Origin of the sequence: Microcoleus sp. Pol8_D6, assembly GCF_036700965.1 — a bacterium.
GTDB lineage: Bacteria > Cyanobacteriota > Cyanobacteriia > Cyanobacteriales > Microcoleaceae > Microcoleus.
This window is the reverse complement of the sequence record NZ_JAUBPW010000018.1, coordinates 1-95,703: the sequence shown is the minus strand read 5'-3', so window position 1 is coordinate 95,703 and position 95,703 is coordinate 1. Positions and strand designations below refer to the sequence as shown.

Annotated in this window: 71 protein-coding genes, 2 tRNA genes and 1 pseudogene; 38 read left to right on the top strand and 36 right to left on the bottom strand. The window is 45.5% G+C overall.

Annotated elements, in window-relative coordinates; translation table 11 throughout:
• A pseudogene (locus tag QUA10_RS10250) lies at window positions 1-149 on the bottom strand (photosystem II D2 protein (photosystem q(a) protein)); the annotation flags it as partial.
• A gap of 299 nt (window positions 150-448) precedes the next feature.
• Here QUA10_RS10250 and QUA10_RS10245 point away from each other — a divergent pair.
• The 8 genes from QUA10_RS10245 (at window position 449) to QUA10_RS10210 (ending at window position 10,617) form a co-directional block, all read left to right on the top strand.
• Window positions 449-1,774, top strand: a complete 1,326-nt coding sequence (locus QUA10_RS10245) for a transposase (protein WP_333080071.1) — start codon at window positions 449-451, stop codon at window positions 1,772-1,774.
• A 121-nt stretch (window positions 1,775-1,895) separates the two neighbouring features.
• Window positions 1,896-2,462 (top strand): photosystem I assembly protein Ycf4, encoded by a 567-nt coding sequence (locus QUA10_RS10240; RefSeq protein ID WP_333080073.1) that lies wholly within the window; start codon window positions 1,896-1,898, stop codon window positions 2,460-2,462.
• 315 nt (window positions 2,463-2,777) lie between these two features.
• Window positions 2,778-3,563: a peptidylprolyl isomerase gene (locus tag QUA10_RS10235; protein WP_333086235.1), complete on the top strand. Its 786-nt coding sequence runs from the start codon at window positions 2,778-2,780 to the stop codon at window positions 3,561-3,563.
• 112 nt (window positions 3,564-3,675) lie between these two features.
• Window positions 3,676-4,890 carry a beta-ketoacyl-ACP synthase gene (locus tag QUA10_RS10230; RefSeq protein WP_333080077.1) on the top strand — a complete coding sequence of 405 codons (1,215 nt, stop codon included), beginning with the start codon at window positions 3,676-3,678 and terminating at the stop codon, window positions 4,888-4,890.
• A 335-nt stretch (window positions 4,891-5,225) separates the two neighbouring features.
• Window positions 5,226-6,335 carry an ATP-binding protein gene (locus QUA10_RS10225; RefSeq protein ID WP_333080079.1) on the top strand — a complete coding sequence of 370 codons (1,110 nt, stop codon included), beginning with the start codon at window positions 5,226-5,228 and terminating at the stop codon, window positions 6,333-6,335.
• A 181-nt stretch (window positions 6,336-6,516) separates the two neighbouring features.
• Window positions 6,517-8,394 (top strand): DNA mismatch repair endonuclease MutL, encoded by a 1,878-nt coding sequence (gene mutL / locus QUA10_RS10220; protein ID WP_333080080.1) that lies wholly within the window; start codon window positions 6,517-6,519, stop codon window positions 8,392-8,394.
• Between the two features lie 401 nt (window positions 8,395-8,795).
• A complete protein-coding gene (locus QUA10_RS10215) occupies window positions 8,796-9,620 on the top strand; it encodes a transglutaminase family protein (protein ID WP_333080081.1) in 825 nt (274 codons plus the stop codon).
• A gap of 310 nt (window positions 9,621-9,930) precedes the next feature.
• On the top strand, window positions 9,931-10,617 hold the full coding sequence (locus QUA10_RS10210) for an alpha/beta hydrolase (RefSeq protein WP_333086233.1): 687 nt from the start codon (window positions 9,931-9,933) through the stop codon (window positions 10,615-10,617).
• 159 nt (window positions 10,618-10,776) lie between these two features.
• On the opposite strand, the gene QUA10_RS10205 is transcribed toward QUA10_RS10210, so the two are convergent.
• Window positions 10,777-11,241 (bottom strand): SRPBCC family protein, encoded by a 465-nt coding sequence (locus QUA10_RS10205; RefSeq protein WP_333080085.1) that lies wholly within the window; start codon window positions 11,239-11,241, stop codon window positions 10,777-10,779.
• A gap of 147 nt (window positions 11,242-11,388) precedes the next feature.
• On the opposite strand from QUA10_RS10205, the gene QUA10_RS10200 reads away from it, so the two are divergent.
• Together QUA10_RS10200 and QUA10_RS10195 are read left to right on the top strand one after the other, a co-directional pair.
• Entirely contained in the window at window positions 11,389-12,588 is a 1,200-nt protein-coding gene (locus QUA10_RS10200) for a transposase (protein ID WP_333080087.1), read from the top strand.
• 101 nt (window positions 12,589-12,689) lie between these two features.
• Entirely contained in the window at window positions 12,690-14,366 is a 1,677-nt protein-coding gene (locus QUA10_RS10195) for a mechanosensitive ion channel (RefSeq protein ID WP_333080089.1), read from the top strand.
• A gap of 242 nt (window positions 14,367-14,608) precedes the next feature.
• On the opposite strand, the gene QUA10_RS10190 is transcribed toward QUA10_RS10195, so the two are convergent.
• The 4 genes from QUA10_RS10190 to QUA10_RS10175 form a co-directional block, all read right to left on the bottom strand.
• Window positions 14,609-14,682: transfer RNA gene (locus QUA10_RS10190), tRNA-Pro, on the bottom strand.
• 37 nt (window positions 14,683-14,719) lie between these two features.
• Complete coding sequence (locus tag QUA10_RS10185) at window positions 14,720-15,088, bottom strand: DUF1818 family protein (protein WP_333080092.1); 369 nt, start codon at window positions 15,086-15,088, stop codon at window positions 14,720-14,722.
• A gap of 141 nt (window positions 15,089-15,229) precedes the next feature.
• Window positions 15,230-15,877 carry a hypothetical protein gene (locus QUA10_RS10180; protein WP_333080093.1) on the bottom strand — a complete coding sequence of 216 codons (648 nt, stop codon included), beginning with the start codon at window positions 15,875-15,877 and terminating at the stop codon, window positions 15,230-15,232.
• Between the two features lie 252 nt (window positions 15,878-16,129).
• Window positions 16,130-16,366, bottom strand: coding sequence for a DNA-directed RNA polymerase subunit omega (locus QUA10_RS10175; protein ID WP_333080095.1), 237 nt, complete (start codon window positions 16,364-16,366; stop codon window positions 16,130-16,132).
• 80 nt (window positions 16,367-16,446) lie between these two features.
• On the opposite strand from QUA10_RS10175, the gene QUA10_RS10170 reads away from it, so the two are divergent.
• The 3 genes from QUA10_RS10170 (at window position 16,447) to QUA10_RS10160 (ending at window position 20,525) form a co-directional block, all read left to right on the top strand.
• Window positions 16,447-17,139: a GDSL-type esterase/lipase family protein gene (locus tag QUA10_RS10170; protein WP_333080097.1), complete on the top strand. Its 693-nt coding sequence runs from the start codon at window positions 16,447-16,449 to the stop codon at window positions 17,137-17,139.
• A gap of 160 nt (window positions 17,140-17,299) precedes the next feature.
• Window positions 17,300-18,871 carry a GmrSD restriction endonuclease domain-containing protein gene (locus tag QUA10_RS10165; RefSeq protein ID WP_333080099.1) on the top strand — a complete coding sequence of 524 codons (1,572 nt, stop codon included), beginning with the start codon at window positions 17,300-17,302 and terminating at the stop codon, window positions 18,869-18,871.
• Between the two features lie 400 nt (window positions 18,872-19,271).
• Window positions 19,272-20,525 (top strand): S-layer homology domain-containing protein, encoded by a 1,254-nt coding sequence (locus tag QUA10_RS10160; protein ID WP_333080101.1) that lies wholly within the window; start codon window positions 19,272-19,274, stop codon window positions 20,523-20,525.
• Between the two features lie 128 nt (window positions 20,526-20,653).
• Here the strand turns inward: QUA10_RS10160 and QUA10_RS10155 are convergent, their stop codons facing one another.
• The 7 genes from QUA10_RS10155 to QUA10_RS10125 form a co-directional block, all read right to left on the bottom strand.
• Entirely contained in the window at window positions 20,654-21,163 is a 510-nt protein-coding gene (locus QUA10_RS10155; RefSeq protein ID WP_333080102.1) for a pentapeptide repeat-containing protein, read from the bottom strand.
• Window positions 21,164-21,314: 151 nt separating this feature from the next.
• On the bottom strand, window positions 21,315-22,664 hold the full coding sequence (locus QUA10_RS10150) for an LCP family protein (protein WP_333080103.1): 1,350 nt from the start codon (window positions 22,662-22,664) through the stop codon (window positions 21,315-21,317).
• A gap of 14 nt (window positions 22,665-22,678) precedes the next feature.
• Complete coding sequence (locus QUA10_RS10145) at window positions 22,679-23,026, bottom strand: DUF6717 family protein (protein WP_333080104.1); 348 nt, start codon at window positions 23,024-23,026, stop codon at window positions 22,679-22,681.
• A gap of 423 nt (window positions 23,027-23,449) precedes the next feature.
• Complete coding sequence (locus QUA10_RS10140; protein ID WP_333080106.1) at window positions 23,450-24,625, bottom strand: aminotransferase class V-fold PLP-dependent enzyme; 1,176 nt, start codon at window positions 24,623-24,625, stop codon at window positions 23,450-23,452.
• 42 nt (window positions 24,626-24,667) lie between these two features.
• Window positions 24,668-25,273 carry a molybdenum cofactor guanylyltransferase gene (locus QUA10_RS10135; RefSeq protein WP_333080107.1) on the bottom strand — a complete coding sequence of 202 codons (606 nt, stop codon included), beginning with the start codon at window positions 25,271-25,273 and terminating at the stop codon, window positions 24,668-24,670.
• Window positions 25,274-25,402: 129 nt separating this feature from the next.
• On the bottom strand, window positions 25,403-26,467 hold the full coding sequence (locus QUA10_RS10130) for an anthranilate phosphoribosyltransferase family protein (RefSeq protein ID WP_333080109.1): 1,065 nt from the start codon (window positions 26,465-26,467) through the stop codon (window positions 25,403-25,405).
• A 189-nt stretch (window positions 26,468-26,656) separates the two neighbouring features.
• Window positions 26,657-27,631: a LysR family transcriptional regulator gene (locus tag QUA10_RS10125; RefSeq protein WP_333080111.1), complete on the bottom strand. Its 975-nt coding sequence runs from the start codon at window positions 27,629-27,631 to the stop codon at window positions 26,657-26,659.
• A 595-nt stretch (window positions 27,632-28,226) separates the two neighbouring features.
• On the opposite strand from QUA10_RS10125, the gene QUA10_RS10120 reads away from it, so the two are divergent.
• Window positions 28,227-31,655: a PAS domain S-box protein gene (locus tag QUA10_RS10120; protein WP_333080113.1), complete on the top strand. Its 3,429-nt coding sequence runs from the start codon at window positions 28,227-28,229 to the stop codon at window positions 31,653-31,655.
• Window positions 31,656-31,668: 13 nt separating this feature from the next.
• Here QUA10_RS10120 and QUA10_RS10115 read toward each other — a convergent pair whose 3' ends face one another.
• Window positions 31,669-33,882, bottom strand: a complete 2,214-nt coding sequence (locus tag QUA10_RS10115) for a polysaccharide biosynthesis tyrosine autokinase (protein ID WP_333080115.1) — start codon at window positions 33,880-33,882, stop codon at window positions 31,669-31,671.
• 439 nt (window positions 33,883-34,321) lie between these two features.
• On the opposite strand from QUA10_RS10115, the gene QUA10_RS10110 reads away from it, so the two are divergent.
• The 5 genes from QUA10_RS10110 to QUA10_RS10090 all read left to right on the top strand — a co-directional run bounded on the left by QUA10_RS10110 (window position 34,322) and on the right by QUA10_RS10090 (window position 42,301).
• On the top strand, window positions 34,322-37,096 hold the full coding sequence (locus tag QUA10_RS10110; RefSeq protein ID WP_333080116.1) for a polysaccharide biosynthesis protein: 2,775 nt from the start codon (window positions 34,322-34,324) through the stop codon (window positions 37,094-37,096).
• A gap of 80 nt (window positions 37,097-37,176) precedes the next feature.
• Window positions 37,177-38,511 (top strand): oligosaccharide flippase family protein, encoded by a 1,335-nt coding sequence (locus tag QUA10_RS10105; RefSeq protein WP_333080118.1) that lies wholly within the window; start codon window positions 37,177-37,179, stop codon window positions 38,509-38,511.
• The gene (locus QUA10_RS10100; protein ID WP_333080120.1) at window positions 38,459-39,655 is read left to right on the top strand and encodes a glycosyltransferase family 1 protein; all 1,197 of its coding nucleotides are present in this window, start codon (window positions 38,459-38,461) and stop codon (window positions 39,653-39,655) included. The genes QUA10_RS10105 and QUA10_RS10100 overlap by 53 nt, the downstream gene beginning before the upstream one ends.
• A 376-nt stretch (window positions 39,656-40,031) precedes the next feature.
• Window positions 40,032-41,048, top strand: a complete 1,017-nt coding sequence (locus QUA10_RS10095; protein ID WP_333086231.1) for a hypothetical protein — start codon at window positions 40,032-40,034, stop codon at window positions 41,046-41,048.
• Window positions 41,049-41,083: 35 nt separating this feature from the next.
• Window positions 41,084-42,301 (top strand): hypothetical protein, encoded by a 1,218-nt coding sequence (locus QUA10_RS10090; RefSeq protein ID WP_333080123.1) that lies wholly within the window; start codon window positions 41,084-41,086, stop codon window positions 42,299-42,301.
• A 72-nt stretch (window positions 42,302-42,373) separates the two neighbouring features.
• On the opposite strand, the gene QUA10_RS10085 is transcribed toward QUA10_RS10090, so the two are convergent.
• Window positions 42,374-42,925 carry an acyltransferase gene (locus QUA10_RS10085; protein ID WP_333080124.1) on the bottom strand — a complete coding sequence of 184 codons (552 nt, stop codon included), beginning with the start codon at window positions 42,923-42,925 and terminating at the stop codon, window positions 42,374-42,376.
• A gap of 410 nt (window positions 42,926-43,335) precedes the next feature.
• Between QUA10_RS10085 and QUA10_RS10080 the strand changes: the two genes are divergently transcribed.
• From QUA10_RS10080 to QUA10_RS10045, 8 genes are all read left to right on the top strand, one after another.
• Window positions 43,336-44,532 carry a glycosyltransferase family 4 protein gene (locus tag QUA10_RS10080; RefSeq protein ID WP_333080125.1) on the top strand — a complete coding sequence of 399 codons (1,197 nt, stop codon included), beginning with the start codon at window positions 43,336-43,338 and terminating at the stop codon, window positions 44,530-44,532.
• Window positions 44,529-45,680, top strand: coding sequence for a glycosyltransferase (locus QUA10_RS10075; protein ID WP_333080126.1), 1,152 nt, complete (start codon window positions 44,529-44,531; stop codon window positions 45,678-45,680). The genes QUA10_RS10080 and QUA10_RS10075 overlap by 4 nt, the downstream gene beginning before the upstream one ends.
• A 10-nt stretch (window positions 45,681-45,690) precedes the next feature.
• The gene (locus tag QUA10_RS10070; protein ID WP_333080127.1) at window positions 45,691-46,638 is read left to right on the top strand and encodes a GDP-mannose 4,6-dehydratase; all 948 of its coding nucleotides are present in this window, start codon (window positions 45,691-45,693) and stop codon (window positions 46,636-46,638) included.
• Between the two features lie 344 nt (window positions 46,639-46,982).
• Complete coding sequence (locus QUA10_RS10065) at window positions 46,983-47,669, top strand: sugar transferase (RefSeq protein ID WP_333080129.1); 687 nt, start codon at window positions 46,983-46,985, stop codon at window positions 47,667-47,669.
• Between the two features lie 13 nt (window positions 47,670-47,682).
• Window positions 47,683-48,786 carry a DegT/DnrJ/EryC1/StrS aminotransferase family protein gene (locus QUA10_RS10060; protein ID WP_333080131.1) on the top strand — a complete coding sequence of 368 codons (1,104 nt, stop codon included), beginning with the start codon at window positions 47,683-47,685 and terminating at the stop codon, window positions 48,784-48,786.
• A 17-nt stretch (window positions 48,787-48,803) separates the two neighbouring features.
• Entirely contained in the window at window positions 48,804-49,676 is an 873-nt protein-coding gene (locus QUA10_RS10055; RefSeq protein WP_333080132.1) for a phytanoyl-CoA dioxygenase family protein, read from the top strand.
• Window positions 49,677-49,738: 62 nt separating this feature from the next.
• Window positions 49,739-50,758 carry a GNAT family N-acetyltransferase gene (locus QUA10_RS10050; RefSeq protein ID WP_333086234.1) on the top strand — a complete coding sequence of 340 codons (1,020 nt, stop codon included), beginning with the start codon at window positions 49,739-49,741 and terminating at the stop codon, window positions 50,756-50,758.
• Between the two features lie 36 nt (window positions 50,759-50,794).
• On the top strand, window positions 50,795-51,931 hold the full coding sequence (locus tag QUA10_RS10045; protein ID WP_333080136.1) for an aminotransferase class I/II-fold pyridoxal phosphate-dependent enzyme: 1,137 nt from the start codon (window positions 50,795-50,797) through the stop codon (window positions 51,929-51,931).
• A 130-nt stretch (window positions 51,932-52,061) separates the two neighbouring features.
• Here QUA10_RS10045 and QUA10_RS10040 read toward each other — a convergent pair whose 3' ends face one another.
• Window positions 52,062-53,360 (bottom strand): HEAT repeat domain-containing protein, encoded by a 1,299-nt coding sequence (locus QUA10_RS10040; protein WP_333080137.1) that lies wholly within the window; start codon window positions 53,358-53,360, stop codon window positions 52,062-52,064.
• Between the two features lie 228 nt (window positions 53,361-53,588).
• On the opposite strand from QUA10_RS10040, the gene QUA10_RS10035 reads away from it, so the two are divergent.
• Window positions 53,589-54,458: a lipid kinase gene (locus tag QUA10_RS10035; RefSeq protein ID WP_333080138.1), complete on the top strand. Its 870-nt coding sequence runs from the start codon at window positions 53,589-53,591 to the stop codon at window positions 54,456-54,458.
• Between the two features lie 331 nt (window positions 54,459-54,789).
• On the opposite strand, the gene QUA10_RS10030 is transcribed toward QUA10_RS10035, so the two are convergent.
• The 4 genes from QUA10_RS10030 to hemW form a co-directional block, all read right to left on the bottom strand.
• Window positions 54,790-56,355 (bottom strand): FAD-dependent oxidoreductase, encoded by a 1,566-nt coding sequence (locus QUA10_RS10030; protein ID WP_333080139.1) that lies wholly within the window; start codon window positions 56,353-56,355, stop codon window positions 54,790-54,792.
• A gap of 194 nt (window positions 56,356-56,549) precedes the next feature.
• Entirely contained in the window at window positions 56,550-56,822 is a 273-nt protein-coding gene (locus QUA10_RS10025) for a DUF1830 domain-containing protein (RefSeq protein WP_333080140.1), read from the bottom strand.
• 155 nt (window positions 56,823-56,977) lie between these two features.
• Window positions 56,978-57,196 (bottom strand): hypothetical protein, encoded by a 219-nt coding sequence (locus QUA10_RS10020; RefSeq protein ID WP_333080142.1) that lies wholly within the window; start codon window positions 57,194-57,196, stop codon window positions 56,978-56,980.
• Window positions 57,197-57,421: 225 nt separating this feature from the next.
• Window positions 57,422-58,765 carry a radical SAM family heme chaperone HemW gene (hemW, locus tag QUA10_RS10015; protein ID WP_333080143.1) on the bottom strand — a complete coding sequence of 448 codons (1,344 nt, stop codon included), beginning with the start codon at window positions 58,763-58,765 and terminating at the stop codon, window positions 57,422-57,424.
• A 396-nt stretch (window positions 58,766-59,161) separates the two neighbouring features.
• On the opposite strand from hemW, the gene QUA10_RS10010 reads away from it, so the two are divergent.
• A complete protein-coding gene (locus QUA10_RS10010; protein WP_333080144.1) occupies window positions 59,162-60,241 on the top strand; it encodes a PIN/TRAM domain-containing protein in 1,080 nt (359 codons plus the stop codon).
• 334 nt (window positions 60,242-60,575) lie between these two features.
• Here QUA10_RS10010 and QUA10_RS10005 read toward each other — a convergent pair whose 3' ends face one another.
• Window positions 60,576-61,148, bottom strand: coding sequence for a Uma2 family endonuclease (locus QUA10_RS10005; RefSeq protein ID WP_333080145.1), 573 nt, complete (start codon window positions 61,146-61,148; stop codon window positions 60,576-60,578).
• 632 nt (window positions 61,149-61,780) lie between these two features.
• Here QUA10_RS10005 and QUA10_RS10000 point away from each other — a divergent pair.
• Window positions 61,781-63,028 carry an MFS transporter gene (locus QUA10_RS10000; protein WP_333080146.1) on the top strand — a complete coding sequence of 416 codons (1,248 nt, stop codon included), beginning with the start codon at window positions 61,781-61,783 and terminating at the stop codon, window positions 63,026-63,028.
• Between the two features lie 274 nt (window positions 63,029-63,302).
• Here the strand turns inward: QUA10_RS10000 and QUA10_RS09995 are convergent, their stop codons facing one another.
• Window positions 63,303-65,513 carry a Tex family protein gene (locus QUA10_RS09995; protein ID WP_333080147.1) on the bottom strand — a complete coding sequence of 737 codons (2,211 nt, stop codon included), beginning with the start codon at window positions 65,511-65,513 and terminating at the stop codon, window positions 63,303-63,305.
• 161 nt (window positions 65,514-65,674) lie between these two features.
• Between QUA10_RS09995 and QUA10_RS09990 the strand changes: the two genes are divergently transcribed.
• Both QUA10_RS09990 and QUA10_RS29095 read left to right on the top strand, forming a co-directional pair.
• Window positions 65,675-66,247, top strand: a complete 573-nt coding sequence (locus tag QUA10_RS09990; RefSeq protein ID WP_445243548.1) for a Uma2 family endonuclease — start codon at window positions 65,675-65,677, stop codon at window positions 66,245-66,247.
• Window positions 66,248-66,451, top strand: a complete 204-nt coding sequence (locus QUA10_RS29095) for a hypothetical protein (protein ID WP_445243547.1) — start codon at window positions 66,248-66,250, stop codon at window positions 66,449-66,451.
• A gap of 118 nt (window positions 66,452-66,569) precedes the next feature.
• On the opposite strand, the gene QUA10_RS09985 is transcribed toward QUA10_RS29095, so the two are convergent.
• Window positions 66,570-67,547, bottom strand: a complete 978-nt coding sequence (locus tag QUA10_RS09985; RefSeq protein ID WP_333080150.1) for a class II fructose-bisphosphate aldolase — start codon at window positions 67,545-67,547, stop codon at window positions 66,570-66,572.
• Between the two features lie 294 nt (window positions 67,548-67,841).
• Window positions 67,842-68,576 carry a phosphoadenylyl-sulfate reductase gene (locus tag QUA10_RS09980; RefSeq protein WP_333080152.1) on the bottom strand — a complete coding sequence of 245 codons (735 nt, stop codon included), beginning with the start codon at window positions 68,574-68,576 and terminating at the stop codon, window positions 67,842-67,844.
• A gap of 933 nt (window positions 68,577-69,509) precedes the next feature.
• On the opposite strand from QUA10_RS09980, the gene QUA10_RS09975 reads away from it, so the two are divergent.
• From QUA10_RS09975 to QUA10_RS09950, 6 genes are all read left to right on the top strand, one after another.
• Window positions 69,510-69,875, top strand: coding sequence for a response regulator (locus QUA10_RS09975; RefSeq protein ID WP_333080153.1), 366 nt, complete (start codon window positions 69,510-69,512; stop codon window positions 69,873-69,875).
• A gap of 254 nt (window positions 69,876-70,129) precedes the next feature.
• Window positions 70,130-70,633 carry a chemotaxis protein CheW gene (locus tag QUA10_RS09970; RefSeq protein ID WP_333080154.1) on the top strand — a complete coding sequence of 168 codons (504 nt, stop codon included), beginning with the start codon at window positions 70,130-70,132 and terminating at the stop codon, window positions 70,631-70,633.
• Window positions 70,634-70,723: 90 nt separating this feature from the next.
• Window positions 70,724-76,516, top strand: a complete 5,793-nt coding sequence (locus tag QUA10_RS09965) for a PAS domain S-box protein (protein WP_333080155.1) — start codon at window positions 70,724-70,726, stop codon at window positions 76,514-76,516.
• A 242-nt stretch (window positions 76,517-76,758) separates the two neighbouring features.
• Window positions 76,759-79,632 (top strand): hybrid sensor histidine kinase/response regulator, encoded by a 2,874-nt coding sequence (locus tag QUA10_RS09960; protein WP_333080156.1) that lies wholly within the window; start codon window positions 76,759-76,761, stop codon window positions 79,630-79,632.
• 237 nt (window positions 79,633-79,869) lie between these two features.
• Window positions 79,870-80,346: a chemotaxis protein CheW gene (locus QUA10_RS09955; RefSeq protein WP_333080157.1), complete on the top strand. Its 477-nt coding sequence runs from the start codon at window positions 79,870-79,872 to the stop codon at window positions 80,344-80,346.
• A 66-nt stretch (window positions 80,347-80,412) separates the two neighbouring features.
• Window positions 80,413-81,135, top strand: coding sequence for a pentapeptide repeat-containing protein (locus tag QUA10_RS09950; RefSeq protein ID WP_333080159.1), 723 nt, complete (start codon window positions 80,413-80,415; stop codon window positions 81,133-81,135).
• Window positions 81,136-81,320: 185 nt separating this feature from the next.
• Here QUA10_RS09950 and urtE read toward each other — a convergent pair whose 3' ends face one another.
• The 12 genes from urtE to arsS all read right to left on the bottom strand — a co-directional run bounded on the left by urtE (window position 81,321) and on the right by arsS (window position 95,417).
• Complete coding sequence (gene urtE, locus QUA10_RS09945) at window positions 81,321-82,019, bottom strand: urea ABC transporter ATP-binding subunit UrtE (protein ID WP_333080160.1); 699 nt, start codon at window positions 82,017-82,019, stop codon at window positions 81,321-81,323.
• 205 nt (window positions 82,020-82,224) lie between these two features.
• Window positions 82,225-82,971: an urea ABC transporter ATP-binding protein UrtD gene (urtD, locus tag QUA10_RS09940; RefSeq protein WP_333080161.1), complete on the bottom strand. Its 747-nt coding sequence runs from the start codon at window positions 82,969-82,971 to the stop codon at window positions 82,225-82,227.
• 128 nt (window positions 82,972-83,099) lie between these two features.
• A complete protein-coding gene (locus QUA10_RS09935; protein ID WP_333080163.1) occupies window positions 83,100-83,828 on the bottom strand; it encodes a TIGR00266 family protein in 729 nt (242 codons plus the stop codon).
• Between the two features lie 188 nt (window positions 83,829-84,016).
• Window positions 84,017-85,159, bottom strand: coding sequence for an urea ABC transporter permease subunit UrtC (gene urtC / locus QUA10_RS09930; protein ID WP_333080164.1), 1,143 nt, complete (start codon window positions 85,157-85,159; stop codon window positions 84,017-84,019).
• A 27-nt stretch (window positions 85,160-85,186) separates the two neighbouring features.
• The gene (locus QUA10_RS09925; RefSeq protein WP_333080166.1) at window positions 85,187-86,341 is read right to left on the bottom strand and encodes an ABC transporter permease subunit; all 1,155 of its coding nucleotides are present in this window, start codon (window positions 86,339-86,341) and stop codon (window positions 85,187-85,189) included.
• Between the two features lie 319 nt (window positions 86,342-86,660).
• Window positions 86,661-87,980 (bottom strand): urea ABC transporter substrate-binding protein, encoded by a 1,320-nt coding sequence (gene urtA, locus QUA10_RS09920; protein WP_333080168.1) that lies wholly within the window; start codon window positions 87,978-87,980, stop codon window positions 86,661-86,663.
• 524 nt (window positions 87,981-88,504) lie between these two features.
• Window positions 88,505-88,577 (bottom strand) — tRNA-Ala (locus QUA10_RS09915).
• Between the two features lie 120 nt (window positions 88,578-88,697).
• Complete coding sequence (locus QUA10_RS09910) at window positions 88,698-89,426, bottom strand: HAD family phosphatase (protein ID WP_333080170.1); 729 nt, start codon at window positions 89,424-89,426, stop codon at window positions 88,698-88,700.
• 116 nt (window positions 89,427-89,542) lie between these two features.
• Window positions 89,543-90,442 (bottom strand): methyltransferase domain-containing protein, encoded by a 900-nt coding sequence (locus QUA10_RS09905; protein ID WP_333080173.1) that lies wholly within the window; start codon window positions 90,440-90,442, stop codon window positions 89,543-89,545.
• A gap of 240 nt (window positions 90,443-90,682) precedes the next feature.
• Window positions 90,683-93,241, bottom strand: a complete 2,559-nt coding sequence (locus QUA10_RS09900; protein ID WP_333080174.1) for an ATP-binding protein — start codon at window positions 93,239-93,241, stop codon at window positions 90,683-90,685.
• Window positions 93,242-93,536: 295 nt separating this feature from the next.
• The gene (locus QUA10_RS09895; RefSeq protein WP_333080175.1) at window positions 93,537-94,262 is read right to left on the bottom strand and encodes a TVP38/TMEM64 family protein; all 726 of its coding nucleotides are present in this window, start codon (window positions 94,260-94,262) and stop codon (window positions 93,537-93,539) included.
• Window positions 94,263-94,430: 168 nt separating this feature from the next.
• Window positions 94,431-95,417, bottom strand: coding sequence for an arsenosugar biosynthesis radical SAM (seleno)protein ArsS (arsS, locus tag QUA10_RS09890; RefSeq protein ID WP_333080176.1), 987 nt, complete (start codon window positions 95,415-95,417; stop codon window positions 94,431-94,433).
• Window positions 95,418-95,703: the final 286 nt, after the last annotated feature.

The window sequence follows — 95,703 nt, the reverse complement described above, 5'->3', positions numbered from 1 at the left end:
GTTAACCAGCCACCGATGGCTAGGTAGGCGCAGGGGAATAGCAGGATGCCAGACCAGCCTACGAAGACGAAGCGATCGCGTTTGAGCCAGTCGTCGAGGACATCAAATATGCCTCTTTCGTTCTGGGCGCGTCCGACTGCGATTGTCATTGGGGTAAAATCCTTTTGCTTGTTAAAAGACCAAGGTTTCTAATTAAAGTTAACATAACTATATATTAGAAGTTCATAATTTTTCAACTAGAACAGCAGAGTTCCCCCACTAGAGGCGTACTCGATGAAAGCGTGGTTGAGAGGAAGGCCATATTGGTTGAGGATGCTCAGCAACAATCCAACTGACCCTTCGTCGCCAAGCGGCGAGGTGGCGGTGGTTGAGGAGACGAACAAACACTCTGCGCTTGCACTCAAATCCTTCACAGGGTAAGATTATCCTCTTATCTGTTGAAGAAGTTGTGAGCCAAGTAATTACCGCCAAACTCAAATTAAACCTGACTGCCGAGCAAAAAATCTCGGTAGCTCAGGTTTCTTTGGCCTATCGGGATGCGCTGAACTACGCATCCCAAGTGGCATTTGATAACGGTAAATCTGGCAACGGAGCTAAACTACAAAAGTTGGTCTACTCGGAGCTACGGGCATTATTTGGGCTTGGTTCCCAGATGGCGTGTAACGTGCCAAGACAAGTTGCTGCGACTTTTAAGACGCTGTGGACTAAAGCCAAGCAGAATAGCGAGGCGCTTAAAGCTGGGTATACCAAGCGGCGGTACAAGGGACTCGATCGAGCTCCCAAATACACCTCGCGGACTTGTACGCTTAATTACCAGCGCGACTACTCCTTTAAAAAGGATCGACGGGTCAGTATTAACACCCTGGGTGGTCGAATTGTTGTTCCGTTTGATGGCTACAACAAGCACATCGATCTGATGCGAGCGTCCAAGAAGATCGGTGCTGCTAAAATTGTCTACCAGAAATCCTCGAAGACTTACTATCTAATGGTGAGCTTGGAGGTGGAAACGCCTACTCTCGACCCACTGAACATCACTAGAATTTCTGGTATAGATGTGGGAATGAGATACCTCGCAGTCGAAACAGACTTAGCTAATAAGTCGAGTTTCTATTCGGGCAAGGCGGCTAGACATCGAGCCAACCGTTATCAAAAAGCCAGACAATCTCTACAGCGAAAAGACACCCGTTCGGCGAAGCGAAGATTAATCGCTTTGTCGGGACGGGAGAGACGGTTTATCGCTGATGTGAACCACCAGATTGCGAGTAAAATCGCCAAGCCTAACAGCCTGATTGGACTAGAAGATCTGACCGGAATACGCGATGGAACTAAATCTAAATCGGGCAAACGGGCAAGCAAGAAACAACGGAAAGCTAACAGGAACGTGGATCAATGGTCGTTTGCCGAATTGCATGGCTATATCGATTACAAGGCTGTGCTGGTTGGCTCGTTAGCTACTAAAGTTCCGGCACATTACACCTCGCAAAGTTGCCCTAAATGTGGGCATACCTCAAAGGCTAATCGACCGAACAAGGGGCTGATTTTCCGCTGTGAATGCTGTGGGCATCAACTTCATGCAGATCTGGTTGGGGCGCGAAATATCGCACTTAGAACGTTGCTCGTCCGGCAAGCCTGGATGAGTACCGGGGTCTTGTCAGCACTCCCTCATGTATCGAGCCGTGAAGCCAAAGCTGAAATCCTTTCGAGGTTTTCGGAATTGAGGTGGAGTTCAGATACAAGCCCCCATCATAGCGGTACTCCGCTTGATGTCGGGTAGTTGACCATAATTAGCAGGAGTTGATACACAATGCCGATCGGTCGATCGCGATCGCCTCAGCGAAGCGTCACGCTCGGTGGACTAATTGAATTAAGATTTGGCTTTAAGGCTGTTTAATTTTATGACTGCAAAAACAATGACCTCGATCGATCCTGTCCTGCGCTACCCGGTTTTGGGCTCCCGCCGCTTCAGCAATTACTGGTGGGCGACGGTGGTCAGCATTGGAGGAACTGGTTTCCTGCTGTCGGGCATTTCCAGCTACTTGCACGTTAACCTGCTGCCTTTTGCTGACCCGACTCAGCTTGTTTTCATTCCCCAAGGCATTGCGATGGGTTTCTACGGTGTCTGTGGCGTGCTTTTGGCGCTTTACCTGTGGCTGACTATTCTCTGGGATGTCGGTGGCGGTTACAACGAGTTCGATCGACAAACTGGTAACATTCGGATCTTTCGCTGGGGTTTTCCCGGCAAAAACCGCAAAGTTGATTTTACTTGCAAGACATCGGACGTGCAATCTGTGCGGGTGGACATTAAAGAAGGTCTCAGTCCCCGTCGCAGTATTTATCTTAAGCTCAAAGACCGCCGTCAGTTTCCCCTGACTAGAGTCGGACAGCCTATTGCTTTGTCGCAAGTGGAAAATCAAGCTGCCGAATTGGCTCGATTTTTGCAAGTTCCCCTAGAAGGACTTTAGGGATTTTCGATTTTCGATTTTCGATTGGTAATGTCTCGTAGGGTGCGCCGGGCCACGCACCTTACCTACCTGGTAAGTGAAAAAGATTTATCTGCGAGTAAGCCCGTTACCAATTTTTGAATCTATCAATTAACAATACTTCCGACAGTTTTTGATAGCCAACCGTAGAATAAGGCTTTCAAGGCTCCAAGGCAAGTTCCCTATCCAAGGAAAATCGCGGGCTTCAGACTAGGAACTAAAAACAGTTGGGACTATTGAATTAAAATCTTTAGTTGCAAAGTCCGTAATTGACTCAAAGTGAAAATACAAATGCAAATGCAAATGCAAATCAAAATTCAGCGGTGGTTGTTCTCACTTTTAATAATTGGCGCGTTGTTTGTCGGGGGATGCGGTAGTTCCCCTGTGGCAAACTCGACTCCAACACCAAATCCGGCGTCGGGTGAAAATATTTCTTTGTCTCCGTCTCCTTCTCCTGCTGCTGTAGCGGCGAGTTCGCAATTTAGCAATTTGCCACGATTGGAAGGAAAAGCAACGGTGGTTATGACGGTTAAAGGTGCTCCAATTACGATCGAACTCGACGGCACAAATGCGCCAATTACTGCGGGCAATTTTGTCGATTTGGTTCAGAAAGGAGTCTACGACGGGCTGGTATTTCACCGAGTCGTGCGGGAACCTCAGCCTTTTGTAGTTCAGGGCGGCGACCCCCAGGGTAAAGACCCTAAATTCCCTACAGCGCGACTGGGAACTGGCGGTTTTATTGACCCGAAAACGTCTCAGGAACGCAGGATTCCTCTAGAAATAAAAGCTAAAGGTGCTGCCAATCCGACTTACAGCGCGACTCTAGAAGAAGCTGGGGTTAAGGAGAAACCCGTGTTGATGCACACTCGCGGGGCTGTTGCTATGGCTCGATCGCAGAGTCCTGATTCGGCTTCTTCTCAGTTTTACTTTACTTTGACGGATGTACCGTTTTTGGACGGTAGCTATGCAGTTTTTGGGTACGTCAAGCAAGGCATGGATGTGATTGATAAGATTGAAGCGGGCGATCGCATTGATAAGGCTACTGTTACCCAAGGTTTGGAAAATTTTAAGGCTGTTAATTAGTAGTCAGTTGGCAGTTGGCAGTTGGCAGTTGGCAGTTGGCAGTTGGCAGTAGTCATTTGAGAAACAACTGCCTTCTACTTTCTACTTTGTGCCAAAAGCAAGCCTTTTACTTATGGATGTTGTTGTTACCGGAATTGGTCTTGTTTCGGCTTTAGGTACTCTGGATGATGGCTGGAAAAGATTGTTGTCCGGGAAGTCGGGAATTCGACAACATCAACCTTTTTTAGAAATAGAACCGCTACCTTTGGCTTTGGTTGGCACAAAACCTGCTGATTTAATAACTTTAATTCGGCAGGTTTTAGCAGATGCTTTGCAAGATGCTAATTTGACTTTGCCTTTGCCCGATTGCGGAATTGCGATCGGTTCTAGCCGCGGTTTTCAGGGAAATTTGGAACTGTTGGCTAGCGAAGGAAGAGGGAAGAAGGAAGAAGGAAGAAGGAAGAAGGAAGAGGAAAGAGAATTCTCAATTACCGATTCCCAATGCCCAATTCCCAATGCCCAATTCCCAATGCCCAATTCTCAATTTGTGAATTTTTTGCCTCACATGGGGGCGATCGCAGCGGCGAGGGCAATTGGCTCAACGGGGCCGGTACTGGCACCGATGGCTGCTTGTGCGACGGGCATACAGTCGATCGCCCGCGCTGTTGATTTAATCCGCACCGGTGAGTGTCAGCGGGCGATCGCAGGTGCTGTGGAAGCGCCTATCACACCCCTGACTCTGGCTGGATTTAGCCGGATGGGTGCTTTGGCAAACAATGGGTGCTATCCCTTTGATGAAAATCGGGAAGGCTTTGTGCTCGGGGAAGGCGGGGCTTTATTGGTATTAGAATCTGCCGAGTTGGCAAGGCGTCGTGGCGCTAAAATCTACGGTCGAATTTCCGGTTTGGGCTTGACAAATGATGCTTGCCATGCTAATGCGCCGGAGCTGGGGGGGGAAAGTGCGATCGCGGCGGTAAATCAATGTTTGAAACGGAGCAATTTGGCGGCGATTGATATAGATTTTATTCACGCTCACGGTACTGCAACTGAGTTAAATGACCGACACGAAGCACTGTTAATTAAGAAGTTATTTCACCCAGGAGTTGCTGTTAGTTCGACTAAGGGGGCTACGGGTCATACTTTGGGAGCTTCGGGAGCTTTGGGCGCGGCTTTTTGTTTGATGAGTATTAAATATCAGATGTTGCCGCCTTGCGTTGGAATGAAAAAACCGGGGTTTGAATTAGATTTTGTTCGCTCTGCGCGATCGGCTATTGTCAGAAATGCGGTTTGTTTAAGTTTTGGCTTTGGCGGGCAGAATGCTGCGATCGTTTTATCGGGCGATCGTTAATTTTTGTAAAGTCGGTCGATCGGCATTTAAATTACACGATATCTCTACAGTTAAAATCTTCTGAGGTAGCCGGAGAACTCTCCCACGTCCAATTTAAATCTCAAAAATAGTACAATATTTATGTATTTTAGTCAATTAACTGAGAATTTTGGTGAGATTGCTGGTGCTGCTGTCCTAGTCTGGCTCTGCATCCCGACGCTGAGCCTTGTGTCAAAGCCTGGGAGGCTAGATAAGAGAGGCAGATTAAAGCAGTATTGTATTTTATTAACGCACCGATGGTGATCGGTGAAAATAGAAGAAAGAAACTGTTTAAATTAAGTCTCAGGTATTTTCACATGGATCTGGCATCTCATCGATTTATGTCTTATTTTGAACCAGAGCAAGCTGCTCATCTTTGCCAAATAGCTGTTTTGGAGAGTTTTGCTGAGGAAACGCTGGTTTTTGAAGAAGGAGAAATAGCGGATTTTTTCTATCTAGTTTTAGAAGGTAAAGTCGAGTTTAGCAAGCGGCTTGAAAATCATAAATATCAAACTGTTGCTGTCGCTAAGCCAGACGATTATTTTGGCGAACTCGGAGTTTTAGACGGAGAGCCACGCAGTGCTAGAGCTGTGGCAGTTGCAGGCTCGACTTTGGCGAAAATAGGCCGTGAAGAACTAATAAAAACTCTCCAGTTTGCTAAAGGCAGTTCGGTACTGCAAATGTTTAGTTTCATTACTAAAAATTTACGGGAGACCACGGATCAATATGTGAGCCAGTTGGTACACAAACAAAAAATGGTATTGGTAGGAGAAATGGTGAGTACAATTATTCACGATTTCAAAAGTCCTTTTACCGGAATTAAACTCTCCAGTGAAATGCTCAAAGAAATGCACCCGGATGAGGAAACTCAGGAGTGGTGCGAACTTATTCAATTACAGGTTCATCGAATGTTGGGGATGGCTGAAGAAGTATTAGAATTTTCGCGCGGTAATTCTGTATTAAATAAAAAACCCGTTAATCTCATTCAGACGTTGCAGCAGTTTGAAAAGTTGAACCGAGTTTATTTTGAAGCAGCAAAAGTAGATTTGGTAGTACGGGTGACAGAAGTGATAGTGGAAGCGGATGAAAATAAGATTTTGCGCGTTTTACAAAATTTAGTTGGGAATGCAGTTGAGGCTTTTGGCGGAAGAGGGGGTCGGGTGGAGATTGCGGTGACACAAACTGAGGAGTGGGCAGAAATTAGCATTTACGATAACGGCCCCGGCATTCCACCGACAATTAAGGAAAAGTTATTTGAACCGTTTGTGACTTATGGCAAGCGGACTGGTACTGGGTTGGGAACGGCAATTGTTAAGTCGATCGTTGAGGCTCACAAAGGAAAAATTAGTTATGAGTCAGAGGACGGAAAAGGCACAACTTTTTACATCCGCTTGCCGAAAATCATGGCTTTAGCAGAGCAAAATTAAGTAGGTAGGAAGATTATACTTAGGACTTTCTCACTCAGCATCAGAGACTTAGTTGATGAGTAGATATCTTGTTATCAAACAATATTTTTCTAATAAACCGGGTTTAAGAGCGTAAGCCCTAATACTGTGTAGCGACTTGGAGAATCAAGTATAATTGAATTAACGAACTGCTAAAAATTCGATGCCAGTTACTATTCAAACCTTACCCACAGAAGTTATCAATTTAATTGCCGCCGGCGAAGTCATTGACTCGATCGCCGCTGCGGTACGAGAATTAGTTGAAAATTCTCTGGATGCTGGCGCAACTCGCATCGTTGTTTCTGTCTGGCCGGAACAATGGCGGGTGCAAGTTGCAGATAATGGTACGGGAATGGATCTGGAAAATTTGCAGCAGGCGGCTTCGCCTCACAGTACGAGCAAAATTACCACTGAAGCTGACCTTTACAAAATTGCTACTTTGGGATTTCGTGGGGAAGCTTTGCACAGTTTAGCTCAGTTGGGCTGTTTGGAGGTTTTGAGCCGATCAAATGATTTGGGATTGGGAGATTTTTCGGAAAATCGAGAGTCGGCGCAAACCCCCGCCAAATCATCCTTTAACAAGGGGGGAGTTGAAAATGCTCGATCGGGCTGGCGGGTGATTTACAACAACGCGGGCGTTGCTGTGGAGGTGGAAACAGTGGCGATCGCTCCGGGTACGGTGGTGACTGTTGATAATTTGTTTGGCAATTGGCCTGTGCGCCGCAGTTTTTTGTCGCCGGCACAGCAAATGCGATCGATCCAATTCACCCTTCAGCAAATTGCTATTTGTCACCCGCACGTTAATTGGCAGTTGCGTCAAGGAAATACCCCTTGTTTGCACGTAACTCCTGGTAGCACAGCGGAACAACTTTTACCCCAATTCGTGCGCGGTGTGCGATCGAGCGATTTGCAGTATTTAAAGTTAGATTTGCCTGCGAGTCCTCAAAATCAGAAAGCAGCAAATTTATTAGTAGAAACTCAACTTGTTGGCGCTACAGTTAAACCTAATTACCAATTACCAGTTGCCAGTTCCCATTTCCAAATGCCCAATTCCCAGCGTTTGGAGTTAGTAATTGGTTTGCCCGATCGGTGTCACCGCAGGCGGCCGGATTGGGTGAAAGTTGGGGTAAATCGGCGAGTTGTGCGATCGCCCGAATTAGAGCAAACTATTCTCAGCGCCTTTGCCCGCACTTGTCCGCGAGATCGCTATCCCGTGTGTTTTGTCCACCTGCAAATCTCCCCTTCGGAAATCGACTGGAACCGCCACCCCGCTAAGGTTGAAATTTATCTGCATGATCCGAGTTTTTGGCAAGCACAAGTTAGCGCGGCAATTGCTCGTGCTTTGCATTTGAACGATGAAGTTTTGCCGCCTGCCCCAATTCCCGATCGAGTGGGAAAATTGCTGAAGGCATCGGAACAAAAAAGTGCTTACAGTGTCGGGATTTCGGCTAGGCAGAATGATGGCGGCGGTGAAGAGGAAAAAGCTAATAAAATAGGATTGGTGGAATTGAGGGCGATCGCTCAAGTTCACAATACTTACATTGTTGCCGAACATTCTAGCGGAATGTGGTTAGTGGAACAACACATCGCTCACGAGCGCGTTTTATACGAGCAATTGTGCGCTGCTTGGCAGCTAAAAAATCTAGAAAAACCAGTAATTCTCAGTCAGTTATCTGCACTGCAAATTGAGAATTTATCCCGCTTGGGTTTGGAAGTAGAAAGTTTTGGGGAACAGCTATGGGCCGCCCGCGAAGTTCCTGAATTGTTAGCCGATCGAGATGACTGTGCGGAGGCGCTTTTTGAACTCAGTAAAGTCGCAGATTTGCAAGCTGCTCAAGTTGCGACTGCTTGCCGTAGCGCTATGCGGAATGGTACTCCTTTGAGTCTTTCCCAAATGCAAAATTTGTTGGATGAATGGCAGCAAACTCGTAATCCGCGTACTTGTCCTCACGGCCGCCCTATCTATTTTGCTTTGGAAGAATCGACTCTGGCTCGGATTTTTCGCCGCAGTTGGGTAATTGGTAAAAGTCACGGGATTTGAAACTTGATTTAACATCCGAGGGCGTTCACCTCAATCTGGCTCGATTAAAAAAAAATCGTGAAGCTTTATTAAAAAGAGGCGCTGATTTAGATGAAAAAACTTAGAATATATTAAAATTTAAATAATGCAGTGTTTTTAATATTTTTTGGGCAACAGGCAAGATGCCTGTTCCACAAGAAAAAATGCCTTTTTTACCATAAGCAAGGTTAATTATATTACAAAAAGCTGCAACAGACAAGATGCCTGTTCCACAAGAAAAATTACCTGTTTTACCATAAAAAAGGTTAATTATACTACAAAAAAATGCCGATTCACCCGAATAATCTTTGTTGTGGAACAGGCATCTTGCCTGTTCATGATATGGGTACAGAATGTAAATAAAAAATAAATCAATAATAAATATGGATTTTCCGATCGCCCGACAACTATTTTATCGAGAAATAAATCAGCCAGATGGCTCGATAGACCTGGCGAAAGCTGCCCTCTATATGGCTTTGGAAGAATACCCAAATTTAGAGCCAGAGGAGTATCTAAATGCTCTCGACTCGATCGCAGATGAAGTGCGCTCACGCTTGCCGACACAGAATTATCCGCTGCGGATTATTCAAACTATTAACGCCTATTTATACGGGGAGTGGCAGTTTGCGGGCAATGATGTTGATTATTACGACCCCCGCAATAGCTTTTTGAATGAAGTGATCGATCGGCGTACTGGTATTCCGATCTCTTTATCTTTGGTTTATTTGGAGGTTGCTAAGCGCATTGATTTTCCGATGGTGGGAATTGGGATGCCAGGACATTTTTTAATTAGACCTGATTTTGAAGATGCTGGCATTTTTGTTGATGCGTTTAACGGCGGCGAAATCTTGTTTCCTGAAGATTGTCAAGCCAGACTTTCTCAAATTTATGGTCAACCTATGGAGTTGCAGCCGACTTTTCTCGCCCCGGTAAGTCGCCGACATTTGTTGGGGCGAATGCTGGGAAATCTGAAGGCGATTTACTTGCAACAGCAAGATGCTGTGAGGGTACTCTTGGCGATCGAACGGATTTTGCTGCTGTTTCCCGATGCGCTGGGGGAACGGCGCGATCGCGGAATTCTCTATTATCAACTGGGACGCTTGGTGGAAGCACGCCACGATTTGGAACTATACCTGAGAAATGCTCCGAATGCTCCTGATGCTGCTAGAATTCGCCAATTGGTCGATCGGCTCGATCGGGATCTTTGAACTTAAATTCCCTATATGTCGCACAGCAAACTATAAGACATAAAAGTGGCACTCAATAAACTCCTGCCTGACGACCAAATTTCGCTTTTATCATTTTTGCAAAGGTATCTCAAATTGTCAAAAAAGTAAGTATAACATATTAATTGTCAATTAACACATATCTTTTGATAGGTTGAATTTGCTTGACTTGACTGTAGAATCAGAGGTCATTTACGGAAATCCCGATTCGACTTTCCCGACTGATATCCGCACTGATATCCGCACAGACGAGCGATCTAAAAAGTATTTTGAAGTAAAGAGGCACAAACTCATGAACTTTCAGTTTCAACAACGGTATCTCAACGCAATGCAACCCCTGTCAGCCCATTTAACCAAAAGAATGTCAAAGTCTTTATCCTTAGGTTTGGCGTTTTTGCTGGGAACAAGTGCAGTATTCCTAAGCAGCGGCAAAGCCTTTGCATTAGATAATGTTACCGTAAAATACGGTGCTGTTGACGTAACATTACCGATGAGCGACTTGCAAAGCTTTGCACAAACAGGCCAAGCATCATCTCAACTGCAAAGCGTTCTGAGTCTTGCGAAACAAACTCCTGAGTCGATGCGCGAAATATTAACGCGAGAAGTGCCTTTAGATTCCCAATTAGTAGCGCGGCTCGCAAGCACTTATTTTGGGGAAATTGTTTTCAAACAATTGGGGGAGGTTGCTTATGCGCCGGCAACTCGGCTGCAAAGTGCGCCCGCACTGCGCGATGCTTTAGTCGCAGCTTCCAAAGATGGCAAAATATCGCTGATAGAAGTGATGCAAAATTACAGCCCTGCTGCTTTAGAAGTTGACGGCAATCAAGCGATGGTTATTTATGAACGAGTGATTAAAGATGTGCAAGATTTGCAAGCTTTGTATCAGAATTCCCCGGCTTTGCAAAATACGGCTAACCAAGCGGTGAATTCGGCGAGAGAAATGATTTGTCAGCCCAATCCCTCGGGAAGTGCGAAATAAATAACTGAAGTTGGAGGGAAGGGGGAATTGGGAATTGGGAATTGGGAATTGGTGCTTTTTTCCTATTAGCTCTAGCTTTCAGCTATTAGCAATTACTTATGACCGATTACCAATTATTCGGCTACGCGAGGGTAAAAGTTCCCAATTACCCATTATCCATTACCCCTTACTCATTCTGTGAGATAGTTGCTCTGCTACCCGCTTGAGTCTGCGGAGTTGGTCTTTCATATCTTTTTCTGTCCAAGGGGCTGCAAAGCGATTGAAACCAAATCTAATTAAACGATTGGGAATTTGAAATTCAAAGCGGTTAATCAAGAGAGTTCCTTGGATTTGCGGCTGGCATTCCCAACGATCGCATCCTTTGAAAAATCCGTCAAACCCCCAAACAATTAAACCGGGTTGTCGCTCCAACACAACACTCTCTAAAGAGGGTTGCAAAACGGGAATTTTTATGATAAATAAGCTGCGACTTCCTACGGCAGTATCCCATTCGCCCTGGGGATCGCAGCGTAGCAGGGGATTGAGCCACTTGTGCATTAAAGTGCGATCAACTATACATTGCTCCACCAGAGTAGCAGCAGCGCGAATTTCAATGGATTGCTCGAAAACTTGACGAATTGACATGAGAACCTGCAACAAGGAGGGTATTACAAAACTTTGCTTACTTGATAGTCATTTATTTACTTGTAACGTCAATTTTCCCAGAAATTAAAAGATTGACACACTCATAAATACAGTGTATCATCTTGAATTAAAGTATATATACCGATTATGGAGTTAGTCGAAAGGCACATCATTAAACCAAATCATAGGTTTTATCGAGAAGCCGATAGACTGTCTTTGCTGTGCAAAAATCTTTACAATAGCGCTAACTACATCTACAGTAAAAAAATTTTCGGTAGCCAACAAACAAACACTCTGGCTGTTGATAACGCCCTCAAAACAAGTCCTGATTACAAAGCACTGCCCGCAAAATTAGCACAAAGCACGATCGGCTTAGTGATAAAAGCATGGACTAGCTACTATCTAGAGGTGCGAAACTATCAGGAAGACACCACTAAATTTAAAACCGCACCGCAAATCCCTCATTATCAAGGTTCAAGAGATAGAAAAAGAGAGAACGGGCGCTATGTAGCTGTATTTAATTGTCAAGCTGTCAGCAAAAGAGCTTTAAAAAAAGGATATGTTCGCCCCTCTGGGACTAATATTTGGTTGCCCTCAAAAGTCACCTCGATTCTGGAAATCCGGATTGTTCCCAAAGTAGGTTGTTATGTGGTCGAGGTGCTCTCTGAGAAGTTAGAACAGCCTTTACAAGTTAATCAGACAGTAACTGCCATAGATTTAGGATCAAACAATCTGCCAACATTAACCTACAATGTTCGTGGGTTAGTAGCGACAATCTACGACGGACGGGCTGTTAAGTCAACCAATCAATACTGCAATCAAGTTTCATCGGCATTGAAATTATTGCTGCCCGTAGCGCAAAAAAACAGTAAAAAACTCCCCAAATTGTGGCACAAGCATAACTGTAAAGTGGATTACTACCTCCACACGACGAGTTACGCAATTATTAAAGAATTCCTTAATCATCAAATTGGCTTGCTGGCTATAGGCTGGAACGATGATTTTAAAGATGGGATTAATACAGGTTTGGTTAATAATCAAAATTTTCCCTGTATTCCCCATCGTCGGTTTGTGCAAATGTTGCAGTACAAAGGACAACTTGCTGGAATTCAAGTTCTGTTAGTTGAGGAGAGTTACACCTCCCAATATTCAGCTTTGGATTGGGAACCAATTCAACAACATTCCGACTACATTGGCAGTAGGGTAAAAAGAGAATTGTTCAGAACCAAAACTGGACGCTTCATCAATGCCGATGTAAACGGTTCTTGGAATATTGGCCCAAAAGCAGTCGGAGGTTGGTTTATCCCAAATTCGATAGAGGGTTTTGTAGTTAACCCAGTACCTTAAAAGTGTACAAACATTAAATTTAGGCGATGTCTAGATTTTTTGGAACTATTATTAAAGTTTCGTCTTGTCCTTGTCAAATGTGACGTTAACCTGAGAAAAAAATGAATGAAACTTGGCAAGAAATAACTCAGCCGATATCGGGCCCCATAGCGGCTTTGTCCGATCGCATTTTTGCCCAGGCCCAGCCCGGGAATCCGCTGACAGATGCAGAACGCGGAATTAACAATTTCCTTCAGGGCTCAAACATTGAAAATCTCCTCTGGGCCGTCGGTATCCTGCTCATTGGCTTGATAGTATCAGCCCTCGTCTCATCTGTAGTGGGGGGATTGCTCAAGAAGACTACGCTGGACAATCGGCTGGCTGCTTGGATTACCGGGCGCCCGGAAGGAGCTGGAGCCCCGCACGTGGAAAAATGGATTTCCGCAGCGGTGTTCTGGATCATTTTTGTCTTTTTCCTAATTGCCTTTTTCAACCGGCTGAATCTAACGGCTGTCTCGCAACCCCTCAATACTTTTCTCAATCAAATTACCGGTTTCTTGCCGAAGTTAGCCGGCGCGCTAATTTGGTTGGGGATTGCTTGGGTGTTGGCAACTGTAGCCAAAATGGCCGTATCGCGGGCGATGCGGGCTTTTAGCGTGGACGAGCGCTTGAATCAAGAGGTGGGAACTGCGCCCACTGAGCGCCCTTTGCTGCTGAGCGATACTCTGGCGAATGCGCTGTACTGGTTCATTTTTCTGCTGTTTTTGCCGCTGATTCTCGACTCGCTGGAAATGCAGCAGGCTCTGCTGCCGGTTAATAATTTACTCAACCAAATTCTGGCAGCAATTCCGAAAATTCTGGAAGCTTTGGTGATTGGGTTTGTGGGCTGGCTGCTGGCTATGGTGGTGCGGCGGATTGTTACGAATCTGTTGGCTGCTGCTGGGGCGGACGGTTTGGGCACTCGGTTTGGAATTTCGCGGACTTCCGGCGGACAATCGCTGTCGTGGATTGTCGGTACGATCGTCTATGTTTTGATTTTGATTCCAACGGCGATTGCAGCTCTGAACGCTTTGGACATTCAGGCGATTTCGCAGCCGGCAATCGCGATGCTCAACACGATTCTGGGCGCGCTTCCCAACATTTTTACAGCAGCGCTAATTCTGGGGGTTGCTTACTTTTTGGGGCGCTGGATCAGCGATTTGGTGACTAATATCCTGACGGGAATTGGCTTTAACAATGTCTTTTCTTGGTTGGGAGTGCAGCAGCCGAAACAGCGACTGCGACTACCGCCAAGTTCGATCGATCCGGAGGCAACGATTCTTCAGGAACCGGAACTACCGGCCCGCACGCCTTCTGAGTTTGTCGGCATCGTGGTGCAGGTGGGCATCATGCTGTTTGCTGTGGTGGCGGCTACCGATGTGCTGGGGATTCCAGCACTGACGGCGATTGTTAGCGGTATTGTCCTGGTTGCAGGTCGGGTGCTGGCCGGTTTGGTGGTATTTGCGATCGGCTTGTATTTGGCGAATCTGGCGTTTAGTTTGATTGCCAGTTCTGGAACTCGTCAAGCGCGGCTTTTGGGCCAAGCGGCTCGGATCGCGATTATTGCCTTTGTTTCAGCCTTGGCGCTGCAACAGATGGGCATTGGCAGCGATATTGTGAATTTGGCTTTCGGTCTGCTGCTTGGGGCGATCGCAGTTGGCATTGCTCTAGCTTTTGGTTTGGGCGGGCGCGAGATTGCGGCCGACCAAATTCGCGAATTGTTAGCGTCGTTTAAACAAGATAAGACGCCGCGTTTGTAATTCTATAAAAAGGCGTTTGTCAAATACAAACGCCTTTTTTTTATGATTAATTTTATTGTGAGGGTCGCGAAGCAATAGCAAAGCCTTTGAATTTGATTTGAATTTGAGGATACAGCTATAGACTGTTCGGAAGGAGAGATTTATTCTTGTTTCTGGGTCGATGCCCCTAATTGAGAATGGTAAGAGCTGCATCGCCCGCCCTAAAACAACAAAACCTTCTCATAGAGAAGGTTTTATCACAATCGGAGCGGCGGGATTTGAACCCACGACCCCTACTACCCCAAAGTAGTGCGCTACCAAGCTGCGCTACGCCCCGACAGCTTTAACAGCTTAGCATAGAATTCCCGAAAAAGTCAAAAAACTTTTAAAACTTTTGCAGCCTGCACCAAACTCGGAGCCACCGCCGTCGGCCAAAAACCCTCGCACCTCCTGCCAGCATTCAAGATCAACTGCACGCTGTAAGCTTCGGGATAGCCTTCCACCTGCACCCACAGCAAGTCGCTTTCGGCTTCAATAGCTATTTTTTCCTCGTCCATTAACTCAGAGGCCATGTGACTCATTGTGCCGGCTAATTGCCCCAACAATCGGCAAAAATCGTTTAACTCAGCCTCCGTGAGTTCTATCGCCCAACCGTCGCCAGCCACCAAACCCTTAAACTCCTGGGCCTCCGGGTTCCATCCCAAACGCCACCCAACACCCGTTTTAATTACACGTTCCACCATTAAGGGATTTTAGATTTTAGATTTTGGATTTTAGATTAGTAGGACTTACTAATAAATACGAAAGAAAACGGGTTTTTTACCTGTGTTAAAGGCTCAACAGCAATATTCCCGTAAAAAACCCGGTTTCTGCATTCCTGAGTATTAAGGTGCCAGCAACTTCGCATCTCCCGGCTGCGACTGCCGTATCTCCGGCGAATTCGATCGCCCTTGTGGTTTTTCCCCCGCCGTCGGTGTGCGCCCACCCCCCGAACTCTCCGTAAAAACATCAACCAAAGCTTGAACCAAAGCATCCCGCTGTGCTCTATTTAAACTTTGAATAGCAGCACGATCCTGTTCCATGGGATTTGAGCGCAAAACGTCCTTTCCCGGATAAACGCTTTCCACCAAATAATCGGGAGTTGCCCCCAAATAGTCCGCTAAACTCAACTTCCAATCAAAGCGGTAATTGGGCGGCCGTCCTTTAACAAATACGTGATATCGAATCAAGCGCCCGACTAAAGTATTGGTAGGATCGACTTTTCCTGTTTCTTGAGAAATGTAGTTATTTTCGATAGGCAAATCCGGCAATTTTTCGTACACTAATTTCCACGCATCTTGCACCCTCACTTGCGGCGGCGCAGATTGTTGAGCCATCCGCTGCACTGAGGCAGACTCAGAACTCCGCAGCAGCGAAGGTTCCAAAGCCGACATACTCAGTTCCCCGGATTCCAATACCCAACTCAAAAGCGTGAAAATCGCTACACTCAAAGTAACCAACAGAAAACTTAAGCCCTGCTTTAATCTATTCACGGTTTTGACAAAAATTTCAAAAATAGAATAATTTCATAAACTTACCCCCAAGCAGATGTCCTAGTTTCTAATTTTAGGATTTACACTCCTCAACCCGGTTTATTAGAAAAATCAGAGTTTTGTTAACGAGGGAACTAGGAATAAACCGGGTTTATCCTCCCGCGCGCCCAAGTCTAGTTTGAAAAAGTTGTGAGTTTTGAGTTGACAAAAATTGCTGGCAATTCACCACTCAAAACCCAAAACTCCAGAAGTCTAGTACTTGTCTCCGATAATTTCCGGCTGAGTCAGTTCGTCCGACATCTCAAATATCGCCCGCATTACAGGTTTCATTTGATGGTCGTCCATATTGTCAAAATCTTCATAGCGACGGCGTTTTGCGCGGTTCGCCACCTGCACCGTAATCCGATAGCGGTTGGATGCACCGTTAATCAACTCTTCCGCGCGACGGGTTAGCTGAGTAGAATCGAAGGGTGGACGCTTATTAGCCATGAGACTACCTACTTTATGTAATGTTACATTCTAGTCTAGTATGTCAAGATTCATAATTTATTAACTGAGTATCATTGCTTATGCAGGTAGCAACAGCCTATTCCTTTGGTCACTTGCATCGGGGAAATTCTCATCCCCTCAAATTGGTTGCTTTCGGCGACAGCTTAATCTACGGTTTCGGCGACGGTGTAGGTGGGGGTTGGGTGGAAAGATTGCGGCGCCAGTGGATGTTACCAGAGAGTGCAGGACACGTTTTATACAATTTGGGCGTTCGGGGCGATCGCACCTATCAAGTCTCCCAGCGGCTCGAAAACGAGTTTCGCCACCGTGGCGAGCTCAGAAACCGCGTCCCGGATGCGATTATTCTTTCCGTAGGTCTCAACGATTCGGCGAGAGTGCAGTCGCCTACCGGGCGCAGCTACACTGATTTTGAACATTTTAAAACTGTTTTGGATAATTTGTTAAACCTCTCTCAACAACTTTGCCCGGTGATATTTGTCGGGATGGTGCCGGTGGATGAAAGTAAAATGCCTTTTCAAGATTGTTTGTATTACAGTCATGCTGACCAATATCGGTATAAAGAAGCAACGAAATTAGCTTGTGAGTTGCGGGGAATTCCCTATTTAGATATTTTTGATAAATGGATAAATCGGGGCAGTGATTGGTGGCGATCGCGCTTGATTGCAGACGGGCTGCATCCCAATGCAGCGGGCTATCAATCTTTATTTGAAGATGTGACAAGTTGGGAGCCGCTAGCCTCTATTAGTCATTAGTCGGTAGTCATTCGTCATCATGGCTGACTTCCGTGGCATTCTGAACTCCCAATATGCCACCTGCTCCAGGCATCAAAATTGACCTGGCTTGCAACGCTCAAACGAAAGCTTATTAAGCGAAAACTCAAGAAATACTAAAAAGTAACAATCGGTACCTAAAATGGTAAAATTATCCAAAAATTCCCCAGTTAGTCTAGATGCACTTATTCCCAGAGACGCATTTGAGATTAAAGATCAGCCCGAACGCAATATGGGAAGAAGTATCCTCACTATAGGTATTCGCGACCTAGAACAAAGTTCTTTTTTCTATCCGTTTTTGCGAAAACCGGATTTTCAAAGAGAAAGTAATGAATGGGATGCAGCAAAAATATGCGAGTTTATTGAAAGTTTTTTAGATGGAGATTTAATTCCCGCAGTTATTCTTTGGCGAGGTAGTAGCCACTATTTTGTTGTTGATGGTTCTCATCGACTGAGTTCGTTACTTGCTTGGATTAATGATGATTATGGGGATGGTAAAATTTCTAAACTATTTTATGACGGCAACATCACTGACGAACAGAAAGAGGCAGCCAAAGAAACTCGCAAACTAATTAAAGAGAAAATAGGAGCTTACAAAGATTATCAATCATTGACTTCACAGCCTGGTCAAGTTAATCCTAAAATGCTGGAAAGAGCTAGGAACTTAGGGGCCTCAGCGATTTCACTTCAATGGGTTGAAGGTGATGCTATGAAAGCGGAGGAATCTTTTTTCAAAATCAACCAGAAAGCAGCCCCCATTAGCGAGACTGAGATGAGGTTGCTACTAGCACGTAAAACACCTAATGGTGTGGCTGCGCGTGCGATCGTGAGAAGTGGTAATGGTCATAAATATTGGTCGGAGTTCTCTGAAAAAAAACAGGATGAGATTGAAACAGTAGCGCAAGAAATACACGAACTTATATTTCAGCCCAAACTTTCAAATCCCATTAAAACCTTAGATGTACCAATTGTGGGGAATCTTTCATCTTCGGATAAGCTGGAATTGATTTTAGAATTTATAAATATTGTCAATAACATATCAACCGATAATCAGTTGGGAGAAGATTCAACAGGCGATAAAACTATTGAGCTACTAAAGCAGTGCAAAAAAGTGGCTCAAAGAATCAATAGCAAAGATCCTTCATCTCTGGGTTTACATCCACTGGTATACTTTTATACTCAACAAGGGAAGCCAAAAATTGGTTCCTTTTATGGGGTGGTTAGTTTAATTTTACATTTACAACAGACTAAATCTTGGTCTAAATTGATCGAGGTAAGAAAAGACTTTGAATGGGTAATTTGGAATTATGATATGGTTCCACAACTTGTTGCCAAGAAGAGTGACGCATTACAAGCTAGAGAGCTAGTGAGAGACTTCTACTTAGAAGTCATTAATAAGTTGTCAGGAGGTATAGATAAAAAGAATGTTATCACAGAAATAAGATCCGGCGATAAAAGATTTGCGACTCTGAAAATTCCAAAGAAAGCCGACACTGGGGAAATTGTGAGTAAAGAATTTTCTAGAGAAACCAAAGCATCTGCGTTTATCAGAGAGGCTCTACCAGGCTGGCCAGTTTGTAAAATTTGTGGAGGGTATCTGCCTTGCAGATTTAATAGTATCGATCATATTACAAGAAAAGCTGATGGGGGTTTAGGAACTTTAAAAAACGCACAATTAACTCACCCCTACTGCAATACTACCTATAAAAATTGAAAAAAAATTGTATTCGATTTAATGTAGAGCCAAAATATTGCGATCGCCGATGGTTAAATTTTAGCGACAGGCAATTGCTTTTTTGTTAAATCAATCTCATACAATTTGGTATGCGATCGCATATCAAACGGCTTTGTCTCTAAATCATTTTAATTGCAGACACAAGGTAGATAAGGGAGATAAGCAACATAAGGATTTTAAGGAATTTAAGCATTTTAAAATTACCCAATAACCATAAAAATATTTTTTTTAAAAGACCGTATCTTCCCCGCACCATAAGTAAAATTCTTCAATAATGATTACATAACTGAGGGAAAAAGCAAGTTGGGCAGGAATCAATCAGCCTCTCAAAAGCTTAGTTATTCTCAATAAAAAAATGTGTAAATTGGAGAATCAAATAATGTCTGTATTACATCGCATTAAATCCGGTACATCTGTTTTATTAACACTGGGAACCGTTGCCGGAACCGCAGCGCCGATGCTAGCTCCCGCGCCTTCTTTTGCTCAAACAGCTTTTTCGGATGTTAATAATAACTACTGGGCAAAAGACTTTATTCAAGATTTGTCGGAAAGAGGCATTATCAAAGGATTTCCCGATGGTAGTTTTCGCCCGGATGCACCGGTAACGCGGGCTGAATTCGCGGCAATGGTACGTTCTGTGAAAAAGGCAAAAACCCGCGGTGCTGTAAGGTTTGCCGATGTTCCTTCTAATTTTTGGGCAAGCGGGGCGATCGCCGAAGCTTACGAAATGGGATGGATGTCTGGCTATCCCGGCAATGTTTTCAGGCCAACACAGCAGATTCCTCGCGTTCAAGTTGTAGTCGCTTTAAATAACGGAATGGGCTATGAGCCTACGTGCGATTTTCAAGATGTTCTCAGCTACTATAATGATGCGGGTGAGATTCAAACTTATGCTGTCAAAAGCGTTGCTGCTGCTACTGAAAAACAGTTGGTTGTCAGCTATCCCAATCCTAAATCTCTCAAACCCAACAAGTCAGCAACGCGAGCTGAAGTAGCTGCTTTTATCTATCAAACATTAGTGAGTACCAATCAAGCAAGAGCAATTAATTCTCCTTACATTGCTCAGGTTGATGTTAACGAGTCTGTTGCTGTGCAAATTCCCAGGGGGGTGACTATTCCAATCGAGTATGCAAAAGGCAAGATTTTGCTCGCCCCTAATGACAAGTCTCCAATTACGCTGACTGTAGCTTCGGATATTACGGGCAATAATGGCCAAGTGCTGATACCCGAAGGCTCGAAAATTAGCGGCGAATTGCGATCGACTGCTTCGGGGGTTCAATTTGTAGCTCAAGAATTAAGTATCATCAACGGCAGCAGAGTGCCTCTCAATGCCACTTCGCAAGTGATTACTAGGAAAGAAACTGTTACCAAGGGCGTTAATGTTGGTAATCTGGTTAAGAATACGGCGTTGGGTGCAGCAGCAGCGGCGGCGATCGCAGGTGTTACGGGCGATCGGGCGATCGCGACTGAAGAGGTGCTCGGCGGTGCGGGAATCGGGACTTTGATCGGGGTATTTTTGGGTCGAGATAAAGTCGATTTGTATGCTGTTAATCCCGACACCGATTTAGATTTACTTTTGAATTCCGATTTGGTAGTTGGTACTGCCAGCACAGGCATTTGTAGCGCTCGATAAAGCCGATACTTGGAAATTTCCTCAAACCCCTCGCCTTGCAGGAGAGGGGCTTTAATCTGTGTATTTTACCTCGCTCAAGGTGCATCTAATCAGATAATGAGCCAGGGATTTTCTTTAAGTGTGAATTCCTATGGACATCCCAAACTTTCGCGGGTAGAAACTCCTGTCACGGGATTGACACCATCTGCTTTCTCGCACAGGATACTCACTTGATAAGCGTCGATAATCGCGTTAGTAAAATCAGCGCCGGAAATCGCAGCATCAAAAAACCGAGTTCGAGTCATGATTGCCTCGGAAAAATTAGCATTTGTCAAATTAGCGCCGTCGAATGTAACTCTATCTGCCAAAGCACCGGAGAGGTTTGCACCTGACAAGTTGGCATTTAGTAAAACTCCCTTAGTCAAAATCGCATTAGTTAAATCAGCACCTTGAAAATTTGTTCCCCGCATTTCAGCAGCCACAAATGTTCCCCCCGCTAAATCGGAGTTGGAAAAATCGCGATCGGACAAATTAATGTTTGTGTAATTAATATTTGTTTTCGGCAGGGCAAATGCCGGAGTAGCACTCAGCAGCACCCACCCAACAGCCAACACTAAACTTAAAAACAGGCTCAGGAATATTCGGAAAACGCTTTTCATAATGATGGGAATGGGGAATTGGGCATCAGCTGTCGCGCATTTAAATTGTAGATTCAGGACGGGCGGGACGCCCACCCCACAAGACATTAATTTTTTTTGACAGACAATTTAAATGCCGCCACAGCTTAGTTGACTGTTGACTGTTGACTAATTAAAATCGCTTTACCCAATCTTCGCCAACGCGAAGTGTCAAGTCAGAATTAATTTCACCCGTAGAAGATGCTTCAAGTTTGCCGCCACCTAACTCTTTTTGCAGTAGATTGGCTGCCTCTAAATCGCCTTGCTGAACAATAATTTGACTTTGACGCTGCTTCTGGGGCGCATCCTGCACTACAGATACATTAAAAAAGCCCTTTTTTGTGAGAAATTCAGCAACGTTTTTTGCGGTAGTCGGTTTGCTAGAAGCGTTTTGGACAGATATTTTGAGGTTTTTGGGCAACAGGGACTCGCTGGGATTGCGAATTCGTCCTTGTTCAAAATCCGGCACACCCAGGTTCAAATATTGTGTCATAATGCGATCGCGCCCCAGCGCATCTACAATCCAATAACTCCTCAAATCCCCTGTTTCTGAACTAGAACGTCCAGGCAACATTACCATTTTAAAATTATCTCGCTCCAATTGCAAACCGAAATTTGCCAGCGTCAATATTTCCTCATAATTTAGGTTTGTATCCACATATTTTTGCATCAATCGAACAATTTGTGGCAAGCGCACCAATACTGATGGACTTGCGAGGCGGTCCCGAATAGCTTGAATTAAAGATTGCTGCCGCTGAATGCGGCCGATATCTCCTAAACCATCGTTGCGAAATCGAGCAAATTGTTCTGCTTGTTCTCCGTTGAGAGTTTGCCATCCCTGCCCTAAGTTTATTTTTAACTTTTGAGCGGTATCTGTATAGGACATCGCGCGAGGTACAAATACCTCAACTCCGCCCAACAAATCGACTAATTCCTGAAACGCATTACTGCTGACTCGCACGTATCGTTCAATTTTCGTATTGTTCAGCATACTGCTAACCAATCGCGTCGCCAAAGCTGCTCCTCCTCTAGCATTGGCTTCGCTAATTTTGCTGAAGCTAATTCCGGGCTCTTCGACTTGAGTATCTCGTGGAACTGAAAGCAAACTAATAGATTTATCTCTAGGATCGAGGTGCAATAAGAGTATGGTATCGCTGCGACCTTCAAAAATCTTAGGGGAATTGGCGACAGCTTCCGGCACGCCGTCAATTCCCAATATCAAGATATTAACTGACCGCGACAGGCGGTATCCAGAGCGGTTGGAGGATAGATAGTCAAAGCCAGTCGCCTCTAATACTCTATTGATAATTGGGGGTTCCACGGGAGCTAAAAGGGCGGTAATTGCCCCCAATGTAGCCGAGATGGCGGCTGTGAAAACTAGGAAAAATAGCCCCACTATATACAGGAAGAATTTAGGCTTTTTTCGAGAGATTTGATCGACTGGTTTAACAAAGTCTCTTTTAAAAATTGACAAGTTTTTCATTGACTTGCTGTTGATTATTGCAGTTTTTCAGCTTTGCAGTAAAACTTGGGCGGTGCTTCTGGAAAGTATTTGAACATAGCCGGACACAGCCAGCCTTCGAGATTTTTCGATTCCCACCGATACCAGTTACCGCCGTATTCTGCTTTCAACCACAGCATTTCTGCTTGATATCCGGGAAATGGATTGGCTGAAAATAAAAGTCGGAAACCTTGAGCGGCATTGGGAATGTCTGCAACAAGCGTGTTAATCATTTCGGGGACGCCCTGAACAAATGGTTCTCGGACAAGTCCGACTCGCTCGTCGTCAAAAACCCAGGTGTACTGTTCGCGATAGGGGTAGATTACCATCATGGCATTGGACATGGTATTCGCCTCTTTTCATTTCTTTTTTTTATCTGCAAAAATGCAAGTGTGGATACATTATATTCTGTTGCGCCGAAGTTGTGCGCTATCCGATTTAACAACCCTGTTTTAAATTAGGAATTTAAGCGGGTTATTTACAAAGTTTATTCGGTTTGGGCGGATTGGCGAAGTTTAGGGCTATGGGGTTTTAGATATATTTTTGTTGTTGTTTTTATTGTAGCTAAACACTATTCCAATTATGCAAGAAATAAAGGTGATTCCTGGCATAACTTTTACTCTTATGGTGCCTATTTGTATAACCTTTACTACGTTTATAGTAAGGACAAATAGTCTGTATTAATCAACTCTAATAAGCGACAACCTAACTACAAACCTATAACTGTTTGTAGCTGGGTGTGATGTTGCTTTCCGGGAACCTCCAACTCAAATTCTCGTCAGCTCAACTAGCGCATTAGCTAAGTATTGATACTGCGGCAAAGTATTGTATAACTGAGCCGAAATCCTCACCAACTGCTTGCTAGCATCCGGCCAAGGAATCACGGGAACTTCAATTTTAAAAATCTCCCATAGCGCCTCTTGCAAAGGTGGAATTCCTCCCTTTGCAACCACATCAGACTGGGAGTCTGCCAGTGGCACAACAGCCATTGAACCAACCATTTCATCAGGACAAGGCAGCGGCAAATCTAATTTGTCAGCCAATATTTTTCTCCCCGCCAATGCTAAAGCATGATTTTTTGCCCTCAATTCTGGCCAGCCGCCGCTTAACAAAGAACCCATAAAATCAATAGCTACAGGCACGCACAAATAGGGACTGGGATCGACAGTTCCCGTCCAGTCAAATTCTAATTGAAAGCGCGATTTATCAGCGCGGGGCGAATTAGCACCGTGACTGATAGTAGTTGGGCGAATGGCATTTTGCTTGTCGCGCCGCACGTATAAAAAGCCCGCACCTTTGGGCGCACACAGCCATTTGTGGCAATTTCCCGTATAGTAAGCCGCGCCAATTTCATCTAAATTCAGTGCTACCATTCCCGGCGCGTGAGCTCCGTCTACCAATACATCCACGCCACGGTTAGCTAACTCACCGACTAACTGTTTGATGGGAAAAATTAAACCTGTTTGGCTCACAACGTGGTCTAATAAAGCCAACTTTGTTTGCGGTGAAACGCACTTAATTATTGCTTCAATAATTTGTTCGGGTGACTCAATGGGAAAGGGGACTTCTGCTACTACTACTTTAGCGCCTGTACGCTCGGCTACAAAATTAAGTGTGTTGCGGCAAGCGTTGTATTCCTGATTTGTAGTTAGCAATTCGTCGCCCGGATAAAAATAGAGCGATCGCAAAACTGCATTTACTCCCGTCGTCGCATTCGGCACAAACGCCAAGTCATCCTCAGCCGCACCGATAAATGTTGCTAACTGATTTCTTGCATTATCCAACAAGGGCTCAAATTCCCGCAGTAAAAAGCGCAATGGTTCTCTTTCCATTTGTTCTCGAAAAATGGTTTGCGCTTCCAGTACGGCAATCGGACAAGCCCCAAAAGAGCCGTGATTGAGGAAAGTTATATCGCGATCGAGCAACCAATATGCGTTAATCATTAGTAATTAGTAATTAGTAATTAGTCATTAGTCAGTCAACAGTCAACCGTTACTCATTTTACCTTTTAATTTCTCAAACTCTTCTAATGTATTGCAATTCGATAACATTACTGCTTCTCGTTCCCCTACAGGTAGAGGGATTGCGGGAATTTGATTTAACCAAACTTGAAAGGAACGTCCCCCTTTGTCAATAAAATTTTGCAAACTGGGCAGAGATTGTTGGCGGTAGAAGCCGCACAAAGGCTCCCAGCGCGAATTTTGATAAGGGACAACTGCTAAAGTTGATGGGGGAAATTCTGTTAACTGACTTGCCCAATTCTGAATAATCTGGGCATCCAACAAAGGCAAATCGCAAGCTAACAGTAAAATCCACTCGGCGGCTATTTCTGTCAATCCCTGAGTCAATGCAACCAAAGGGCCGGAGCCCGGATTGTACTCTACCAGAAATTGGGATGTTTCGGTTAAGGTCGATCGATAGCGATCGGGCCAAGCAGTCAGAACATAAACTTCGGGGGTTACAACTGTGGCAACTTCCAACGCCCGCTGCAATAGGGATTTGCCCTCAATTTCCAGCAAAGCTTTATCCTTACCCATCCGCGAACTTTGACCGCCTGCCAGCACAATTACAGCAATTTTATGATTAGTCATTAGTCTGTAGTCTGTAGTTATCGCAAGAATTGCCTATTTTGAACAGGCTTTCCGGCCTGTTCCACAATTATTAGAGATGTCTAGTAGTCAGTAGTCAGTAGTCAGTAGTTAACGGTCAACTGTCAACTGTCAACTCAAAATACTAACGGCTTGGCTAACTTCCTCAAGTTTTTGCACGACTTGACCGCGGCTTAATAAAGTTTCTGCCTCAATCAAACCAGAGTTTATATCCAAACAAACTCCGCTGCGCCACAGATAAAAGCCGCCGTTCCAGATAGCGGACTGCATCAATTCCGAGGGTTTTCCCAGCAACACTTCCTGCATTTGTTTGAATAACTCAGGGGCTGATTCAAAGGCAGGATTTGTGCTGCTAAAACCGTAATCTCCGTGGGCCAAAAGCAGTCGCTCAAACTCAGCGTCCGGCTTAGCAATGCCGATAATCGCAGTACGATCGCGCGGCAAATCGCAGCTTCCCTCCAATCCCTTGACTGTGGTATAATTTTTGATTCCCCGCAGCTCAAAGGCTTTTTGAAACATACCTTCTGTGGGCGGGTGGACGTAGCCCGATATGACGTTAACGTCGCCGGCACAGGGACACCACATCAACTCCATTGTCGAAAAAGGTGGCCGTTTTCCAATTTCGCGGCGGTAGGGCACTAAAGCAGCGGCTTGAGGAAAATGCTTGGGAAGGTACACAAAACCCAAACCCGTATTGTCAAAAACTTGCTGGACTTTTTCTAAACTCAGTTTTCTCCAGTCAACTCCCAAACCGCGCCAAATTTCAATCAAGGGAATGCCTTCCTTGGTTGGCATGGTATCCCCCCCGTGCATGAGGGTTGGGACGCCAGAGGCGGCTAAAATTAGGGCGGTTATTGGGCTAATTGGAGCCGTGCGCGATCGCCCGTCGTAAGCAACGCCAAACACGGCGACGGTAGAGACGGAAAACCCTTTTTCTCGGTTTGGGGGGGCAAGCATAGGCCCCAATTCTTCATAAGCATCGAGCATTCCGGCTAATTCTTCCCCAGTGGGCCGTTTAATGCGGTGGGAAATCATAAAAGCTCCGATTTGAGCCGGTGTTGCTTCCCCCAGCAGCATCATCCGCGTTGCTGCTGATGCTTCCGAGCGAGTTAAGTTTTCTCCTGTGTGTACTCCGCTGCCAATTTTTCGCAGCAATTCTCTAAATGCGTCACTCATAACATTTGAAGTTGGTAATTGGTAAGGGGTAATTGGTAGTATTTGAACCGTTTTAAATTTAAATTTCAGAACTATCTATTTAAAATTATCGAATTATACCAGTTCCCAAAAAGAAGGCAATTGTTGGAAATCTCCAAACCATTATTTCATCAGTCATTCCCAATCTAAAATATAAAATCTAAAATGGTATTAACTCCCTGATTTTTCTAGCTTGATTACATCAAATGGGGGCACAAATTCGCGTACCAGATTCCAGAAATGGGCGATCGGCGGAATTTGCATTCGATCGTGAGTTGTCACCAACACCACTTCGCGAGTCCAAGTAGGATCTGCGGCCAATTGACCGATCGTCGAAACCTTGGAATTTGAGCGCTCTTGGGCGATCGACCGAATTGCTAAAGTGCGATCGCCCTTCGCGTCCACCAAAGCTGAATGCGGCAGCAAAGCAATCAACTCTCCCTGTCGCACCACACCCCGAAAAGCATCAAGAGTGTTGAGTTCCAAAACAGCATGAAGTTTAGCACCCATGCGTCCAAATTGTTCTTGCACCATCCGCTGCATTCCGTACCCGTCCTTAAACACCACTTGCGGGTAACAAATCAATTCCGGCCAAGGTACCCGTTCGTACTGAGCCAGGGGATGACCCGCCGCCATCAACACCTCGATCGGCTCATTGTAGAGCACCTCAACCAACATTTCCGGGGCTTGAGTAAAATGGCGGTTGTTCATCACCACCGCTATGTCCACCAAACCATCTTTGAGGACTTTCAGGGCTCGATCGCTCCCCAGAGAAGTCACCCGCAATTGCACGTCTGGATAGTCACGGCAAAACTTTTGCAGCACAGGCGGCAAATAAGCAGCGCAAACCGAATGAATCGCAGCCACGCAAAGTTCCGGCTGCTTTCCCGCCCGTAAGTCTCCCAATTCTTCAGCAGCATTTCGCCAAGTCTGACAGATTTTGCGAGCGTGAGGTAGCAGGCATTCCCCTCCCACAGTCAGTTTCGCGTGGGCCGTGCGGTGAAACAGAGACAAACCCACTTCCGCTTCTAATCCCTGCACTTGGCGGCTAATAGTCGATTGGGTAACGCCACACTTCCGGGCCGCTTGCTGAAAGCTACCAGTTTCAGCAACTGAAAGAAATGCTTGAAGCTGCTCTAAGCGCATGGAGGTTTAATTCGAGAGAGATGGTTTCAGAAATTTTACTGGAAGATAATCTGTGACATTAACCGATTTAGTAGCAGAATTTAGTAGACTTTGATACAGGTACAGATTAGTTTTGATTCCGAGGCCAGAGGCAGGGATGCTGCGATCTAAGCATCAATCTGCTGCGGCAGGATTTCTGAGCCTCCAAGTAAAGGTCGATTCTCCTATGTTGAAGGGATTTCTGAATCTGCAAAATTATCAAAAAATAGATTCAATAAAGATGAATTTATCGAATATTGCCAGTTTCTAGCTAAACCGTTTCAATGAACGGCACTCTAGTAATCCTTTCATCAACTGAGTTTAATTGTTCTGTTTTTCCGTAAGTTGTGAATTCAAAATATAGCATTTAATTTCGTACCTCCTTGGGAATTATAGTACCTCACTCTCCCTCTACCTCTCAATTAATGTACTAATATTGCAGGCAGGTTAAAGCCTGCTGTGAACTTTCTTCCCCGGACTAAAGTCACTCTTGTTTTCTGTTTTTTTGTGTATAAACTAGAAATTAGCGGGTCAGCAACACAAGTGCAACTAGGATCGATCGCACAGCAAAGCCGAAATGCTGCCATTTATTAAGATTATGTCATTTAACCACAATTTTATTCCCCAAGATGGCTGTTGCCAGTGGCAACCCCAGTTGATGGGACTGCACGCGGTCAGCGATGTATTAATTGCCTTGGCTTATTATTCAATTCCAGCAATTCTGACATACTATGCCCGGAAGCAGCCGGGCGTGCCTTTGAGTAAGGGTTTTCTCCTATTGGGAGCCTGGTTTTTCTGGGGCGGGACAACTCACTTGATGCAAGTTTGGATGCTGGTGCATCCCAGCGAATGGCTGTCAAGTTCGATCGCCGCCTTAACCGCTATTATCTCTTTGTGGGTTTTAGCGTCCCTGATACCCTGGATTTCTCAATTCTTGGCTATGGCTGGAGCGGCCTCTTTTGCAGGAAATACGGCGCTGCGAACCCAAAAGGTCGATCGACCGCAAGCCGACTCTGCTATTAAAAATTCCTTCCCATCCCCCACAAGCGAACTCCAGCAAATTAACCAGCAATTGCTTGCAGAAATAACACAGCGCGAGCGAGTCGAGGAACTCCTGCTTGACGCTGTAGACAAGTTGCAAGAAAGCGAAGAACGCTTCCGCGTTTTTCAGGAATTATCTCTAGACGGATTTAACGTGTTCCGCAGCATCCGCGACGAATCCACAATTGTGGATTTTGAATGGGAATACGTCAATCCCGCAGCGGCAAAAATGCAACACCGTACCCCTGAAGAATTAGTCGGCAAGCGATTGCTGCAAGTGCTGCCCGGCCATAAAGATAACAATTTGTTCGACCGTTACGTCGAAGTTATAGAAACAGGAATTCCCCTGGAAACCGAGATTTATTACAACAGCGAAGGCATTGTCGGCTGGTTTCGGATTATGACTGTTAAATTGGGCGACGGCATTGCTATTTCTTTTGGCGATATTACTAAGCGCAAGCAAGTAGAAGCATCCCTGCGCGAGGCGCTGCAAAAACTCACTTCTCATTTTGAAAATACACCCCTAGCTGTGATTGAGTGGGATGAAAACTTTCGTCTCAGCGGGTGGTCGCCGGCGGCTCAAAAGATTTTTGGTTGGGAAAAAATAGAAGTTTTAGGCAAGCATTTTAGCGAATGGAATTTTATTTCTAAGGGCGATTTGGAAGAGGTGCAATCGGCAATTTTTAGTTTAAGAAAACCAGAAAATCGCTGCAATGTAGTTCGCAACAGCAATTATAATAAGTGGGGTTCGTTGGTACACTGCGAGTGGTACAATTCGGCTTTTTACAGCGATTCGGGACAGTTGATATCGGTGCTGTCTCTGGTTTTGGACGTGACGGAACGCTTTAAATTTCTGGAAGTGCTGCGACAGTCTGAAGAGCGGTTTCGGATTGCGGCAGAAAGTGCCAGTGATTTAATTTATGAATGGAATATCGAAACCGGGATCGTGCTGTGGTTCGGTCACGTAGACGAACATTTGGAGTACGCAAAAGGCGGATTTCCGAGGACAAGAGCAGCTTGGAACAGTATATTGCATCCGATCGACCGGGATCGAGTTTTGGCCGCGGTTGATCGGTATTTGAGTGCGCCAGACAGTTCTGCTGCCCCATTTTTTCAGGAATACCGCGTTCAGTGCCACCGGGGCCGCTTGCTTCACTGGATCGATCGAGGCAAAGCAGTGCTTGACAAACAAGGCAATCCCTACAAATGGATCGGCGTGATTAGCGACATCACCGCTCGCAAAGAGGCCGAAGAACAGCGGAATTGGGCATTGGCGCGGGAACAGGCCGCCCGTCGCCAAGCCGAAGCCAGCGAACAGTTGTACCGCGTCCTCGCTGAAGCCATCCCGCAAATAGTTTGGACTGCCAGACCCGACGGCTGGCTCGACTACTACAACCAGCGCTGGTTTGAATATACTGGCTTGACGCTGGAGGAAACTCAAGGCTGGGGGTGGCAGCTAGCCCTGCATCCAGATGATGTGGATGATGCTGTAGAAAGCTGGAAGACCTCGGTGCAGACGGGGAAGACTTACGAGGTGGAATACCGCTTTAAACGGGCATCTGATGGAGCTTACCGCTGGCATCTGGGTAGGGCATTGCCCGTGCTGGACGCTGAAGGGAAAATTCTCAAATGGTTCGGGACTTGTACCGATATTGACGATCGCCAGCGATCGGCCCAAACAGCATATTTTAACGCTCAAGCTTTGGCTTTGCTGTCGTCGGCTTCCCTGGATTACGAGAAGGCGCTGCAAGGTTTGGCAGATTTAACAGTACCGGGGCTGGGTGATTGGTGCTGTGTGCATTTGCTCGATGCCGACGGCTCGATCCGCTTGCAAGCAGTTGCTCACTCAGATCCGAGCAAAGTCGCTCTGCTTTGGCAAATCGATCGGCGTATGCCGCTAGACCCCCAGGGACGGCACGGAGTAGCAAAGGTGCTACGGACTGGTGAGTCGAAGCTCTACCCAGAAATACCGCAATGGGTGATTGAGGCGGTTGTGCCGGACAGGGAACTGCAGTTGGTGCTGCGATCCCAATCCCAGGTACTGTCGGCAATCTGCGTGCCGCTAATCGCTCGCGGGCGGACGCTGGGAGCGATTTCGTTGCTGTGCGGGGAGTCGGGCCGCCGCTGCGGGGAGTCGGATTTGATTTTGCTGGAGGATTTGGCGCGAGATGCGGCTGTGGCGATCGACAATGCACGGCTTTACCGGGAAGCAGCGGAGGCCAACCGGATTAAAGACGAGTTTTTGGGAACGCTTTCTCACGAGTTGCGGACGCCTCTAAACGCGATTTTGGGCTGGGCGCAGATGCTGCGGCAGCGCCAGATGAGTGCCGAAAAAACGGCTGTAGGTTTGGAGACTATTGAGCGAAACGCGCGGTTGCAGACTCAGATGATTGAGGATTTGCTGGACGTTTCCCGGATTGTCAGCGGCAAAGTGTGTTTGAAGCTGTTCCCGGTGGATTTGGTGCGGATTGTAGAAACAGCCCTGAAGACGCTGAGCCCTGATGCTGAAGCTAGGGGAATTGAATTGGTGAGTTTTTGTGGCGAAGGGGTGAGCTTGGTGAGGGGCGATGCTACTCGTTTGCAGCAGGTGGTGTGGAATTTGCTCTCGAATGCTATTAAGTTTACGCCGCCGTCGGGTCGCGTGGAAATCACGCTCTCGGAGGATGGGGAACCGGGAGCAGCGGGTGACGCCATGTTGTCTGGGCCGTCTCCGGTTCACTCTGTTTCGATCGTTGTCAGCGATACGGGAATTGGCATCAGCAAGGAGTTTTTGCCGTTTGTGTTCGATCGCTTCCGCCAAGCTGACAGCACTTCTACGCGCAATTACGGCGGTCTGGGACTGGGATTGGCGATCGTCCGCCATCTCGTTGAACTCCACGGCGGCACTGTCTGGGCCGAAAGTCCTGGGGAAGGACTCGGCTCGACTTTCGGAGTGCGGCTGCCAATAATCAATAACAACAGTTAACTCTTCTTATTGGTTACTGGTTATTCGTTTTTTTAATACCAGGACTCTGCTCTTGAGTGTAAGATTCATTGGTAAAATAGTAATGGCTGTGCGGTTCGTTTTTAGGACTTACTCCATTCACCACTAAGCCCAGAACGTGCTGATTTGATTTCTTCAATAGCTCCTTCGCAAAAGCCACAGTACCAGAATGAAGAACTCCAGGTCGCACTACCAATAAAATCCCATCGGCTTTATTCCCGAGAATCAGAGCATCAGCAGCAACATTCAAAGCAGGAGTGTCAACGATCACGGCATCATAACTAGCCGAAAATTGCTTAATTAATAAAGTGAGCCGCTGCGAGTCCAACAGAGCCATTGGATTAGGCGGAATTACCCCGCACGTCAGCACATCTAAATTATCCATGACTTGTGCGATCGCATCCCCAAACCCAGCTTGTCCAACTATCACGTTGCTCAAACCTAATTGATTGGGAAGCTCCCAAATCCGATGTTGAACAGGACAGTGCATATCCGCATCTACCAGTAAAACCTTCCTTCCTAATTGAGCTATAGCTACAGCCAAATTAGCCGATACAGTAGACTTGCCTTCTTGCGGTAGCGAACTACTGACAACAATAACTTTCAGCTCTTTATCAGAACTCAGGAATCTCAGATTTGCCTGAAGCATTCGGTAAGCAGCACTGCTCGAAGTATGAGGAGTATCCCTAACAATAACCTGTCGGGGAGATGGCTCTAAATCCAGGGAAGTAGATTTAAGCCGCCTGGAATTGCGCAGAGTATTTTTGTCAGGCTTTTTATGAAAAGGAATCACTCCCAACAAAGTAAACCCAAACAATTCCCTCGCCTCTTCAATAGTTTTGACAGACTTATCTTGAGACTCTAAAAGCATCGCCACACCTATCGCCAGCAGAGTTCCCAACAAGCTGCCCGATATCAGCAATAAAGACTTGCGAGAACGCACTGGTTCTTCCGGAACACTCGCCTTTTGGATAATCCGAGCATTCCCCACTTGCTGATTTTCAGTAATCCGAATTTGCTGGAGTTTTTTCTGCAATTCTTCATAATCAGCTTCGGCTTCCTGGAGTCTTCTTTCAAGTTCCCGCTTTTCCTTCTCTAGCTTCGGCAAAAGTTTTACCCGCTGCCTGTAACCAGCTAGAGCATTTGATAAAATAGTAACTCGCTCAGCCAAACCCTGGCGTTCTACATCTACATTAATAAATTCTTCGATCAGTTTTGGTTTCACCTCTCCTATCTGTAAACTTTGATTTTGCAACGGCTGTTGCCCGCCTAAAACTTGTTGTATTTGTTGGTCTAATAAAGCTTTCATAGTAGCTTTCTTCGTTTCTAACCTAGTTATTATAGGCGAATTATCCAGGTAGCGATTTTGCTCAATTGCTAACTGTCGCTCAATCTGTTTGTATTCTTTGAGAGCTTCCTGCACAGTGCTCGATTGGCTGAGAGTGCTGGCGGCCAATGCTTGCTGGGGATTCATTTGTAATTCGTCTTCAAATGCTTTGGACTTAGCACTGGCATTGAGCAAATCCGACTTAGCTTGGTCGATTTTACTTTCTAGTTCCGCCATAACTGCCACTGCTGATTTAGCTTCTTCTTCAAGATTTACAACTTTATTATCTTCTTTAAATTTGCTCAATTCTGCCGCTGCTTTTCGCATAGTTTGGTCGGAGTTAGGCAGTTTCCTTTCAATAAACTGTCGAACAGATACAGCTTCTAAGCGATTCACTTTTTGATTGTTGTCAATATAAAAATCCATCAGCGTTTTTACGACATCTGCTGCTATTTTTGGGTTGGGGTCTTTGTATGAAACCGTTAGGATATCAGCTCCCCGAATAGTAGCTACTGTCAGTTGTTTAAAAAAATCTTTTGTTTTCAGATGATTATTTGTTTCGTCTTTTAACTGAAGCCTCTTTATAGTTTTTTCGACGTTTTCTAGAGAACGAATCAGTTCGATCTCGGTAGTCAGAGGGTTACTTTGCTCCGCCGCAGGAGTCAACTGCCCGATTTCTTTTCCCAATTCTGTTAAAGCAGAGCCAGGAGTTGTTTTCTTAAATAACAGCTTTCCTTCTGCTTCATAAACTGCTTTTTGCTTCAGCGTGGCGTAGGTGGTGAGTGCAACAACCGAGGCGAATACAGCTAAGGCTGGCAGCCACCTGCGCTTCAGAATCTGCCAGTATTCCTGAAATCCAATACCACTTTCAGTTGATTCCATTAGTTACTCCCGAAAAATGATTTTTTGTAAACTCTAACACCCTAGGCTTTTCAAATCATTATTTAGGATATCTATTGTATCACTTAAGTCAAGCATTGTCCTGGTTTTAACAAATATATTTGTGTTCCCCATAACAAAAAAATTATATATTTTTGTTAAAAACAAGTAAAGAATTATAAACTTACGAGCAATGGAACCACTATTAGGAGAAGATGGACTCAGCATTAAGAGTTCAAAATTTAATCTAAAAAAATAATAATAAAACAATTAGGAGACGGGCAATATTCTTGATGGTCGCCTTAATGATATCACTTGAGTGATGCCTGATTCAAAGAAAGGCTGATTAATTTCAGCGGGCAGGGTGGTATAAAAAACTACCTCGGCATTAGGTACTAGATATAGTTTTAGTAAAGTTTTTGGGTAATAGGGTGTGATGAATATGATCATAAAAAAAATCAGCAAAGTGTTGGTGGGATTAAGAACCCGTCATTTTTTGATAATCGATGCAATTTGTTTGGCGATCGCACCGTTATTGGCCCTGGCAATTCGTTTAGATGATACATTAACTCTGGCTCCCTATCTACACAGTCTAGCGTTAGTGACAGTATTATTTGTAGCAGTCAAACTAGCAGTCTTTTATGCGGGGGGCTTATACAAGCGTTACTGGCAGTATGCGGGTCGGGAAGAAATGATACAAATAGCGATGCTGATAGGTATATCCCTAGCAGTGGAAATTATATTGTTCCAACAACTCTACCACCTAAATAATTCGTGGCGCGCTCTTCCGCGATCGCTGCCGCTACTAGACGCTATCATTAGCTTTTTGTTAGTTGCGGTCATTCGTTTCAGCATTCCAGCCCTCGAAAGATGGAACCAAAAACCGTGGAAAGTTCAGCAACGCGACCGCGTCCTGATAGTCGGTGCGGGCAGTGCAGGCACATCTCTGATGCAAACGATGCAGAGGAGCCCGGAGGTAGGACTAGATCCAATCGCTTTTATTGACGACGACCCCAAAAAAATCTCCAAGCAGATTGGCAGACTGACTGTAGTCGGCAATCGCTGTAACATTCCGGAAGTAGTTCGATCGCTAAATATCGGCAAAGTCATGATTGCCATCCCCTCAGCTCCGGGAAAAGAGATTAGGGAAATCGTAGAAATTTGCCAGTCAATTGGAATTCCAACCAGCACCCTCCCCGGCCTCAATGAAATCATCAAAGGCCACGTCAGTTTAGGTAGCCTCAGAGAAGTACAGATTGAGGACTTGCTCCGCCGCGCCCCCATTCAAACCGATACCCAGAAAGTCTTGGGGTTGATTGGAGGCAAGAAAGTTCTAATTACTGGTGCCGGGGGCTCCATCGGCAGCGAACTTTGTCGGCAAATATTAAAGTACGCTCCTGCGGAAATCATCATCGTCGGACATGGAGAAAATTCTGTATTCAACATTCAACAAGAACTCACAAAAGTCCTGTCAGAACTCAAAAAGACCAGCCAAACCCAAACAGATATTACTCGCCTGACAGCTTTCATCGCCGACATTCGTTTGCTCGATCGCTTAGAGTACGTTTTTGAAAAAAATAGACCAGACATCATTTTTCATGCAGCGGCTCACAAACACGTACCCATGATGGAATTAAACTCGCCGGAAGCGATTACTAACAATGTGCGGGGGACGAAAAATCTCTTGGAGCTGGCGTTGAAATACAATGTGGAACACTTTGTGATGATTTCCACCGACAAAGCGGTGAATCCAACTAGCATTATGGGAGCTACCAAAAGAGTTGCCGAAATGCTGGTGCTGCAAGCAGCCCAAAAAACCCAAAACCCCTTTGTAGTGGTTCGTTTCGGTAATGTTCTTGGCAGCCGGGGTAGTGTCGTACCCACTTTCAAGCGACAAATTGCGGAGGGCGGGCCGATCACAATTACCCATCCAGATATCACTCGCTATTTCATGACAATTCCCGAGGCTGTTCAACTGGTTTTGCAGGCCGCAGTCATCGGCAATGGCGGGGAAGTATTCATGCTTGAGATGGGAGAACCAGTCAGAATTGTTGATTTGGCAAAGGATTTGATTCGGCTCTCAGGATATGAAGTGGGCAAAGACATAGAAATCGCGTTTACAGGGCTGCGGCCGGGAGAAAAATTGTTTGAAGAACTGTTTATTCCGGGCGAGAAATACAACCGCACTAAACACGAAAAAATTCTGAGTCTTGGCAATGCCAGCCGCCTAGTGAAAGAAAATATTGACCGGGAAGTAGAAGCCCTTTGTCAAGCGGGCGATCGCAATGATCCCAATTTAATAGTCTCAATGTTACAGCAGTTAGTGCCTGAGTACGTACCAGGATATTCAACAGCCAATTTGCCCGCAATTACAGCCACAGAAACAACCGCTCTGGCAAAGATTAGCAGTGCAGCATCTGTGCAGTTAGAAAATGATTTGCGGGTGGCTCTTGCCAATGAGGAGTTTCGGATTCACTATCAGCCGATCGTCTGTCTGCAAACCGATCAAATTAGTGGTTTTGAAGCGCTGTTGCGCTGGCAGCACCCGAATCGAGGTTTGCTGTGGCCAGACGAATTCCTACCAGCGGCTGAAGAAACGGGCTTGATTGTTCCTATTGGCGAGTGGGTGCTGCGGCAAGCTTGCAGCCAGATGCGAATTTGGCAGTCGCAATTTCGTCTTAACTCTCCTTTAACAGTCAGCGTGAATCTGACTAGCAAACAGTTTTTCCAAGCTGACTTAATCGAGACGATCAACCAAATATTGAAGGAAACAAATCTCGCTGCTTCTAGTTTGAGGTTAGAAATTCCTGAATATGTTGTGACGGAAAATTCCGAGTTGGCTGGGTCTGTTTTTCTCAAACTTAAAACTTTAGGGTTGCAAGTACAAATAGATCACTGCGGTCTCAGTGATTTATCATTAACTCACCTTTACCAATTGACGCGGCTGAAGTATGGGAAATTCGACAGTTTGAAGCTAGATTGCTCTCTAGTCAGCGGGCTGGATGCTAACAACGACAACTTAGAAATTCTTCATAAAATTATGGAGATCACTCAGGAATTAGGTATGGGAATGATTGCCACAGGAGTAGAAACGAAGTGGCAAATAGCTCAGCTAAAATCTATTAACTGCGTCTACGGACAGGGATACTTTTTCTCGAAGCCTGTGGAATGTGCCGCGGTAGGGAAATTGATGAGCGCTAAGGTTGGTAAAAGTTAATAGGGCATTTATGAATAAGTTTGAAATGGGAAATACACCATAGGGAATCCACCAATTAGCAAGCAGGTAATTAGCTAGTAATGCAAAAGTTGAAACCACTAACATTACGCCGGAATTTTTCCTGGACTTTCACTGGTAATCTCATTTATGCGGCTTCCCAGTGGGGAATGTTGGTTGTGCTTGCTAAATTGGGCAGTCCTGAAATGGTGGGTCAATTTACCTTGGGTTTGGCAGTGACAGCACCTGTTATTATGTTTACTAATCTGCAACTGCGAGGTATCCAAGCGACAGATGCGAAAGGGGAGTATGTTTTTAGCGATTATCTGGGTCTGAGGTTACTTGGAACTGGGTTAGCACTGTTGATAATTGCGGGAATTACGATCAAAGCTGGATATCGGTGGGAGACTTCGCTGGTGATTTTGGCGATCGCACTGGCGAAGGCATTTGAGTCGATCAGCGACGTGTTTTACGGACTGATTCAACAACACGAACGGATGGATAGAATAGCGATCGCCCTGATGATTAAAGGCCCTTTATCGCTGTTACTTTTAGGCATCGGAGTTTCCCTGACTGGAAGTGTTGTAGGGGGAGCTATCGGATTAGCAATTGCCTGGGGTTTAGTCCTATTCGGCTGGGATCTTCGCAATGGTAGATTAATTTTAAAAAATTTCTCGCATGGGAGAGAGGAAGCAGATTTATTAGTTGCCGATGCTCAACCTGCAAACAGCCACAATCCCTTGTACCCGCGCTGGCACCGCAAAACTTTGGGCAAGTTAGTTTGGCTTGCTTTACCTCTGGGTTTTGTAATGATGTTGATTTCGCTGAATACTAACATTCCTCGATACTTTATCGAGCGGTATTTGGGCGAACGCGAACTGGGCATTTTCGCTGCCATGTCTTACCTGATGGTGGTTGGGCAGATGGTAGTGAGTGCGCTAGCGGAGTCTGCAAGTCCGCGACTAGCAAAATATTATGCAGCGGGAAATAGCAATGCTTTTCGCACACTTTTGCTCAAGCTGGTGGGGGTTGGCTTGATGTTAGGTGCGGGAGGCGTTTTTGTCGCGGTTGTTGCCGGCAAACCAATCTTAACTTTACTTTATAAACCGGAATATGCCGATCGAGCAGATTTGTTCCTATGGCTGATGCTGGCTGCGGGTATTTGGTACGTTTCTGCCTTTTTGGGTTACGGGATGACGGCAGCTAGATACTTTCGAGTGCAAATGCCTTTGTTTGTTTTGGTAACGGGGAGTTCTGCGATCGCTTGTCTGTGGTTAATTCCAATTATGGGACTTCAAGGGGCGGCGCTGGCGCTGATCGTTACTGCAATTGTTCAAACAGTTTTTAGTTTAGGAGTTATCGTCTATGCACTGCACAGACTCGACAGATATCAAGGAACAAAATCAAACATCGACTAAGCAGCGTCCAATCCGTATTCTTCATGTCGTCGGCGGCATGAATCGGGGCGGCATAGAAACTTGGCTGATGCACGTTTTGCGAAATATCGATCGCGATCGTTTCCATATGGACTTTGTAGTTCACACTGAGAAACCCTGTCCTTACGATGGCGAAGTGCGTGCTCTTGGCAGCCAGATTATCCCCTGCCTCGATCCTGCAAAACCTTGGCTGTACGGTCGCAACTTTAAACGAATTCTACGCGAATACGGGCCCTATGACATTGTTCACAGTCATGTCCACCACTTCAGCGGTTACGTTCTTTGGTTGGCAAAACAAGCCGGCATAGCTGTCCGCATTGCCCAAAGCCATAACGATACCTCCTCAGTTCAGGCAAAAGCAGGATGGTATCGGCGTTTGTATCTCGCTTTAACAGAATGGTGGGTCGATCGCTACGCAAAAGTCGGTTTAGGAGTTAGCCACAAGGCAGCCGCGTCTCTATTCGGTTCAGCATGGTCAACCGATCCGCGCAGGCAAATTCTTTACTATGGCATCGATCTAACTCCGTTCCAGTCTCCTGTCGATTCGGTTGCTATTCGGACTGAATTGGGTTTACCTGCGGATGGTTTTGCGATCGGTCATGTAGGCAGATTTATCGAACAAAAGAACCATCTGTTTCTGTTGGAAATTGTGGCGGAAGTTGCCAAACGAGAACCAAAAATGCGCCTATTACTGATAGGTGATGGTTCGCTGCGCCCAGAAATCGAACAGAAAGTTATTCAGCTTGGTTTGACAGACCGGATTATTTTCGCCGGTGTCCGATCTGACGTACCCCAGTTAATGCTAGGTGCTATGGATGTATTCCTTTTGCCATCCTTTCACGAAGGGTTGCCCTTAGTATTGCTAGAAGCACAAGCGGCTGGACTTCCCTGTATTTTTTCCGATGTCATTACCGAGGAAGTCGATATTGTCAAGCCTCTGGTGCAGCGAATGTCCTTGTCGCGATCGGCATCGGATTGGGCAGAGGCAGTTTTGGCAGCACGAGGCAATACATCGGCCATTAGCCAATTGGATGCCCTAGGGGTTTTAGAAAAGAGTTCTTTCAGTATTGAGATGAGTGTAAAAGAGCTAACAAAAGTCTATGAAGCTAACTTTCCTAGCTGCTAGCATTAGTCATTTTTCGTGATTTTGTTTTATGTTGGATCTGCTGTTCTGGTTGAGCTTTTTCTATTGGACGGTGCTACCATCGACCAAAACTCCGTGGTTTGAAATTGAATCGATACCTGTTAACGGCAAAGACATACTTCTTGTGGTAGTCGCTTGCATATTCTTGTTCTGGCCGAGGAGGAAAAAAACCTCAAGCACCGCTTTACCCAGACGGGAAAATCTAATCACAGCCTTCCTCGAACCTTGGCATTATCACTTGCCGATCTTGACTCTTAGCCTGATATTTTATGCTACGCTATCCCTTCAAGATAGCCGCCTGGACCCGCGCGATGCTAAGGGAATGATGTGTACCCTGATCTTGACAGCATCCAGCTTTTTGCTTGGCTATAATGCGATCGCAAAAAGACCGGCTGCATCTGTACGGCTATTTCTCTGGCGACTTACAGTTGGTTTAGCTGGAGTAGGGCTGTTATACACAGTTGCATCTTTATCATCCTTCCAGTTTGCAGGTGTCAGAACCGCGCTAATTAACGATCCGACAGTGCGGGTACAAGGCCCCCTGTTTGGGTCAGATGATGGATATTTTGTGCTAATACCAGCGTTGGCATTTGCGATTCAAGAGCTGATTCAAACTCCTACCCAACGTTTATTTAAGCTTACCATTATATTTATTTTAATGCTGACTCTCATCGGTCTTGGGTCGCGGGGCGCAATACTCATTATTGGTGTATTTCTTTGTTTGACTATTTTATTTAATAAAAACAAGAAAGTTGCTGCCCTTGCTGCTCTGGGAGTAATTGTTTTCGTAATGATAGCAGCAGCAATAGTCTTTGCAACATCAAATACTGGCGATCGCTTGCAGTCTTTGGAAGACTCATCCCGTTCAGATACATATTTAACATCTTTTAAAATTATGGGTAATCGAACTACCGATTTAAATATTTTGGGGTCTGGTTATGGCTCTTATTGGGATTGGTATATTCTCGATCTTGAGGACGGTTCAGATGCAGAGGGAGGAAGAACTTTTAAGATCATACGAACTTCCTTCGGACCGATTTTATATCACCCTCACTCAACTTTTTTGCTACTAATTGTCGAGCTAGGAATGGCTGGTTTTCTATATTTTGTATTTTTGTGGACTGTTTATGCTCGTCTCCTCCTTCGCGATTCAAGAAAATTGGAATTTCCAATCTTGGGTTGCGGTATCCTTGCTTCAGGATTTTCACTATTTATGAATTTTTTCATTTTTAGGCTGCAAATGCTTACTTGTCTGTGGTGGATTTTCCTATTCGGTGCTTTAGCTTTGAGTTCAAGTGCGAGTTCGTGTGGAACACAAAATACTATTCCTCCCCAGGAAGGAGCGCAGTTTGCAAGACACGCTGACAGAATTTAAACAAGTAGCAAGACGATAGCAGAGGAACTTAACAAATGAGTAGTAATAACCGAAAAATCACGAATAAGTTTCCCGGTCAAATAAATAGAAAATTATCAGTTTTATTAATTTCAGTTATTTTGTATTTTAGTTCGTGCAGTAGTTCTGATGTCAGCTTATCCTGTGCAGATCCTATCCCCGTTCTTCCTACTGCTACTCCTAGAGTTGAGGTGCGTGCTGACGGTACTGCTATGGTTAATGGCAAGCCATTCTTTCCCTTTGGTTTTTATCACGTTTCCTGGCAATCTACTGCAGACGTTCGCATTAACCACTTACGTGAAATGGCGGCGGCTGGATTTAATATAATTCACCCTTCTTTTAAAAGGTTTGAAAAGTTTGAAGAATATGAAAAATTTCTCGATGAGGCTGAGCGAATCGGTATTTACGTCCTGACTGAATTTGAGTTAGTGCCAACGGTCGATCCTATTCAATTTGTCAATAAATTCAAGAATAAATCAGCGATTTTTGGTTGGAGTATTGCTGATGATGTCGATAGTAATAAAGATGGATTTACTGTCAATCAGATTTTAGATTTACATTGTAAGTTCAAAACTGCCGACCCAGCTCACATAACCTATATTAGCGGTAGCAAAGAAAACAAAATTTCTAATTTTATTAATACTGCTGATGCAGTAGGAGTTCAAGCTTATCCTGTGGGATTAAAGCTACCATTGAATTCGGTTAAATATATAATTTCTATTGCTCGCAATGCTGCTCCCAACAATCGTTTAATTATTGGAAACTTGCAGTCATTTCGATGGTACGATGAAGCGGCGGAGATCCCAACTTTTGATGAGGTACGTAATATGACATATCAGGCAATTTTAGCTGGTGCGAAAGGAATTATTTACTACACTTATTACGATCGAGAGTGGAGTTTGCAGGAACATCCAGATTTATGGATGGGAATTAAATCTTTAGTACCAGAAATGCAAGCAATTAGCTCGTTCTTGCTAGAAGGAGATTTCAAAACTATTGAGACGGGTGCGAAAAACATCTTAGCTGGAATTTGGGTGCATCAAAACCAAAATTTAGCTGTTTTCATCAATACTTCATACGATCGCACCGATCGAGTCGCGATTAAACTTCCAGGAAATGTGACAGAAGTACAACCTATGTTTTCAGGTCATGCTTCTGGTATGAGCTTCAAAAATGGTCAACTCAGTGGTTTCCTCAATCCCTTAGAGGTTCGCGTTTATAGTCTGAAAAGCTAATTCATGAATGTTGTTTTTGCTCTCGAACATCGATGCGATCGCACCCCGGACGGACAGGTACGGTTTTAACGATTACTGTTGTGACACAGGTAAAAGACTTCCAATCACTTTTGCTGGATTTCCGGCTACGATAGTGTGATCCTGAACATCTTTGGTAACAACAGCACCTGCTCCAATTACTGAACCCCGCCCTACATATCGAACTTGTGGCAGGACAATTGCTCTGTAGCCTATCCAAGCACCTTGACCAATAACCTTCGTACCTGGAGAATAAATTTCACCTGCTCTGTTTTCAGGGTCATTATAATTATGAGTATTACCGAGCAGACATACATAATCTGCTAGAGTCACAGCATCTTCTATGACTACGTTCATTCCAATGTCACAGTATTTTCCAATAAAAACTTTGTCCCCAATCTTAACATTTTCATTGATTTGAGTATGCCAACGAATAGTGACCCAATTTCCTATCTCTATAGTTCTTCTACTGAGAAATCGAACTTCATGCTCTATAGTGATTGGAAAACCGCAGGAGCGCAAAAACAACTTAAGGAACAAGCCACGAAAAATGCCAATCACCTTTCGTAGTGTGATCTTTTTCTTAAATACAGACATCTTGACCATTGGTACAGTTTCCTAAATCTTTTCAACAATCAATATAAATATAACTGATGTTACGATCTATTAGCAAAATTCACCACCTTGACAGGGCTGGCTTCTTTGATGGCACGACCGATGACGCTCTCATTGTTATAATTATTACATAATCTGTAGTCCTTATCTCAATTGGTGAACCTATCAACGACATTCCGTTTAATAATATAGTCATCTATGTATTTCTATTTCCATTGTTGCTCCATTAGCTGCTGCTTCAGTAAATGAATATTTGTAAATTTTAGATAAATAACTTACCTTAACATACAGGCTATGCTATAAAAATTATGTCATTACTTAATTCAAAAGTGTTGACCGCAAAAAACTCACCAAAGTTAATTTATTATTATGAATAAATGAATTTTAGGGGTTGTCAATTTATGAATGTTGTTGTTGCTCTCGAACATCGATTCGATCGCACTCCCGACGGAAAGGTGTGGACGCAGGTAGCGTTTCCACATTCCTTCTGGATGCGTTACTTGGAAGTTTTCGATCGCGTGCGCGTGGTGGCGAGGGTTCGAGAAGTTGCTTCAGTTTCTGGCGACTGCAAACGCGCAGACGGCGAAGGGGTTTCCTTCGCAGCCATACCATACTACATCGGCCCTTGGCAGTACCTCCAGAAAGTCTCGCAAGTCCAGCGTGCAGCCAGAAATGCCGTGGCAGCAAACGATGCGGTAATTCTGCGGGTTAGTTCGCAGATAGCTTCTTGCATTCAACCGATGTTAAGCAAGATAAATCATCCGTATGCCGTAGAAGTCGTAGCCGACCCCTATGATGTCTTCGCGCCCGGTGCAGTTAAACATCCCTTGCGCCCGTTCTTCCGCTGGTGGTTTCCGCGCCAGTTGAGGCATCAATGCGCTGGGGCTTGTGCTACTGCCTACGTTACAGAAGGTGCCCTGCAACGCCGATACCCTTCAGGGTCTGGGGCGTTTTCAACCCACTATTCCAGTGTGGAATTGCCAACTTCGGCTTTTGCTGCTGCACCCCGTTTTGACGATCGCGACAAGCAATCTTTCACCCTGGTTAGTGTCGGCACGCTGGCTCAACTCTATAAAGCCCCAGATGTCCTAATTGATGCTGTAGCTACCTGCGTGCAGTCGGGATTAAACCTGAAGTTGGTTTTGGTAGGAGATGGCAAACATCGGTCAGAATTGGAGGCGCGAGCCCAGGCCCGCGGTATAGCAGATCGGGTTTGTTTTCTCGGCCAATTAACTGCTGGCGATGCTGTACGGGCCCAGTTGGACAAAGCAGAGCTTTTCATCCTGCCTTCCCGCCAGGAAGGCTTACCCAGAGCAATGATCGAAGCGATGGCCCGATCGCTCCCGTGCATCGGATCTACGGTAGGTGGCATTCCCGAACTGCTGCCGGCCGAAGATCTGGTACCCCCCGGTGATGCGACTGCTTTGGCTCAGAAAATTCGCGAAGTGGTGACGAATCCAGAACGCATGGCTAGAATGTCGGCCCGCAACCTGGAGAAAGCCAAAGACTATCGAGATGAAGTGCTGCGGGAACGGCGGAATCAACTTTACCGCTTCGTGCGAGAGCAAACAGAAGTTTGGTTGAGAGAAAAAAAATGAACAAACTATTGATAGTAACGACGATCGCACCAACTCTCCGCGCTTTCTTCGCACCCATTGCCCGCCACTTGCGCGAGCTCGGTTGGGAGGTAGACGGGATGGCCAAAGGAGTTTCGACTTGTCCAGAATGCTTGCAGGCATTCGATCGCACCTGGGAAATCGACTGGTCTCGAAACCCCACCGCGCCACAAAATCTGCTGGTTGCGCCGCCACAAATCCGAGAAGTGCTAGCACAGCAAGCCTATAACCTGGTAAATGTTTCCACCCCCGTGGGGGCCTTTGTCAGTCGTTATGTTCTCAATGATTTGAGAAAGCAGGGAAAACTCAAGGTGATCTATACGGCCCAAGGTTTTCACTTCTACAAAGGAGGTTCACCGCTCAAAAATGCAATTTTTCTGGGGCTAGAAAAGCTTGCCGGGCCTTGGACGGATTGCCTAGTTGTGGTGAACCGCGAGGATGAGGAAGCGGCCAAACGCTGGCTGGTTCCCCCTGAACGAGTCCGTTATATACCGGGAACTGGGTTAAATGTCGATCGCTACAACCCATTGGAGATTCCTGAAGCAGAAATACGGAGAGTGCGCCAAGAATTGGGACTATCACCGGATACGCCGCTGTTTTTGTCGGTTGCTGAGTTGATTCCCCGCAAGCGCCCCCACGACGTTTTAAAGGCTTTCGCTCGTTTGGGAAGACCAGAGGCACACTTAGCCTTTGCTGGCCAGGGACAAATCAAGGAGATGCAGCAGTTGGCATCTGAGTTAGGAGTGGAAAATCAGGTGCATTTTTTGGGGTTTCGTCGGGACATTCCTGTTTTGATGCGGGCCTCAGCAGCAACAGTCCTGGCTTCTGAGCAAGAGGGGCTTCCCAATTGTGTCATGGAGTCGCTGTGCCTGGAAGTTCCGGTGATCGGCACAGATATTCGCGGCACTCGCGACTTGCTGGAAGGAGGCTGTGGCCTTCTAGTTAAGGTAGGAGATATTGAGGGGTTGGCTCAGGCTATGGCTTGGGTGCTCGATCACCCGATCGCAGCTCGCGAAATGGCACAGCGCGGTAGTAAAAGCATACTTGCTTACGAACTTCAGAACATCCTGAAGCAATACGAGGCTTTGTACGCTGAAATCAACAATCAACAATCAACAATTAACAATTAACAATTAACAAATGAGTAATATAGTTACAGGCGTGGCAGGTTTTATCGGCTCTCACTTAGTAGAAACTCTGTTAAAGCAAGGTGAGAAAGTTATTGGCATTGATGAAGTCAACGATTATTACGATCCCGAATTAAAGAGAAAAAATCTCGCTCATTTTGCCAAACATCCAAATTTTCAACTGATCGAAGACAATATTGTATCTTTGGATTGGCGATCGCTCTTAGCTAATACAGAAGTCATTTATCACCAAGCAGCGCAAGCAGGCGTGCGCGCTAGTTGGGGAGAAGGTTTCCGCAGTTACACGGATCGCAATATCAATGCAACTCAGGTACTCTTAGAAGCAGCAAAAAATGCACCGCAAGTGAAAAGATTTGTACTAGCTTCTTCTTCTTCGGTGTACGGCAATGCTGAAACTTTCCCTACCAGCGAAACGGCCTGTCCTCAACCAGTTTCTCCCTACGGAATTACTAAGTTAGCCGCTGAACGTTTGTGTTCGCTTTATTATCACAATTTCGGCGTTCCCGCAACCATGTTGCGCTATTTCACCGTTTACGGGCCTCGCCAGCGTCCCGATATGGCATTCCACATATTTTTTAAATCAATTTTGCGCGGCGAAGCGATTTCAATTTACGGAGACGGACAGCAAACCCGAGACTTTACGTTTATCAGCGATTGCATTGCTGCTAATGTAGCTGCTGCTAAAGTTCCAGAAGCTGTGGGCGAAATCTTCAATATAGGAGGGGGAAGTCGAGTGGCTTTAGCAGAAGTTATTCACACAATGGAAAATATTGTCGATCGCCCGATTCGCATCAATTACCTAGAATCGAGCAAAGGAGATGCGCGGGATACTAGCGCTGACGTATCCAAAGCTCAGAAAATATTGGGATATCAGGCACAGGTTTCTTTGAGGGAAGGATTGAGGCAAGAATGGGAATGGGTGCAATCTTTGTATGGTTAGGACGTACTGAATTAATAAACGCTTAAAAAAAGCTTATAGTCAGGATTTTAGTCCTCAAAATACTAAAGTCCATAGCTCGGATCGCGCTCGTGTCAAGGTCGATTAGTCGGACATAATATTACAGGTTGGACACAGGTCAACGATCGCATAGCCCTCGATCTTACCTACTTCATCGTTAAGTTATGTAACAGTAAGCGATCGTCCCAACCAGAGGTTCACAAAGGCTTCATAAAACACCGAAGTTATTTAAATTTTCTGTAAAGTTGACAGAACTCGTTACCGTATAAACCCGGATACTGCAAGAATCAGGGAAGTACAGTAAATTGCTGTTGGGGTGTAGAATCATGAGTATTGACGAATTATTACCGCTCAAATCAGACTCACAAATATCGCAACTTCATCAACGAGTAAATTCCAAAAAAGTCAGCCAATTGGTTAAGTGGGTATTAGATAGATTATGTGCAGCGATCGCCCTTTTGGTGTTCTCTCCCGTAATATTAATAGTTGCGATCGCCATTTACATCCGCATGGGCGGGCCCATCTTTTTCTGCCAACCCCGTCCCGGTAAAAACGGTCGGGTTTTCAATTTCTACAAGTTTCGCACTATGACAAGCGATTGCGACGCTGATGGCAATTTGCTGCCCGACGAACAGCGTCTCATACCCCTCGGTCAATTTCTTCGCAAAACAAGTCTGGACGAACTTCCACAACTATTGAACGTTCTCAAAGGCGACATGAGCTTTGTTGGGCCTCGCCCCTTATTAGTACGATATCTAGAACGCTACAGTCCCGAACAAGCGCGCCGCCACGATGTTATGCCCGGAATCACCGGTTGGGCCCAGGTAAATGGTCGCCGACTTCTAGATGGAAATTGGCCGGAGAAATTCAGACTCGATGTTTGGTATGTCGATAATTGGAGCCTGTCATTAGATTTAAAAATACTTTTCCTAACAGTCTGGAAAGTCTTGGGGCAAAAAGAAATTAGTCAAGAAGGCCAGGCTACCGGTGAAGAGTTTAAAGGTAATGAATGAGGTATTACAATCAATGATAGCAAGATGGGAAGTCGGATCAGAATTTCATTGGTCGGATGATGCCTTGACACCACCACCATCATCATCGGAAAATTTATTCCCCGAAAACTACGAACTATTTTCCACAGCTACGGGCATTCTATTGGCTATTGAGCGTTTTTTGAAAGGCGATAGCGAACGTCGATTAAGGCTACATTTACCGACATATTACTGCATGGAAGTTGCAGCAAAAATCAGTAAAGTTTTCGAGCTGTGTTGGTATGGCGATTTGCCCACAGAACCAGTCCCAGATTTTAACTCCCTTCGCCCCTTACCGGGTGATTTAGTATTGGCAGTTAATTTGTTTGGAGTGAAAGAAGGAAAACCTTGGCAAGATTGGCTGAGTCAAAATCAAGATATTATCTTAATTGAAGACCACAGCCACGATCCTTTCTCGCTTTGGGCGCAGCAAACTACCGCTCATTATGCAATGGCATCGCTGCGTAAAACACTGCCGATTCCAGACGGAGCGATGATTTGGTCTGGGAAAAAAATGGAACTGCCTCGACCTTCAAAACCGGAATCATCGGCAGCCGCCCAAAAACTCACCGCTATGCTGCTAAAGCGAGCGTATTTGATGGGTGCGGATATTTCCAAAGATAGCTATCGAATCCTGCAAATGGAAGGAGAGGAGCATCTAATCAATGATGGCGATCGGTCTATTTCCACCCTCACAAACAATGTACTCTTAAGTTTAAAGATTTCCGAAATGAGGCAACAGCGGGCAACCAACGTCAAAGATTTTTTAGATATGCTATTAAAAAATCAACAGGAAAGTTACCAACCTTTATTTACAAATTGGTCTTCCGGTTCGGTTCCCTTTAATAGCATTTTAGTCTGTAAAAATCATCAACTTAGGGAAGAACTGCACCGATTTTTGATAAGTAAAAACATTTTCGCTCCTGTTCATTGGCCTCAACCGCCCGACAAATTGTCGGGTAACGATCCGAAGGCATTCGATTTATCAAATCGCCTGCTGACTGTTCCCACAGATCATCGTTATTCCTACAACGATATTACCCAAGTAGCAGCAAAATTTGCTGAATTTTTCCAACTGCAACCAAGCGCTATTTATTAGTCAGGAGTAAATCAAAAATGGAGACTTTAACCCAACATCTGACCCCCGAACAGATAGCTCTTTTACCCACAGAAGAAGATGTTGCTTTTTACGAAGAACACGGCTGGTACATCTCAAAAAAAGTTATCCCCGATGAAATGATAGAAGAGGGAATTCTTGGCTGCGAAAAGTTCTACCGGGGAGAACGAGATGCGGTACTTCCCCTCAGTGGCGGATACTGCAACTGGAAGCCAGAAGATGGGGACGTTACGCGCAATAACGAATTCATTTCCTTGCAAAGCAAGCTGCTGCGAAAATTTGCCCTTCAGCCAATTATTGGTGCGATCGCCGCACGACTCGCCAGAACCAAACAAATTCGCATTCTAGACGACCAAATCATCTGTAAACCACCCAAAAGCACCAAAACCACCATCGGCTGGCACGTCGATCGCGCTTACTGGTCTACCTGTACCTCCGATAACTTACTTACTGCTTGGATACCTTTCCAAGACTGCGATGAGTCTCTGGGACCGATCGCCGTTTTCGATGGTAGCAACAAGTGGCCTGGACTCGGAAATATGCGCTCCTTCAACAACCCAAACCTTGAAGAAATTGAAGATAAATTTCACCGAGAAGGACGAAAAGTCCTGAAATTGCCAATGATATTAAAGAAAGGTCAAATCAGCTTTCATCACTGTTGGACAATTCACGGCAGCTACCCTAACACCAGCAATGTCTTCCGGTTGGCAATGGCAATCCACCTACAGGACGAAGCCAACCAATATAGGTCTTTTTGGAACCAAAAAGGAGAAGAAGTTCACATTCCTAACGAACTTTTGTGCCGTAAATTGCCCAACGGCAATCCTGATTTCAGCGATCCGGAAATATTTCCCATTGTGTGGTCGGAGTAAGACAAATGAACGTTCAAATTATTGATTTATTAAACCCATTGTGGCGGGAAACCTTGCAAAAAGTGCGCCACGATACCTACCATTTGCCTGAGTATGTGTTGGCAGAAGCAAAAAGAACCAAGACAACTCCTGAAGCTTTTTTGATGGTTGATGGCGAAAAGATTTTTTTCCTGCCTTATTTGCTACGTCAATGCGATGATATACTGCCCACAAAATCAACCGCACAGGGAATTTTTGATGCGGTTTCGCCCTACGGGTATCCCGGAATTTTATTAAGTGAGGCAGCTGCTAGCACGCCTGGGTTTCCCGATTCGGCGATCGAAGAGTTGAAGCAGACATTCAGGAGCAAGAATATATGTTCCGCTTTTTTTCGGCTTCATCCTATCCTCAACGACAACATAAATCAAATACTTAGACCCGGTACTGTCACTGACAATGGCATCACGGTATCCGTTGATTTAAAACTTTCTGCTGCTCAAATTAAATCGCGTACTAGAAAAGGTCATAAAAGTACAATTAATAAGTGCAAACGATTGGGGTTGACGACAAGAATAGTCCCTTATTTAGAATATATCAATCAATTTATGGCAATTTATGAAGAGACTATGGGTCGCGTTGAAGCCAGTCAATCTTATTATTTTGGACGCAGTTATTTTGAAGATTTATCAAAATTAGGCGATGGCATTCATTTATGCCTTGTAGAAAAGGAAGATCAAATTGCCAGTGCTTGCTTGTTTCTGGAATGCGGTGGGATAGTTCAGGCTCACCTCGGTGGAAGCAAAACCGAGTTTTTGAGCGAGTCTCCTTTTAGTTTAGTATTTGATTACGGTAGATACTGGTCTCAAGAACGAGGCAATGAATTTTTTCACATGGGAGGTGGTGTGGGAGGATCAAATCAAGATAGTCTCTATATATTCAAGTCTGGGTTTTCTCAACAAAGGCATCTTTTTTTTACAATGCGTCTGATTACAGACGAAGAAAAATATCATCATCTGGTAGAATTGCGGGCAAGCGCTTTGGAGACGGATTCTGCAACACTGCTCAATTCAGGGTTTTTCCCTGCCTATCGTGCTTTACCATAACAGCAAGCTCGTAGTAAATAAGCCTGGTTAGAAGTAATGCTCAAACAAATTCTCCTTTCAACACCTCACATGGGTTCCCTCGAACAAGAGTTCGTCAAAGAAGCCTTTGATACCAACTGGATCGCCCCCGTCGGCCCCCATGTGGATGCTTTCGAGCAAGAATTCTGCGAGGTAGTTGGCGCTAAACACGCAGCGGCTGTTAGTTCCGGTACCGCGGCTTTGCATTTGGCTTTACAATTAATTGGTGTCGGTTCGGGAGATGAGGTTTTTTGCTCGACTCTGACTTTTATTGCAACTGCTAGCCCGATTACTTATCTTGGCGCAAAACCAGTTTTTATTGATAGCGATCGCACTTCTTGGAATCTCAACCCCGATTTGTTACGAGAAGCACTTGACAAACGAGCAAAAATTGGTAAATTACCCAAAGCTGTTGTAATCGTACACCTCTACGGTCAAAGTTGCGATATCGACCCAATTCTGGAAGCTTGCAATGCTTATGAAATTCCGCTAATAGAAGATGCGGCCGAATCTCTAGGGGCTAGCTACAAAAATAGATCGCCTGGAAGCTTTGGTAAAATCGGCATTTTCTCATTCAACGGCAATAAAATTATCACCACTTCCGGCGGCGGAATGTTAGTTTCCGATGACCAAAAACTGGTAGAAAAAGCTCGTTTTTTGGCAACACAAGCCCGTGACCCCGCTCCTCATTACCAACATTCAGAAATTGGCTACAATTATCGTCTCAGCAATGTTTTGGCGGGAATTGGTCGCGGTCAATTACGGGTTTTGGAGGAGCGAGTGGAAGCTAGACGGCGCAATTTTGACTTTTACAAACAAGCTTTAGGAAACTTGCCGGGAATTGAATTTATGCCGGAAGCTGCTTTTGGAAAAGCTACTCGCTGGCTGACTTGTTTGACGATCGATCCGGCCGCTTTCGGTGCAGATAGAGAACAAGTTCGCCTCGCACTTGCTCAAGAGAAAATAGAAGCGCGTCCGGTTTGGAAACCTTTACACTTACAACCAATATTTGCTGATTGCGAATGTATGGGCGGTGCCGTGTCTGAAGAGTTATTTGAGTACGGGCTTTGCTTGCCTTCTGGTTCTAATTTAACTGATGAAGATTTAGAGCGAGTGACAAGTGCGATCACCCAAATTCACAAAGAAAATCGATGATCTAGCCGAAGGAAGTTCGGTAACAGATTCTCTAACGGATGTAACGGAGGTCAGGAAGAAGAAAGATGCGATCGCTATTAGATACCCGACTTTTTCAAGAAGTTGGGGATTTGGGTATTCTATCTTTTGATTAATTTTCTTGCCATTCTTGCAGGGCGATCGCAATTCCTTGTTTCAATCTCGGTTCGAGATTGTCTTGTTTCACTAAGCTTTCTAATTGTTGCCTGGCCTTGGCAGCACCTAGCTGTTTGAGCGCTGCCATGCAGTGTAGCCTGACGCTGCTGTCTGCGTCGCCCAACATTGAAATCAGAGCATCTAGCCCTCTCATATCTCCTAATTTTCCTAAACCTAAAGCTAAAGATTTTTTGCTAACTGCCTCCTGCACGGCCGGATGATTTGTTGAAAACAAATCAATCATAATTTCAGCAGCAATAGCTTTTAATTCCGGCTTTTCTACTCGCCCTAAAACAGTAACTATCTCTTGATAAAGAGTAGAATTTATGTTAGGAAATTGCTCCCTTAATCTCTGATGTAAATAGGCTAAAGCGGTTGCAGTTTCCATCCAGCTTAGGGCGCGCACAGTTTCGATTTGCAATTCAACCGGAGTTGTCGGCGATCGCAACAATTCAAATAAAGCAGCCGCTGCAGCATCGGTTTTTACTCGCCCGATCGCGATCGCCGCTTGCTGACAAACTTCTAATCGGATGTCCGAAAGCAAAGGTTTGAGCAAGTTAACTAAATCGAATTCTGCATCTAAATAGGCGCGCACACCGAGAGCTCGCACGGCTTCTTTTCTGACTGCTGTCGCCGGATCTTTGAGTGCTGCTACCAGTATCGGCGGAATGCGGGAATCGTGAAAGCTGCTCAGGGCCTCTATTGCGTGCGCCCGCACCGCAACTTGAGAGTCTCCGACTACGCTCAACAGCGGTGGGATGGTTTCGGTGCGCCGAATTTGGGCGAGTGCTGCTGTGGCAAACTGTCGCGAGTCTTCTTGGAGTAGGAGAGTTGCGAGGGATTCTATGGCTGTCGGGCCGAAATTCCCTAGGGTTTCGGCGGCGATTTGGCTCAATTCTTCGTCGGAATTTTTGACCAATTCTACTAAAGCTTGAATCACTTCCGGGCGATCAAACTTTCCGAGAATGCGGGCGGCGAACCACCTGGGCTCGGTGTCAGCGTCTTCGTCTTCGAGTACGGCAATTAAAGGTGCGATCGCGCCATTTCCCAGATTGGGCAATACTTTAGCAATTTCCCAGCGGTCTTGAAAATCGCCCCATTCTAAGGCTTCTATTGCTAAACTGACAGCTTGCTCTAAAATGTGTTGTTCCTGCGGCTTGCCGGCTTTGGCTGTCACTTGCTGCAAGCATTCGACTAACCCCGGCCAGTTTTGGCGATCGGCAGCAACTTGGGCTTTTTGTAAAATATTATACATGATTTTAAATTAAGTTCGATCGAGAAGCGAGGTTTTTTGCTGCTAGGTCAGAGCGGGAGGGAACTACTTTGTACGAATCTTTTGCTACAATTATCCATTTTTTAACATTTTTGTCAATCCATCATAACTGGTAAAATGGAAGTAAAGCATTAATTTGATGTAGTTAAGGCATCAAGCTATACTTTTTGTAATTTAAAATACGCAATATTCCTAATTAAAAATTAACAAATGAAAAAAGCTCTACTTTTAGTAAACCAGCACTCCCGAAAAGGGCAAAAGCTATTATCTCAAGCCACTGTAGAATTAGAAACACTGGGTTTTGAGTTAATGGTAGAATCTACCGACCACGCCCACGAACTTTCCGACACTATTCGCCGCTACCAAAATAGAGTCGAATTAGTAATAATCGGCGGTGGCGACGGCACTCTCAACGCCGCCATAGAAGGTTTGATAGACACGAAGTTACCCTTGGGTATTTTGCCGATGGGAACAGCTAACGACCTAGCCCGCACTCTGGGGATTCCTACAGATTTATCAGCAGCTTGTCAAGTAATTGCCAGCGGTAAAGTTCGGCTAATAGACTTGGGTTGGGTTAACAGCAAATATTTTTTTAATGTTGCCAGTTTGGGACTAAGCGTGGAAATTACCCAGCGGCTGACTAAAGACGTAAAGCAGCGCTGGGGAGTGTTAGCTTATGCTTTTACTGCTTTGCAGACAATTTTTTCAGCGCGACCTTTCCGAGCACAAATTAAGGTAAAAAATCAATCTTTTAATGTTAAAACTATTCAAATTGCCATTGGCAACGGCCGCTACTACGGCGGTGGCATGACAGTTGCCGAGGATGCCACAATTGACGACAAGCGACTAGATTTGTACAGTTTGGAAATAAAAAAATGGTGGAAAATCATTGCTTTGCTGCCGGCTATGAGGCAAGGAAATCATACCAGTTGGCCTAACGTTCGCGCCTTGCACGCTCAAGAATTTGAGGTTAATACTAGCAAACGCCGTCCTATTAATACCGATGGTGAAATCACAACTCACACCCCTGCAAAATTCCGAGTGATTCCCGAAGCTTTAGCAGTTATAGCTCCTTCATAACTCACAACTAACATAATTATGTTGTGGAACAGGCATCTTGCCTGTTAATATGTTAGCCACGGGCAAGATGCCCGTGCCACAATTAATAAATTATCTTGTGTTGTGGAACAGGCATCTTGCCTGTTCATATATTAGCCACGGGCAAGATGCCCGTGCCACAGTTAATTAATCAATAAATTATCTTGTGTTGTGGAACAGGCATCTTGCCTGTTCATATGTTAGCCACTAGCAAAATGCCCGTGTCACAATCAATAAATTATCTTGTGTTGTGGAACAGGAATCTTGCCTGTTCATATATTAGCCACTAGCAAAATGCCCGGACCCCAATTAATTAATAATCGCCTCCAGCGCCATATTGCCACGCTTCAACTAATCGGTGAAAATAGTATTGCTGTTCCGGCGCTAAATTTTTCACCTGCGGTTCTACGGCTTTCGCCAAAGGCTGCAATCCCGTATAAATTCCTAAATTTATATAATGAACCATCCAATCGAGCAAATTAGCTATTCCTACCTGCGGGATAATTTTCAGAACTAATCCGGGATGGCTAATTGCTGTTTTAAACAGGGTTTGTGACAAAGCCGGAAACAGCACGATATCCTGAAGAAACGGTTTGAGGATCGGTTCTCCCAACTCTTCCATTACCTGAAATACGGCAGCCAAAAGTTGATTGATTTGATTAGGGTCTATTCTTTGATTCATCGCAGCACTCATCGAACGCTGAAACAACCAGGTAACTGATAGATTCGGCTGGTAGGGTTGCAAAAGTGCGAGGGAATTTTTGCTGAGACTGTCGCTTGTCAAAGCTTCCTCAATTCCTAGAGTCAAGCGTTTGAGGTGGCGCACCATTGCCCCGAAACCGCCAAAGCTGAGGGGAGATTGGCTGCCACTGCTGTCTCCGACTGGGAGTAGGCGATCCCAAGGCGTTTTTAGAGGACTTTGACGATAGCAGGGGAAAAATCCGTAAAGTGCTCTTTGGAATTTTAACTGTTCGAGTTCTACGTTTTGATATTGGGGAAGCAAGCGCAAATACTCTTCAAATAATGTTTCTAAACTGAATCTTTCTGTGTCGGCGTCTATGTAGGTAAATAAGTAGGTTGTGCGGCCGTCTCTGGCTGGAAATGCTTCCCAAAAATATTGGCACTGATTTTGCATTGGAGTGAAGGATGCAAATATATCCCCAGTGTCGTTTTTGGGGTATCCTTGAGCGCAACTACCGACTACTAAACATACGGCGTCGGGTTTTTTGCCTTGTCTTGCTTGGCGTACAATGGGCGAAAAATGTCCCATTGCGTCTAATAATAATCTGGTTTTAAATAAATTTGTAGCAGGTTGTGTATCGGTATTTGCAGATTCTACCAAGACTCCATCCGGGTGAATGGTTGCTGTTTTAAATGGTGTATTTTCAAATAGTTTTCCTCCAGCTTGGAGGAATCGCTGCTTGAGGGTTTCTAGGAGGTAAACTGGGTCGATTCCAATGTTGAGTACGTCGCGCACCCAGATGTCGGGGGTGTTGGCAAAGCTGATGCGGGCTGGGTTGTATTCGGTGGCGATCGCCTTTTCTATCTCTTCAACAGATAGCAAATTTAGTTCTAAGAATGCGTCTAATTCTTTGCGAGAAATGTTCCATTCTTGCTCGCGGCCTCGCAGGGTGCCGCGTTCGAGCAGGGCTACCCGCCAACCCCGCACGGCTAGGGCTGTACCGATTAATATTCCTAGGGTTCCGCCGCCGATAACTATGTCGAAGTCGAGGTTTTCGATGGGTTGTTGGCTGTGTTTGACTGCTTGGGGTGCTGGTGCGCTGTTTTGTTTGAGGTTTTCCCAGAGTCGATCGACCTTTCGCAGGCCTCCGAGGGCGTCTCCTGGCATTTGGGAGAGGATTTGTTCGGTGAGGGACATCAGGTTTTAGTATTAAACTGTGGTTAATTTTTTATAATTTAGCTTAGATTCACATTTGCGACAGTTTCAGGGCTGAGGCATCGGTGGCGAGAATCACGGAGTTTTTATCGTCATACAAATAATCATACAGAGAAACCCTGTTTCTGAAAAAAACCGGGTTTCTACCTCTCGTTGGTAAGTCTAAGGAATTATCTTCAATCAGCCGTGCTTAATTCTTCAACTCGCAGCCGATCGCACAAAATTCGCTCGCACAATATACCACCCGTATCCGCACTCCTGCAAACTTCTAATTGAGCTTCCGGCAACGCTTCAAACAAAAAACGCTCTCCCGGAAAAACCGTCCGCTCAAAATACCAATTAGGAATATTTGTAATACGAGCGATTTGCACTTTGCTAGTATTATTAAGATACCAACACAAAATGCGCGTATGACCTTCGGAAATTACCTGATTTAATGTCAAATTCATTTTTTTAACTTGTTTGTGCAATTGTGCGAACGATCGGCGACGAACCTAGACTTAATATAGCATATTACCAGTTAAAACACAATTTTTTATACATTTTTTTTAGATTTTTTGGGTTAATTAATAAATTGCGCCAGGGAAACATCAGCGCCTTCCATCTATTCCCAAGAAGGTGTAAAAGCCGGCAGTGCTAAAGTGCAAGATTTCCACCCTCCCCTAACAGGTGCGTTCAACAATTGACAGTGACCAACTGAACCTCTTGCCTGTTGGTAGTGACCGCAAAAATTACACTTGGAAGCAGCATTGCACCCGCGATCGCTAATTACAAGGCAGGGCTGGTTTTGGGTTTGGTTGCGCTCGATAGTTAAAGTGTTCATTAAATTACTTTTAAATGTTCAGTCTTAAGTATGACGGCTGGAGTCCCGTCGTGGCGTCTATCTCAAGGCTTAGTTCGCCTTTAAGTTTTGTGTAGGGATCGATAGAAAATATATTATTTTTGAGATGATCAAGCTAGGGAGCAATTAAATTTCCTTTCGATCGAATTGGCGGCCCCGGCTTTACTGCCATCGCGCTTGTCAGGGGGTATACTTCCTCAGACAGAGCTAATTATCTTCGCCTAAGTTGCTGAACAAATCGGCTAAAATTGTATTAGAAAATAAAAAACCTTCGGGATCGCTCAACCTCAAATTGCCCGACAGTGGCAGTTTCGCGCCCTCACCTAAATTTGACATCGCCCCATCCGCAGCGATAATTTCTACCCATCCTTGTCGCCAGTAGGGCTGCAAACAACGCCAAATTTTATCAACCGTTTGCTGAGTAAACTTTTCAGTCAGCGCCGACAGGCTAACTCCTTCTGCTAAACGCAAACCTAGCATCAGCGTTTCTAACAAAACGTCATTTTCTGAGACTTGAAAATTTTGCTCAATTGCTGAGTAAATATCTGGTTGGGTTCCCCCCCCAATTTGAGAAGTAGCAGGGGAATTGAGGCCAGAGATCGATCGCACCCACTGATAATATTCTTGAGTTTTGCGAGGTCTAGTCAACCTCCGGCCTTCCACGTAACTCGCCGCCCCCATTCCCAAACCGTAATAAGGGCGATTTTCCCAATAAACGCGGTTGTGGCGGCACTGATAGCCAGATCGAGCGTAATTAGAAATTTCGTAATGTTCGTATCCAGCCCCTGTCAGAATTTCCCTTGCTAAACGGTACATTTGAGCAGCGGTTTCATCTGCTGGTAGCGGCTGCGCGCCTGCTTCAAAGTAGCGCCCGAAAGCAGTTCCCTGCTCAACAATTAAGTCGTAACTCGACAGGTGAGTCGGGCTAATTTCCACCGCCGCTTTCAGGGAAGCTTCCCAGTTTTCTAAAGTTTGGTGTGGCAGTCCCGAAATTAGGTCTAAACTAAAATTGACAATACCAGCCGATCGCACTATTTCTACTGCTTCAAAAATATCAGCGACAGAGTGCGATCGCCCGCAAGCTTGCAGCAATTTATCTTGAAAAGCTTGCACTCCCAAACTAACTCGATTTACTCCCGCCGCTGCATATCCCCGCAACTGTTCTAAAGTAAACGTACCCGGATCTATTTCTATAGAAATTTCCGCCTCAGCAGCAATGCCAAATTTGCCGTCGAGATTCTCTAAAATATTGCTCAACTGACTCACAGAAAGCAGCGAAGGCGTGCCGCCACCAAAAAAAACTGTTTTCAGAGATGCGCCTAAATTTTTAGTTGCTTGAATTTCTTGACACAGTACAGCAACATATTGCACAATTGTGCCGGAATTCTCGCCATTTTTGCGATCGCCCACCACAAAAACCGGAAAATCGCAGTAGTAACAGCGGCGGCGACAAAAAGGTATGTGCAGGTAAGCCGAACTGGGAATGCCGGAATTTGTAGCTTGCACACTTTTTTTAAATTCAAATGTTAAATAATCTGTGGTAGGGTTCATTACATTTCAAGCCGAAAGCGCCACTTCAAATCTAAAGTTTTAATTAAACAATCATGAATAATTATGTATATTATGACATTTTATTCCAAAAAAAGCGTTGCGAACGATGGCGTCCCGCCCCGCAAGCTACGGCTCTTTTAATTTAACCTCGTACCAGTTTTAATCCACCAAAATTCTCGAACAGCCCGCAGGGCGGTCTATTCGCACCTCTTGCCTGCTTTGGGCCCGGCGTGGTAAATGCCGAGCGCCTCCCTGGCACATCCCCCAAAGGGTACAACCGCGAAATATAAGTTTATGAACATCCCGGAGTAAATAGGGCGATATCCCACCAAAGCATGAAAACAAGTATCAGCACTGCAAAGATATAATGTGAATAAATTCATTAACCTAGAACTAATGCTAGACGCAATCATAATAATCTCATTCATAATCGCAGGCGGAGGCATCGGCTATTACGGAGTCGAACTCCTGCCGAGCGAGCTGCTGGAGCAAGTTACAAATATACAAGGTTTAAGTTCTGTACTAGGTTCCTTTGGAGCATTAATCGGCTTCGTGATGGGATTAGTTGCTCAAACAACCTATCGGCGCTTGGAAAAACAAGTCCGCGATATGCCGGTGGAGATGCTGCTGACGCGGGCGATCGGCTTAATCATCGGACTGCTAGTAGCAAACTTAATGCTGGCTCCGCTGTTCCTCCTGCCAATTCCCCGCGAGTTCGGTTTCATCAAACCTTTAGTCGCAGTCTTGGGTAGCGTCATGTTTGGCTTCACAGGCGTCAGTTTGACCGACACCCACGGCCGCGCTTTCTTGCGACTGATCAACCCCAAAAGCTTTGACACGGTGTTGCTAACCGAAGGTACTTTCAAACCAGCAACTGCCAAAGTTGTCGATACTAGCTGCATTATTGACGGCAGAATTGAAAACTTGCTAGAAACAGGTTTCCTCGAAGGTCAAATTATCGTGCCGCAATTCGTGCTCCAAGAACTGCAACTGGTAGCTGATTCAGCCAACGATCAAAAGCGAGTGCGCGGACGCCGTGGCTTAGATGTACTCAACCGCATCAAAGAAACATATCCAGAACGGATTCAAATTCACTCGGCTGACTACGAAGATATTGCCACAGTCGATGCCAAATTAGTCCGCTTCGCCTTGGATATCGACGGCATTTTACTTACCAACGATTACAACTTATCGAAAGTAGCTACCGTCCAAAAACTGCCGGTTTTGAATATCAATGATTTGACTCATGCGGTGCGCCCGACTTATTTGCCGGGAGATACGATCGAACTAAAAATCCGCAAAGAAGGCAAAGAGCCCTCTCAGGGAATCGGTTACTTGGATGACGGCACAATGGTTGTCGTAGAAGCAGGCAGCAGCTATGTCGGTGGCGAAGCCAGAGTCGTAGTCACCAGCGCCCTGCAAACTAGCGCTGGCCGCATGATATTTGCCCGCCCTCAAGAGTCCGTTATTGTTTAAAACAGAGTAACAATGGCCAGGGCAATCAGAATCAAATATTGCGATCGTTGTTCCCAATCTGCCCCGACTCTCTACCGCGCCCGGTATGACGAGTCGGGGCAGTGGTTTTTTTTGTGTCTTAAATGTTGGGAATCGGTAAGTAAAAACAATCCTTTTTACTTCTACGGCGGCACTTGGAAAGCCACCAAGAAAAAATAGCAATTACCAGCTTCTTTTTCTTTTCTCTTCCTACCCTTCGGGAACGGCTTCGCCCAACGTGTCCTTAGCGTCTTCGCGGTTCAATCATCTCAATATCTAATTCCGAATTATTCCAGTGATTCTGGAGTAATAAAAATCAACCAATCTCGATCGCATCTTCATAAAATGTCTCGATTGCACAGCTAAAATTAACGCTAGCAAACTGAACTTCTTGTCCTTGAGTGTAAGGATAAAGCACCCACAAACCCTCTGCATTCCGGCGAAAACACTCTACACTAACTCTTTCTTGATTGATTAATACATACTCTTGCAAACTTTCAGAAGTGCGGTAATCAGCAAATTTATCGCCTCTGTCAAAAGCCGCTGTTGTCGGCGATAAAACTTCCACAATTAAGCGCGGGTAGCGAATAAAATCTTCAGCAGCATTTCTGTCCAGTTCATCACAACTAACCGCTACATCGGGATAGTAATAGAAATTTGATGCCTCAATCAGAACTTTCATATCTGCCATATAAGTTATGCAGCCACTCCCCCGAAGATGATTTCTCAACAGTGCAAACGCATTTCCCGAAATGATGACATGAGCTTTGCTTGCCCCTGCCATTGCATAGATTTCACCTTGCCTGTACTCGTGTTTGATCGGACTGACTTTCTCGGCTGCTAAATAATCTTTAGGAGAGACGTAGGTGTCGCTTTTACTTGCAACCATATAATTTTAAGGTTGGTGAGGATTACACAATTATAGCCCAATACGCTTGGGTGAGCGCTTTCAGACGAATTTAATTCCACGCATTTATGAGAGTTCCAGACTTGTGAAAGGAAATCAGATTATTCTTATCTGAACTGTATTGTTTAATGTGTAGGTTTTCTCGCCACACATTCGATTCATGGGCAAATTGAATGCGATCGCAGAGCCATCAAACAAACAACTTTGTGGGATTAAAAGATTTCTGTCAATGCGTAAGTCCTAAGCTGTTCTACATTTAAACTGTGTGTCAAAAATCAATAAAACTCCTGTGGGACGGGCTTCTAGCCTGTCCAGAATTTCCAATTTGAATGCGTAAATCCTAGCTTTGTTGATAGCCTCAACTAATAAGTCTTATAAAAAATTCTGTATCTAAATATACATTTTTTGTATAAATCATGACATTTATCAAGTTATCCTGACATTCAGGGCTAGATTCCACACCTTACCTACAAAATTTGTAACCTCCAGAGTTGAGAAGGTATTCCAAGCTTTCACCACTCCATCGCCCTTGGTTGTTGGCGTTGGGACTCCAGCTAAGTTCTCAGATTTTAGTCGTCTGTGAAATGTGATATGAGTTGAAATCTCTTAAATCCATGCCGAAACTCAAAGAATCTTTTAATCACCCTCATACCGAACCAGCCGATGCCACGATTCGCCTAAAGCAGCATAAAGACCTGTTTTCCTGGCTTTCGATCGCTGCGGGGCTAATTTTTCTACAGGGGTACATGATTGCTCCCCTGATTCCACGTTTGGCTGAAGTTTTTAATGTTCCGGTTCAGGAAATCGGCTTTATCGTTCCAGCCTATATGCTGTCCTATGCACTGATGGCATTATTCTTCGGCCTCCTGTCTGATCGCTTTGGTCGATGGTCTATTATTCGCATCTCGCTTGCTCTTTTTGTCATTTTCACGGCTTTAACTGCCACTGCTCAAAATGCTTCGCAGATGGCAACCTGGCGGCTATTAACCGGGATTGGAGCCAGTGGTGTGATTCCCCTTACCTTCGCCTTAATTGGCGATTTATTCCCGTTTGATCAGCGAGGTGCCAAGCTAGGATTGGTGTTTGCAGCAATGGAAGGGGGGATGGCAGCAGGCTCTGCGGGGGGAGCGATTCTTGAGCCATTTGTAGGTTGGCGATCGCTCTTTCTAGGTACTGCTGTGCTTGCTGCTGTTGTGCTTTGGCGACTTCATCCTTACGGCTCTTTATTTGATACACCAAAAGTCACCAAATTACCGCCTATTCGCCAAATCTTTAGGGGATACAGCCAGATATTAGCCACCTTTCGGGGGCAGCGTACATATGCTTATGTTCTGTGGAATGGTATCTACCACTCTGGGGTATATACATGGCTAGGGTTGTATTTATCGCAACGGTACAACATGGATGCGTTGAGCATTGGGTTAAACATTCTTGGGTACGGCATTCCCGGTTTATTGCTGAGTTCTTTCATTGGTCAAGCTGTTGATCGGTGGGGACGGCGTTGGCTCGTTCCAGCAGGGTTGGTAATGGCTGCTGTGGCTGGAATTGCAATGATTTTTGAGATTCCGCCAATGGGAACGACGATCGCAGTTCTTATTTTGTCTTTAGGGTATGACCTGACTCAACCGTTGTTTGTCGGAATTGTGACGGATCTCGGAGATGACAACAATTTGGGGCAAACGATGGGACTGAAGGTATTTACTCTCTTTACTGGATTTGGTGTAGGCAGTTTCATATTTGGAGAGCTACTGCGCTTTGGATTTGGGCCTTCTCTCGCTATCTTTGGTGGCATTCAGTTGATAACTGGTTTGATTGCAGTCCCACTATTCTGGCAGGAAGTCCCCTCTCGATTACGGGGTTAGCGACTGTTGCCCAAACCAATGTTGCATACATTAATACTGCTCAAATCATTGCGCTCACTGGTGGTGAGGACGCTCTTGATACTGTTCTGTTGTAGAGCATCTATAGAGCAATACGCTTGGGTTAGCGCTTTCAGACGAATTTCATTCCACGCATTTATGAGAGTTCCAGACTTGTGAAACGAAATCAGATTATTCTTATCCCAAGCGTATTGTATTATAGCCGTAGCTTGCGGGGCGGGACGCCATCGCCCTTTTTCACCTTTCCCCCAAACTTTTAACGTCGGCGCGGGGCCGGAAGCCTCGCACTATTGCCATTTTGCGGTTGCGGTTTTTCTTGTAGCTTCATCGTCAAACTAACCCGCTTTAACTTCTCATTCACCTCCAAAACCCGCACTTTAACAACTTGTCCGACTTTGACAATCTGTTTGGGATCATCTACGAAGCGATCGGCTAATTGAGAAACGTGAACCAAACCATCTTGGTGCACTCCCACATCAACAAAGGCTCCAAAGTTAGCTACATTCGTGATTATGCCTTCCAATTCCATCCCAACTTGCAAGTCGGAGATTTCTTTAATTCCTGCTTGGAAAGTGGCATATTTAAACTCGGCACGCGGGTCTCTTCCCGGTTTTTCTAGTTCGGAAATAATGTCTCGGAGTGTCGGTTCACCGACTTTTTCTGTGACATATTTCTTGATGTTTACAGTCTTGATTTTTTCCGATATTTGTGTTATTCCTGTCAGCGGCAAGTCTAAATCCTTGGCGATCGCCTGCACGACAGGATAACTTTCGGGATGAACCGCGGTATTGTCCAGGGGGTTTTCGCCGCCGCGAATGCGGAGAAATCCGGCTGCTTGTTCAAAAGCTTTTGGGCCAAGTTTGGGAACTTTCAGCAGTTGGCGGCGATTTTTAAAAGCGCCATTTTCGTTGCGGTAATTAACGATATTTTTGGCAACTGTTGCCGTCATTCCTGATACAAATGTCAGCAGTTCTTTCGAGGCTGTGTTTAAGTCTACTCCGACATAATTAACGCAGCTTTCGACTGTTTCGTCGAGTTTCTTTTTGAGCAATTTTTGGTCAACATCGTGCTGGTATTGACCGACTCCTATTGATTTTGGGTCGATTTTCACGAGTTCTGCGAGGGGGTCTTGCAAGCGCCGTCCGATGCTGACTGCGCCACGAACGGTGATGTCGAGATCTGGAAATTCGGCGATCGCCACTTCGCTTGCTGAATAAATCGATGCACCGGATTCATTCACCATGACTTTAATCGGTTTCCTGTCCATTTCTGCCAAAACTTCCGAAACAAATTCGTCTGTTTCGCGGGAAGCTGTACCGTTGCCGATCGCGATTAATTCAATTTTATATTTTTCAATTAAATGCTTGACAATTTTACCAGCTTGCTGTCTCTGAGCGGCCGCTTGGTGGGGGAAAATGGCTTGATATTCTAAAAATTGCCCGGTTTCATCGAGGGCGGAAACTTTGCAGCCCGTGCGAAATCCCGGATCGATCGCCAAGGTGGGTTTCATTCCCGCCGGCGCCGACAGCAGCAACTCGCGCAGGTTGGTTTCAAAAGTGGCGATGGACTCGATATCAGCGACGGCTTTGTTGTGCGATCGTACTTCTGTAATTAACGAAGTCTTCATCAGTCGGTTGAAGGCATCCTTCAAGGTCGATCGATAAAACTCTTTAACTTCCGGTATCCTAGTTCTAATTTCCTGAGCTTCCAAATAAGCCATCACTGCGGATTCATCAAAAGCCAGTTCCAAATCTAAAACCCCTTCCGTTTCCCCCCGAAACAGCGCTAACATATTGTGCGATTGAACGCTTCTGGCTGCAACTTGGTAATTGCGGTACATTTCAAATTTAGTGCTTCCTTCCGGGAAATCATCTTTAATTTTCGAGACAAAAACTCCTGTTTTCATCAAAAACTCTCGCAAATAAGCCCGCAATTCTGCTTTTTCCGAAACCGCTTCCGCCAAAATATCCGCAGCACCTTTGAGAGCTTCTTCTGCTGTTTTTACTCCCTTTTCTTCCGAAATGTATTTAGCTGCTTCCGCCTCAAAATCGGCTGGTTTAGCCGTTGGCAAGTTCAGAGATTTGATAAAATTCGCCAGCGGTTCCAAACCTTTTTCCCTAGCAATTGTCGCTCGCGTCCGCCGCTTTGGTTTGTAAGGCAGATAAAGGTCTTCTAGTTCGTTTTTTTGCAAACACGATTCGATTTTTGCTTGCAGTTCTTCAGTGAGTTTTCCCTGAGAGCTAATCGTATCTAGAATCGACTTTTTGCGCTCTTCAATTTCCGTCAGATAGGTGAAGCGATCGGAGATATCCCGCAACTGAATTTCATTCAGCAAATCCGTGCGTTCTTTGCGGTAGCGGGCAATAAACGGAATTGTTGCTCCCTCTGCGAAAAGTTCCAGAGCATTATTGACTTGAGACAGATTAATGGAAAGTTCTTGAGCAATCAGTTGAGGAATGTCGATCATAGTGCAGAATTTCGGATCGGTCGCTTGAGATTTAAGAGGTGAGATTGACTTCACGGAAGAGAGGAAGAAAAGTGTGAAATAAACGTTTTACAGGGTGTTGGCGCTCGTCCTGCAAGTATTAAAATGATGTTAGCATAAATGCAGTCATTTCTCAATATTATATGTTTCCTTTTAAATATCCTGTGCCGCAAACCGATCCGCCGCGATCGCCCAGAGAAACGCTGCCGACGATGTACGATTTACCCAGCGAAGACCCGGAGGAACCTGGTTTGCCTGACGAATTTCACGATTTGCAGCCGCAGTTGTTGAGCCTGACGTTTCGGCCTCGGAATTATGCAGCTTCTGAGATATTTAGCGGCACCGACATGAACCTTTATTATGACGTGCATCACACTCTGTGGCACAAGCGGCCGGATTGGTTTGGAGTTGTGGGAGTTCCCCGACTTTACGATCAGTCCGAACTGCGGATGAGTTACGTTACTTGGCAGGAAGGCGTGAATCCTTTTGTAATTGTAGAACTGCTTTCGCCGGGAACGGAAAAAGAAGATTTAGGCGACAATACCGATGAGGAAAAGTTGCCACCTCAGTCGGGAAACACTGCGGGTAACGGGCAAGTTTTGGAGGCCGAGACGAAGGAGGAACTGCCTAGAAAATGGGAGGTTTACGAGCAGATTTTGCGGGTTCCTATTTATGCCGTTTTCAGTCGGTATACTAACAGGTTGCGAGTGTTTTAATTGAAGGGCGGACACTATCAAGAATTAGAATTGCCAGAGTCGCGAGTGTGGATTGCTGACCTAAGTTTGGGCTTGGGTTTGTGGCAAGGGGAGTTTCAGGGAATTGATCGACTGTGGTTGCGCTGGTATGATGTTGATGATAATTGGATTCTCACTGAAGCGGAACAGAAACGGCAGCGGGCTGAGTCAGCGGAAGCTCAATAGCAGTCTTTAATTCGGCGGCTGCGGGAATCTGGCATCGATCCTGATAAATTTTTAAACGGTTAAAGAGGACTAAAGTCCTGACTAAAAACTGGTTCGCCGTCAGGACGTTAGTTTTTTTTTACTTCAACATAAGACTGAAGGCCTCACTATACGCAGGCTTTAACATTTGATCAAAACTTGATTGGTTGCGGCTTATTTGTTTGTTGCTCGTACTCTTGGCAGTCAAGTCATCCGCGTAGGGAGATTGATGCAAATAAGCTTTACCGACAGAACCGAAAAGTTGCAGTTTGTCAGAAATGACCGATTGCATGGCATCGATAGCTTTTTCCATTATTTCCAACAAATCCGGATGTGGCTCAGAAATGTTAGTTTTTAATACGTCCATATAAGCTTCGCGAACTTCCGTATTCACATTAAATTTAGATACTCCGAATTTAATACATTGATGAATCATTGAGTTCGGCAAACCGCTCGCCCCGTGCATCACTAACGGCACTGAAACAGCAGCCCGGATTTTTGCCAGACGCGAAAAATCGAGTTTGGGTTGGCTTAAATATTTGCCGTGAACGTTACCAATTGTTACGGCTAAAAAATCTACCTTAGTTTCTTTGATAAACTCTACTGCTGCTAGTGGATCGGTCATCCTTGCAGCTTTCTCATCTATTGTCAAACCTTCTTCCCTGCCACTAATTCTGCCGATTTCTGCTTCAACTGCCGCACCGTTAGCGTGGGATAATTTAGCCATTTCCCGGGTAAATATTAAGTTTTGTTCGTAGGGCAAAGGAGAACCGTCTGCCATAATTGATTTAATGCCGGCGGCTAGACCGATGTGAATGTCTTTTTCTGAGGTGCCGTGATCTAAGTGTACTGCGATCGGTACTAAAGATGTGCGGGCAGCTTTGATGCACAGCGCGACTAAAGGCGACTTTCCGTATAGGAGGGCGCTGGGGTGAATTTGCAGTATCGCAGGACTGTCCAGCGCTTCGGCGGCATTGATGACGGCTTTTACTCCTTCGAGGTTGTAGACGTTAAAAGCGCCGATCGCATAAGCCTTTCTCCGGGCCGTGTTCAGCAATTCGCGAGTTGAGACAAGCATAATAGTACCTGCTTTAAAAACTTTTCTGAATGTTGATCATTCTATCAAAGTTCAAGGGCAAGCTCAGCGTAATTTCTGTTTATTTTAATTGCGAATTCTTCCGCTACTATTTATTCTGACTGTCGATCATTTTATCAAAGTTCAAGGGCAAGCTCAGCGTAATTTCTGTTTATTTTAATTGCGAATTCTTCCGCTACTATTTATGTTGTGAAGTGCATTTATTCTTGGGTAGGGTGCGCTAGGCGCACCAAACAAATAGTAGGGTGCGCTAGGTGCACCCTACTAAGTGATTTACTATTTTTGGGCGTTACCAGCGTGCAAACCGCACTCTTTTACGGTCGCTTCTTCCCACCACCAGCGACCTTCGCGTTCGTGTTGGTTCGGCAATACCGGCTTTGTACAAGGTTCGCAACCAATACTTACAAAACCGCGTTCGTGCAACTTGTTGTAAGGCACATCCAAAGCGCGAATGTATTCCCAAACCTCTGCCGAAGACCAGTTTGCTAAGGGGTTGAATTTAATTAATTCATGGTCAGGAGTTGAGAATGCAGTGTCAACTTCAATAACCGGAATACCGTTGCGGGTACTGGGACTTTGGTCTTTCCGCTGACCGGTAATCCAAGCATCAAGAGTATTCAATTTGCGGCGCAGCGGCTTGACTTTCCGCACGCCACAGCATTCTTTGTGACCGTCTTGATAAAAACTAAACAATCCCTTTTCTTCTACTAGGGCTTGTACTTCGGCTGCATCGGGAAACATTACTTCTAATTTAATGCCGTAATGTTTTCTGACTTGATCCAAAAACTGATAAGTTTCCGAGTGCAATCGTCCGGTGTCTAGGGTGAAAACGCGGAAATTCTTGGTAATTTTTGAGGCAATATCGATCAGAACTACATCTTCAGCCCCGCTGAAAGAAATGGAGATATTGTCAAAATTTTCAAGGGCAAATTTGAGAATGTCTCGCGGTGTTTTTTGACTGTATTCTGCTTCTAGGGCGGCAATGTTGAGATTTCTTTGGATGGCAACCATATTTTCGGGTTTTCGGTGTTCTTTTCCTCTAGCCCTTTATTATAGCCGATCGCCGTCTCTCCCTCGCCGACTAATTTGACAATCAAGCAATGTCGTCTGGGGCCTCCGGATTCATCCGTGAAGCGAGGAAAAAGCTCCGACTGCTCATCACCCGCCCCCGGATTTATCAGTGCGAGCACTTTCTTCAATTCTAAAATCTAAAATCTAAAATCTAAAATCGATTGACCGCATCTTCCAGCAGTCTTTTCGGCGGGGTTCACAATCAAGCTCAAGGATTGGTATCGCCTGCTGGCAGTAGTTTTGGTGAACTCAACACTCCTCTACTGGGTAAAATGGGACTATCGCGCGGTCAATTTATTTTGCCCCCGAATTATAAATTACAGACAATAAAATTCTTTAAATGTCATTGTTACCCTCCTAAAATTAAGCTTGTATTATTAATTACAAAATAGCGCTAGCTCAGAAATATAGCGCTGTATATTAAGTGAACAAAGTTTTTCTCAATACCATAATTTACCCCGCCATAGCTACTTTTAAGTGACTGTTATTGACGCCAATTAAATCCATTAACTAGCATTATTTAGGCAATGAAATTAACTAGATAGTTGGGAACAAATTTCAAAAATATACGTAGAAAATATCGCTTTAGTACCCCAAGCGCTCCTTCTACTAAGAGCTGTTGGTTTCAACACAGCGAATCACCAAAAATCAATGACTAATTGCCGATTAATTTATTCAGAGCGATTCCGTTAGCAAAGTAAATTTTTATCGCTTTTTATCGCTTACAGCTAACCTTCAGCCATACGATCGGCTATATTGTATTTAGAAGTACATTAATTTGTCCGCAAAGCGGTATAGTCCCATCGCCGCCGGTCGCGCCAGCTTCTGAATAAACGTAGTCCGCTGTCAGTAACAGCAAGGAAGTGTGGAATTATGTCAAAAATTTTAGTAGTGGACGACGTAAAGAGCGAACTAGAAATCATCTGCCGCATTCTTCAAGATGCCGGACTGGATGTGATCCGGGCAGGCGACGGCGAAGAAGCGATCGCCATGATCCGCAAAACTCCTCCGGCTTTGGTCGTTTTAGATGTAGTGATGCCACGAATGAACGGGTTTGAAGTGATCAGAGAATTGCGGGGCGATCGCACAACTGCAAAATTGCCCGTAGTATTTTGTACTCATAAAAACACCGAGATCGATAAAGCTTGGGGAACTGATTTAGGGGCCGACGCTTACGTCAGCAAACCCTTTGAACCTCAGCAACTCGTCCACATAGTGCAGCGCTTGCTTTCCGCGTAAGCCGAATATAAAGTGATCGGCCACTTCCCAAAAAAGATTATACCGACAAACCCTGTTTTTTTAAAATTAACTGGGTTTTTGAATTCCATAAAAGTTTATGTTTAATGATAGAAACCTGCTTATTTGCCCAGCCGCGATTTATTTAACGGAAACATTTGAGGCACCCAAAGTGATGCTGAAAAACTTGATCGGCGATCGGCTTTAGGGTCGCAAAACTCTAATTGGTAAGCTACACTATAAACTAAAAATAAGCCATGAAAATAACGGCTCCCCCCGCTGGGGGGAATCAGACAAGTGCAACAAAGCAATTTCTCTTGTTCGGTCAAGGAGGCAGTCTATTCGGCATAGAATTAGATGCAGTGCGGGAAGTCCTTTCACTCAAGGAACAACCGATTTCCCTGGTTCCCAATACCCAGCCATTTTTGCTGGGATTAACCAACTTGCGGGGCGAAATCTTAGCAGCAGCAGACTTTGGACTGTTTGTCGGTATTGAGTCTGTTGACACCTACCACCCAAACAGCCGCATCTTAGTGGTAGAAGCGCCTGATCCACGAGACGTGAGATTGTTGTCGAAAATGCGCCTGGGATTAGCCGTCTCCCGCGTCGAAGGAGTTTTACCTCTCAATCCCGATCGCATTGTCTCAGCACTAGATGTCAGTCCCGACCTAGCTCCATTCTTAAAAGGTCTGTACAATTCCGAAGGACGCTTGCTAATGATTGTCGATGTAGAAGCGATCGCCCATTCCGAACGCTGGTAAAAATCCGCCATACACATAAGTCTGCAACGGCTTTGCATCTATAAATTTAACTAACGATCGCCCGCATCCGATTTGCCAATCCTTAATCTTATGATCAAACTTCTCTATACTTGGCTCGCAACAACTTTCACCCTGACATTGCCTGACTTGTCCCCATCGCTGGTAGCTGGGGCGGCTAATGTCATCATTTCTGGATGTTACTTTGCCATCGCTTGGCTAATCAGCTTAGGTTTGTGGCGAAACCGTCAATTCGGGTTCGACATCTTCGCCACAGTCACAGCAGGCATATTTTGGACTTGCGCTTTCGGCCACAGCGGCCACGCCGCCGAATACCTAGGACTGCCGCACTCTCCGGTGGTGCAAACTGTGTTCGATTGGATCACTGTCATTGCGGCGATCGCTTTTTTGAGTTTGTCCAACCGCTACGGCTTCTTAGTAGGTTCCACCCGTATCCTTAACGCTAAAAAAGAAACAGAACAAGCGCTGAGCGAAACAACCCAGCGATTTCACGCAATCTTCGACCAAGCTTTTCAAGCGATCGCATTATTGGATGCAGACGGTACTCTGATCGAAGCCAATCAGACAGCGCTAAAATTGGGCGATTTCCCAGCATCAGAAGTGCTGGGAATGAAATTTTGGCTGACACCAGGCTGGGCATCATCCCCAACAAACCAGCAGCGCCTAAAAACGAACATTCAACAAGTTTCGGTCGGGAATTTTGTCCGGGAAGAATACGAAATCACCGGAGCTAACAACCAGGTAACAGTAATTGACTTGTCGTTTAAGCCGCTGTTAAATGCAACAGGAGAAGTATTTCAAATACTCGCAGAAGGCCGGGAGATTACCAAGCGCAAACAGGCCGAAGCCGCCTTGCAGCAGCTAAGCGCAGAACTAGAGCAGCGAGTGAATGAAAGAACCGAGCAGATACTGCAAACTAACGCACAATTGGAACAGGAAATTCTCGATCGCACCGCAGCCCAAGAGCAATTAAAAGCCTCAGAACAATTCTTAAACAACATCCTCAACAGCATCCCCGACCCGCTTTACGTCAAAGACCAACAGCACCGCTGGATAACATTAAATGATGCCTTTTGTCAATACATAGGTCACAGCAGAGAAGAACTAATTGGCAAATGCTACGACCAGTTTTTGCCCAAAGAGGAAGCAGAGAAATATCGAGAAAAAGACGAATTAGTTTTCTTGACAAATACCAGCAGCGAAGTCCAAAAAACCATCCAAGATCCAGCAGGAAACACCCGCTTTCTCTCCGCCAAAAAATCTATTTTTGTAGATACCGACGGCAGGAAATTTCTCGTTTCCGCAATGAGAGATATCACCAAGCGCGTGCAAATGGAAGAACAACTGCGGCACACACTCGCAGAAGTACAAAGCTCCCAAAGCTTGCTGCGGACAGTCATTGACGCTACGCCAGACTGCATCTTTGTCAAAGATCGAAACTCGCGCTATACCCTAGTCAATGCAGGTTTCGCCACCGCCTTCGGCAAAACTCAAGCAGAAATTCTCGGCAAAGACGACGCAGAAATAGGCATATCGGTCGATCAAATCTTCCCCAACTTCCACGCCGAAACCGATTCCCAAAACCAAATCCAAAACTTCCGGGCAGACAAGCACCTCGCGCCCGGTTCCAACGACTTAGGCACCTTAGCCGACGGCAAAGTACACACCTTCGACACCCAGAAATTGCCCCTCAAAGATGCAGAAGGCAACATTTTAGGAATGCTCGGCTTCGCGCGCGACATCACACAGCGTCGCAAATCTGAACAAGAACTATTGCGGTTCAAAGCAATTTTAGAAACGACAACAGACTGGGTAGGCATCGCCGACTCCCAACAGCACACCATTTATCTCAACCGCGCAGCCAGAGAAATGTTGAGAGTTGGCGAGCACGCAGATTTAGCCGGATTCAGCATTTCCGACCTGACATCGCCCAAAAGTATCGACACTCTTCTCAACGTCGGCATCCCCGCAGCTTGCCGGGAGGGGGCGTGGAGCGGTGAGGCACTGTGGCGAACTTTAGACGGCCAAGAAATACCAGTTTCTCAAGTAATTATTGCTCACAAATCCGAGAAGGGAGAAATTGAATTTCTGTCAACTATCGCCCGCAACATTACAGAAAGCAAGCGCACAGAAGAAGCCTTGCAGCAGAACTTGCAAATGCTCGACCTCGCCAGCGACGCCTTGATCGTTCGGGATATTGACGGCACGATTAATTATTGGAATCAGGGAGCCGAACGGATGTACGGCTGGACAAAAAAAGAAGCCTTGGGGAAAATTACCCATACTCTATTGCACAGCATTTTCCCTCAGCCTTTAGCAGCTATCTCGGCACAGTTAGAAGAACAGAATTATTGGGAAGGAGAAGTAATTCACACCACCAATTCTGACACCAAAATCACCGTATTCAGCCGCTGGAATTTGCAGCGAGATGAACAGGGAAAACCCAAAGGAATTTTAGAAACTAACAACGACATCACGGAGCGCAAGCAAGCGGAAATCGAAAAACAAAGATTGATTTCGATTGTAGAAAGCAGCTCAGATTTTATCGGCACGGCAACCTTGGAGGGAGAGGCAACATACCTGAATCCCGCTGGAATGAAATTAGTAGGATTGCCAAATATTGAAGAAGTCAAAAATAAAAGTGTTTATGAGTTCTTCTGTGCAGAAGATGTTAAGTTTTTCCAAGAAGAAATCCTGCCGCCTACTGTGCGAGACGGTTTTTGGCAGGGTGAATTCCGCTTGAGGAACTTTCAAACTGGCGAAAACATTCCGGTTGACTTCACCATATTTACCGTCAAAAACCCAGAAACCGGCGAGCCTATCGGGTTGGCAACAGTTACTCGCGACATCAGCGATCGCAAACGCGCACAAGAGATGCTGCGCGATCGCGAAAGACTATTCCGAGCCATTTTCGACCAATCGTTCCAATTTATAGGTCTGCTTAAACCGGACGGCACCGTTTTGGAAGCCAACCAAACAGCCCTGGCCGCCGCAGGCCTGCGGAGCGAAGAAATAATAGGCACTCCGTTTTCCGAAACCCTGTGGTGGCAGATTTCCCCAGAAACCAAGCAACAGATACAAGAAGCGATCGCCGCAGCCGCAGCCGGCGAGGTAGTCCGTTACGAAGTGGATGTGCTAGTTGCCAACGGTGCAGTGGCGACCGTTGACTTCTCGATCAAACCCATCACAGACGACAGTGGTAAAGTCTTGATGCTAATTCCAGAAGGCCGCGACATCAGCGATCGCAAAGCCCTAGAACGAGAATTAGTTTTGCGTCAAACCCGCTTTGACGCCTTTTTCAAAGCAGCCCCGGCCTCAATGTTTATTTTTGATGAGCAGTTGCGCTTCGTGCAAGTTAACGAGAAATTAGCGGAAACCACCGGCCCCTCAATTGCCGAACACCTCGGCAAGACGGTGAGGGAAGTGGTACCCGAAATGCTCGAAACCCTAGAGCCGATGTTGCAGCAAGTTCTTGTCACCAACCAACCGTTTTTAAACATTGAGGTTTCGGGTACAACTCTCAACCAACCGGGCGTTATCCGAGATTGGCTAGCCTCATACTTTCCTTTGCCCGGATCTGACGGCAAACCCATCGGTGTCGGAGGTGTGGTATTCGAAATTACCGATCGCAAAAAAGCAGAAGAAGAGCGCGATCGATTTTTTACCCTTTCCCTAGACTTGATTTGTATTATAGATTTTGAAGGCAAATTCAAGCGCATTAATCCGTCTTGGGAAAAGACACTCGGCTACGCGGCGCTTGAACTCGAAGACAACTATTATATCGATTTAGTCCATCCAGACGATCGCGAATCTACCCTAGAACAAGCGGAAAAAGTAGCCAGTGGCTCCGAATTAAAGTCTTATGAAAATCGCTACCGTTGCAAAGACGGTTCCTACAAGTGGCTGTCGTGGAAAGTGCGACCTGAAACCGAACAAAAGCTCATGTATGCAGTCGCTCGCGACGTTACCGAAAGCAAACAGGCGATGGTGCAATTAGAAACAACAACAGCCCAATTAGCGAGTTCCGAAGAACAATTTCGCCAGCAAAGCAATCTCTTGCAACTGCTAATAAACAGCATTGGCGACGGCATAATTGCTGCCGACGAAAATAGCAATTTTATTTTGTTCAACCCCGCCGCCGAAGATATGTTTGGCATGGGTGCGACAGATTCTATTCTCAACGAATGGTCGGCAAAATACGGTTTATTCTTGCCCGATACCGTAACTCCCTATCCCCCAGGCGAAATACCTTTAGCGCGCACGGTTCGAGGAGAAGTAGTTGACGACGTAGACATTTTCACCCGCCACGCAGGCAAGCCAGAGGGTGTGTGGGTGAAAGTTAACGGCCGGCCACTCAAAGACGAAACTGGGGCGCTTAAAGGCGGCGTAGTCGTTTGCCGAAATATCACTGAACAAAGAGCATCCCAGCAGCGAATGCAGGAGTTAGCCGAGGCACAGGAACGCTTGCTGCAAGAACTCAAAACGCGGCAAAATGCCCTAGATGAATCGGCGATCGTCAGCGAAACTGATGTCCAAGGCATGATTACCTACGTCAACGACAGATTCATTGAAATCTCCGGTTACAGCATGGGAGAACTCCTGCACCGCAACCACCGCCTCGTCAATTCCGGCTACCATCCCAAATCATTTTTTGAAGAAATGTGGGTGACACTTTCTCGCGGTTTGGTGTGGCAAGGGGAAATCAAAAACCGACGCAAAGATGGCTCGTTTTACTGGGTAGATTCGACGATCTCCCCCATTTTTGATACCAGTGGCAAAATAGTCAAATATATCGCCATTCGCTTTGACATCACCGAGCGCAAAGAAGCAGAAGAACGACTAGGAAAATTGGCAGCAGAACGTAAAGCTGAAGCTGATTCTCTGACGCAGCAAGTCCTTAAATTGTTGGGAGAAATTAAAGGCGCGGCTCAAGGCGACTTGACAGTCAGGGCGGAAGTGACTAACGACGTTTTAGGTGCTGTCGCCGACTCTTTCAACTTCTTAATCGGTTCTCTGCGGAAAGTGGTAACGGGAATTCAAACTTTAGCCGAACAGGTAACATCTGCCACCGACGAATCAATTAACAATACCAGTCAACTCACCCAACAGGCGGAAATTCAAGCAGCAAAAATATCTGCCATCATGCGCGAAATCGAGCGGATTGTGAATTCGATCCGCGACGTGCGAGATGTTTCGGTGCGCGCCGAAACAGTTGCTCAGCAGTCTTCTCAAACGGCTGAAGTCGGCGGTATGGCGGTCGATCGAGCTGTCGAAGGCATTAACGGGCTCCGGTTGACGATCGCCTCTACCTCGAAAATGATGAAGCGTTTGGGCGAATCTTCGCAGCAAATTGGCAAAATTGTGACTTCGATTTCTCAACTTGCTTCGCAAACTAATTTATTAGCTCTGAATGCTACTATTGAGGCGGCGCGAGCCGGCGAACAAGGTTTAGGCTTTGCAGTTGTTGCCGAAGAAGTGCGGAAATTAGCAGAAAGATCCGCCGGCGCTACGGAGGAAATCTCCGAAATTGTCGGTACAATTCAAGAAGAAATCAGCCGCGTGATGAAGGCAATGGAATCCGGGACGCTGGAGGTAGTGGAAGGCACTAAGCTGGCAAGCGAAGCTAAAACTCACCTCAATGCCATCATCGAAGTTAGTCGAGAAATGAATGCTTTAGTGCAGAATATTACTATCGCATCTGCCAAGCAAACTGTTTCGGCTGAGGGAATTGCTAACAGTATGCAGCAAGTCAACGAGATTGCGAATACGACCGCCCAAAAAGGTGCGGATGTCAAAGCATCTTTGGACGAGTTGTCTGGTTCTCTGGGCCAATTGCAAAAGTCGGTGGCGAATTTCCGCAGTTAGTTCAGTTGACTGTTAACAGTTGACAATTGATAGTTGACAGTTATACGAATCACTAATAACTATCGTTGTTGCCGGGGCGGTTTGACGAATATCCTGAATGCGAATTTATAATAGATAATCGTGAACCCACCCTGACAACAATTACAGTTAAATAACGGGACACATATATAAAAAAAACTGCCCACAGACAACTGTTAACTGCCAACAGCCAACAGTCAACAGACAACAGACAACAAACTAATATGAATGATGACGATTTAAACGAATTAATAGATGCTTTTACCGCAGAATGCGAAGAGTTTCTCCAGTCAATGGAGACGAATCTGCTGGCGATGGAATCGGCGGGTTTGAAAGAGCGACAAGCGGCAGTTAAAGAAATGTTTCGGGCTGCTCACTCGATTAAAGGTGCGGGTTCGATGTTGGGCTTTCAAAACGTATCGGCGGCGGCTCACACGCTGGAGGACTGTTTTGTCATTTTGCGCGATCGCACAGACTTGTCAGCCCTGGAACCGACTACTGTGAGCGTTTTGCTGCAAGGGGTGGATGCTCTCAAAAAGATTACGATCGAATCAGTTCAACACTCCGATGTGACAACTCCGGATCAAACGGAAAACTTGGAGGCGATCGCCCAAATTTTCGATCAGTTCCAGGCCAAGTACGGCAACTCAGAACCGTCGCCAGTCCCCACAGTCAGCCAATCGACCGCCCCGGAAACCCTGAAACAGATTTTTGAACACCAAGTGCCGGCACTCTTCAATCGCCTAGAAACCGAGCTTTCCCAAGCTCCCGAGGCAGATTTGGCAACAAGCGTCACCGCCCTCAAGCAGGTTTACTACCAACTCTCCGGTTTGGCTGGAATGCTGCAATTGCCGGATTTTGGGAAAGTCGCCGCCGCCCTCAGAGATTTGATCGACTCTCCAAACTTGACTCTACAACGGTTGCAATCCGAGGGTTGGGCGATCGCCCAAAACTTGCAAACCGCACGCCAACAAATATTGGAAGGAAGGGCGATCGACATCCCCGAAATCTCCCCCTCCCCGACTCCCCCCGACTCCCCGACTCCCGCGGAAATCTCCCCCTCCCCGACTCCCCCCGACTCCCCCCGACTCTCCGACTCCCCGACTCCCCCGGAAATCTCCCCCTCCCCCTCCCCAACTGTCCCCCCCTCCCCGACTCTCCCAGTCGCCAACCCGCAAAGGCCGACAATCCGGGTAGACTTAGAACGTTTAACTGAATTGGTGAATCTAGTCGGGGAATTAGTCATCAACCGTACAAATTTAGAACTTCAAGAATCCGAACTGCGCGGCGAAGTCAAGCGCATTCGCCGCAATATCGTAGATTTGAACCAATTCGGCGGTCAGTTGCGAGAAGAATACGACAGACTGAGCTTTGCAGAGTGGAGAGGGGGAAACGGGAACTCTGGATTGGTAAAACTTGCAGCAGCAGAAACAGAATTGCCCATGATTGCTAACGGCAAATCCTCTCCGGTTCATGCTCACTTCGATATCTTAGAGATGGATCGTTATACAGAGTTCCACTCGACAGCCGCCGAAGTCATCGAAACTGCCCAAGCAATTTCTCACTCCGCCACCAAATTAGACACCTTAGCCATGAAATTCGAGCGCAGTACCGACCAACTGCGCCGCATTACCGAACAACTACGCAGCCGCGTCATGCAGTTGCGAGTCGTGAGTTTCAGTCGCGCCGTCGATCACTTGCCCAGAGCTCTGCGGGAGATGTGCCTCACATACGATAAAGATGTCAACCTGCTGCTAGTGGGAAGAGATACCAAAATTGACGAAAGTTTGCTCGATGCTTTGCGCGATCCCTTAATACACTTAGTGAGGAACGCTTTCGACCACGGCATCGAAATGCCCGAAGTTCGGAAAGCAAGCGGCAAGCCGGCCAGCGGTCAAATAGAAATAGAAGCCCGCCACCAAGGCGGCCAAACTATTATTACTGTCGCCGATGACGGCAAAGGCATTGACCCGGAAATGATTCGCCGTAAAATTGTCACAAAGGGTTTGGCTACGGAGGAACAAGCTCAAGAATTTTCCATTGCCGAACTCTACGATTTTCTGTTTTGGCCGGGTTTCAGCACTACAGAAGGGGTCAGCGACCTTTCGGGGCGGGGAGTCGGGCTCGACGTGGTGCGAACAAATTTGCGGACTGTGCGGGGAACTGTGAAGGTAGACTCTCGCCTCGGAAAAGGTACGAGTTTTATTATCAAACTGCCGCTGCTGCTGTCGATTACTGATGCTTTGATGGTGAAGACCGATCACAATAAAATAGCAGTGCCGCTGGATGCAGTCGAGGAAATTCTCCACATTAAAGCCTCGGAAGTTCACATTGCCGGCAATCAGCCGATGCTGTGGTGGCGGGAGGAATTTATTCGTTTGGTGAGAATGCAAGATTTGCTCGAATACAGCGTCGTCGGGCCGGATGCCCCCTCTCCCGATCCTTTGACCCAAGATGAAATTCCGGTTCTGGTTTTGGCTTCTACCGAAGGAATGCTGGCGGTGGCCGTGGAACGGCTGATCGGTCAGCAGGAAATTGTGGTTAAACCTTTGCCGCCGCCTCTATCCAAGCCTCGCGGCGTTTTGGGGACTACGATTTTGGGGGACGGGCGCGTGGTGAATATTCTGGATGTGGATGATCTGGTGGCCCAACCTGGGGTAAATAGTTCGATCGCCGCTGTGTCAGGTAAAGTGAAGGAGATGCCGGCGAGTGCGAGTCAGTCACCGCAGATTTTGGTAGTGGATGATTCCTATACAATTCGCCAGTTGCTGTCTATGACGCTGACTCGTGCTCGCTACCGGGTGGTACAGGCTAAAGACGGTGTGGATGCCCTGGAAAAGTTGCAAAATGGTCTTGATTGCAGTTTGGCGATCGTGGATATTGAAATGCCTCGGATGGATGGATTTGAATTGTTGCGATCGATCAGATCGACCGAGCGGTTTGCTAAGATTCCCGTAGCCATGCTGACATCACGTAGTGGGGAAAAACATCGGCAAATGGCAATGGAATTAGGCGCAAATCAATATTTCACGAAACCTTACAGCGAAGCCCAACTTTTACAAGCCATCCCCAAATTAATCCACCAATCAATAATTTAATCCATAATCTCAAATTTCCATCAAATAATCCCTAATCTCAAACAAAACTTAGGCAAACAATAATTCCACCCGCGAATTAGAGTGCGAAGCTACGCAGCAGACGCACCTAATAAAATTCAATAATTTTCAATTTTCAATCAAATAATCTTCAATCTTCCATCTTCAATCTTCAATCAAATAATTATTCAATCTAAAATCTAAAATTAAATAATTATTCAATCTAAAATCTAAAATCGAATGACTCACGCCAATTACAATCGCCGCTTTCGGAGCAAGAAACAAGCCACTGTTAGAATTGCCCCTAAAAAATTTGTTTCCTTTGAACTTGGAAATATTTACTATGCTGTCCCTATTGAACGAGTGGAGCGCATTGTTAAAAACTTTAATGCCTACGGCACTTTACCTAACGGTAATAGTTTACTGCGACATCAAGAAGAACTGATTACCATAATTAATTTATCCAAAATATTTCCCAGCAGTCCGAGCATGGCTGACTGCAAATACCTGATTATTTGTACCTTAAATAAAAGCGATCGGTTAGGGATTCCCCTTCCTGATATGCCAAAAATTTTAGAAATTACCGAAGAAAGTTTCTGCGAGATTCCCGAATTGTACCGTCAACAGCAACTGCCTTCGGTAATAGAAAAGTTAATTCGCGCACCTGATGGTTCCGAAGTTTTTTATCTGAATTTTGATCTATTTAGCGAAATGTAGGGGGTTGACTTTTCCAGGTATTATACCATATAAATGGTATTTTTGCAAACAAAAAGTTATAGATTTATGAAAAAACTCACAATAATGTCGATCGCCCTACTAATTTTTGCAGCAACTATCGAACTGCCGAAGGTGGGGCTGCAACTAAGTGCGATCGGGCAAATAGAAACACCCCAACCAATCCCAACACCTCAACCAATCCCAACACCCCAACCAATCCCAACACCCCAACCACAAACACCCCAACCAATCCAAACACCCCAACCAATCCAAACACCCCCAATCCAAACACCCCAACCAAAAGCAAACGACCCCAAAAAGCTCGGCTACGTCTCCCCAGAATTTGCCGAAAATTTCTCCCAGCAACAAATCGACCAAATCAACGCCAACGTCGAAACGCTGCTGCTAACTCAAAGCTGCTCCCGCTGCGACCTCCGAGCCGTAAAATTAGTTAACCTTAACTTAAAAAATCCCATCCTGACAGGAGCAGATTTATCAGATGCCAACCTCAGCGGTAGTCGCTTCGAGATCTCAGATTTTGTCAACACCAATCTAGCTCGCACAAACTTAAGCCGAGCCGAATTAGTAGGAGCGAGAATCAGCAACGCTAACCTCAGAAAAGCCAACTTGACAAAGACAAATCTAGACGGTGCAGACTTGCGATTTTCCGACTTGAGAGATGCCAATCTTTCCGATGCCAACCTCCGCAATGCTAATATAGATGGCGCTAGTATCGATCGAGCAAGTATGGCCGGCACCACAATGCCCGACGGCAGAAAAAATCAATAATATAGTCTCGTTTCCGGCGCGATTGAAATCGCTTCTTGTCCAACAAAGTGGGGATGGCGTCCGAACGGAATCCCTTGTTCCCAGGCTCTGCCTGGGAATAAATATCTAGAGGCTCTGCCTCATTTCCAGATTGTTAATTAATCCGTGTATCCGTGTCCAAATCCGTGTCGTGCCTTCCTTCTGAATCAAACAGCCAAAAACCTCTGAATCACCTCATCACTTAACTCGCTAGTGCTTCCAGAAGCCACAATCCCCCCTTTTTGCATAGCATAATACCAGTCAGCCTGCCGCACAAAATGCAAATGTTGCTCCACCAACAAAACAGAAATTCCCCTAGTCGCAACTACGCGGCGTACCGCAGCTTCTATATCTAAAATAATGGATGGTTGAATCCCTTCCGTAGGTTCATCCAAAACCAGCAACTGCGGCTCACCCATCAAAGCCCTAGCAATAGCTAACTGCTGCTGCTGTCCCCCGCTCAAATCACCTCCCAGGCGATCGAGCATAGTTCTCAAAACCGGAAACAACTCAAAAATTTCATCAGGAATTTCAGGATTTTTGATTTTGGTTGGTTTCGCTTCCAAACCCAATAATAGATTTTCTTTCACCGTCAAACGTGGAATGATTTCGCGCCCTTGAGGTACGTAACCAATTCCCAATCTAGCCCGCTGATGAGTCAACTTAGAAGCAATAGATTCTCCGCCAAAAGCAATAGTGCCGCTGCGCGGTTGCAGCAACCCCATAATCGTTTTTAGCATAGTAGTTTTGCCCACACCGTTGCGGCCGATCAAGCAAACCATTTGCCCCGCCATGACGCTTAAATCGACATCGCGCAAAATGTGACTTTCGCCGTAATAAACATTCAAATTAGAGACTTGTAGCATAGTTTTTAATTGGTAATTGTGCCTGGGAATTAGTAGCAGCTAACAAATAACTCCTTCCTTCTTCCTTCTTCCTTCTTCCTGATATCCGTTACATCCGTTACAAAATCCGTTGCCGAACTTCCTTCTTCCTGATATCCGTTACATCCGTTACATCCGTTACATCCGTTACATCCGTTACAAAATCCGTTGCCGAACTTCCTTCTTCTTACTCTTCCGGTTTGCCCAAATATACCTCAATTACCCGATCGTCATTTTGCACCTCATCCATAGTCCCTTCGCACAAAACCGAACCCTGATGCAACACCGTCACCTGCCGCGCAATTTGCCGCACAAACTCCATATCGTGTTCAATTACCAACACCGAATGACTTTCGGCCAGCGAAATCAGCAACTCTCCAGTTAACATCGTTTCCTCATCCGTCAAACCAGCCACAGGTTCATCTACCAACAACAAATCAGGGGATTGAGCCACCAACATTCCAATTTCCAACCATTGCTTTTCCCCGTGAGAAAGCAAACCCGCCGAAATATCAGCTTTAGCAACTAAACCAATTGTTTCTAACAAACCCGCAACCGTGCGTTTTTCAGCAGCAGAAGCAGGCTTGAACAAAGTCGAAAAAACATTTTTATGGCGGCTGCAAGACAATTCCAAATTTTCGCGTGGCGTTAAATTCAAGTAAACTCGCGGCGTCTGAAACTTGCGACCAATTCCCAAGCGCGAAATCCTATCTTCCGACAACTTCCGTAAATTTTGTCCCTTAAATAACACCCTGCCCTCTGTCGGCTGCACCTTTCCGGTAATGGAATCGAGAAAAGTTGTTTTCCCCGCACCATTGGGGCCAATAATAACTCGCAGTTCGCCCGCATCCATGCTGAAATTTAAACCGTTGATAGCTTTAAAACCATCAAAACTCACAGTCAAGTTGTCTATTTCTAATACTTTTCCATTCATAATTAACAATTCACTCACTAATAAACAACAACCCATACCTCTTGTAGGTTACGAAGGCAAATATCCTCCCTTATTAAGGAGATTTTTTCCCTTTGCTGACACCATACTTACTACTTTTTGCTGGCAGTTTACTCTAAACTAAAACTGCTAGAACTGCTCGACATTGGAGGTGGAGCGGCTGCTAAAATGCGTTCAGCTAACTTCGAGAGTGGCAAACTTTGCACATATACCTTACCAGGCCCAGTCATCTTTGCCAAAAACAAGCCTTCACCTCCAAATAAAGCATTTTTAAACCCGCCAACAAACTGAATATCGTAATCTACACTCGCTGCAAAAGCTACTAAACACCCGGTGTCTACTCGCAACACTTCGCCAACTCCCAAATTTTTCTCAACTATTGTTCCTCCCGCATGAACAAAAGCTAGCCCGTCACCCTGCAATTTTTGCAGAATAAAACCTTCTCCGCCAAAGAAACCGGCACCGAGTCGCTTGGTGAAAGCTACCTCAATTTCAATCCCGTTGGCCGCACAGAGAAAAGAGTCTTTTTGACACAAAAATTTACCGCCAAGTTGGCCTAAATCTAGGGGAATTACTTTACCCGGATAGGGGGCGGCAAAAGCGACGCGTGCCTTGCGATTTCCGGCGTTGACAAAGGTGGTAATGAAAAAACCCGCTCCTGTCAGCATTCGTTTGAAACCTTGAAATAAGCCGCCGCCTGTGGATGTTTGCATTTGGATGTCACCTTCCATGTATGTCATGGTTCCAGCTTCAGCCCTGACGCCTTCTTTGGGGTCGAGTTCAATCTCGATGAGTTGCAAATCGTCGCCGTAGATTTTGTAGTCAATAATATCTGCCATATGTTGCCCCTCAAGTTAAAGAACGAAGCTACTTGCTACGAATATCTAAGTAGGTACATATATATTACGTTTCCTCAGACAGAGATAAACGCAGCGTTTGTCAAGTCTATTGCGATTGCTTTGTTTGTCTGTTGTAGGTGAAATTTATTTATGTCAGCCTACTTATAAATTACACGATATTTTTGCACTCAATGTTCAAGTTCTTCTTTTTCGAGCTGCACTTGGGGGTCTTGTTCCAGGCTGGGGTAAGTAGATGCGTACTTCGGTCTTCTGAACAACCTGCGGATTTGGCCGAAACCTTGATGTTGCATCCATCCGACTAAGCCGTCGGGCAGCACTGTGACTACTATGAGAAATAGCGCACCTTGGAAAAATAGCCACACTTCGGGGAATTGTTCGCTTAAGAAACTTTTGCCAAAGTTGACTAGCAGTGTTCCCAATATTGCTCCCGATAATGTGGCGCGACCTCCCACTGCGACCCAGATTACCATTTCAATTGAAAAGGCAATATCCATTGCTTTTGGCGAAATAATTCCGGTTTGTACGGTAAATAATGCGCCTGCAATCCCGGCTAAACCGGCGGAAATTGCAAAGACTAAAACTTTGTAGCCTGTGGGATTGTAACCTGAGAAACGCAGCCGCACTTCGTCGTCGCGAATTGCTACTAGCAGGCGGCCGAAACGCCCGCTGGTCAGCCATCGGCAGAGGGCGTAAGTTGCTGCTAAAAATAATATGGTGAGAATGTAGAAAATATATTGAGTATCTCGGTCATTGACTGTGGCTCCGAACAGGGTTTTAAAGTCGGTGAGTCCGTTGGTGCCGTTAATCAGTTTTTGCTGACCGTTAAAGAAGTTGAAAAATACAATGGTTGCTGCTTGGGTGAGAATTGAAAAGTAAACGCCTCGAATTCGATTGCGGAATACTAAATAACCTAAAAGTGCGCCCAAGATGGCGGGGATGAGAACTACTGCTAATGCTGAGAAAGGAAATGAATAAAATGGTTGCCAAAACCAGGGGAGTTCGGTAACGCCGTAGAGGTTCATAAATTCTGGCAATTGACTGCTGGCGGTTGGGGGAATTTGCAGTTTTAGGTGCATGGCGAAAGCGTAACCGCCGATCGCAAAAAACACTCCATGCCCTAAACTAAGCAAACCCGTGTATCCCCAAATCAAGTCTATGCCGAGGGCGGCAATTGCTAGTGCTAAAAATCTCCCTAATTGATTGAGCCGAACGTCGGGGAGTATGCCTGGGATGAGCAATATGAATGTGAGGGCGATCGCGCTGATAATTGCCGCTTCTTTTAGCCAGGGTTTTTGATGTTTTTTCTGCATTTTTCGCTACACTCGCAGTTGTAATTGTTAATTTTCTACCGTCCGCCCTTTTTGCGGGAAAATCCCTCCCGGCTTCACTTGCAGAAAAGCCATAATTAAGGCGAATACCATTACTTTTGCCATGCTGGTTGTGGCGAAAAATGTGAAGAAGTCGGCTAAAGGCTTGACTGGAGCGAACATTATTGCTAATGTTCCCGAACCAATGAGGTAATTTGCAGTGCCGATCGCGATCGCAGCAACTACACTCCCTACAATCTTGCCGACACCGCCCACAACCACCACCATAAAGGTATCGACTATATAATTTTGTCCGGTATTCGACCCTACCGAACCGATCAAACTAATCGCGCACCCAGCGACACCTGCCAACCCCGAACCCAAAGCAAAAGTCAGCGCATCTACTTGTTCGGTAGGAATTCCCAAACACGCACTCATGCTGCGATTTTGCGTCACGGATCTAATCCGCAATCCCCACACAGACTTTTGCAAAAATAGGTAAATTCCCGCTAAACAAATTCCGGTAAGGACAATAATAAAAATTCGGGCGTAGGGCAACTGAAAATTGCCAAGCGGTATGCCGCCCCGCAACCATTGCGGTGCAGTTACGTCCACATTTTGAGCGCCAAACCAAGGTTGAGTTACTGCCAGTTTGTAAGTTTGTCCTAAAAAGGCGCTCACCGCCCAGGAAATAGCCAAAGATAAAGGCAAAATTAGGGCGATAATTTTGCTGCGAATGCGATCGAAATCCATGCGAGATTTCAGCACCCGCAAACCGCCAAAAAACAGCACACAAAACACCGCAATCCCAATTACCATCACCCAACTAACGCTGCGGACAAACTGCTGCAAAATTAAACTTACACCCCAAGTTGCCAGCAGAGTTTCTAGCGGTCGCCCGTAAAGATAGCGAATCACTCCGCGTTCGAGAATTAATCCTACCAATGCAGCTACTAAAAAAGCTAGGGGAATTGCAAATAAAATATAGGTTTCAAAAGCAAATCCTCCGATACCTTTGAAGACATTTTGCACTACGAAAGTTGTATAAGCCCCCAGCATCATCAACTCGCCATGAGCCATATTAATCACGCCCATCAGCCCGAAAATAATCGCTAATCCCAAGGCTGCAATTAGTAAAACTGCGCCGATGCTAATGCCGTTAAATAAACCATCTAATATCGCCACTTTTGTTACTCCTGCATCAAGTCAGTCAACTTTGTTCGCGGATAATTAGGGGCGGATTTTATCCAATTGGTGTCAACTTAGAACTAAAACCCTCTGTATATTTCGCTTGTAGCCAAGTCTCGCTCCCCCTAAATCCCCCTGAATAAGGGGGACTTTGAAGAGTCCAGTTCCCCCTTATTCAGGGAGTAGGGATTGACGAAAGAATGCTCTCACTCCCCCCTTATTAAGGGGGGCCGGGGGGATCTCCGGGTTTAAAGACATACCCTAGGGGAATCGAGGATACGTTGCCAACGTTAACAAAATTAGTATTACCTACTTATCAAGCTTTGAATTTTCCACCTTTTGCGGGGTCTGACCAATCGCAAGCAAAGCCTTTTGTTTCAGCGACAAATTGATTCCAAGGCACCGGCTTCACTGCTTCTGGTGTAGCAAAAGCGATGTTAAACAAACCGTCTTCTCTCACTTCGCCCAAGCGCACAAATTTAGAAAGGTGATGATTAACTTCCATCGTTACTGTGCCCCCTGGCGCGTCAAAGGTTTGACCCAAAGCTGCTGCCCGCACTTTTTCCAAATCGTCGGCTGTCCCTGCTTTCTCGACAGCTTGCTTCCACAGGTAAACCATGATGTAAGCTGCTTCCATCGGGTCATTTGTCACTCTATCTTTGCCGTATTTGGCCTTGAAAGCTTCCACAAATTTTGTATTTGCCGGAGATTCCACCGTCATGAAGTAATTCCAGGCGGCGTAATGGCCTTTAAGATATTCTACGCCGATCGCCTTTACTTCTTCTTCTGCAATACTGACAGACATTGACGGATATTTGTCCGGACCCAAACCGGCACCCTGCAACTGTTTGAAAAATGCTACGTTACTGTCGCCGTTGAGGGAATTGAAAATGACGCCGCCGTCTGGCAAAGCTGCCTTAATTTTAGTAATAATTGGCGTGACTTCTGTCCCGCCCAAAGGAATGTAATCTTCCCCAACTAATTCGCCGCCTTTGGCTGCTAGCTGTGCCTTGATAATGGTATTTGCCGTGCGGGGAAAAACGTAGTCAGACCCGACCAAGAAGAATTTTTTACCTTTATTTTCTAGCAGCCAGTCTACTGCTGGTTCGATTTGTTGGTTCGGCGCCGCCCCGGTATAGAAGATATTTTTGGAACACTCTTGACCCTCGTATTGTACGGGGTACCAGAGCATATGATTTTTTTCTTCAAATACTGGCAATACTGCTTTGCGGCTAGCGGAAGTCCAGCATCCGAAGACGGTGACAACTTTATCTTGGTCGATCAATTTTTTGGCTTTTTCGGCAAAAGTCGGCCAGTCTGAGTTGCCATCTTCTATTACTGCTTCGATTTGTTTTCCGAGGACACCCCCAGCTTTATTGATTTCTTCGATCGCTAATTGTTCGGCATCGACAACGCTTTTTTCGCTGATTGACATCGTGCCGCTCAAGGAATGCAAAATTCCTACTTTGATCGTGTTTCCGCCCCCGGCTGCTGCTGGTGTAGTTCCTGTTGATGTGGGAGAAGCTGCGGGAGTTGCTGTTGGAGTGGGAGTTCTACAAGCTTTTAGAAATAAACTTGATGTTAGGGTAGCAGAACCGTATAAAAGAAATTTCCGCCGATCGAATCGCTTTGTCATTTTTTCTTGTTACTCTTGAATAGATGAGTCAGATGATTGAGAATAATAACACATAGCGACTTGATATTAAGACTAGCTTCAGCAGACTGTTGTATTTTTAGCTACAAAACTTATTGTTTTTGACAAAGTGAATGTTTTATGGGGATTGAGGGCAACTGCGGCAGAAACCGGGCTGATACCTTGTTAGATTTTAGATTGACTGATGACATCAGGGTTGGGATCACGGGCTTACCGGATTTTTTTGGGAAACCAGGTTTAGACACCAAAATACGTCTTTTCAGCAATTAGTGTGTAATTAGAAACCAGGTTTCTTTACATAAATTATCTTATTGATGCTACCACTTAGGCAGCAACTGGGTCGATCGCACAAAATACAAAGCGGGTTTCTCGCTCTCGACAAGTTATTGATGCTAAAACTTAGGCAGCAAACGGGTCGAGAGCACAAAATAAGCGAGTATCAAAGCAGGTGACTATCGCACTTCGCTTTGAGTACGATCGTCACCTGTAGTAATGCCCCTGATTTATGGAGAATAGCGGACTCGAACCGCTGGCCTCTGCGGTGCGATCGCAGCGCTCTACCAACTGAGCTAATTCCCCTGATTGAGTTTTAATTTAGCATTTTAGATGCCGGATTGCCGAATCTAAAAGGCTTACAGGTCTTGCTTGCTCTCACGTTAGCAGACCGTCACTTACACTAGCACGTAACTGCTAAAAAGGTCAAGTGTTTTCCGCAGCCGGCTCAGTGGGAGCGATCGAGCAAAGTGCCGCCACTCTATCCAACTCTAAATCAGCAAAATAGTCCACCGTCCAATTAGCTTGGCGCTGGATCATGTGAAACGGGTAAGTGTGAGTCACACCCGCAACCTGAATCCCCGCTTTTTTCGCCGCTTCAATCCCCGCAAAAGTATCTTCTATCGCCAAACACTCGATCGGTTGCAGGTTAAAGTCGGGATATTTCTGGTTGAGAAGTTCCACAGCCAATAAATAGCAATCCGGTGCTGGTTTGCTCGCCGTCAAGTCATCGCCTGCGACAATTAACTCAAAGTTTGCTGCCAAACCGGCCCGATCTAACACCAATTCTATATCCGATCGCATTGCCCCGCTAACTACGGCCATTTTCAGTCCGGCGACCCGAATTTTGTCAATAAATTCTACCAAACCCGGATAAATCGGCAGTTTCTCCAAAATATCTATTTGAGCTTTGTAAGCTTGGGCCTTGCGCTGCAGCAGTCGATCGAGATATGTTTCTGTTAGATATCGTCCTCGGCGCTTGAGCAGTTCGGTAATGCAAGCGCGATCGCTTTTTCCCAAACAAACTTCTCGAAACTCCCCACGTTTGAGCTGGAGATTTTCATCGAGCATCAATTGATCGATGATTTTCTCGTGAATCGGCTCGTCATTAACAATCACGCCATTAAAATCAAATAAAACAGCTTTTAGAGTCATTAGTTAGGAGTTAGGAGTTAGGAGTTATTAGTTATTAGTTATTAGTTATTATTCAGTCCGCGAAGGCGGACTTTATTTGTGTAGCCCCGACTTCCAGTCGGTGGTTATTCTGTAAATCAAGCGGGAGCTGGAATGCCCGGTAAATCGCCATCAAAATCAGGAGTTTGATCGCCCCAATTCCAGCCCCTCGCCACCTTGGCCTGTTCCAAATCTTCCCCAGGCAAAGGTTTCACGCCCTGCGTCACCTGATTCACCCACCAGTGTTCGTGAGTTTGCACCGCCGCGAATCCAGCCGCCCCCGCCCAAGCATCGAGGCTGCCAGCCGCGTAAGACTTAATATAAGGCTCTTCAAAGATATCAGTCAGCCACTCTGTTTGCCGCAAAGTTTTTTGATTTCCGTCCAAAATTGCCACTTGTCCCCCAACCTTCAGCAGTCGGAAGCTTTCTCGCAAAATTGCCCGCGATACAGCAGGTGGCGTCTCGTGAAATAGCAAGGAAGCTGCGACTAAATCGAAGCTGGCATCGGGGAAAGCAACGCTTTCGGCATTTCCGTGCAACCACTGGATATTTAAGCCGGCTTTTTGCGCTTTCATGTCGGCAACTACCAGCATATAAGGCGACAAATCCAGCCCGACAACTTCCGCTTCGGGAAAAGCCTGCTTGAGCATGAGCGTTGTCGAACCGGTGCCGCATCCCAAATCGATAATTCGGCGCGGTTTCACCCGCACAGCGTCAATTAAGCCTTGTCTGACGACTGTTTCGTGGGGAGGCAAAACATATTGGGTGATTGGATCGTAGGAAACGGCGGCACTGGGGTTGAGGTAGCCGCGTTTAATGCCGTGAAAGTTTTGGCTGGTGTAATATTCGGGATAAACTAAGTCGGGTTGTCGGTAGCGATCGCCCGCTGTTTCCCAGTCGATACCTTCGTATAGTCGTTTCAGTGCTTCTTCGTCGATCGCCAGTCGAACCAGGGGCGACAAAAAGCGCTCGAAAATTGTATCCTTGCCAACAGCCATAAAACACCTTTAACAAAAACTCTTCTAATTTTAGCCAACGGCCGTCAACTTAGCATTAATTAAAACTGTTTAGCCCCTCTTCCCTCTTCCTTCTAGCCCTTACCTCCGTTACAAAATCCGTGGGCTTCCTTTCCACTTCCTTCTTATACCAGTTTTTCCAAAAAATGCAACTATATACCAGCTTAAAAAGCTTGTTTTATCAGGCATTTGAAAATCTCAAATCTCAAATCTCAAATTGTATTACTTCTCGTTAGTAATAGGAATTTTTACCAAACACTCCGTACCCCCGCCAGGAGGTCGAGAAATTGTGATGCTGCCGCCGTGTCCATCTACTACAATTTTGTAGCTAATTGCCAACCCCAAACCCGTGCCTTTGCCCACCTCTTTAGTAGTAAAAAATGGGTTAAAAATTTGGTCTTTAACGCTGTCGGGAATGCCGGGGCCGTTGTCGGCGATCGCCACTTTCAGAAATTTAGCCCCATGTTCGCGAACTACCCCCGTGGAAATAGTAATAATTTTATCTAGGCGATCGATCTCGTTCAAAGCATCGATCGCATTGCTCAGCAAGTTCATAAACACCTGATTGAGCTGAGACGGATAGCATTCGACTGAAGGCACTTTTCCGTATTTCTTAACTATATAAATTCTATTTTTTATGCGGTTGGAGAGCAGCAGCAAGGTATTTTCTATACCTTCGTGAATGTCCGCCTGCTTTTTGTCAGATTCATCAAGGCGAGAAAAGTTTCGCAAAGAAAGAACTATGCTGCGAATGCGTTCGGTTCCTATTTTCATAGAATCCAAGATATGCGGCAAATCCTCCTCGATAAATTCTAACTCGATTTCTTCGGTAAAATCTTCGATTTCCTGGGGGACCTCTGGGAAGGCTTCTTTGTATAAACTCACCAACTCTAATAAATCTTTAGTATATTTGCTGGTATGAGGCAAATTAGCCGAAATGAAGTTAACGGGGTTGTTGATTTCGTGCGCTATTCCAGCCACCATTTGACCGAGGGATGACATTTTTTCGCTCTGCACTAAATGAGTTTGAGTTTTTTTCAGTTCATTTAAGGCACTATTAAGCAGTTTTACTTGGTCTTGGGTTTGACTGTAAAGGTGAGCTTGAGTAATTGCGATCGCCAATTGGTCTGCTACAGCTTTTAACAGTTGGATTTCCTCCCGGCTCCAAAGCCAATGAGTAACATGGCTACAAATTAAATAACCCTGCGGCTGGTTCTGAGTCTGAACAGGTACGGCTAAATAGCTATTAGCTTTAAGTTCCGGCGGTTGAGTTACACCCTTCGCCCAAGTGTCGCTCGAAAGAATAATTGGTTCGCCTTGACCACTCCGTACTAACACATTTTCGAGAAAGTAAGACTCAAACTTTATGGCTTGTGTCGGAGAATCAGATGGACAACATTCCCACAGAATTTGTAACGTTTTTTCTTGCGGTTTGTACCATCCAAAAGCCGCCCGTTCTAGGTGCAGCAAACTTACTATTTCTTCGACTGTACTTTGCACAATCTTGTCTAATTCCAGGGAAGCGCGAATGCGTCCAGCAATCCGGTTGAGCATGGCTTCTCGCTCCGCTTGAGCGCGATTATTTTCGGAGGAGTAAATTAGCCAAATTGCTGCTAGCATTGCCGGGATGAGCAGTCCGGCGACTACGGAGGTCAGCAAATTTAATGCTTGCAGTTGGGATTCAATATTTTCACGGGGAATTACTAAAGCCATTGACCAGTTAACTTCCTTGAGTGGAGCATAGGCCACATACACCCATTTGTTATCTATTTTTACCAGTTCGATGTTCGTCTGGCGGTCGATCATCTGCCGCGCAATTGTGGAGAGTGCGGGGTCTTTTGACTGTAAAAAGCTTGGCGCCTCCCGGTCGATATTTCCGATTAAGTTATTGTTGGGATGAACAATTGGCACTCCTTGGGAATTGAGCGCAAAAGCATAACTATCGGAACCGTACAGCAAGCTGTTAGCGACAGATGTTACTCGGTCTAATTTAATGCTGCCCGAAAGGACTCCCATTACTTGATTTGGAGCGGGGGGCAATGCCCAAATAGGAGCTGAAATAATAATCGTAGAAACTTTTGTACTGCGGCCGATCAGCGGGTCGGAAACGTTGAGCTGTCCGGCCATTGCTTTTTGAAAGTGTTGGCGGTCTTTACTGTTCGCGCGGTTGCCTAAAGTGTTGATAAATGAGCCGTCCGATTGAGTTAATGACAGGATGAAATACTCTTTTAATCTGTATATTTCTCCTTGCAACCGGGGTTCGACTAATTGCCAATTGAGAGTGCTAACCGTAGGATCGTAAGCAATGGTTTCTATTTCTGCTTTGCGACTGCTGAGCCAGCGGTCGATTTCATCGGTGCCTTTTTCTAATTTTAATAGTGCTATTTGCTTTAAATTGTCAAGGATTAGTCCGCGCACAAAAAAATAGCTGATGCAAGCAGTTGTGCTAATGGTTAAAGCGGTGGTGGCCAGAATTAGCAGGGTCAGCAAATGGCGGCGCTGCCGTCTGTGTTGCCAAAGACTGTGCGCTTGCTGCCAGCGCGATTGAGTCGAATTGCTGATGTTTTGCCAAAAGCGGCGCAGCTTTTTTGTTTGTGGCGGCGGTGCAGACACAGATCCGGCTTGATTTGCTGGGTTTTGCATCATCAAATGTTCCCTCAGAGTCAACTTCATCAAACGGTCTTCGTCATTCGGCAGACTTAATATCAGGCAAGTAGTGAGACAGTTTAAGAAAAGAATGCAACTGTAGCCAAGATTCCAACCCTCGTAGTCATCAGTCATTCGCAATCTAAAATCTAAAATCTAAAATTTAAAATAATATGACTTACATTCCGGATTGCAAACAATTTTTCTTATGGTTGGCCACTCGCCTTCTATTTTGGCATCAATTTTATATTTCGACCTTCGATTTACCTATTTGAGGTTTGTGCTTTACGATATCTTTAATATCTATCTCGTTTGTATAACAAAATAATTGTAAATAACACAGAGAAAATACGGAGTTTTTTAGATTACCAATGTATTATAATGTATGAGCAAAACTCTCTTGACAATTTTTCTAATTTGTGCTGGGGTTTCAAGGGGAAATTTTTTCGTCTAAAGCTTTTTTGGCCAAGCGGGTTGCATAAACGGTGAGGGCGATCGTTGCTAGCAAACCAATGCCGTAAAGAGTCCACTCAGCAGCAGTGCGCGATCGCCCGCTAGATCCGAGTGCAGCCAAACTCCCGGCCAGGGAACCGATATAAACATACATGACAGTTCCGGGAATCATGCCCATCCAAGATGCCAAAAAATAGTCTTTTAAAGATACCTGCGTGACTCCAAAAGCATAGTTAAGTAAATTAAACGGAAAAATGGGAGAAAGTCGCGTCAGCAGCACAATTTTCCATCCTTCAGAAGCAACTGCGGAGTCGATCGCCTTAAATTTTTGATTGCCCTCTATCTGTTTGGAAACCCAGTCGCGAGTTAAATACCGCCCTACCAAAAAAGCGCAAGTTGCGCCTAAAACCGATCCGATGGAAACACAAACCGAACCGCCAACGACTCCAAACAAAACGCCAGAACCGAGAGTCAGCAAAGAACCGGGGATAAATAGAACCGTTGCGACAATGTAAATTAGAATAAAAGCTGCCGGGCCCCACGGGCCGAGACTCGCGATCGACTCCAGCGCATTTTTCAGAAGTCCTTGGAAGTTGAAAAACCTGGTCGCAGCAATTAAAGCCACAGCTAAACCAATCCCTAAAATCAGCTTCCACCTATTTGATGGTGGCGGATTTTCATCGGGCGATCGCGAATCATTCATTACCTAAACTCTCCACTTTCAATAATATGGGCATGGGGCATTGGGCCCAAAAGCATGGGGAATCGGGAATCGGGAATCGGGCCCAAGAGCATAGTTTCTTCCTTCTTCCTTCTTCCTTCTTCCTTCTTCCTTCTTCTTTCTTCCTTCTTCCTTCTTCCTTCTTCTTTCTCAAATCAAACTACCGCCGCAGCTAGAACCGCAACCTGCCGTACATCCATAACAATAAGCAGCAGTTTGCACCTCTTGAATCAAATCTAAACTCCCAGATTCCAGCAATTTAGCAGCAGTTATCTTTTCCCCGCTGCCAGTTTTCGCCGGCAGATTTTCCATTTGGTTAAAATCGCAGTCGTAGACATTGCCTAAATAGTCGATCGACAATTCGTTACGGCACATTAAATGTTCCAGAGTACCAGGATTAAAATTATCCTCCAAAAACCCCAGATAAGGCTTGTGAAGTTTCTTATGTTCCAAATGAAACTTAGTCCGTCCCACCGGCAAATTAGTAATCGCGAACAATTGATTAAAACAAATCCCAAAATGTTCGGCTAAATAAATCTTGTAGTCTTGCTCTAACTTGCCTTGTTCCGGTGTTAGCGAAAACTTGTCTGTAGCAGGCACTTGTGGATTGTACACCAAATCGAGAATTAAATTTTGGTTTTTTGCGTATCCCAACTGATTTAGCTTTTGCAGCGCCCGAATCGAACTGTCAAAAACACCGTTGCCGCGCATTTTGTCCACATTGTCAGCTTGATAGCAGGGAAGCGACGCCACAATTCTGAGTTGATGCTGCGCGCAATATTCGGGAATATCTTCAAAACCTTTTTCAAAGTAAATCGTCAAATTAGAACGAACAATTACCTCTTTACCTGCCGCCCTGGCAGCTTCCGCTAGCGGTTTAAAACCGTAAAGCATTTCGGGAGCACCCCCGGTGAGGTCAACAGTTTGAATTTGAGGAAAGCGGCGAATGATTTCAATTAATTGGTCGCAAATTTCCGGGGAAAGTTCTTCGGTTCGTTTCGGGCTAGCTTCTACGTGGCAGTGAGTGCAAGCGAGGTTGCAGCGTTTGCCGAGATTTATTTGTAAAACTGTAATCTGCTTTTTAGTTAAAGCTGAGCGAATTTTGTTTTTGAAAGGCGTGACTGCTGTCTGAATCATGTGCTAACCTTTTGGTCTGTGCTCGCAACGAATGTAGAGGCGTTCTGACGGAACGCCTCTGATAATTTAGCACTAATTCTAATAGTTCTGGACGCATCAAAACCAAATAAACCGGGTTTTTTGCTTTTTTTGCGGGTTGTATGGCGTCTTCTGGGCAAAAAACCCGGTTTCTGGGCACCCGTGCCTGTAGGACTATAGCAATTTTAAATGAGTCGTAAATTTTTTACCCCACCCCAACCCTCCCCGATGCCTTGGGGAGGGAGTAAGAAATTCACAAATGATTTAG

Bases quoted from the DNA above. Each gene is read 5' to 3' on its own strand.
- QUA10_RS10240 (WP_333080073.1), top strand. From the start codon at position 1,896: ATGACTGCAAAAACAATGACCTCGATCGATCCTGTCCTGCGCTACCCG.
- QUA10_RS10235 (WP_333086235.1), top strand. From the start codon at position 2,778: ATGCAAATGCAAATCAAAATTCAGCGGTGGTTGTTCTCACTTTTAATA.
- QUA10_RS10230 (WP_333080077.1), top strand. From the start codon at position 3,676: ATGGATGTTGTTGTTACCGGAATTGGTCTTGTTTCGGCTTTAGGTACT.
- QUA10_RS10225 (WP_333080079.1), top strand. From the start codon at position 5,226: ATGGATCTGGCATCTCATCGATTTATGTCTTATTTTGAACCAGAGCAA.
- mutL (WP_333080080.1), top strand. From the start codon at position 6,517: ATGCCAGTTACTATTCAAACCTTACCCACAGAAGTTATCAATTTAATT.
- QUA10_RS10215 (WP_333080081.1), top strand. From the start codon at position 8,796: ATGGATTTTCCGATCGCCCGACAACTATTTTATCGAGAAATAAATCAG.
- QUA10_RS10210 (WP_333086233.1), top strand. From the start codon at position 9,931: ATGAACTTTCAGTTTCAACAACGGTATCTCAACGCAATGCAACCCCTG.
- QUA10_RS10205 (WP_333080085.1), bottom strand. From the start codon at position 11,241: ATGTCAATTCGTCAAGTTTTCGAGCAATCCATTGAAATTCGCGCTGCT.
- QUA10_RS10200 (WP_333080087.1), top strand. From the start codon at position 11,389: ATGGAGTTAGTCGAAAGGCACATCATTAAACCAAATCATAGGTTTTAT.
- QUA10_RS10195 (WP_333080089.1), top strand. From the start codon at position 12,690: ATGAATGAAACTTGGCAAGAAATAACTCAGCCGATATCGGGCCCCATA.
- QUA10_RS10185 (WP_333080092.1), bottom strand. From the start codon at position 15,088: ATGGTGGAACGTGTAATTAAAACGGGTGTTGGGTGGCGTTTGGGATGG.
- QUA10_RS10175 (WP_333080095.1), bottom strand. From the start codon at position 16,366: ATGGCTAATAAGCGTCCACCCTTCGATTCTACTCAGCTAACCCGTCGC.
- QUA10_RS10170 (WP_333080097.1), top strand. From the start codon at position 16,447: ATGCAGGTAGCAACAGCCTATTCCTTTGGTCACTTGCATCGGGGAAAT.
- QUA10_RS10165 (WP_333080099.1), top strand. From the start codon at position 17,300: ATGGTAAAATTATCCAAAAATTCCCCAGTTAGTCTAGATGCACTTATT.
- QUA10_RS10160 (WP_333080101.1), top strand. From the start codon at position 19,272: ATGTCTGTATTACATCGCATTAAATCCGGTACATCTGTTTTATTAACA.
- QUA10_RS10155 (WP_333080102.1), bottom strand. From the start codon at position 21,163: ATGAAAAGCGTTTTCCGAATATTCCTGAGCCTGTTTTTAAGTTTAGTG.
- QUA10_RS10150 (WP_333080103.1), bottom strand. From the start codon at position 22,664: ATGAAAAACTTGTCAATTTTTAAAAGAGACTTTGTTAAACCAGTCGAT.
- QUA10_RS10145 (WP_333080104.1), bottom strand. From the start codon at position 23,026: ATGTCCAATGCCATGATGGTAATCTACCCCTATCGCGAACAGTACACC.
- QUA10_RS10140 (WP_333080106.1), bottom strand. From the start codon at position 24,625: ATGATTAACGCATATTGGTTGCTCGATCGCGATATAACTTTCCTCAAT.
- QUA10_RS10135 (WP_333080107.1), bottom strand. From the start codon at position 25,273: ATGACTAATCATAAAATTGCTGTAATTGTGCTGGCAGGCGGTCAAAGT.
- QUA10_RS10130 (WP_333080109.1), bottom strand. From the start codon at position 26,467: ATGAGTGACGCATTTAGAGAATTGCTGCGAAAAATTGGCAGCGGAGTA.
- QUA10_RS10125 (WP_333080111.1), bottom strand. From the start codon at position 27,631: ATGCGCTTAGAGCAGCTTCAAGCATTTCTTTCAGTTGCTGAAACTGGT.
- QUA10_RS10120 (WP_333080113.1), top strand. From the start codon at position 28,227: ATGCTGCCATTTATTAAGATTATGTCATTTAACCACAATTTTATTCCC.
- QUA10_RS10115 (WP_333080115.1), bottom strand. From the start codon at position 33,882: ATGGAATCAACTGAAAGTGGTATTGGATTTCAGGAATACTGGCAGATT.
- QUA10_RS10110 (WP_333080116.1), top strand. From the start codon at position 34,322: ATGATCATAAAAAAAATCAGCAAAGTGTTGGTGGGATTAAGAACCCGT.
- QUA10_RS10105 (WP_333080118.1), top strand. From the start codon at position 37,177: ATGCAAAAGTTGAAACCACTAACATTACGCCGGAATTTTTCCTGGACT.
- QUA10_RS10100 (WP_333080120.1), top strand. From the start codon at position 38,459: ATGCACTGCACAGACTCGACAGATATCAAGGAACAAAATCAAACATCG.
- QUA10_RS10090 (WP_333080123.1), top strand. From the start codon at position 41,084: ATGAGTAGTAATAACCGAAAAATCACGAATAAGTTTCCCGGTCAAATA.
- QUA10_RS10085 (WP_333080124.1), bottom strand. From the start codon at position 42,925: ATGGTCAAGATGTCTGTATTTAAGAAAAAGATCACACTACGAAAGGTG.
- QUA10_RS10080 (WP_333080125.1), top strand. From the start codon at position 43,336: ATGAATGTTGTTGTTGCTCTCGAACATCGATTCGATCGCACTCCCGAC.
- QUA10_RS10075 (WP_333080126.1), top strand. From the start codon at position 44,529: ATGAACAAACTATTGATAGTAACGACGATCGCACCAACTCTCCGCGCT.
- QUA10_RS10070 (WP_333080127.1), top strand. From the start codon at position 45,691: ATGAGTAATATAGTTACAGGCGTGGCAGGTTTTATCGGCTCTCACTTA.
- QUA10_RS10065 (WP_333080129.1), top strand. From the start codon at position 46,983: ATGAGTATTGACGAATTATTACCGCTCAAATCAGACTCACAAATATCG.
- QUA10_RS10060 (WP_333080131.1), top strand. From the start codon at position 47,683: ATGATAGCAAGATGGGAAGTCGGATCAGAATTTCATTGGTCGGATGAT.
- QUA10_RS10055 (WP_333080132.1), top strand. From the start codon at position 48,804: ATGGAGACTTTAACCCAACATCTGACCCCCGAACAGATAGCTCTTTTA.
- QUA10_RS10045 (WP_333080136.1), top strand. From the start codon at position 50,795: ATGCTCAAACAAATTCTCCTTTCAACACCTCACATGGGTTCCCTCGAA.
- QUA10_RS10040 (WP_333080137.1), bottom strand. From the start codon at position 53,360: ATGTATAATATTTTACAAAAAGCCCAAGTTGCTGCCGATCGCCAAAAC.
- QUA10_RS10035 (WP_333080138.1), top strand. From the start codon at position 53,589: ATGAAAAAAGCTCTACTTTTAGTAAACCAGCACTCCCGAAAAGGGCAA.
- QUA10_RS10030 (WP_333080139.1), bottom strand. From the start codon at position 56,355: ATGTCCCTCACCGAACAAATCCTCTCCCAAATGCCAGGAGACGCCCTC.
- QUA10_RS10025 (WP_333080140.1), bottom strand. From the start codon at position 56,822: ATGAATTTGACATTAAATCAGGTAATTTCCGAAGGTCATACGCGCATT.
- QUA10_RS10020 (WP_333080142.1), bottom strand. From the start codon at position 57,196: ATGAACACTTTAACTATCGAGCGCAACCAAACCCAAAACCAGCCCTGC.
- hemW (WP_333080143.1), bottom strand. From the start codon at position 58,765: ATGAACCCTACCACAGATTATTTAACATTTGAATTTAAAAAAAGTGTG.
- QUA10_RS10010 (WP_333080144.1), top strand. From the start codon at position 59,162: ATGCTAGACGCAATCATAATAATCTCATTCATAATCGCAGGCGGAGGC.
- QUA10_RS10005 (WP_333080145.1), bottom strand. From the start codon at position 61,148: ATGGTTGCAAGTAAAAGCGACACCTACGTCTCTCCTAAAGATTATTTA.
- QUA10_RS10000 (WP_333080146.1), top strand. From the start codon at position 61,781: ATGCCGAAACTCAAAGAATCTTTTAATCACCCTCATACCGAACCAGCC.
- QUA10_RS09995 (WP_333080147.1), bottom strand. From the start codon at position 65,513: ATGATCGACATTCCTCAACTGATTGCTCAAGAACTTTCCATTAATCTG.
- QUA10_RS09990 (WP_445243548.1), top strand. From the start codon at position 65,675: ATGTTTCCTTTTAAATATCCTGTGCCGCAAACCGATCCGCCGCGATCG.
- QUA10_RS09985 (WP_333080150.1), bottom strand. From the start codon at position 67,547: ATGCTTGTCTCAACTCGCGAATTGCTGAACACGGCCCGGAGAAAGGCT.
- QUA10_RS09980 (WP_333080152.1), bottom strand. From the start codon at position 68,576: ATGGTTGCCATCCAAAGAAATCTCAACATTGCCGCCCTAGAAGCAGAA.
- QUA10_RS09975 (WP_333080153.1), top strand. From the start codon at position 69,510: ATGTCAAAAATTTTAGTAGTGGACGACGTAAAGAGCGAACTAGAAATC.
- QUA10_RS09970 (WP_333080154.1), top strand. From the start codon at position 70,130: ATGAAAATAACGGCTCCCCCCGCTGGGGGGAATCAGACAAGTGCAACA.
- QUA10_RS09965 (WP_333080155.1), top strand. From the start codon at position 70,724: ATGATCAAACTTCTCTATACTTGGCTCGCAACAACTTTCACCCTGACA.
- QUA10_RS09960 (WP_333080156.1), top strand. From the start codon at position 76,759: ATGAATGATGACGATTTAAACGAATTAATAGATGCTTTTACCGCAGAA.
- QUA10_RS09955 (WP_333080157.1), top strand. From the start codon at position 79,870: ATGACTCACGCCAATTACAATCGCCGCTTTCGGAGCAAGAAACAAGCC.
- QUA10_RS09950 (WP_333080159.1), top strand. From the start codon at position 80,413: ATGAAAAAACTCACAATAATGTCGATCGCCCTACTAATTTTTGCAGCA.
- urtE (WP_333080160.1), bottom strand. From the start codon at position 82,019: ATGCTACAAGTCTCTAATTTGAATGTTTATTACGGCGAAAGTCACATT.
- urtD (WP_333080161.1), bottom strand. From the start codon at position 82,971: ATGAATGGAAAAGTATTAGAAATAGACAACTTGACTGTGAGTTTTGAT.
- QUA10_RS09935 (WP_333080163.1), bottom strand. From the start codon at position 83,828: ATGGCAGATATTATTGACTACAAAATCTACGGCGACGATTTGCAACTC.
- urtC (WP_333080164.1), bottom strand. From the start codon at position 85,159: ATGCAGAAAAAACATCAAAAACCCTGGCTAAAAGAAGCGGCAATTATC.
- urtA (WP_333080168.1), bottom strand. From the start codon at position 87,980: ATGACAAAGCGATTCGATCGGCGGAAATTTCTTTTATACGGTTCTGCT.
- QUA10_RS09910 (WP_333080170.1), bottom strand. From the start codon at position 89,426: ATGACTCTAAAAGCTGTTTTATTTGATTTTAATGGCGTGATTGTTAAT.
- QUA10_RS09905 (WP_333080173.1), bottom strand. From the start codon at position 90,442: ATGGCTGTTGGCAAGGATACAATTTTCGAGCGCTTTTTGTCGCCCCTG.
- QUA10_RS09900 (WP_333080174.1), bottom strand. From the start codon at position 93,241: ATGACTGATGACTACGAGGGTTGGAATCTTGGCTACAGTTGCATTCTT.
- QUA10_RS09895 (WP_333080175.1), bottom strand. From the start codon at position 94,262: ATGAATGATTCGCGATCGCCCGATGAAAATCCGCCACCATCAAATAGG.
- arsS (WP_333080176.1), bottom strand. From the start codon at position 95,417: ATGATTCAGACAGCAGTCACGCCTTTCAAAAACAAAATTCGCTCAGCT.